127 protein-coding genes, 2 tRNA genes and 1 pseudogene (1 of these 130 running past the window's edge) are annotated in these 107,807 nt (G+C 63.5%); 66 read left to right on the top strand and 64 right to left on the bottom strand.

What is annotated here, in order from left to right:
• From IVB46_RS01125 to IVB46_RS01115, 3 genes and pseudogenes are all read right to left on the bottom strand, one after another.
• A protein-coding gene (locus IVB46_RS01125) for an MFS transporter (RefSeq protein WP_247301826.1) crosses the window boundary here: on the bottom strand, positions 1-182 show its beginning. It extends 1,105 nt beyond the left edge of the window; 182 of the gene's 1,287 nt are visible here — the first part of the coding sequence; it begins with the start codon at positions 180-182; its stop codon lies off the left edge, out of view.
• Positions 183-250: 68 nt separating this feature from the next.
• On the bottom strand, positions 251-691 hold the full coding sequence (locus IVB46_RS01120) for an EamA family transporter (protein WP_208087381.1): 441 nt from the start codon (positions 689-691) through the stop codon (positions 251-253).
• A 10-nt stretch (positions 692-701) separates the two neighbouring features.
• Positions 702-3,179, bottom strand: a pseudogene (locus IVB46_RS01115) (PAS domain S-box protein).
• 212 nt (positions 3,180-3,391) lie between these two features.
• On the opposite strand from IVB46_RS01115, the gene IVB46_RS01110 reads away from it, so the two are divergent.
• The 4 genes from IVB46_RS01110 (at position 3,392) to IVB46_RS01095 (ending at position 7,973) form a co-directional block, all read left to right on the top strand.
• The gene (locus IVB46_RS01110; RefSeq protein WP_247301831.1) at positions 3,392-4,462 is read left to right on the top strand and encodes a putative zinc-binding peptidase; all 1,071 of its coding nucleotides are present in this window, start codon (positions 3,392-3,394) and stop codon (positions 4,460-4,462) included.
• 175 nt (positions 4,463-4,637) lie between these two features.
• A complete protein-coding gene (locus IVB46_RS01105) occupies positions 4,638-6,653 on the top strand; it encodes an acetyl/propionyl/methylcrotonyl-CoA carboxylase subunit alpha (protein ID WP_247341670.1) in 2,016 nt (671 codons plus the stop codon).
• Between the two features lie 157 nt (positions 6,654-6,810).
• Entirely contained in the window at positions 6,811-7,677 is an 867-nt protein-coding gene (locus IVB46_RS01100) for an isocitrate lyase/PEP mutase family protein (RefSeq protein WP_247301835.1), read from the top strand.
• The gene (locus tag IVB46_RS01095) at positions 7,674-7,973 is read left to right on the top strand and encodes an acylphosphatase (protein WP_014494616.1); all 300 of its coding nucleotides are present in this window, start codon (positions 7,674-7,676) and stop codon (positions 7,971-7,973) included. Before IVB46_RS01100 ends, IVB46_RS01095 begins: the two co-directional genes overlap by 4 nt.
• Positions 7,974-8,040: 67 nt before the next feature.
• Here the strand turns inward: IVB46_RS01095 and IVB46_RS01090 are convergent, their stop codons facing one another.
• The gene (locus IVB46_RS01090; RefSeq protein WP_247301837.1) at positions 8,041-9,561 is read right to left on the bottom strand and encodes a PAS domain-containing sensor histidine kinase; all 1,521 of its coding nucleotides are present in this window, start codon (positions 9,559-9,561) and stop codon (positions 8,041-8,043) included.
• Positions 9,562-9,712: 151 nt separating this feature from the next.
• Between IVB46_RS01090 and IVB46_RS01085 the strand changes: the two genes are divergently transcribed.
• From IVB46_RS01085 to IVB46_RS01070, 4 genes are read left to right on the top strand one after another with little or no spacing between them, the layout of a single operon-like run.
• Positions 9,713-10,270 (top strand): MarR family transcriptional regulator, encoded by a 558-nt coding sequence (locus IVB46_RS01085; protein WP_071912979.1) that lies wholly within the window; start codon positions 9,713-9,715, stop codon positions 10,268-10,270.
• 16 nt (positions 10,271-10,286) lie between these two features.
• Positions 10,287-10,952, top strand: coding sequence for a DUF4166 domain-containing protein (locus IVB46_RS01080; protein WP_247301839.1), 666 nt, complete (start codon positions 10,287-10,289; stop codon positions 10,950-10,952).
• Positions 10,949-12,385, top strand: coding sequence for a TIGR01777 family oxidoreductase (locus tag IVB46_RS01075; RefSeq protein WP_247341667.1), 1,437 nt, complete (start codon positions 10,949-10,951; stop codon positions 12,383-12,385). Before IVB46_RS01080 ends, IVB46_RS01075 begins: the two co-directional genes overlap by 4 nt.
• Positions 12,386-12,394: 9 nt before the next feature.
• Positions 12,395-12,808 (top strand): hypothetical protein, encoded by a 414-nt coding sequence (locus IVB46_RS01070; protein ID WP_247341664.1) that lies wholly within the window; start codon positions 12,395-12,397, stop codon positions 12,806-12,808.
• Between the two features lie 2 nt (positions 12,809-12,810).
• Here the strand turns inward: IVB46_RS01070 and IVB46_RS01065 are convergent, their stop codons facing one another.
• Positions 12,811-13,665 (bottom strand): LysR family transcriptional regulator, encoded by an 855-nt coding sequence (locus IVB46_RS01065; RefSeq protein ID WP_247301848.1) that lies wholly within the window; start codon positions 13,663-13,665, stop codon positions 12,811-12,813.
• Between the two features lie 113 nt (positions 13,666-13,778).
• Between IVB46_RS01065 and IVB46_RS01060 the strand changes: the two genes are divergently transcribed.
• A complete protein-coding gene (locus tag IVB46_RS01060) occupies positions 13,779-14,201 on the top strand; it encodes a 4-oxalocrotonate tautomerase family protein (RefSeq protein WP_247301852.1) in 423 nt (140 codons plus the stop codon).
• 45 nt (positions 14,202-14,246) lie between these two features.
• On the opposite strand, the gene IVB46_RS01055 is transcribed toward IVB46_RS01060, so the two are convergent.
• Positions 14,247-14,960, bottom strand: a complete 714-nt coding sequence (locus IVB46_RS01055; RefSeq protein ID WP_247301855.1) for a DNA helicase — start codon at positions 14,958-14,960, stop codon at positions 14,247-14,249.
• Positions 14,961-15,160: 200 nt separating this feature from the next.
• Entirely contained in the window at positions 15,161-15,898 is a 738-nt protein-coding gene (gene lipB / locus IVB46_RS01050; protein WP_247341662.1) for a lipoyl(octanoyl) transferase LipB, read from the bottom strand.
• Positions 15,899-15,980: 82 nt separating this feature from the next.
• Here lipB and IVB46_RS01045 point away from each other — a divergent pair, with 82 nt between their 5' ends.
• From IVB46_RS01045 to IVB46_RS01035, 3 genes are all read left to right on the top strand, one after another.
• Positions 15,981-16,223, top strand: a complete 243-nt coding sequence (locus tag IVB46_RS01045) for a FliM/FliN family flagellar motor switch protein (protein WP_015685538.1) — start codon at positions 15,981-15,983, stop codon at positions 16,221-16,223.
• Positions 16,224-16,442: 219 nt separating this feature from the next.
• Positions 16,443-16,527 (top strand) — tRNA-Leu (locus IVB46_RS01040).
• A gap of 139 nt (positions 16,528-16,666) precedes the next feature.
• Positions 16,667-18,022 carry a DUF6538 domain-containing protein gene (locus IVB46_RS01035; RefSeq protein ID WP_166342220.1) on the top strand — a complete coding sequence of 452 codons (1,356 nt, stop codon included), beginning with the start codon at positions 16,667-16,669 and terminating at the stop codon, positions 18,020-18,022.
• On the opposite strand, the gene IVB46_RS01030 is transcribed toward IVB46_RS01035, so the two are convergent.
• The 10 genes from IVB46_RS01030 to IVB46_RS00985 all read right to left on the bottom strand — a co-directional run bounded on the left by IVB46_RS01030 (position 18,012) and on the right by IVB46_RS00985 (position 22,943).
• Positions 18,012-18,239, bottom strand: coding sequence for a hypothetical protein (locus IVB46_RS01030; protein ID WP_247314844.1), 228 nt, complete (start codon positions 18,237-18,239; stop codon positions 18,012-18,014). The two genes, IVB46_RS01035 and IVB46_RS01030, sit on opposite strands and share 11 nt — an antisense overlap.
• Positions 18,236-18,655: a hypothetical protein gene (locus IVB46_RS01025; protein ID WP_247314843.1), complete on the bottom strand. Its 420-nt coding sequence runs from the start codon at positions 18,653-18,655 to the stop codon at positions 18,236-18,238. The genes IVB46_RS01030 and IVB46_RS01025 overlap by 4 nt, the downstream gene beginning before the upstream one ends.
• The gene (locus IVB46_RS01020; RefSeq protein WP_247314842.1) at positions 18,648-18,866 is read right to left on the bottom strand and encodes a hypothetical protein; all 219 of its coding nucleotides are present in this window, start codon (positions 18,864-18,866) and stop codon (positions 18,648-18,650) included. Before IVB46_RS01020 ends, IVB46_RS01025 begins: the two co-directional genes overlap by 8 nt.
• A complete protein-coding gene (locus IVB46_RS01015) occupies positions 18,863-19,018 on the bottom strand; it encodes a hypothetical protein (RefSeq protein ID WP_247314841.1) in 156 nt (51 codons plus the stop codon). Before IVB46_RS01015 ends, IVB46_RS01020 begins: the two co-directional genes overlap by 4 nt.
• A complete protein-coding gene (locus tag IVB46_RS01010) occupies positions 19,015-19,227 on the bottom strand; it encodes a hypothetical protein (RefSeq protein WP_247314840.1) in 213 nt (70 codons plus the stop codon). Before IVB46_RS01010 ends, IVB46_RS01015 begins: the two co-directional genes overlap by 4 nt.
• Complete coding sequence (locus IVB46_RS01005) at positions 19,214-19,708, bottom strand: hypothetical protein (RefSeq protein ID WP_166342216.1); 495 nt, start codon at positions 19,706-19,708, stop codon at positions 19,214-19,216. The genes IVB46_RS01010 and IVB46_RS01005 overlap by 14 nt, the downstream gene beginning before the upstream one ends.
• Before the next feature lie 612 nt (positions 19,709-20,320).
• A complete protein-coding gene (locus IVB46_RS01000; RefSeq protein ID WP_247341659.1) occupies positions 20,321-21,475 on the bottom strand; it encodes a DNA-directed DNA polymerase in 1,155 nt (384 codons plus the stop codon).
• Complete coding sequence (locus tag IVB46_RS00995; protein WP_247314837.1) at positions 21,472-21,750, bottom strand: hypothetical protein; 279 nt, start codon at positions 21,748-21,750, stop codon at positions 21,472-21,474. Before IVB46_RS00995 ends, IVB46_RS01000 begins: the two co-directional genes overlap by 4 nt.
• Entirely contained in the window at positions 21,743-22,144 is a 402-nt protein-coding gene (locus IVB46_RS00990) for a hypothetical protein (RefSeq protein WP_247314835.1), read from the bottom strand. Before IVB46_RS00990 ends, IVB46_RS00995 begins: the two co-directional genes overlap by 8 nt.
• A gap of 100 nt (positions 22,145-22,244) precedes the next feature.
• Positions 22,245-22,943 (bottom strand): XRE family transcriptional regulator, encoded by a 699-nt coding sequence (locus IVB46_RS00985; protein ID WP_247314833.1) that lies wholly within the window; start codon positions 22,941-22,943, stop codon positions 22,245-22,247.
• Between the two features lie 267 nt (positions 22,944-23,210).
• Here IVB46_RS00985 and IVB46_RS00980 point away from each other — a divergent pair, with 267 nt between their 5' ends.
• The 10 genes from IVB46_RS00980 to IVB46_RS00935 all read left to right on the top strand — a co-directional run bounded on the left by IVB46_RS00980 (position 23,211) and on the right by IVB46_RS00935 (position 32,204).
• Positions 23,211-23,582: a helix-turn-helix domain-containing protein gene (locus IVB46_RS00980; protein ID WP_247314831.1), complete on the top strand. Its 372-nt coding sequence runs from the start codon at positions 23,211-23,213 to the stop codon at positions 23,580-23,582.
• Positions 23,583-23,594: 12 nt separating this feature from the next.
• On the top strand, positions 23,595-24,377 hold the full coding sequence (locus IVB46_RS00975) for an ATP-binding protein (RefSeq protein ID WP_208087364.1): 783 nt from the start codon (positions 23,595-23,597) through the stop codon (positions 24,375-24,377).
• A gap of 43 nt (positions 24,378-24,420) precedes the next feature.
• Positions 24,421-25,011 (top strand): DUF669 domain-containing protein, encoded by a 591-nt coding sequence (locus IVB46_RS00970; protein ID WP_247314829.1) that lies wholly within the window; start codon positions 24,421-24,423, stop codon positions 25,009-25,011.
• A 101-nt stretch (positions 25,012-25,112) separates the two neighbouring features.
• Positions 25,113-26,225 carry a hypothetical protein gene (locus tag IVB46_RS00965; RefSeq protein ID WP_247341656.1) on the top strand — a complete coding sequence of 371 codons (1,113 nt, stop codon included), beginning with the start codon at positions 25,113-25,115 and terminating at the stop codon, positions 26,223-26,225.
• A 5-nt stretch (positions 26,226-26,230) separates the two neighbouring features.
• On the top strand, positions 26,231-26,488 hold the full coding sequence (locus IVB46_RS00960; RefSeq protein WP_247314825.1) for a hypothetical protein: 258 nt from the start codon (positions 26,231-26,233) through the stop codon (positions 26,486-26,488).
• A 32-nt stretch (positions 26,489-26,520) separates the two neighbouring features.
• Positions 26,521-27,120 (top strand): MT-A70 family methyltransferase, encoded by a 600-nt coding sequence (locus tag IVB46_RS00955; protein ID WP_247314846.1) that lies wholly within the window; start codon positions 26,521-26,523, stop codon positions 27,118-27,120.
• Complete coding sequence (locus IVB46_RS00950; RefSeq protein ID WP_247314824.1) at positions 27,120-29,069, top strand: DEAD/DEAH box helicase; 1,950 nt, start codon at positions 27,120-27,122, stop codon at positions 29,067-29,069. The genes IVB46_RS00955 and IVB46_RS00950 overlap by 1 nt, the downstream gene beginning before the upstream one ends.
• Before the next feature lie 11 nt (positions 29,070-29,080).
• Complete coding sequence (locus IVB46_RS00945) at positions 29,081-29,347, top strand: hypothetical protein (protein ID WP_035675166.1); 267 nt, start codon at positions 29,081-29,083, stop codon at positions 29,345-29,347.
• A complete protein-coding gene (locus IVB46_RS00940) occupies positions 29,334-29,684 on the top strand; it encodes a DUF6511 domain-containing protein (RefSeq protein WP_247314823.1) in 351 nt (116 codons plus the stop codon). The genes IVB46_RS00945 and IVB46_RS00940 overlap by 14 nt, the downstream gene beginning before the upstream one ends.
• Before the next feature lie 12 nt (positions 29,685-29,696).
• On the top strand, positions 29,697-32,204 hold the full coding sequence (locus tag IVB46_RS00935; RefSeq protein ID WP_247314822.1) for a bifunctional DNA primase/polymerase: 2,508 nt from the start codon (positions 29,697-29,699) through the stop codon (positions 32,202-32,204).
• Positions 32,205-32,372: 168 nt separating this feature from the next.
• Here the strand turns inward: IVB46_RS00935 and IVB46_RS00930 are convergent, their stop codons facing one another.
• The 13 genes from IVB46_RS00930 to IVB46_RS00870 form a co-directional block, all read right to left on the bottom strand.
• Entirely contained in the window at positions 32,373-32,627 is a 255-nt protein-coding gene (locus IVB46_RS00930; RefSeq protein ID WP_247314821.1) for a hypothetical protein, read from the bottom strand.
• A gap of 200 nt (positions 32,628-32,827) precedes the next feature.
• Positions 32,828-33,247: a hypothetical protein gene (locus IVB46_RS00925; RefSeq protein ID WP_247314820.1), complete on the bottom strand. Its 420-nt coding sequence runs from the start codon at positions 33,245-33,247 to the stop codon at positions 32,828-32,830.
• Between the two features lie 136 nt (positions 33,248-33,383).
• Positions 33,384-33,800 carry a lytic transglycosylase domain-containing protein gene (locus IVB46_RS00920; protein ID WP_247314819.1) on the bottom strand — a complete coding sequence of 139 codons (417 nt, stop codon included), beginning with the start codon at positions 33,798-33,800 and terminating at the stop codon, positions 33,384-33,386.
• A 12-nt stretch (positions 33,801-33,812) separates the two neighbouring features.
• Positions 33,813-34,160 (bottom strand): HNH endonuclease signature motif containing protein, encoded by a 348-nt coding sequence (locus IVB46_RS00915; RefSeq protein WP_247314818.1) that lies wholly within the window; start codon positions 34,158-34,160, stop codon positions 33,813-33,815.
• A gap of 10 nt (positions 34,161-34,170) precedes the next feature.
• Positions 34,171-34,380: a hypothetical protein gene (locus IVB46_RS00910; protein ID WP_247341652.1), complete on the bottom strand. Its 210-nt coding sequence runs from the start codon at positions 34,378-34,380 to the stop codon at positions 34,171-34,173.
• Positions 34,377-34,628: a hypothetical protein gene (locus IVB46_RS00905; protein WP_247314815.1), complete on the bottom strand. Its 252-nt coding sequence runs from the start codon at positions 34,626-34,628 to the stop codon at positions 34,377-34,379. Before IVB46_RS00905 ends, IVB46_RS00910 begins: the two co-directional genes overlap by 4 nt.
• Positions 34,618-34,872 (bottom strand): hypothetical protein, encoded by a 255-nt coding sequence (locus tag IVB46_RS00900; RefSeq protein ID WP_247314813.1) that lies wholly within the window; start codon positions 34,870-34,872, stop codon positions 34,618-34,620. The genes IVB46_RS00905 and IVB46_RS00900 overlap by 11 nt, the downstream gene beginning before the upstream one ends.
• Positions 34,869-35,279, bottom strand: a complete 411-nt coding sequence (locus IVB46_RS00895) for a hypothetical protein (RefSeq protein ID WP_247341646.1) — start codon at positions 35,277-35,279, stop codon at positions 34,869-34,871. Before IVB46_RS00895 ends, IVB46_RS00900 begins: the two co-directional genes overlap by 4 nt.
• A 10-nt stretch (positions 35,280-35,289) precedes the next feature.
• A complete protein-coding gene (locus tag IVB46_RS00890) occupies positions 35,290-35,589 on the bottom strand; it encodes a hypothetical protein (RefSeq protein WP_247314809.1) in 300 nt (99 codons plus the stop codon).
• Positions 35,590-35,591: 2 nt separating this feature from the next.
• Positions 35,592-35,954 carry a hypothetical protein gene (locus tag IVB46_RS00885; RefSeq protein ID WP_247314807.1) on the bottom strand — a complete coding sequence of 121 codons (363 nt, stop codon included), beginning with the start codon at positions 35,952-35,954 and terminating at the stop codon, positions 35,592-35,594.
• Positions 35,955-35,957: 3 nt separating this feature from the next.
• Positions 35,958-36,692, bottom strand: coding sequence for a hypothetical protein (locus tag IVB46_RS00880; RefSeq protein WP_247341643.1), 735 nt, complete (start codon positions 36,690-36,692; stop codon positions 35,958-35,960).
• A gap of 44 nt (positions 36,693-36,736) precedes the next feature.
• Positions 36,737-37,012, bottom strand: coding sequence for a hypothetical protein (locus IVB46_RS00875; protein WP_247314804.1), 276 nt, complete (start codon positions 37,010-37,012; stop codon positions 36,737-36,739).
• Between the two features lie 11 nt (positions 37,013-37,023).
• Positions 37,024-37,410: a hypothetical protein gene (locus IVB46_RS00870; protein ID WP_247314802.1), complete on the bottom strand. Its 387-nt coding sequence runs from the start codon at positions 37,408-37,410 to the stop codon at positions 37,024-37,026.
• A 496-nt stretch (positions 37,411-37,906) separates the two neighbouring features.
• Between IVB46_RS00870 and IVB46_RS00865 the strand changes: the two genes are divergently transcribed.
• The 7 genes from IVB46_RS00865 to IVB46_RS00835 all read left to right on the top strand — a co-directional run bounded on the left by IVB46_RS00865 (position 37,907) and on the right by IVB46_RS00835 (position 44,880).
• The gene (locus IVB46_RS00865; protein WP_247341640.1) at positions 37,907-38,803 is read left to right on the top strand and encodes a hypothetical protein; all 897 of its coding nucleotides are present in this window, start codon (positions 37,907-37,909) and stop codon (positions 38,801-38,803) included.
• A 187-nt stretch (positions 38,804-38,990) separates the two neighbouring features.
• Entirely contained in the window at positions 38,991-40,499 is a 1,509-nt protein-coding gene (locus IVB46_RS00860) for a tetratricopeptide repeat protein (protein WP_247341637.1), read from the top strand.
• 517 nt (positions 40,500-41,016) lie between these two features.
• On the top strand, positions 41,017-41,538 hold the full coding sequence (locus IVB46_RS00855) for a Cache 3/Cache 2 fusion domain-containing protein (RefSeq protein WP_247314798.1): 522 nt from the start codon (positions 41,017-41,019) through the stop codon (positions 41,536-41,538).
• A 239-nt stretch (positions 41,539-41,777) separates the two neighbouring features.
• Entirely contained in the window at positions 41,778-42,155 is a 378-nt protein-coding gene (locus IVB46_RS00850) for a hypothetical protein (protein WP_247314797.1), read from the top strand.
• Complete coding sequence (locus tag IVB46_RS00845; RefSeq protein ID WP_247341632.1) at positions 42,155-42,796, top strand: hypothetical protein; 642 nt, start codon at positions 42,155-42,157, stop codon at positions 42,794-42,796. Before IVB46_RS00850 ends, IVB46_RS00845 begins: the two co-directional genes overlap by 1 nt.
• A gap of 192 nt (positions 42,797-42,988) precedes the next feature.
• Positions 42,989-43,993, top strand: a complete 1,005-nt coding sequence (locus IVB46_RS00840) for an ABC transporter substrate-binding protein (protein WP_247341629.1) — start codon at positions 42,989-42,991, stop codon at positions 43,991-43,993.
• A 656-nt stretch (positions 43,994-44,649) separates the two neighbouring features.
• Positions 44,650-44,880, top strand: a complete 231-nt coding sequence (locus tag IVB46_RS00835) for a hypothetical protein (RefSeq protein ID WP_247341626.1) — start codon at positions 44,650-44,652, stop codon at positions 44,878-44,880.
• 141 nt (positions 44,881-45,021) lie between these two features.
• Here IVB46_RS00835 and IVB46_RS00830 read toward each other — a convergent pair whose 3' ends face one another.
• From IVB46_RS00830 to IVB46_RS00805, 6 genes are all read right to left on the bottom strand, one after another.
• Positions 45,022-45,711 carry a DNA ligase gene (locus IVB46_RS00830; protein ID WP_247341623.1) on the bottom strand — a complete coding sequence of 230 codons (690 nt, stop codon included), beginning with the start codon at positions 45,709-45,711 and terminating at the stop codon, positions 45,022-45,024.
• A gap of 111 nt (positions 45,712-45,822) precedes the next feature.
• Positions 45,823-45,898, bottom strand: a tRNA-Ser gene (locus tag IVB46_RS00825).
• A gap of 179 nt (positions 45,899-46,077) precedes the next feature.
• Entirely contained in the window at positions 46,078-47,172 is a 1,095-nt protein-coding gene (locus IVB46_RS00820) for a hypothetical protein (protein ID WP_247315925.1), read from the bottom strand.
• A 586-nt stretch (positions 47,173-47,758) separates the two neighbouring features.
• Positions 47,759-48,580: a DUF2182 domain-containing protein gene (locus IVB46_RS00815; RefSeq protein WP_208070102.1), complete on the bottom strand. Its 822-nt coding sequence runs from the start codon at positions 48,578-48,580 to the stop codon at positions 47,759-47,761.
• A 49-nt stretch (positions 48,581-48,629) separates the two neighbouring features.
• Positions 48,630-49,259, bottom strand: coding sequence for a DUF1326 domain-containing protein (locus IVB46_RS00810; RefSeq protein ID WP_071912996.1), 630 nt, complete (start codon positions 49,257-49,259; stop codon positions 48,630-48,632).
• Positions 49,260-49,547: 288 nt separating this feature from the next.
• Entirely contained in the window at positions 49,548-49,841 is a 294-nt protein-coding gene (locus IVB46_RS00805) for a hypothetical protein (protein ID WP_247315927.1), read from the bottom strand.
• 200 nt (positions 49,842-50,041) lie between these two features.
• On the opposite strand from IVB46_RS00805, the gene IVB46_RS00800 reads away from it, so the two are divergent.
• Positions 50,042-51,217: a hypothetical protein gene (locus tag IVB46_RS00800; RefSeq protein ID WP_247315929.1), complete on the top strand. Its 1,176-nt coding sequence runs from the start codon at positions 50,042-50,044 to the stop codon at positions 51,215-51,217.
• A 45-nt stretch (positions 51,218-51,262) separates the two neighbouring features.
• Here IVB46_RS00800 and IVB46_RS00795 read toward each other — a convergent pair whose 3' ends face one another.
• The 3 genes from IVB46_RS00795 to IVB46_RS00785 form a co-directional block, all read right to left on the bottom strand.
• Positions 51,263-51,448, bottom strand: a complete 186-nt coding sequence (locus IVB46_RS00795) for a hypothetical protein (RefSeq protein WP_049826125.1) — start codon at positions 51,446-51,448, stop codon at positions 51,263-51,265.
• Positions 51,445-52,659 carry a zinc metallochaperone GTPase ZigA gene (zigA, locus tag IVB46_RS00790; RefSeq protein WP_247315932.1) on the bottom strand — a complete coding sequence of 405 codons (1,215 nt, stop codon included), beginning with the start codon at positions 52,657-52,659 and terminating at the stop codon, positions 51,445-51,447. Before zigA ends, IVB46_RS00795 begins: the two co-directional genes overlap by 4 nt.
• 226 nt (positions 52,660-52,885) lie before the next feature.
• A complete protein-coding gene (locus IVB46_RS00785; protein ID WP_174770120.1) occupies positions 52,886-53,143 on the bottom strand; it encodes a hypothetical protein in 258 nt (85 codons plus the stop codon).
• Positions 53,144-53,358: 215 nt separating this feature from the next.
• On the opposite strand from IVB46_RS00785, the gene IVB46_RS00780 reads away from it, so the two are divergent.
• On the top strand, positions 53,359-53,733 hold the full coding sequence (locus IVB46_RS00780) for a hypothetical protein (protein WP_063982749.1): 375 nt from the start codon (positions 53,359-53,361) through the stop codon (positions 53,731-53,733).
• A gap of 3 nt (positions 53,734-53,736) precedes the next feature.
• On the opposite strand, the gene IVB46_RS00775 is transcribed toward IVB46_RS00780, so the two are convergent.
• Positions 53,737-55,062, bottom strand: a complete 1,326-nt coding sequence (locus IVB46_RS00775; protein ID WP_247315934.1) for a polysaccharide deacetylase family protein — start codon at positions 55,060-55,062, stop codon at positions 53,737-53,739.
• A gap of 161 nt (positions 55,063-55,223) precedes the next feature.
• A complete protein-coding gene (locus IVB46_RS00770) occupies positions 55,224-56,030 on the bottom strand; it encodes a polysaccharide deacetylase family protein (RefSeq protein WP_247315937.1) in 807 nt (268 codons plus the stop codon).
• Positions 56,031-56,112: 82 nt separating this feature from the next.
• Between IVB46_RS00770 and mgtE the strand changes: the two genes are divergently transcribed.
• The 4 genes from mgtE to IVB46_RS00750 all read left to right on the top strand — a co-directional run bounded on the left by mgtE (position 56,113) and on the right by IVB46_RS00750 (position 60,070).
• A complete protein-coding gene (mgtE, locus tag IVB46_RS00765) occupies positions 56,113-57,534 on the top strand; it encodes a magnesium transporter (protein WP_028150524.1) in 1,422 nt (473 codons plus the stop codon).
• Positions 57,535-57,761: 227 nt separating this feature from the next.
• Positions 57,762-58,082: a helix-turn-helix domain-containing protein gene (locus IVB46_RS00760; protein WP_247315939.1), complete on the top strand. Its 321-nt coding sequence runs from the start codon at positions 57,762-57,764 to the stop codon at positions 58,080-58,082.
• Positions 58,083-58,227: 145 nt separating this feature from the next.
• On the top strand, positions 58,228-59,046 hold the full coding sequence (locus IVB46_RS00755) for an aldo/keto reductase (RefSeq protein ID WP_231142135.1): 819 nt from the start codon (positions 58,228-58,230) through the stop codon (positions 59,044-59,046).
• Between the two features lie 49 nt (positions 59,047-59,095).
• Positions 59,096-60,070 carry a hypothetical protein gene (locus IVB46_RS00750; RefSeq protein ID WP_247315940.1) on the top strand — a complete coding sequence of 325 codons (975 nt, stop codon included), beginning with the start codon at positions 59,096-59,098 and terminating at the stop codon, positions 60,068-60,070.
• A gap of 253 nt (positions 60,071-60,323) precedes the next feature.
• Here IVB46_RS00750 and IVB46_RS00745 read toward each other — a convergent pair whose 3' ends face one another.
• Positions 60,324-60,722 carry a hypothetical protein gene (locus tag IVB46_RS00745; protein WP_135214881.1) on the bottom strand — a complete coding sequence of 133 codons (399 nt, stop codon included), beginning with the start codon at positions 60,720-60,722 and terminating at the stop codon, positions 60,324-60,326.
• Between IVB46_RS00745 and IVB46_RS00740 the strand changes: the two genes are divergently transcribed.
• Positions 60,712-60,861, top strand: coding sequence for a hypothetical protein (locus IVB46_RS00740; protein ID WP_187388028.1), 150 nt, complete (start codon positions 60,712-60,714; stop codon positions 60,859-60,861). The two genes, IVB46_RS00745 and IVB46_RS00740, sit on opposite strands and share 11 nt — an antisense overlap.
• Before the next feature lie 526 nt (positions 60,862-61,387).
• Here the strand turns inward: IVB46_RS00740 and IVB46_RS00735 are convergent.
• Entirely contained in the window at positions 61,388-62,104 is a 717-nt protein-coding gene (locus IVB46_RS00735; protein ID WP_063982755.1) for a DUF599 domain-containing protein, read from the bottom strand.
• Positions 62,105-62,228: 124 nt separating this feature from the next.
• Between IVB46_RS00735 and IVB46_RS00730 the strand changes: the two genes are divergently transcribed.
• The 5 genes from IVB46_RS00730 (at position 62,229) to IVB46_RS00710 (ending at position 65,373) form a co-directional block, all read left to right on the top strand.
• A complete protein-coding gene (locus IVB46_RS00730) occupies positions 62,229-62,891 on the top strand; it encodes a glutathione S-transferase family protein (protein ID WP_247315942.1) in 663 nt (220 codons plus the stop codon).
• An 89-nt stretch (positions 62,892-62,980) separates the two neighbouring features.
• On the top strand, positions 62,981-63,349 hold the full coding sequence (locus IVB46_RS00725) for a YidB family protein (RefSeq protein ID WP_247315943.1): 369 nt from the start codon (positions 62,981-62,983) through the stop codon (positions 63,347-63,349).
• Between the two features lie 205 nt (positions 63,350-63,554).
• A complete protein-coding gene (locus tag IVB46_RS00720) occupies positions 63,555-63,746 on the top strand; it encodes a hypothetical protein (protein WP_014494643.1) in 192 nt (63 codons plus the stop codon).
• Positions 63,747-63,902: 156 nt separating this feature from the next.
• Entirely contained in the window at positions 63,903-64,889 is a 987-nt protein-coding gene (locus IVB46_RS00715; protein ID WP_247315945.1) for a hypothetical protein, read from the top strand.
• A 43-nt stretch (positions 64,890-64,932) separates the two neighbouring features.
• Positions 64,933-65,373: a DUF1489 domain-containing protein gene (locus IVB46_RS00710; RefSeq protein WP_247315947.1), complete on the top strand. Its 441-nt coding sequence runs from the start codon at positions 64,933-64,935 to the stop codon at positions 65,371-65,373.
• 9 nt (positions 65,374-65,382) lie between these two features.
• Here IVB46_RS00710 and IVB46_RS00705 read toward each other — a convergent pair whose 3' ends face one another.
• Together IVB46_RS00705 and panC are read right to left on the bottom strand one after the other, a co-directional pair.
• Positions 65,383-66,132 carry a hypothetical protein gene (locus IVB46_RS00705; RefSeq protein WP_247341620.1) on the bottom strand — a complete coding sequence of 250 codons (750 nt, stop codon included), beginning with the start codon at positions 66,130-66,132 and terminating at the stop codon, positions 65,383-65,385.
• 76 nt (positions 66,133-66,208) lie between these two features.
• Entirely contained in the window at positions 66,209-67,060 is an 852-nt protein-coding gene (panC, locus tag IVB46_RS00700) for a pantoate--beta-alanine ligase (protein ID WP_247315950.1), read from the bottom strand.
• A gap of 280 nt (positions 67,061-67,340) precedes the next feature.
• Here panC and IVB46_RS00695 point away from each other — a divergent pair, with 280 nt between their 5' ends.
• The 4 genes from IVB46_RS00695 to IVB46_RS00680 all read left to right on the top strand — a co-directional run bounded on the left by IVB46_RS00695 (position 67,341) and on the right by IVB46_RS00680 (position 71,141).
• Complete coding sequence (locus IVB46_RS00695; RefSeq protein WP_063982760.1) at positions 67,341-68,264, top strand: division plane positioning ATPase MipZ; 924 nt, start codon at positions 67,341-67,343, stop codon at positions 68,262-68,264.
• A gap of 342 nt (positions 68,265-68,606) precedes the next feature.
• A complete protein-coding gene (locus IVB46_RS00690) occupies positions 68,607-69,467 on the top strand; it encodes an alpha/beta fold hydrolase (RefSeq protein WP_063982761.1) in 861 nt (286 codons plus the stop codon).
• A 145-nt stretch (positions 69,468-69,612) separates the two neighbouring features.
• On the top strand, positions 69,613-70,356 hold the full coding sequence (locus tag IVB46_RS00685) for a VWA domain-containing protein (RefSeq protein ID WP_247315953.1): 744 nt from the start codon (positions 69,613-69,615) through the stop codon (positions 70,354-70,356).
• 59 nt (positions 70,357-70,415) lie between these two features.
• On the top strand, positions 70,416-71,141 hold the full coding sequence (locus tag IVB46_RS00680; RefSeq protein ID WP_063982763.1) for a DnaJ domain-containing protein: 726 nt from the start codon (positions 70,416-70,418) through the stop codon (positions 71,139-71,141).
• Positions 71,142-71,359: 218 nt separating this feature from the next.
• On the opposite strand, the gene IVB46_RS00675 is transcribed toward IVB46_RS00680, so the two are convergent.
• On the bottom strand, positions 71,360-73,210 hold the full coding sequence (locus IVB46_RS00675) for a D-alanyl-D-alanine carboxypeptidase (protein WP_247315957.1): 1,851 nt from the start codon (positions 73,208-73,210) through the stop codon (positions 71,360-71,362).
• Positions 73,211-73,599: 389 nt separating this feature from the next.
• On the opposite strand from IVB46_RS00675, the gene IVB46_RS00670 reads away from it, so the two are divergent.
• Positions 73,600-73,938 carry a phasin family protein gene (locus IVB46_RS00670; RefSeq protein ID WP_014494653.1) on the top strand — a complete coding sequence of 113 codons (339 nt, stop codon included), beginning with the start codon at positions 73,600-73,602 and terminating at the stop codon, positions 73,936-73,938.
• Between the two features lie 117 nt (positions 73,939-74,055).
• Here the strand turns inward: IVB46_RS00670 and IVB46_RS00665 are convergent, their stop codons facing one another.
• A complete protein-coding gene (locus IVB46_RS00665; RefSeq protein WP_247315958.1) occupies positions 74,056-74,328 on the bottom strand; it encodes a hypothetical protein in 273 nt (90 codons plus the stop codon).
• 450 nt (positions 74,329-74,778) lie between these two features.
• On the opposite strand from IVB46_RS00665, the gene clpS reads away from it, so the two are divergent.
• Together clpS and clpA are read left to right on the top strand one after the other, a co-directional pair.
• Positions 74,779-75,111 carry an ATP-dependent Clp protease adapter ClpS gene (clpS, locus tag IVB46_RS00660; protein ID WP_014494655.1) on the top strand — a complete coding sequence of 111 codons (333 nt, stop codon included), beginning with the start codon at positions 74,779-74,781 and terminating at the stop codon, positions 75,109-75,111.
• A 291-nt stretch (positions 75,112-75,402) separates the two neighbouring features.
• Complete coding sequence (clpA, locus tag IVB46_RS00655; protein ID WP_014494656.1) at positions 75,403-77,817, top strand: ATP-dependent Clp protease ATP-binding subunit ClpA; 2,415 nt, start codon at positions 75,403-75,405, stop codon at positions 77,815-77,817.
• A gap of 71 nt (positions 77,818-77,888) precedes the next feature.
• Here the strand turns inward: clpA and IVB46_RS00650 are convergent, their stop codons facing one another.
• The 5 genes from IVB46_RS00650 to IVB46_RS00630 all read right to left on the bottom strand — a co-directional run bounded on the left by IVB46_RS00650 (position 77,889) and on the right by IVB46_RS00630 (position 82,508).
• A complete protein-coding gene (locus IVB46_RS00650; protein ID WP_247315960.1) occupies positions 77,889-78,347 on the bottom strand; it encodes a PEGA domain-containing protein in 459 nt (152 codons plus the stop codon).
• A gap of 122 nt (positions 78,348-78,469) precedes the next feature.
• Complete coding sequence (locus IVB46_RS00645; RefSeq protein ID WP_247315962.1) at positions 78,470-79,891, bottom strand: MFS transporter; 1,422 nt, start codon at positions 79,889-79,891, stop codon at positions 78,470-78,472.
• 182 nt (positions 79,892-80,073) lie between these two features.
• Positions 80,074-81,099 carry an aldo/keto reductase gene (locus IVB46_RS00640; RefSeq protein ID WP_247315964.1) on the bottom strand — a complete coding sequence of 342 codons (1,026 nt, stop codon included), beginning with the start codon at positions 81,097-81,099 and terminating at the stop codon, positions 80,074-80,076.
• 116 nt (positions 81,100-81,215) lie between these two features.
• Positions 81,216-81,452 (bottom strand): hypothetical protein, encoded by a 237-nt coding sequence (locus tag IVB46_RS00635; protein WP_028150544.1) that lies wholly within the window; start codon positions 81,450-81,452, stop codon positions 81,216-81,218.
• Positions 81,453-81,551: 99 nt separating this feature from the next.
• Complete coding sequence (locus IVB46_RS00630; protein WP_014494661.1) at positions 81,552-82,508, bottom strand: helix-turn-helix domain-containing protein; 957 nt, start codon at positions 82,506-82,508, stop codon at positions 81,552-81,554.
• Between the two features lie 196 nt (positions 82,509-82,704).
• Between IVB46_RS00630 and IVB46_RS00625 the strand changes: the two genes are divergently transcribed.
• Together IVB46_RS00625 and IVB46_RS00620 are read left to right on the top strand one after the other, a co-directional pair.
• Positions 82,705-83,721, top strand: a complete 1,017-nt coding sequence (locus IVB46_RS00625) for a carbon-nitrogen hydrolase family protein (protein WP_247315965.1) — start codon at positions 82,705-82,707, stop codon at positions 83,719-83,721.
• A gap of 28 nt (positions 83,722-83,749) precedes the next feature.
• Positions 83,750-84,790 (top strand): phenylacetaldoxime dehydratase family protein, encoded by a 1,041-nt coding sequence (locus IVB46_RS00620; RefSeq protein WP_247315966.1) that lies wholly within the window; start codon positions 83,750-83,752, stop codon positions 84,788-84,790.
• On the opposite strand, the gene IVB46_RS00615 is transcribed toward IVB46_RS00620, so the two are convergent.
• On the bottom strand, positions 84,787-85,425 hold the full coding sequence (locus IVB46_RS00615) for an HAD family hydrolase (RefSeq protein WP_247315967.1): 639 nt from the start codon (positions 85,423-85,425) through the stop codon (positions 84,787-84,789). The two genes, IVB46_RS00620 and IVB46_RS00615, sit on opposite strands and share 4 nt — an antisense overlap.
• Positions 85,426-85,717: 292 nt before the next feature.
• On the opposite strand from IVB46_RS00615, the gene IVB46_RS00610 reads away from it, so the two are divergent.
• From IVB46_RS00610 to IVB46_RS00590, 5 genes are all read left to right on the top strand, one after another.
• Entirely contained in the window at positions 85,718-85,912 is a 195-nt protein-coding gene (locus IVB46_RS00610; protein WP_063982774.1) for a hypothetical protein, read from the top strand.
• A 419-nt stretch (positions 85,913-86,331) separates the two neighbouring features.
• Positions 86,332-88,617: a glycosyltransferase family 4 protein gene (locus tag IVB46_RS00605; RefSeq protein WP_247315968.1), complete on the top strand. Its 2,286-nt coding sequence runs from the start codon at positions 86,332-86,334 to the stop codon at positions 88,615-88,617.
• A gap of 34 nt (positions 88,618-88,651) precedes the next feature.
• The gene (locus tag IVB46_RS00600; RefSeq protein WP_085405552.1) at positions 88,652-89,950 is read left to right on the top strand and encodes a glycoside hydrolase family 130 protein; all 1,299 of its coding nucleotides are present in this window, start codon (positions 88,652-88,654) and stop codon (positions 89,948-89,950) included.
• Between the two features lie 59 nt (positions 89,951-90,009).
• Positions 90,010-90,252, top strand: coding sequence for a hypothetical protein (locus IVB46_RS00595; protein WP_063982778.1), 243 nt, complete (start codon positions 90,010-90,012; stop codon positions 90,250-90,252).
• Positions 90,253-90,294: 42 nt separating this feature from the next.
• Positions 90,295-90,483, top strand: a complete 189-nt coding sequence (locus tag IVB46_RS00590) for a hypothetical protein (RefSeq protein ID WP_247315970.1) — start codon at positions 90,295-90,297, stop codon at positions 90,481-90,483.
• A gap of 82 nt (positions 90,484-90,565) precedes the next feature.
• Here the strand turns inward: IVB46_RS00590 and IVB46_RS00585 are convergent, their stop codons facing one another.
• Complete coding sequence (locus IVB46_RS00585; protein WP_247315997.1) at positions 90,566-91,582, bottom strand: TRAP transporter substrate-binding protein; 1,017 nt, start codon at positions 91,580-91,582, stop codon at positions 90,566-90,568.
• Between the two features lie 39 nt (positions 91,583-91,621).
• On the opposite strand from IVB46_RS00585, the gene IVB46_RS00580 reads away from it, so the two are divergent.
• The 4 genes from IVB46_RS00580 to tsaA all read left to right on the top strand — a co-directional run bounded on the left by IVB46_RS00580 (position 91,622) and on the right by tsaA (position 94,363).
• Positions 91,622-92,644: a lytic transglycosylase domain-containing protein gene (locus tag IVB46_RS00580; RefSeq protein ID WP_247341617.1), complete on the top strand. Its 1,023-nt coding sequence runs from the start codon at positions 91,622-91,624 to the stop codon at positions 92,642-92,644.
• Between the two features lie 108 nt (positions 92,645-92,752).
• The gene (locus IVB46_RS00575; protein WP_063982781.1) at positions 92,753-93,493 is read left to right on the top strand and encodes an AzlC family ABC transporter permease; all 741 of its coding nucleotides are present in this window, start codon (positions 92,753-92,755) and stop codon (positions 93,491-93,493) included.
• A complete protein-coding gene (locus tag IVB46_RS00570) occupies positions 93,490-93,840 on the top strand; it encodes an AzlD domain-containing protein (protein ID WP_247315976.1) in 351 nt (116 codons plus the stop codon). Before IVB46_RS00575 ends, IVB46_RS00570 begins: the two co-directional genes overlap by 4 nt.
• 31 nt (positions 93,841-93,871) lie before the next feature.
• On the top strand, positions 93,872-94,363 hold the full coding sequence (gene tsaA, locus IVB46_RS00565) for a tRNA (N6-threonylcarbamoyladenosine(37)-N6)-methyltransferase TrmO (protein ID WP_247315978.1): 492 nt from the start codon (positions 93,872-93,874) through the stop codon (positions 94,361-94,363).
• A 90-nt stretch (positions 94,364-94,453) separates the two neighbouring features.
• On the opposite strand, the gene IVB46_RS00560 is transcribed toward tsaA, so the two are convergent.
• The 4 genes from IVB46_RS00560 to IVB46_RS00545 form a co-directional block, all read right to left on the bottom strand.
• Entirely contained in the window at positions 94,454-94,882 is a 429-nt protein-coding gene (locus tag IVB46_RS00560) for an HIT domain-containing protein (RefSeq protein ID WP_063982784.1), read from the bottom strand.
• Positions 94,883-94,933: 51 nt separating this feature from the next.
• The gene (locus tag IVB46_RS00555; RefSeq protein WP_247315979.1) at positions 94,934-96,175 is read right to left on the bottom strand and encodes a GNAT family N-acetyltransferase; all 1,242 of its coding nucleotides are present in this window, start codon (positions 96,173-96,175) and stop codon (positions 94,934-94,936) included.
• Positions 96,176-96,383: 208 nt separating this feature from the next.
• On the bottom strand, positions 96,384-97,130 hold the full coding sequence (locus IVB46_RS00550; RefSeq protein WP_247315981.1) for a glycerophosphodiester phosphodiesterase: 747 nt from the start codon (positions 97,128-97,130) through the stop codon (positions 96,384-96,386).
• 16 nt (positions 97,131-97,146) lie between these two features.
• On the bottom strand, positions 97,147-97,614 hold the full coding sequence (locus IVB46_RS00545) for a RidA family protein (protein ID WP_247315983.1): 468 nt from the start codon (positions 97,612-97,614) through the stop codon (positions 97,147-97,149).
• Positions 97,615-97,847: 233 nt separating this feature from the next.
• Here IVB46_RS00545 and IVB46_RS00540 point away from each other — a divergent pair, with 233 nt between their 5' ends.
• Both IVB46_RS00540 and IVB46_RS00535 read left to right on the top strand, forming a co-directional pair.
• On the top strand, positions 97,848-98,693 hold the full coding sequence (locus IVB46_RS00540) for a cell envelope integrity EipB family protein (protein WP_247341615.1): 846 nt from the start codon (positions 97,848-97,850) through the stop codon (positions 98,691-98,693).
• 72 nt (positions 98,694-98,765) lie between these two features.
• A complete protein-coding gene (locus tag IVB46_RS00535; RefSeq protein WP_014494674.1) occupies positions 98,766-99,167 on the top strand; it encodes a RidA family protein in 402 nt (133 codons plus the stop codon).
• An 89-nt stretch (positions 99,168-99,256) separates the two neighbouring features.
• Here the strand turns inward: IVB46_RS00535 and IVB46_RS00530 are convergent, their stop codons facing one another.
• Positions 99,257-99,658 (bottom strand): ACT domain-containing protein, encoded by a 402-nt coding sequence (locus IVB46_RS00530; RefSeq protein WP_247315987.1) that lies wholly within the window; start codon positions 99,656-99,658, stop codon positions 99,257-99,259.
• A gap of 202 nt (positions 99,659-99,860) precedes the next feature.
• On the opposite strand from IVB46_RS00530, the gene IVB46_RS00525 reads away from it, so the two are divergent.
• Positions 99,861-100,016 (top strand): hypothetical protein, encoded by a 156-nt coding sequence (locus IVB46_RS00525; protein WP_166097113.1) that lies wholly within the window; start codon positions 99,861-99,863, stop codon positions 100,014-100,016.
• Between the two features lie 16 nt (positions 100,017-100,032).
• Here IVB46_RS00525 and IVB46_RS00520 read toward each other — a convergent pair whose 3' ends face one another.
• Both IVB46_RS00520 and IVB46_RS00515 read right to left on the bottom strand, forming a co-directional pair.
• A complete protein-coding gene (locus IVB46_RS00520; protein ID WP_063982789.1) occupies positions 100,033-101,325 on the bottom strand; it encodes a DNA polymerase IV in 1,293 nt (430 codons plus the stop codon).
• Complete coding sequence (locus tag IVB46_RS00515; RefSeq protein ID WP_028150563.1) at positions 101,322-101,633, bottom strand: DUF3572 domain-containing protein; 312 nt, start codon at positions 101,631-101,633, stop codon at positions 101,322-101,324. The genes IVB46_RS00520 and IVB46_RS00515 overlap by 4 nt, the downstream gene beginning before the upstream one ends.
• A gap of 228 nt (positions 101,634-101,861) precedes the next feature.
• On the opposite strand from IVB46_RS00515, the gene IVB46_RS00510 reads away from it, so the two are divergent.
• Both IVB46_RS00510 and IVB46_RS00505 read left to right on the top strand, forming a co-directional pair.
• Positions 101,862-102,227, top strand: coding sequence for a response regulator (locus IVB46_RS00510; RefSeq protein WP_008566616.1), 366 nt, complete (start codon positions 101,862-101,864; stop codon positions 102,225-102,227).
• Between the two features lie 14 nt (positions 102,228-102,241).
• Positions 102,242-103,615: a PleD family two-component system response regulator gene (locus IVB46_RS00505; RefSeq protein WP_028150565.1), complete on the top strand. Its 1,374-nt coding sequence runs from the start codon at positions 102,242-102,244 to the stop codon at positions 103,613-103,615.
• A 338-nt stretch (positions 103,616-103,953) separates the two neighbouring features.
• Here the strand turns inward: IVB46_RS00505 and IVB46_RS00500 are convergent, their stop codons facing one another.
• On the bottom strand, positions 103,954-104,562 hold the full coding sequence (locus IVB46_RS00500) for a TetR/AcrR family transcriptional regulator (protein WP_247315992.1): 609 nt from the start codon (positions 104,560-104,562) through the stop codon (positions 103,954-103,956).
• Positions 104,563-104,691: 129 nt separating this feature from the next.
• On the opposite strand from IVB46_RS00500, the gene IVB46_RS00495 reads away from it, so the two are divergent.
• Positions 104,692-105,930 carry an MFS transporter gene (locus tag IVB46_RS00495; RefSeq protein WP_247315994.1) on the top strand — a complete coding sequence of 413 codons (1,239 nt, stop codon included), beginning with the start codon at positions 104,692-104,694 and terminating at the stop codon, positions 105,928-105,930.
• 189 nt (positions 105,931-106,119) lie between these two features.
• Here the strand turns inward: IVB46_RS00495 and IVB46_RS00490 are convergent, their stop codons facing one another.
• Positions 106,120-106,527, bottom strand: coding sequence for a hypothetical protein (locus IVB46_RS00490; protein WP_247315995.1), 408 nt, complete (start codon positions 106,525-106,527; stop codon positions 106,120-106,122).
• A gap of 386 nt (positions 106,528-106,913) precedes the next feature.
• Positions 106,914-107,546: a hypothetical protein gene (locus IVB46_RS00485; protein WP_247316002.1), complete on the bottom strand. Its 633-nt coding sequence runs from the start codon at positions 107,544-107,546 to the stop codon at positions 106,914-106,916.
• Here IVB46_RS00485 and IVB46_RS00480 point away from each other — a divergent pair.
• A complete protein-coding gene (locus IVB46_RS00480) occupies positions 107,442-107,696 on the top strand; it encodes a hypothetical protein (RefSeq protein WP_247316000.1) in 255 nt (84 codons plus the stop codon). The two genes, IVB46_RS00485 and IVB46_RS00480, sit on opposite strands and share 105 nt — an antisense overlap.
• The last annotated feature ends 111 nt before the right edge of the window (positions 107,697-107,807 follow it).

The raw sequence follows: 107,807 nt of genomic DNA, 5'->3' as shown, positions 1-107,807 counted from the left end.
GTCGCAATCGACATCACGAGGCCGATGCGCGCCTCGTCCCAGTGCTGCTCGGTGAGGAGATAGACGGCGAGATAGGGCCCAAGCCCGTCGCGGACGTCGGCGAGGAAGAAGTTGGCCGCATCTAGCGCGCGGCCGGCGCGTCTCGTCTGGTCGGTGGGGTGATGGGAGGCCTGGCTCGACATCGGTCTCTCGATCGAGGCTGGGAAGCGACCGGCCAGAAACCGATCTCACGCCACCTTTGTTCCACTCTTCAAAACTTCACGGCCAGCAGCACCGCACCGGCGCCGATCATGGCGATGCCGAGCCAGCCCTGTGGGGTCGGACGCTCGCCGAGAAAGGTGAAGGCGAAAAGAGCCACCAGCACGACGCTGAGCTTGTCGATCGGCGCCACCAGCGTCGCCGGGCCAAGCTTCAGCGCACGGAAATAGCACAGCCAGGACGCGCCGGTCGCAAGCCCGGACAACACCAGGAACAGCCAGGTCTTCGACGAGACCGCCGACGGCACCGCGAACTGGCCGGTGAAGAACAGCAGCACCGAGAAGGCGAGCAGCACCACGATGGTGCGGATGAACGTCGCCAGATCCGGATTGATGTTCTCGACGCCGACCTTGGCGAAGATCGCGGTGAGTGCCGCAAAGCAGGCCGAGAGCAGCGCCCAGGTCTGCCAGGCCGAGAGGAGGGCGGGTTTCATCGGTTATCTCTCACCTTGCCGCCGCCAACTTTTCGGTGATCGCCTTGCGCAGGATACGCGACAGCGATTCCACGGAGTACGGCTTCTGGATCAACTCGAACCCGCGATGCGCGTTCTCGGCGAGGACGTTGCTGTAGCCGCTGGTGAGCACGACGGGCAGGCCCGGATAGCGTTCGCGGATGACGCCGGCGAGCTCGACCCCGTTCATGCCGGGCATGATGACGTCGGAGAAGACGAGGTCGACGGCGAATTCGTTCTCGCCGAGAATGCCGAGCGCCGCATTGGCGTTGGCGACCCGGCGGACGACATAACCGAGATCTTCCAGCAGCTCGGTCGAGAACTGGCCGACGTCGTCATTGTCCTCGACAACGAGCACGCGATAGCCGCGCCCGGTGGTGGCGGCTTCGCTGGTCAGTGCCGCAGCGTCCTTCTCCGCGGCGGGACTGTGCGCCTGCGGCAGGTAGATGGTGAAGGTCGCGCCTTCGCCGCGCGTGCTCGTCACCGCGATGTCGCCCTCGGACTGCTTTGCGAAGCCGAAGGCCTGGCTGAGGCCGAGACCGGTGCCCTTGCCGACCTCCTTGGTGGTGAAGAACGGCTCGAAGATGGCGTCGATGTTTTCAGGGGCGATGCCGCTGCCGGTGTCCGCAACCGAGATCGCGACATAGTCGCCGCCGCGCGCCGACTGCGCACGCAGGCTCGGGATGCCCGCGACCTTGCGCACGGCGATGGTGAGGCGGCCTTCGCCATCCATGGCGTCGCGGGCGTTGATGGCGAGGTTGATCAGCGCGGTCTCGAACTGCGCGATGTCGGCCACCGTGAAGCAGTCGGCATCGTTCACCTCGACGGCGATCGCGATGCGGCCGCCGACCAGTGGCCGGACCAGTTGCGCCACGGCCTCGACCTGGCTGCCGACGTTGAAGATCTGCGGCTTCAGCGGCTACCTGCGCGCAAAGGCCAAAAGCTGCGCGGTGAGCTTGGAGGCGCGCTCCACGGTGTCGGAGATGGCGTCGACATAGCGGCGGCGGCGTTCTTCCGGCAGCTCGCGGCGGCGCAGGAAGTCGGTCGCGGAGCGGATGATGGTGAGGAGGTTGTTGAAGTCGTGGGCGACGCCGCCGGTGAGCTGGCCGATCGCCTCCATCTTCTGCGACTGGCGCAGCGCTTCCTCGCCGCGACGGCGCTCGGTGATGTCGACGGCTTCGGGCACCGCACCGGTGATGTTGCCGTGGCGGTCGAGCACCGGGCGCATGCCGAAGTCGAAATCGCGCTCCCCGATGGGTAGGCGCAGGCGCATCTCCAGCCGCACCGCTTCGCCTCTGAGCACGGTGTCGAAGGCCTCGCGCACGACGGCGCTCATGCCCTGGGTCTGGTTGAACCAGGGCGTGTCCCAGAACGGTTTGCCGATGACGTCGCGGGCCTCCACGCGAATGCCATCGAGCGCAGTCCGGTTCGCGTAGAGCAGCTCGCCCCTGAGATTGACCAGCCCCTGATACTGGTTGCTTGTCTCCAGGATCGCGCGCAGCCGCGCCTCGTTGGATTCGAGCTCGGCGGTGCGCTCGGTGATGCGCTCCTCCAGCGTCTCGTTGAGTCGCCTCAGCTCGATCTCGGCCTGCTTGGCGGCGGTGATGTCGTGGGCGACGCCGATGAAGCCGATGTGCTTGCCGGTCGGGTCCCAGCGCGGCTGCGATTCCGAGCGCAGCCACCGCCATTCACCGCTGGCGTTCTTGTAGCGCGCTTCCAGCACGAACGGCTTCAGCGACGCTTCGCCCTGGACGGATTGCTGCAGCACATGCGGCAGGTCGTCCGGATGCAATATCTTGCGCCAGTCGAAATCGATGGCCCGTTCGTAGGGCAGGCCGATGAAGTCGACATAGGCCTGGTTGGCGAAGGAGCGCGTGCGGTCGAGCTTTGTGACCCAGATCGGCACCGGCGCGCTGTCGGCGATCAGCCGGAAGCGCTCCTCGCTCTCGCGCAGCGTCTCGCGCGCGAGCGCCTGGGCGGTGATGTCGATATGGGCGCCGACGAGGCGAATGGCGCGGCCGTCACTGTCGCGCTCGAACTTGGCGACGACGCGGATCCAGCGGGTCTCGCCGTCGTTGGGGCGGATGATGCGGTATTCGGCGGTGTAGTCTTCGTTCGTCCCGGCCAGCGCATCGAGGAAGTGCTTGACCGCGGCGTCGCGATCCTCGGGATGGATGCGGTTGACCCAATCCTCATGCGACTCGTCGGTGGCATCCGCCGGCAGCCCGTGGAGCATCAGATATTCCGGCGAGCGGCGGTTCTTGAAGCCTTCGCGGAAGTCGACCTCGAGGCCGCCGACCTTGCCGATGCGCTGGATACGCGCCAGCTCTGCCTCGCGCTCCTGGAGCGCGTGATAGGCGTTGTCGCGCTCGCGCGCGATCTCTTCGAGGTGCTGGCGCAGCCTTTCGGCGGCGGTGGTATCGGGCAAGGGATCGTTCAAGGTGTCGGCCGTTGTGATGCAAGAGCGCACGTGCCGGGCCGATATTCCCACAGACAAAGCGTGATAGCCATTACTCAAAAGGGGATAAAGACGGAAAGGGCCACCGATCGCAGGGGCGGGTATGAACGAACGCCGGGTCTGGCTATTTGTTCCCGAATGTTGGAACGATGAGCCCCCGCGCGCGTATTTGCGAGGCGTCGCAACTCTTAATCATAAGACTCCCTTCCCGAAGAGGCTAAATCTTGAAGCTCTTTGTCTGCCAGGACTGCGGCAACGTCCTCTATTTCGAGAACCGCGCCTGCGAACGCTGCGGCCACCGCGTCGCGTTCCTGCCGGAGAAGGAGACGATGTCGGCGATCGAGCCCGACGGCGGGGCCTGGATGACGCTCGCCGGCAAGGGCAAGGGGCGGATGCTCTGCCGCAATGCCGAGTACGATGCGTGCAACTGGCTGACGGATGCGGGCGATACCACCGGCTATTGCCGCGCCTGCCGCCACAACGGCATCGTGCCCGATTTGTCCGATCCGGTTCAGCTCGCCGGCTGGCGCGAGTTGGAGGTGGCGAAGCACCGGCTGTTCTATTCCCTGATCCGCTGGAAGCTGCCGCTCCAGACGCGGCAGGAAAATCCCGAACATGGGCTGATCTTCAATTTCCTCGCCGACGATCCGAACAGCGGGCAGAGGATCATGACCGGCCACGACAACGGCCTGATCACGATCGCGCTAACCGAGACCGACGAGATCGAGCGCGAGCGGCGCAGGCTCGAGATGGGCGAGCCCTACCGCACGCTGCTCGGGCATTTTCGCCACGAGGTCGGCCATTACTTCTGGGACGCGCTGGTGCGCGAGGGCGGCAGGCTGGAGGAATGCCGCGCCGTGTTCGGCGACGATTCCGCCGATTACGGCCAGGCCTTGCAGCTCCATTATGCCGAAGGCGCGCCGCCGGACTGGCAGCAGACCTACGTCTCGGCCTACGCCACCACGCATCCCTGGGAGGATTTCGCCGAGACTTGGGCGCACTACCTCCACATCGTCGATACCCTGGAGATGGCCTCCGAGTTCGGCATGGAGGTGCGCCCCCGGGTCGATCGCGACGGGGAGTTGACGGCGCGCATCCGTTTCAACCCCTATGAGACGAGGGACGTCGAGGCGCTCGTCAATGCATGGCTGCCCTTCACCTTCGCCATCAACAGCGTCAACCGCGCCATGGGGCTGCGCGATCTCTATCCTTTCATCCTGTCGCCGGCGGTGGTCGGCAAGCTGGGATTCATTCACGGCTTGGTCAGGGACGTGGCCAAGGCCGCGAAGCCGTAGGTCCGCTCATGGGCTGACCAGGCCGATTTCGGTCTTGCGCTGGTACGCCAGAGGGCGCGGATTTAGACCGTTGCCTCCGGCCGATTTTGATGTACCACGGGGGTCACACGGCCCGTCCCCGCAGGCCCCACCGGCCAGGGAAGGGTCCCGCCCAAGGTCGAGACTCAAGAAAAGCATGTTCAAACGCATTCTGATCGCCAATCGCGGCGAAATCGCCTGCCGGGTCATCAAGACCGCTCGCCGCATGGGAATTCAGACGGTTGCGGTCTATTCCGAGGCCGACCGCGATGCCCTCCATGTCGAGATGGCCGACGAGGCCGTGCTGATCGGCCCGCCCGCAGCCGCCGAGAGCTATCTGGTGATCGAGAAGATCGTGGAGGCCTGCCGCAAGACGGGCGCCGAGGCCGTGCATCCCGGCTACGGCTTCCTGTCCGAGCGCGAGGCGTTTCCGCGCGCGCTGGAGGCTGCCGGCATCGTCTTCATCGGCCCGAACCCGGGCGCGATCGCCGCGATGGGCGACAAGATCGAATCCAAGAAGGCCGCCGCGAAAGCCAAGGTCTCGACCGTGCCGGGCTATCTCGGCGTCATCGAGGACGACAAGCACGCGGTCAAGATCGCCGACGAGATCGGCTATCCCGTGATGATCAAGGCCTCCGCCGGCGGTGGCGGCAAGGGCATGCGCATTGCGCATTCAAAGAGCGAGGTTGCCGAGGGCTTCAACCTTGCCAAGGCCGAGGCGAAGGCCTCGTTCGGCGACGACCGCGTCTTCGTCGAAAAGATCATCGTCGATCCCCGCCACATCGAGATCCAGGTGCTGGGCGACAAGCACGGCAACGTCATCTATCTCGGCGAGCGCGAATGCTCGATCCAGCGCCGCAACCAGAAGGTCATCGAGGAGGCGCCGTCGCCGCTGCTCGATGAGGCCACCCGCCGCAGGATGGGCGAGCAGGCCGTCGCGCTGGCCAAGGCGGTGAATTACGACTCCGCCGGCACCGTCGAATTCGTCGCAGGGCAGGACAAGAGCTTCTTCTTCCTGGAGATGAACACGCGCCTTCAGGTCGAGCATCCCGTCACCGAGCTCGTCACCGGCATCGACCTCGTCGAGCAGATGCTCCGCGTCGCCGCCGGCGAGAAGCTCGCGATCACCCAGAAGGACGTTACGCTCACCGGCTGGGCGGTGGAATCCCGCCTCTACGCCGAGGACCCGTTCCGTAACTTCCTGCCCTCGATCGGGCGCCTCGTGAAGTATCGCCCGCCGGCCGAAGCCAGCCAAGACGGCATCACCGTGCGCAACGACACCGGCGTGCAGGAGGGCGGCGAGATCTCGATCCATTACGATCCGATGATCGCCAAGCTCGTCACGCATGCGCCGTCGCGCGCGGCCGCGATCGAGGCGCAGGCCACCGCGCTGGATTCGTTCTATGTCGAGGGTATCAGGCACAACATCCCGTTCCTGTCGGCGCTGATGCACCATCCGCGCTGGCGCGAGGGACGGCTCTCGACCGGTTTCATCGCCGAGGAATTCCCCAAGGGCTTTGCTGTGCGCGTGCCCGAAGGCGAGGTCGCGCGTCGGATCGCGGCGGTCGGCGCCGCCATCGACCACGTGCTCGGCGAGCGCAAGCGACAGATATCGGGCCAGATGGGCGGCCGCATCGTGCAGCGCGAGCGTCGCCGCGCGGTCTGGCTCGACCGCCAGGAGATTCTGCTCGAGGTCGGACGCGAGGGCGAGGCGATCGCGATCCGGTTCGTCGATGCCGAAGGCAAGGCCGGCAACGCGCATCTGCTGCAGTCGCCGTGGAAGCCGGGCGATCCGGTCTGGCAGGGCACCATCGACGGCCATTTCGTCGCGGTGCAGGCGCGCCCGATCGCCAACGGCATCCGCCTTGCGCACCAGGGCGTCGAGGTGCCGGTCTATGTCTGGACCGAGGCGGAAGCAGCCTCGGCACGGCTGATGCCGGTGACCACGGCCTCCGACACCGGCAAGAAGCTGCTCTGCCCGATGCCCGGCCTTGTGGTCTCGATCGCGGTGACCGAAGGGCAGGAGATCAAGGCCGGCGAGACGCTCGCGGTGATCGAAGCCATGAAGATGCAGAATGTGCTCCGCGCCGAGCAGGACGGTACGGTGAAGAAGATCCACGCCAGCGCGGGCGCGACGCTCGCGGTGGACGCGCTGATTCTGGAATTTGCGTAAAGCAAGTGAGTGGGGCCCTCACTGGCCCCACCAACATCGTCATTGCGAGCGCAGCGAAGCAATCCAGACTGCCTCTGCGGAAAGATTCTGGATTGCTTCGCTGCGCTCGCAATGACGGAGTATGTTGCGGCTGCGTCGCAACAGTTGAGAGGGCACCATGGCCTTTCGTTCCCGCCGCGAAAAACTGCGTTCGATCCTGACGGGCTCGGCCTGCGTTCATCCCGGCTCGGTCTATGACGCGATCTCCATCCGCATCACCGAGGATCTCGGCTTTCCGCTCGGCATGTTCGGCGGCTCGGTGGCCTCGCTCGCGGTGCTCGGCGACCCCGATGTCACGCTGATCACACTCACCGAACTTGCCGAGCAGATGCGGCGGATGTCGCGCGCGGCGACGCTGCCGGTGCTGGTCGATGCCGATCACGGCTATGGCAATGCGCTCAACGTGCGCCGCACGGTGCAAGAGCTGGAGACCGCTGGCGCCGCCGGGCTCACCATCGAGGACACGCTGTTGCCGGCCGCGTTTGGCGAGGCGAAGACACAGCTGATCTCGCTGGAAGAAGGCGTCGGCAAGATGAAGGCGGCGCTCGATGGCCGCAGCGATCCCTCGCTCGTCATCATGGGCCGCACGGGAGCTGCCTCGGTCACCTCGATCGAGGATGCGATCCGCCGCGCCAGCGCCTATGAGGCGACCGGCGTCGACGCGCTGTTCTTCACCGGCGTCAAGTCGCGCGCCGAGCTCGAAGCCATCGTAGCCGCAACGCATCTCCCCATCGTGCTCGGCGGCGCGCCGGACGAACTGAACGCGATTGACTATCTCGCCAGTCAGCGCGTCCGCATCGCGCTTCAGGGCCACGCGCCGATCGCGGCTGCCACGCAGGCCGTCTACGAGACGCAGAAAGCGTTGCGCGAGGGCACGCCGCCGAAGAACCTCAAGGGCCTCCCGTCGCCGGACCTGACCAACCGCGTCATGCGCGAGACCGACGTCAAGGCGCGCAGCGCCGGCTTTCTCGGGCTGAAAAAATGAGCCGGGCGATCCTCCAGGTCATGATCCGCGGCCGCGTGCAGGGCGTCGGCTACAGGGCCTGGGTCGAGTACCAGGCAACAACGAGTGGCCTCGAGGGCTGGGTTCGCAACCGCCGCGACGGCAGCGTGGAAGCACTGTTCGCAGGCACACCGAAGCATGTCGCCGACATGGTCGCGCTGTGCCGCCACGGCCCGCCGTCATCGCGTGTGGATAGCGTGACGAGCGAGACGGCCGGTGCGGATGAGTTGAACCTGCGGAGGGCAGGGGAAGCGTTTTCGGTGTTGCCGACGGTGTGAGAGCGGATTCTCTTTCCGCGCGGGCGGTGCGCTCCCTCGCCCCGTTCTTACGGAGAGAGGTGAAAAATTACCGCGGCAGCTTCGAGATCGCCTCGCTCAGCTCGTGAATCTCGTAGGGCTTGCGCAGGATCGGGAAGTCGCCGCGGACATCGGCGGCGGCTTCGCTGTAGCCGGTGGCGAGCAGGATCGGCAGGCCAGGGTGGATCTGGCGCAGATGATGGGCGAGACCGAGCCCGTCCATCTTGCCGGGCATCACGATGTCGGTGAACACGAAGTCGACGCCGTTCTTCTCGAGCTCGCGCAAGGCGGACTCGGCGTCGGCAACCCGGTGCACGCGATAGCCGAGCTGCTCCAGCAATCCGATGCTGACGAGCGCGACGTCGGGATTGTCCTCGACCAGCAGCACGGTGCCGCTACCGGGAACCGGCACTGCTTCAGGGATATCGATTGGTGCGGTCGCGGTTTCGCGCGGCAGCAGGATGGTGAAGGTCGTGCCCTTGCCGAGCTCGCTTGCGACCTTGACCGTGCCGCCCGCCTGATGAGCGAAGCCGTGCACCTGCGACAGGCCGAGGCCGGTGCCTTTTCCGACGGGTTTGGTCGTGAAGAACGGTTCGAAGATCTTGTCGACCACGTCGGAGGGGATGCCAAGCCCGGTATCGGCGACGGTGATGGCGACGTACTCGCCGCTGTGGAGCGGATCGTTCAGGACGACGTTGCGTGCGCCGACCGTCACCGTACCGCCGTCGGGCATGGCATCGCGAGCGTTGATGACGAGGTTGAGCAGCCCTGTCTCGAGCTCGGCAACATCAGCCTTGACCGACCAGACCTCGCGGTCGATCTCGAAGGCGAGACGAACGGCGCTCCCGACGCCGGCGTGAAGCACTTCGCGGATCGCCTCGATGCGGTCGCCGAAGCGGATCGCCTGGGGATTGACGCTCTGCCGCCGCGCGAAGGTCAGGAGCTGGGCGGTCAGTGCGGCGCCGCGCTTGGTTGCGGTCTCGATCGCGGACATCGCGCGCTGAATCTTGGCGTCGTCCTCATCGCGCTTCTTGAGGATGTGAAGGCTGCCGCTGATGATCATCAGGAGATTGTTGAAATCGTGCGCGACGCCGCCGGTGAGCTGCCCGAGCGCATCGAACTTCTGCGACTCGGCAAGCTGCCTCTGCATCGCTTCGAGCTTGAGCTGCGAATTGCGCCGCTCGGTGATGTCGCGGGTGATCTTGGCGAAGCCGACCAGGCTGCCGTGCTCGTAGATCGGATCGATGATGACGCTCGCCCAGAAGAATGTGCCATCCTTACGAACGCGCCAGCCTTCCTCCTCGTAGCGGCCATGGTCCCGCGCGATGCCGAGGGCACGCGCGGGCTTGCCGTTGGCGCGGTCGGTCTCGGTGTAGAAGCGCGAGAAATGCTGGCCGACGATCTCTTCGGGCGAATAGCCCTTGATCCGCTCGCCGCCGATGTTCCAGCTCGTGATGATCCCGGTGGGATCGAGCATGTAGAGCGCGTAGTCCGCGACTCCTTCCACCAACAGCCGAAAACTGCGCTCGCTTTCGAACAAGTCTCTCTGTTGACTGGACTTTGTCGTCATTCTCAACCCGCCTGGAACCGGGGCAAACGCCCCGAAGGGCGTTTGGTTCCCGTTCTCTGGGCCGTTTTTAGGCAAATACGACGGACGGTATACAGGACGCAAGCCGCCGAGCGCTCTTGACAATCAGTCGCGCTCGTCAGATATTTCTGTTATGACAGAAATAACCGGAAAGAAGAAACTGCCCACCGCCGTCGAGCGCTTCATCCTGCATTGGGGCGACATGGGGGACGGGTGGGGCGTCAACCGCTCGGTCAGCCAGATCCACGGGCTGCTTTATCTCGCCGAGGCGCCGATGACGGCCGAGGACATCGCCGACACGCTCGGCATGGCGCGCTCCAACGTCTCCAACTCGCTGAAGGAGCTGCTCGCCTGGAACCTGATCCGGCGGGTGCCAATCCTCGGTGACCGCCGCGACCATTACGAGGCCGAGACGGACATCTGGGAGGTCGCCGCGAGAATTGCGGCACGGCGCAAGGAGCGGGAGCTCGATCCGGCGATCACGGCGCTCCGGGCCTGCGTGTCAGATGCCGCGGACGATCCGACCATCAATCCGGTCGCAGCCAAACGGCTGAAGGAGATGCTCGCCTTCACCGAGCTCGCCGACCACTGGTTCATGCAGATGCTGAAGGTGCCGCGACCGCGGCTGGTCGCCTTGATGCGGCTAGGCGAGAAGATCGCCAACCTGCTGCCGCTGGGCAAGGCCAAATAGCGTTGAGGAGGGTGCGATGACGTCGGCTCGATTATCAGGCTCCAGCGCATCTCCCTCAGCTCACGTCAAACTACTCGACGACCGCCGCTTCCGCGCGTTGCTGTCGGATGAGGACTGGGGCCGCCTGCCGCTCGCGGCCTGGCGGCGCTTTTCGAAACGCGTCGCTGACGGCGACAGCGTCGTCTATGTCGGCGTGGTCGACGAGGTCAGCTTCAGCGAGATCGGCTGGTGGTTCGCGCAAGCCGCCCGCCTGATCGGAGGACCGCTGCCAACCGGCCGCGACACCGGCGTCACCATGATCGTCACCGTCACCGAGGACGGCGCGACCGGCGGCCAGACCTGGACCCGCATCTGCGCGCGCAAGCGCGGCTTTCCGCAAGTGATCCATTCCGCCAAGCGTTTTGCCGGCCCGACCGGGCTCGAGGAATATGTCGGCTTCGGCGTCTCGATGGCGCTCCGCATCGCGGTCGAGGGACAGGCGCTGACCTTCCGTAGTGCCGGTTACGGACTCCAGCTCGGACGCTTGTGGATCCCGCTGCCGCAATGGCTCACGCCCGGCGATCTCACGGTGACGCATAGCGATCTCGGCGAGGGCGCCTTTCGTTTCACCCTCGATGTCACTCACCCGCGTTACGGCGCGCTGATCCACCAGTCCGCCGTCTTCAGGGAGGCCGTATCATGACGCCGCTGTTGTGGACCCTCATCGCCATCCAGATCGTGATGGGCGTGTTCGACACCTTCTATCACCACGAATTCACCGAGCGCCTGGCGTGGCGCCCGTCGCAGCGTTTCGAGCTGAAGCTGCACGGCATCCGCAACATGCTCTATGCGCTGCTGTTCCTGCTGCTCGGCTGGTTGGAGGTTTACGGCGTGCTGGCGATCCTGATCGTGGCAGTCCTGGTCGCCGAGATCGTCATTACGCTGATGGATTTCGTCGAGGAGGATCTGAGCCGCAAACTGCCGCCGAGCGAGCGGATTAACCACACGCTGCTCGCGATCAACTATGGCGCCATCCTGGTGCTGCTGCTGCCGGTGCTGATCGAATGGGCGACGCAGCCGTTCGGCGTGAGTGTCGTGTATCAGGGCCTGCTCAGCATCGCCGCCACTGCCTGCGCAGTCGGTGCAGCGCTCTGCGGCGTCAGGGACTTTGCCGCGATGCGCCGGCTCGGCCGCATGCGAAGCGTGCCCGCGCACGGGCTCGTCGAGAAGCTCCGCGGCCGCAAGACCGTGCTGATCACTGGCGCCACCGGCTTCATCGGCAGCCGCCTTGCCGCGAGCCTCAGCGGGGCAGGGCACGACGTCATCGCGCTGATCCGCAACCCCGCGAAGGCCGAGATGCTGCCGCCGCCGGTCACGCTGATCACCAGCCTCGATCAGCTCGCATCGGACACGCCAATCGACGCCATCGTCAATCTCGCTGGCGAGCCGATCGGCAACGGCCTCTGGACCGAGGCGAAGCGCGCGAAGATTCTTGGCTCCCGCATCGACATGACCGGCGAGGTCGTAAAACTGATCGCGCGACTCGAGCGCAAGCCGGAGGTGCTCGTCAGTGGCTCCGCGATCGGCTGGTACGGCCTGTGGGCCGACCAGGTGCTGACGGAATCGGCGAAGTCGCATGCGTGCTTCAGCCACGAGCTGTGCGCTGCCTGGGAGAAGGCGGCCCGGCCGGCCGAGGAGCTCGGCGTCCGCGTGGTCTGTCTGCGCATCGGCCTCGTGCTGGGCACCGAAGGCGGCTTCATCACGCGCATGCTGACGCCGTTCGAGTTCGGCCTCGGCGGTCCGCTCGGCACCGGGCGGCAGTGGATGTCCTGGATCGAGCGCGACGATCTGATCCGGCTGATTGCCTATGTGATGGCGACGCCCGATCTCACTGGGCCCGTCAACGCCACCGCGCCGATCCCCGTCACCAACGCAAAATTCACCGAGGAGCTCGGCCGCCGCCTGCACCGGCCCGCGGTGTTTCGTATCCCCGGCGGCCTGTTGCGCCGGATCGGCGGCGGCTTTGCCGACGAACTCCTGCTCGGCGGTCAGCGCGTGCTGCCGAACAAGGCGCTGAGCCGCGGCTTTGTGTTCAGGCACGAAACGTTGCGCAGCGCGTTCGAGGCGATCCTGTGAGGTGATGTCATGTCCCGGGAGAGACGTGCGCGCGCGCTGGACGGCTGGTTTCGTGGGTGCTTGGCGGCAACAGCTGTCCTGGACCTCACGATTCTCATGCAAGCAAAAGGGCCTCCGATTAGTTTTAACCAAATCGCTGGGCTCTGTCTCTTTGCAGTCTTGTTCGTTCCGACGAGCCTGATGGTGACGTGTCTTCTCACGGGCCTTCCAGCCGGTCTTCTGATCTGGTTCGGCGAATGGCTGCGTATCCGCTCTGTACTGTTTTACACTGCTGCGGGTGTCGCGATTGGTTTGCTGGTTCGTGCGCTGATTTTCGGGATCGTTCCCCCGTTCAGCGTCGCGTTCGCTGTGGCCGGATGCCTTGCGGGGCTCGTCTACTGGAGCGCCGCGGGCAGGCACGCGGGGCGGGACGCGCAATGGTGACGCTAGGCCGTTGCCACGCTCTTGAACGTCGCCGCCACCGCACGCAGCGCCGCGAGCTTGGCGGGATCGCTGACCTTCGAATGCAGCATCACCTTCGAGCTGCCGAGTTTCGGTAGCTTCTGCGCTGGCCCGATGTCGATCAGCCCGGGAGGCGCGATCCGGCGCGCGAGCGGCGCAATCGCGAGGCCAGCAAGCGCGGCCGCGACCACCGCGGTGACGCCGCCGCCGACAAAGCGTTCGCGCCAGGCGAGGCCGGCCTTGTCCAGCGCGCGGATGGCGACGGCGCGGACGCCGCAGGGCGGGGCGAGGGTTGCGAGCGGCAGCGGCTCACCCTTCGGCAAGGTGAAGCGTCGCGCGGCGAACCAGCCGAACTCGTCCTCCGTCAGCTTCTCGCCGCCGCGGCGGCTGCCTTCCTGGCGGACGATCACGGCATCGAGCTGACCTGCGTCGTAAGCGTCCTGCATCTCGCGCGAGAAGCCGATGGTGACGGCGAGGGTGAGGCTTGAGGACATCGCGTGCAGGCGTTCGAGCAGCGGCACCAGCTCGGGGCCCGCGGCGTGATCGGAGATGCCCAGCGAGAGTGACTGCGCAGTCGATGTTTCGCCCGACAGCGCGCGGTCATGCGCCTCCATCAGCGCGCGGGCGCGATCGAGGAACGCGGCGCCGTCGGCCGTGAGCCGGACCGCGCGCGGCGAGCGCTCGACGAGCCGTTTACCCAGCAATGTCTCCAGCCGCTGAAGCTTCAGGCTGACGGCGGCCTGCGTCGTGCCGAGTGCTTCGGCGGCGCGCGTAAAACTCTGGAGGTCGGCGACCAGCAGGAAGGCCTTGATGGTGGCGATGTCGAGCGTTGCTGTCATTATAAATTGTTATCACTGGTATCAACAGAGATAAGATACCAAAATGACAGAGCAAGGTCTACCTTCTCATCAACGCCGCGCAAACTCCGCGCAGCATCTTGAGGAGAACCACCATGCCCCTGATCACCGTGTCCTACACCACCTCCCGCCAGTCGCCGTCGCTGAAGGCCGACATCGCAAGCGCCGTGTCCGAGCTCACCGCAAAGATTCTGCACAAGGATCCCAAGGTGACCGCCATCATCGTGAAATCGGTCGACGCAGGCGACTGGTTCGCCGGCGGCAAGTCGCTCGCCGAACAGAAGCTTGCGAGCTACTGGATCGACATCCATGTCAGCGAAGGCACCAACACCAAGGACGAGAAGGCGACCTATCTCGCCGCAATGTTCAAGCGCATGGCCGAGATTTTGGGCCCGCTGCATCCCGAGACGTATCTCCATGTCGACGAGGTCAAGGGCGATGCCTACGGTTTTGGTGGCCTCACCCAGGAGCGGCGCTACATTGCCGGCAAGCTCGAAGTTGCGTTGCAGGCGGCGTGAGGTCGCTGGCCGCGGGTGAAGAAACTCACCCGCGGCCTGACGCCATCAGCTCGCCGCGCGGAACTGGACTTCGGCGTTGTTGATGAAGCACGTCTTGTCGAACAGCTTGAGGTCCAGCGGATTCGGCAGCCTGATATCGTCGAGGTCTGGGCACGGCTTCATCGACGGATCATAGGATCGGTCGATCTGCGAGATGAAGACGACGATCAGCCCCGCGTCGCGCGCGAAGGATTTCAGTGCGCGCACCTGAACAGCGAGATCAGGATTTTCCCGCCTCTGGTCGAGCAGTTGCAGATAGTCGATCACCACGATCGTGCCGCGAGGCGCCGCGGCCATCTGCTTGACGACGTAGTCGGCGCTGATGGCGTCGGAGCAGTCGATCTCGAACATGTCAGCGAATTGCGCGGGGTCCACGCCAATCGCCCGCAAGCGGTCGAAGACGTCTTTCTCGGTGTATTCGAGCGAGAAGAACGTAGCGCGATGGCCCGACTTCATGGCCTCCACCGCGAGTTCGAGGCTCATCAGGGTCTTGCCCTGGCCGGGGCGCGCGCCCACCAGCACCAGATCACCCGGCCGGAATTGCGGAAACAGGCGATTGGCGGGCGTCAGTGCGGCGGCCTTTGCCGCGAGCATGCTCCAGGCGGAAAACCCTTCCGTCGCAGCGATGCGGTCAAGCGCGTCGTGGAGCGGAATGCCAGCCTCGCGGGACAGGCGCTTCGCCTTGCGCTTCAGATGATAGATCGGCGCAGAGAGTCTCATCGTCAAAACCTCCCATTGCGAGCAGAAAGCGCAATCCCTCCTTATGCCTGGCGCTCGAACAGTCGGTCCGATGATCATTCGCCCGGCATGATGTCTGCTTTCCCGGCGGAGGGGGGAGGCGTGGGCGGCACCGGAAGCAAGCGTAACCGATTCCGCGACCGGCCGAGAACAGGCGCGGTGGGGCTCAAACAGAAAAAGTGCTAGACGGCCGCTTCCGCCACCAGCGCGCGGGTCGGCCCGAACAGCTCCTCGAACGCCTGGCGCAGCGCGACGTCGACATCGGCCATGGTCACGAGCTGGCCGAGATCGACCAGCGAGGTGACGCCGTAGCGGGGGTCGACGACGCCGCAAGGCACGATGCCGGCGAAATGGGACAGCTCCGGCTCGACATTGATGGCGATGCCGTGGAACGAGACCCAGCGCTTCAGCCGCACGCCGATCGCCGCGATCTTGTCCTCGTGCTCAGGCCCCTTGTCGGGCCGCTTCACCCAGACGCCGACCCGGTCCTCGCGCCGCTCGCCGCGGACGTTGAAGGCGGCGAGCGTCCGCAGGATCAATTCCTCCAGGCTCGCGACATAAGCCCGGACGTCCGGCCGGCGCCGTTTGAGGTCGAGCATGACATAGGCCACCCGCTGGCCGGGCCCGTGATAGGTCAGCTGCCCGCCGCGCCCGGTGGCAAAGGTCGGGAAGCGGGGATCGAGCAGGTCGGTTTCCTTGCCCGAGGTGCCGGAGGTGTAGAGCGGGGGGTGATCGAGCAGCCAGACCAGCTCGGGCGCCTCGCCGGCGGCGATCTGAGCGACTCGCGCCTCCATGGCGGCCACGGCCTCCGGATAGGGCACCGGCGCGTCCGAGATTCGCCACTCCACAGGCTCGCCGGTGGAGGCGGAAAACGACGTCAAATCGAGGTCTTGGCGGGGGTTTTGAGGCGAATTAACCATTGGCTAACCATAACGTGGTGATCATCTGGGGAGCAAATGCCAAGTCCTTTGGCTTAGGTCCCAAGTTGCGGCGGTCCTGACAGTGCCCACTCTCGATAAAGTCACCGTGGATCTCATGGTCGTCCTCGGGACGACCACCATGCCGATCCATCAAGTATTACGTCTTTCCCGCGGCGCCATCATCGAACTGGACGCAACCGAGGCCGACGAGGTCAAGGTTCTCGCCAACAATCTGCCGGTCGCCTCCGGCGTCGTGCTGGTCGACCGCAATCGGATCGCGGTCGAGGTCAAGCAGATGCTGCCACGCACGACGGGCACGCGGTAGCGGCCCGGGCACGCGGTAACGGCCTGGGCACGCGGGAGCGGCCCCGGGGTAGCCGGCAGGGCCGGGGCACTCGATAGGGCCGATCCGGGCAGGGGTCCGGATTTTTCCTGCCAAGCTTGTGGAATTCTGGGCCTTTGCAGGCTTGTACCCCTCTGATGGATTTGTTAGATCGGCGCCGTTGATCCGGCAGGCCTCAAGCCCTAAGCCGGCATCCCCAAAGCGCTCGTGGCGGAATTGGTAGACGCGCTGCCTTGAGGTGGCAGTGAGTAAAATCGTGGGGGTTCGAGTCCCTCCGAGCGCACCAAGGACATCTCCCTCCTAAATTGCTATCCGATTGAAATCGCAGCGAAATCCTCGCGGCGCGTTTCCGGCTCTTTCCGTTTCCGTGTTTTCTGTGATACAGATCGGGATATGTTCTGTGATACACGGGCGGGGAGCGCACCTTGGTAAGGCAGGAAAATCAGGATCGCTTTCTGCTCTTGCGGGACGGCGTCTACTATTACTGGCGGCGAGTCCCGAAGGTCGTCGTGCATCTCGAAGACCGTGCGCCGGTGATCCGCCAATCCCTGAAGACGGACGACCTCGCGAAGGCCAGGGCGCAGCGGGACATCCTCGAAGAGGCCGACAACGTCCTATGGGCGTCGATGCTCACGGACGGCAAGACCGACGCGGCGATGGCCGCCTACAAGGTCGCTAGAGCCCGTGCGGAGGCTCTAGGGTTCGCCTACCGCCCGAACTTTGAGCTTGCGCAGCTTTCACTCGAAGAACGCATCAGGCGCGTCGCTGCGGTCTCTGATCTGCGGACGCCAGTGGCCGTCGAGACGGCCGTCCTGGGCGGCGTGGACCGGCCACGGGTCAAGGTCAGCGAAGCCTTCGAGATTTACTGCAATGAGGTCGCGGCCGTCGAGATCGTGGGCAAGAGCGAAGAGCAGAAGAAGTCGTGGAAGAAGGTCAAGAAATACGCCGTCGAAGTCTTCACCAAGGTCGTCGGCGAAGACCTCGCGATGGAGGACATCACGCGCGACCACGCCAAGAAGATGCACGACCACTTCAAGGGGATGATCGCGCCGAAGGACGCGAAGGCGGCGAAGAAGTCGGCCTCGCTCGGCAAGCGCCGCATGGGCGACATGAGCATTCTCTACAAGCGCTACTTCGCCCATATCGGCGTCGAGGGTAGGCCCAATCCATTCGAGGGTCTGACCTTCAATCAGAAGTTCAAGAAGAGCCGTCTGCCGTTCCCGATTGAGTGGGTGCGCGACGTGATCCTAAAGCCCGGCGCGCTCGCGGGCCTGAACGACGACGCGCGCCATATCGTCTTGGTCTGCATCGAGACCGGCGCTCGCCCAATCGAGCTACGCTACCTGCGGAAGGATCGCATCAAGCTCCACGACAAGGTGCCGCACATCCTTGTCGAGCCATCGTTCGATCCTGACGAGCCGCATGAAGTGAAGACCGTCTCGTCGGTCCGCCGCATCCCATTAGTCGGCGTCGCGCTCGAAGCGATGAAGCTCCACCCTGACGGCTTCGAGCGCTACCGGGAAAACGGCAACACGCTGTCGGCGACCGTGAACAGCTTCCTCAAGGAGAACAAGCTACAGCCGACCGGCAAGGAAACGCTCTACGGTTTCCGGCACACGTTCGAGGATCGCCTGAAGGAAGGCAGGATCGACGACGAACTGCGGAAGATTTTGATGGGGCACAGCATTGACCGCGAAAAGTATGGGTCGGGCGGATCGCTGAAGCTGTATCAGGAAGAGTTGATGAAGATCGTCTATCCGTTCGATCCGGCTATCGTCTGACACGGCGCAGAGCGCGTGTCATCGTGCTCTCTTGCGCTTTCAATCTCTCAATGTCAGCCTCGAAGCTCTCGAAGAGCGGAAGATAGACTTCTCCGCCTTGCGGCGCTCGCTCCATCGCGATAGCAAGCCGGTCGAGGCAGCGTTCGAGCAGTTCGATTGTGATCTCGCCATCGGCCGAAATCTTGCCGATGGCGTTGTCGTTGGCGGGCTTTCTCATGACACAACCACTTCGAGGTTGATCGGCACCGCGTTGAACGATGCGGGATCGCGCGGACGGTCAATGACCTCCATCACCTGGGGCGACGTATCGCCGGTCGAGACCGCCGCGAGCGCAACAAACTCGTCCGACACCGCGCAGCTATGGCCGGGCTCATGAGGCGCGAGCATTGCGACGGCGAGATCGACCGCGCGCTTCAAAGCGTCGCGCTCCGCGATCAGATCGCGAAGCGCCTGAGACGCGCCGGTCTGATGCTCGGCACCGAGCAGTTTCCAAAGATGCGCCAGCGCGATCTTCGCCAAGTATTCGCCGGGCGTCGTGTCCGCCTGAAGGATCGAGTTCACTTCGTCGATGACCTTGAACCGCTCTTGCAACTTGACGTGCTCAACGAGCAGCGCATCGTATTTCTTACCCATTGATCTTCCCCAGGTCGATTCCACGGATTGCATATTGGTCGAGCACGACTTCGCGGAGCACATCGGTCAGACCATCGTTCGAGCCGAGCGACTTCGCACGGTCGAGGTAGTCAAGCAGGAACGTGCCGCGCTCGATCTCGACGGCGCGGTGCATTCCACATTCGAGCGTGTCGCGGATGTGGCGCACGCGGGCGGCCCGAGTCCAACTCATGATCGCTTCCTCTTGATCTCGACGACGACGCCGCGCATGCGCTTGGCCTGCTTCGCAGCAAGAGCAACGCGGCGCTCTTCTGCCTTCGCCGGATCGACCGCGTCCCGGCGAAGTTGTTCCTTCAGCGCTTCGTTTGCGCGGCGGTCCATCACGCAACATCCAAGACCGGGAGGGTGACGTTGCGCGTGACGTCGCGCACGCCAGCGATCACGGCGTCGATCCGCATGTTGATCTCGAACGCGCGGAAGCGAGCATCGAGCAGAGCGAGCGCGACGGAGTCGACGTCCGGCGTCGCATTGCGCGATCTGCACGCCTCGATCATGCGCTGGGTGGTGATGTCGTTGATGTCAGTGAGCGACATTGGTCGGTGCCTCTTGCAAGAGTGAATGTTGGTCGGGGTGTATCGTCGGCCGTTCTTTTCGCTTGCCCTTGAAGCGCACCGGCCGCACCGCAGTCGGGTCGCGCAAGAAGGGGAAGCGTTCGTGGATGCCGGTGACGATCTCGATCAGAGCCGTCACCGTCTGCGGCATGGTCAGGCCGAGCTTGTCGGCGATGGGCTGAAGCTCGGCGCGGACTTCCTCGGGCAGAACCTTCGCGCGGGGCACCGCGACGAAGTCCCACCCCAGGAAGCCGAGCACTGCTTCGAGAGACTCGAGCCCCGGCTTGTTCTTGCGCCGCCACGCCTTGATCGAAGCGCGGCGGACGCCAGAACCTTCCTCGGTCTCGTCATAGGTGACGCGGAGCCGCGCCATCTCTGCGAAGACGAGCTTCACGTGAGGACCGACGCGGTCCGGCATCGTCACCGTGCGCCGGTTGGCGCGGTCGCGAGTGCGAGTGCTCATGCGGTAGCTCCCCACGGTAGCGCGCGCGATGCGCCTCCGCGAACCGGCACAGGCTTCGTGCGCAACATTGCATCCTTGCATCCGCAAGACGTGACGCGGCCCTCTCGCAGGTCCCGCTCGCTAACGGACTTGGTTCGGCCGCAGCAACACGAGCAGACCCACCTACGGCCTGCGCTTCCGCTCTCGTCTTCGGCGAGGACAGACAGGTAGCCGAACCGCTGGCCGGTCAGGTTCTCGTATCCGGTCAGAACGCGGGGGCTGCCACTAAGGCAGCCGCAAGACTTCACGCTGCCGAATTTGGCGCGAAGGTCCGCTTGCGGGACGATAGTGTTGTTGCCGCACTCACATCGGCAAAACCAGTTTGCCCCGCGTGCCCCCCAGGACACCTTCTCGATTGCCGTCAAGCGACCGAACACCGCCCCGGCAATGTCGATGGCCTGCGGTCGGAGATGACCGCAGGACTTCGTGTGCCCGCTCATGAGCAGGTTGCTCTTGACGAAGGTCTCTTCGCCGCACGCGCAGAGACACCGCCAAAGCGCCTTTCCGTGCCGCGTCCCGCACCGCTCCTTAGCGGTCAGTTCGCCGAACGCGCGCCCCGTCAGATCGACGAACTTACTCATGCTGCGGACCCGACGCGAGTTCGGTCGTGATGTTCATCATGGCGATGACGCCGGTCAGATGCTCGTCATCCGCCTGGAACATGATGCGACGATTGCGATGATCGGGATGGAGCGCAATGCTGCTCGCCCGGAACGAGTTGAGCATCGTCTTCATGAACATGCCGTTGATGCCGAACGCAGCGATCTCGCCGTTGATCGTCGCCTCGACAACGTCCACGCTGCCGCCGGTCTGGCTGCCGACCGCGATCACGAAGCCGTCTTCCGAACCGGCGCACTGCAAGCGGTGGCCCAATTCTTTCGAGGCGAAGGTTTCGAGCAGAGCGACGGTGCTCGCACACGATTCGCGGCTGACGACGATGCTCTCGGCCGCCGGGCTCGAAACGAGCGGCAGGTAGTTCGGATAGGTGCCGACCAACAGCGAAGAGCAGAAGCGAGTCGCGTCGGTATAGAAGAAGACCGAGTTGGCGTTGACGATGACGTTCACAACGTCGGCGCTGCGATAGAGCCGCAGCACGGCGTTGACGGTCTCGGCCGACAAGATCACGCCGGGGCGCTTGTCGTTCATCGGCATGTCGTCGGCACCGTCCGGCGCGGGGACGGTCGCCTTGAACAGGATCGTGCCGGTGGTGCCAACGGCGGCGAGCCGCTTGCCGTCGTCGGCAACGTGAAGGAAGACGCCCTGCATGGGCGAGTTGGGCACGGTCGAAAGCGCCTGGGCGGTGTGGCCGAACAGCCGAACGAGGTCGGAGCCTTCCAGCGCGAACTGAGCGCCGTCCATGGCGTAGTCGCGAGCAGGCCAGTCTTCAGCGGCGAGCGTCGGGAAGGTGGTGCGGGACCGGCCTGCCTTGGCGATCAGTTCGTACTTCGCCGTGTCCATGGTGAAGGTGACATCGACGCCCTTCGGCAGACGATCCACGACGGCCTTCAGCTTCATCGCATCGACGGTCGTCGCGCCGTTGGTTTCGACTTCGCATGCGCCGGTCGCTTCGACCATCATCTCGAAGTCGGTCGTGGCAATGGAGATCGCGCCATCCTGCGCGATGATGCGCGCGTTGTTCGCGATGACAGCGGGCGAGTTCTTTGGTGCGCTGGATACGCCGCGCGTTACAATGTCGGCGAGAGTGTCACGGTTGATCTTGAACTTCACAGAAGGCTCCCTTGCTTGGTCGTGTGAAAATGGCGCTCGCTGCCGGCGTGCGCCTTGCACTCGTCAACGGACGGAAATTTCGGATGGGTGAAGAGTCGCAGCCGGTGCATCGCGTCATCGTGCAGACCGGCGCGGATCACCGCGTCGATCTCGTCACGGATCGCGATGGCTTCGAGCGTCGCGAGATGGCGGCGAGCGACCATCGAATCGCCGACGCTCAACGCGGCGTGCGCGCGCAGAAGCGCGAGCTTGTCGGTCGGCGAGGGCTCACGCATGGGCGGGAGCCTTCGTCTGATCAATCGCCTCATAGATGTTGAGCGGCAGAAAGTAGCGGCTCGGAAACTGCACGCGACCAAAGGCGCGCAGCTTGAAGGGGCGGTTTTCGAGGATGGCGCTATCGAGCGCTGCTTGCATCCCGCTCGACCATCCCCGATCCGTGTAGAAGACCGAGTAGTGGGCGGCCTCGCGCCAAGCGAGACCGAGCGCGATCCCCAGCGCGCGCTCATCCGGCTTGGTGTCGTCGAGAACCTGAGTGAGCAGAAGGTGCGATGCCTGGGCGCTCTCGCCGCGCAGTGCGCAATCCTTCAGGCAACGCCGCGCATAGGCGACGTTGTCGTTGACCGCCCCCGCGTAGGGCGACTCCAAAACTACTAATTTGATGCTTTGCATGGTCCGTTGCCTCTCCCGAGTGGCAACGGACCATATGAACTTCTATCCGTTATGTCAACGGACTGCGACGGATGGCGACGGATAAAACAATCGAACTAATTCAAACTAATTCACAAGAACCGATGATGCGTTCCAGCGCCTTCACCTGGGAACGGGGGATGTCGATGTCGGCTTCCCCGTTGAGGCATCGCACTGTGATCTTGTCGGTGGAGATCGTGACGATCTGCCGAATCGCAACGCGGTCGTCGTTTTGCCGCACTAGCGCGAAGCCTCCATGCACGACGGGCTTGCTTGGGCTCACAACGACAACTTCACCGATACGGTAGCGTGGGGCCAAGCAGTCGTCGGGAACAGTGATGGCGTAGGCATCGCCGTTCGAAGTTATCGACGAGGTCCATGATGTCCGACGATCTGCCCTCAGAGCGAAGAAGCCGTCAGGATCGGTCAAGCCGATCTGGAACAATGGAATCGCTGCGGCGGGAGAGGGGACTTCAGCCGCGACGGTTTCGCGCATTAGGAGCAGATTGGAAGGTGGAAGGTTTCGGGGGCTGCTTTGAGTGCCGAAGAAATAGTCGGCGTCAGTGTCCAAAACAGTTCCAAGCTTAGCAAGTGTTTCGCGCGTTGGATTTAGCGAACGTCCCGAAAGAATGTCGTTCGCATATGTGAGTCCTAGCTTCGCTCGAACCGAAGCCTCTCTTCCCGATAGTCCAGCGGCCACTAGACGTTCCGCAATCCTCGCCTTGATGGTTTCGAGCGCCGGATGCGCTTTGGCGCGCTTCTCATCTGCTCGCGACTTCATTCCCAACCCCCTACGCACTTTGCTGATCACCATTCCGATAGCCCCTTAATCTCTAAACTAGCTGTCTCGGGATCGCCACTCGACGACAAATGCCCTGTTACCAATGTCCGGCGACGGATCGTCCGATGAATTATGTTCATCATCCGTTACCGTCCGTTGACATCCCTAACTCTGTCCGTTACAGAAAGTTCAACGGTTTCACGGAAAAGTTGCCAACTGATTCGGCATAAAGCCGGATAGGCGACGGATGTCAAGCGGTATCGACGGATGGAATTGGTTAACGAAACGAAAGAGGCACTGGTCGCGCGCGTCGGGGCGCTCGAACAGAGATTCGCCGATCTGCGCAACTCTATGCGCGCGTCCGCCGCTCTGCCCACCAACTGGCGGTTGACCCCCAAGGAACGTGATCTCTTCTTGTCTCTGCTCGCGAACGACACCGTCACGAAAGAGATGGCGATGCTCGTTCTGTACGGCACTGAAGATCGCCCGGATCACAGCGTCGCGATGTTCATGTCGCGCATCCGGTCGAAGACCGAGCCCCATTCCGTGAAGATCGAGACGATCAATCGCACCGGCTACCGGCTTGTTGACCGGCTGGTCTGGACGAAGACTTTGAAGCTCGACGCCGTCGAGCACTAACCGGGGAGCCACATGGCAATCTCACTTAAGGGCAGCGTCAAGAAGAAGTCGGCTGCCGAAGACCAACCGATCATCACGATCTATGGCGTGCCGAAGATCGGCAAGTCGTCGCTGGCTGCGGAGTTTCCGCGGCCGGTGTTCATTCAGACGGCGGCTGGCGAAAGCGTCCCGGCGGGCATCGTCGCGGACACCATCGAAGTCCGCAACTACAACGACCTCTGCGAAGCCATCGGCGCGCTCGTCAACGAAGAGCACAACTACGCCACGGCGATCTTCGACTCGACGACCGGCTTGGAGAACATCATCCGCGCCGAAGCGTGCGCCCGCAACGGTTGGAAGACCATCGAAGAGCCCGGCTATGGCAAGGGCTACAAGATCGCGGCGACGATCTTCCTCGAATACATCGACGGCATCATGACGCTGCGCTCGCATCGGCAGATGGCCGTGGTGCAACTCGGTCACTGCGATATCAGCCGCTTCGAATCGCCGACGACCGATCCGTACTCGCGCTATCGCGTCAATCTGCACAAGGACGCCGCCGACATCATCGAAGCGAACAGCGACGTGATCGCGTTCCTCAACTTCAAGGCTTCGATCAAGAAGGTCGATGCGGGCTTCAACAAGCAGCTTACGCACGCTGAAGGCGGTGGCGCGCGTTGGATGTTCCTCGAAGAGCGTCCCGGCTTCATCGCTGGCAACCGCTTCAGCATGCCCCCGGAGTTGCAGTTCAAGAAGGGCGAAGGCTACGCGGCGCTCGCCAAGTTCCTGCCTGCGCCTCTCGCTGAAGCCGCCTAACCACCAACCACCACCGAACACTCGAACGCCATAGGAGATAAACATGGCACAACTGAACGTGAACCTCGCCGACGTGAACGAAAAGGACGCGGAAGGCGGTGGCGGACAAATCATCCCGCGCGACCGTTATTTGCTCAACATCGTCGAAGGCGAGGTCAAGCGTAACTCGAAGAACACCGGCGATCTGTTCGAGTACAAGGCGGAAGTCGTCGAGGGCGATTTCGCTGGCGTGAAAATCTTCGGCAACATCAACGTCACCCATCAGACCGTGACCGCGCAGAAGATCGGTCAGGCTCAGTTGGCGGCGCTCGCCGAAGCGACCGGCATCGGCAAGGCCAACCTGACCGACACCGATCAGCTTCTGTTCCAGCCGTTCTATGCTGACCTCGATGTCGAGACCTACAAGGGCCGCGACGGCAGCGACAAGGAACGCATGACGGTGAAGAAGTTCATCCACGCGGGCAATGCGAACGAGCCGCCGCCGAGCAAGGCCGCTGCGAACGACAACGTGAAGGCCAACTCGGCCGCCAACGACAACGTCAAGCAGACCCAGGCGACCGCCACCCAGGCGACGAAGCCTGCGCCCGCCGCCGGTGGCGGTGGTCGGCAGATGCCTTGGCAGCGCACCGCCTAAGACGCGACTAACGCCGGGGCTTCGGCCCCGGCACCTTCTTCCTCCCCCTGACAATTCAGTCTGCAAAACGTGCTTCGGCGCGAACGATAGAGGCTTGCCTGATGGCCCCGCTGCCGAGACCCTTTAGCGCCACCACCGAAGCCATCTATGCGGCCTATGCAAAGTCGCGCAGCCAAGCTTGGGACTCTCTCGGCATCTCGATATCGCTGCTAGGCGAAGAGTGCGAGCGCGCGCTTTGGTACACCTTTCGCTGGGCCTCGAAGCCCGAAGTGATCGACGGCCTGAAGGCCATCACGTTCGAGACCGGCGAGATCGAAGAGACGCGGCTGCTCAATGCGCTGCGCATGATCGGCTGCGAAGTGGACGAGTTCGACGCGCGCGGCAAGCAGTATCGCGCCACGGCGGTCTCGGGCCACGTTCGCGGCAAGACGGACGGCAAGGTGCTCGGCCTGCCGGAAGCGGCTGCGACTTGGCATGTCGTCGAAGCCAAGTCGATGAAAGACACCTATTGGGACAAGGTGAAGAAGCTCGGTGTTCGCGAGGGCTACTTCACGCACTGGGTTCAGTTGAACACCTATTGCCATCTCTTCGGCTTCGAGCGCGGCCTTTACATCTGCCGGAACAAGAACACCGGGGAAGTCTACAGCGAGCGCATCGAGACGGACCACGCTGAAGCGATCCGGCTGCTCGCTCGCGCTGAGCGGATTATCAAGTACGCGAACCCGCCGCCGCGTCTGCACGACGATCCCAACGCGAAGATGGCCTTCAAGTGCCGGACGATGTGCAACCATCTTGCCAACTGTCATGAGCATTCGTTCGCTCGCATTTCGTGCCGGACCTGCATTCACGCGTCGCCCGAGATGTTCGGCGACGCCGCTTGGTCGTGTGCCCGTTGGAACAAGCCGCTCTCGCTCGCCGAGCAGAAGCAGGCGTGTCCCGCGCATCTCTTTCTCCCGTCGCTTGTCCCAGGCGAATTGATCGACGCGAGCGATGAAGAAGAGTGGGCGCTTTACACGCTGCATGACGGCCGCGAGTGGCGCGATGGCGTGAAGCCTGAGCCCGAGCGTCGCTACTGGCACCACCCCGAAAGCGGCAGCCTGTTCGCCACGCTCCCCGGCGAACCCGATCCTCGCGACACCGAACCCCTCTGCGAAGAGATCACCTTCGCCGAGTTCATCCGCCTGACTGATCACTACGCAGCGCAAGGGGAATAACGCGCATGTCCGCCTATCCGTTCAAGACCCGCTTCATCGAGACGATGCGCGGTCAGTGCATGTTCTTCCTGCCTGGGCAATCCGGTATGCGAGGCTTCGTCTGCGGCGCGCCGACGACTAACGAGAAGTCGTTTTGCGATTGCCATCACAAGGCGACGCATCAGCCGATCAAGAAGGGGAAGATCACCTTCTTCGACCTGTCGGCCGGATCGCGCGACGACGACACCGACTATGAGCCCGATCTGACGGAGGTTCTTCAGTGAGCTTTCCGTTTGTCTATGGCGATCCGGCTTGGATGTTCGAGACGTGGAGCGAGGAAGGCAAAGAGCGCTCGCCTGAAGAGCACTATGACTGCATGCCGTTGAACGAGATCAAGGCGTTGCCGGTGCGCGAGATCGTGCCGGAAGACGCTGCCTGCGGCTTGTGGGTGATCGACACGATGATCCCCCAGGGCATTGAAGTCCTCAATGAGTGGGGCTTCGAATACAAGACGATCCTGTTCTACTACGTGAAGGTCGGCCGTGCTCTGCGCCCGCACATGGGCATGGGCTATTGGACGCGCGCGAATCCCGAGATTTGCCTGTTCGGCACGCGCGGCAAACCGAAGCGCAACGGGAAGGGCGTTGAGCGCCTGATCCTCGACCTCGATCCGAACGACAAGACCATCCTCGCACCGCGCGGCGAGCACTCGGCCAAGCCGCTCGAAGCCTACAACCGAATCGAACGTCTGCTCGATGGCCCGTACATCGAACTGTTCGCGCGCCACGCTCGCGCCGGTTGGCATCAATGGGGCAACGAAGTCGGCAAGACCGGCGGCACCCCGAACCTGTTTCATCTGCCCGGCCATCCGGCTCGCGCAGCTAACGACAATTCACTTTTTGGCGCTGCTCTCTGATGGCGTTCAAGCTTCGCTATTATCAGCGCGACTCAATCGACGCTGTCTATGACTATTGGTCGGAAAAGCCGGACGGAAACCCGCTGATCGTGATCCCCACCGGCGGCGGCAAGTCGCCGGTGCTCGGCACCATCACAGAAGAGTTGATCGGGTTCGAGCCGCAGACGCGCATCGTCATGGCTACGCACGTCTCCGAACTGATCGAGCAGAACTACGCCGAGCTTATGGGCCTTTGGCCGTTCGCCCCGGCTGGCATCTTCTCGGCTGGCCTGGGCCGCAGAGAGGCGCACGCGCAGATCGTCTTCGGCGGCATTCAGACAATGTGGCGGCACGCGGCTCGCATCGGCCACGTTGACCTTCTGATCATCGACGAAGCGCACATGCTGCCGCCGGACGCGCAGACCATGTACGGCAAATTCATCGCCGCGCTGAAGCTGATCAATCCGAAGATGCTGATCCTTGGCCTGACCGCCACGCCGTATCGCACCAACTCGGGCATGCTCACGGATGGCGACGACGCGATGTTCGACGCCATCGTTTACGAAATCTCGATCCGCGAACTGATCGAGAAGGGCTTCCTTTGCCCGTTGGTCTCGAAGGCCACGGCCACCGCGACGACGATGATCGATCTGAGCAAGCTTCGCCGATCTGGCGGCGAGTTCACCGACAAGTCGTTGAAGGCGGTGTTCGATCAGGGCGAGGTCACGAAGGCGGCGGTCGATGAAATCATTGGCTACGCCGCCAGCAACGAGAGGCCGCGCCGGTCATGGCTTCTGTTCTGCGCTGGCGTCGATCACGCATTCAGCGTTCGCGATGCGATCCGCGAGCGCGGCTATTCGTGCGAGACGGTCCATGGCGGCATGGAGAAGGGCGAGCGCAACCAGATTCTCGAAGACCTCAAGTCCGGCAAGCTCACGTCCGTCACGAACTTCGGCGTGCTCACGACCGGCACGAACATCAAGCGCCTCGACCTGATCGCTCTGTTGCGCGCGACGGATAGCACGCAGCTTTACGTCCAGATGTGCGGACGCGGGACGCGGCTCCTGGGCGACACTTACGAAGAGTCCGTCCGCAACGGCAAGGAAGACTGCCTCGTTCTCGACTTCGGCGGCAACGTCCGGCGTCACGGCCCCATTGATCGGGTCACGATCAAGAAGCCGGGGAAGGGCGGGGGCGAGGCCCCGGTGAAGGAATGTCCGACGTGCCATTCGTTGATCTTCGCCGGTCTTAGCGAGTGCCCGGATTGCGGTCACAAGTTCGAGCGCGATGTCGAAAAGAACATCAAGCAGACCGCCGACGTGACGCCGATCATGTCTACGTCGAAGCCCGATTGGGTGGCGGTGAAGCGGCGCACGTTCTATCGCCATGACAAGCCGGGTGGCACGCCGAGCATCCGTGTCGAGTATCTGTGCGGCTCCGTCTCTCACAAGGAATGGATTTGCCCCGAGCATAAGGGCTATGCGCGCATGAAATTCGAGAAGTGGTGGAAGCAGCACGGCGGCAATGACGATGCACCGTTCTCCATCGCCGACACCTTCACGCGCGCCAAAGAGCTTCGCGAGACGGCCGAGATCATGATCAAGGCGAACGGCAAGCATTGGGAGATCGTCGCGCGCAAGCTGGGCGAGATCGCGCCGGAAGGTCAGTCGCATTCGGTCGTCGCAGCGCCGCCGCCGAACCGTGACGACATGATCGCGCGCAACTTTGAACTGAACGGGAAGCCGCAAGAGGCGGCAGCGTACCGCGCTCAAGTTGCCGCGAAGCCGAAGCCTTGGGCGACCAACCCTCCCGTGGCGAACGACAACAACCGGGCCGTGATGCCTGGGTATCAGAAGCCCGTCGCGCAGATTCGCACCACGGCTCCATGGAATGCGCAGATCACGCCGCCGCTGATGCAGACGCGCGCGCCTTGGGACAACACCGATCTCGACGACGACATTCCGTTCTGAGGGGGACGATCATGGGGAACAACTTTCACAAGGCGATACGGCGCAATGAGTCGTATCAGAAGCTAAGCGCCTACCTGACGGCGCACGGCTACTCGTTCGAGCCGTTGATGGCGGGGAAGCATCCGTATGTTGTTGTGCAGCTAGGCGAGGGGAAGTCCTTCAAGTTCTTCTTCCCGTCGAGCGCCGGTGATGTCCGGTCTGCCGACAACTGCGTGTCGCAGATGAAGCGCGCGATCCGTCAACGTCTAGCGAGCAACGACAACAATGCGCGTGTTTGATCCTGAACCGATTTGCTGCGGCGTCTGCCGCCGCGAGGCAACCGGACTTGGCTACGCCCCGAAGGGTGGCAAGCCGATCCTTTGGCTCTGCGAAGAGCCCGACTGTATCTCACTAGGAAAGGCCGTCTTCCACATGCCGCCGAAGTCTCTGACTGCGACCGAGAACCTTGCTCTTCAAGACGCTGGCGCTGACGCCGGTGCGTACCTTGAACGCCTGGGCAAGTTCAACCTGTCCGAACTGAGCGAGAAAGAGTGGGGCAACTTCCTGTCCACCATCCTCAATTCATACGGCGAGAACATGCGCAAGCGTGTCGCCGCTGGCACTGCCCCGTTCTAAGGATTCACGCTGATGATCGACTCGCCATTCACCCAGGCCGGACCGGGACTCTATGAGAACGGCTATAGCCCGATCCCGATTATGCCGAACAGCAAATTGCCGGGCACCTATGCCGACGAAAGCTGGAAGGCCGCGAACGGCTGGAACGACTACTGCACCACGCGCCCGAGACAGTTGCAGATCAACTATTGGTCGAAGTGGCCGAACGCCGGTGTCGGCGTGGCCTGCGGCCTTGGTCTGATCTGCATCGACATCGACTTCGAGCCCGCAATGGATGCGTTGCTCGAAATGCTGCCGCACTCGAACGTGCAGAAGAAGGGCCGCAAGGGCATCTCGCTTTTCTATCGCGGTAACACCGACGCAATCCGCTCGCGCAACTTCCGCACCCCCGAGCGCGTCGGGCTTGTCGATCTGCTCGCGGAGGGCAAGCAGACCGTGTTGCCGCCCTCGATCCATCCCGACACCGGCGAACCCTATTATTGGTGGACCGATGACACGCTGCTCGACGTGCGCCTCGATCAACTGACCGAGTTGCCCGATGACATCGCCGAGCGCATCGGCGAAGTCCTGAAGGCGTATGGCTATGATCCCCAGGCGGATCGGCGCTCTGAGCCGCCGAGCGAGGTCCCCGATGTCAGCCAGTACCATTCGACGGACTTCTTCCGAAAGCTGAACGAAGACGCGCTGGCGAACCTCCATGCGTGGGTCGGCAAGCTGGCGCTGCCGAAGGGCCGTTGGCTCGGGGCCAAGTATCGCGCCGTCGCTCCGTGGCGTTCGTCCGGCTCGGGCCGCGCCATGGCGAAGCGTCATCCGAACCTGTCGTTCGATCCGAGCGGCATTCAGGACTTCGGCACCATGGAGACCTTCACGCCCATCAACGTCGTCATGAAGTCGATGGAGCTTGGCGAGGCGCAGCGTGACGCGGCCGTGCAATGGCTGGGCGAGCAGCTTGGCTATAACTTCGGCGTCGAGATCGACCTGCGCTCGCGCCGGAAGGAAGCCGCGCAGATGGCGGAAGCCGCCGAGCGCGACAAGGCCCGGATCGCGGCGCGAGAGAAGGCCATCCTTGAGGCCGCGCCGAGCATGGAGCCGGGTTCGTGGGTCGAGCGCCAGATGGCGGCCGGGGTTACGCCGTGGGTCAAGGCCAACCCGCAGCCCTATGAAGTTGCGATGCTCGCAATGGTCACTGGCGTGCCCGCTACGGTGCCTGCGGAGCCCGCTGGCGAGGCCGCTGAAGATCCTTCTACGGATGCCGACCACAATGAAATCACGCCCACGATGGGGGAATTGGAGGCCCTGTGCCATCCGCCGGGATTGGTCGGGGACATCATGGATTGGATCGCCGCCTCAACGTCGAGTCCGTCGCGTCCGCTCGCCCTGGGACCGGCGCTAGGCTTCGTGGGGACGCTCGCTGGGCGGCATCACGCGGGGCCTACCAATCTCCGCACCAATCTCTACATCGTCGCCCTGGCCCCCGCTGGCTACGGCAAGGACCATCCTCGCAAGGCACTGTCCCGGCTGGCTGTGGAGTCGGGCCTCGATCGCTATCTCGGGCCGGAAGGCTTCCTATCCGACTCGGCGCTCCGCAAGACCATCGAGCACAACCCGTCGCAGTTGTCGCTCATGGACGAGTTCGGGGCCTTCATCGCGAAGATCATGGACCGGCGCGCCGGGACGCATCAGTCGAGCATTCGTCAGATGCTCATGCAGATGTTCACTTCGGCGGACTCGCTCTACAAGGGCACCGCGTCGGCGGCCGAAAGCGCCGTGCCGATCTATAACCCCAACTTCTCGATCTATGGCACGTCCACGCCTCACGACTTTTGGCCGTCCATGTCGGGCAAGGGTATCTCGGACGGCTTCCTGCCGCGATGGCTTGTCCTCACGATCACCGGCGACCCGGCGGACGGCGTCGAGCCGAAGGCGACGCTCGAACCGCCGACCAAGCTGATCGAGGATTGCCGGGCGATCATCACCCACAACGGGGCTGGCAACCTGGGCGACTCGTCGTCGCGTCCGATCCTGCGGCCCCGCGTGGCCGATTGGGGCGTCGGTGCGAAGGAACGGTGGATGGAGTTGCGCTTGGCGTTCAGGCGGCGAGGGGAGGCGTGCTCGCCCGACCTGGCTGCCTTGTGGACCCGCACCATGGAAGTCGCCCTGCGCGTCGCCCATATCGTCGCCATCGGCGTCGATCCTATCCGGCCGGTGCTCACGCGCGATCTGGTCGATTGGGCGGCGAAGCTGATGGAGCTTTCGACCCGGCACTGCATCGTCGAGGTCAGCGACCGGCTGGCCCTCAACGACAAGCAGGCCGAGTACCTGAAGGTCCGCCGCTGGATCAAGGAAGCCGGATCAGACGGCGTGACTAGCTCAACGCTGAAGAAGATGGTCAACGGCGAGTTCGACCTGCGCCGCCTGAACGACATCACCCAACAGCTTCTCGAGTCCAAGCAGATCGAGCAGCGGTTCGCCTCGACCAAGACCGGCGGCCGTCCGTCGCACCGTTGGTTCGCGGTGTGAGCCCCCATGCAACTGCAAACTAGCTTGCAACCTTGCATTGGTCTGCTATGAGGCTGTCGCGCTCCCAAGGCTCCGGCATCATCATGCCCCCCGGCCCGATGCTGGGGCCGCGGGGCGCAACTAATCCCAGACTTAGGCCCGGCCGCAACTGCGTCTGGGCCTTTTTTCTTACACCCCGCCGAAGGCTTTGGATTGCGTTGATGTGTCTACGGTGCCGATCACCGCAAGCACTCCATCAATGAAGGCTTGGCATTCAGCATGGGTTTTGTAGCTCCCCCTGTATTGCCCAAATAGGAAGACGGTTCGCCCCCGCCCCTTTCCGTAGAAGTATTGGCCGACCTGCCGACCGCGCTCGTCCTTGAGTTCAAGGCTGTCAAGGGTTTGCACGATCTTTAAGTCTACCTCAGGAAGGTTGATCTTCACGTCAGTCTCCAACTCTCTTCTGCACGCATTTTTCGCTCGTCGCTGTTGCGCGCAGGTAACATTTCTTGGCGCGACTCTTAGGCTATATCGCACCTCCTAGTTGATTGCACCCTGTCGCTTTGCACCCTCGCCAGGACCATCCGAGCACAAAAAAAAGCCCGCTCGAAGCGGGCTAATTCCATTCAAGTTGTGGACGGCTACTAGCCGTCTTGAGGGAAGGTCGCGGCGAAGCGCTGGGCCGCGAGAGACTCGGGCGAGATGTGCGGGAGGGGTTTGATCGTGCGGCGGACGTAGTGCTCGAAGTGTTGAACCGGGAGTTCCATCATCGAGACCTCGGTATTGCCGATAGACGACCCACCGACTGCCATCGTTCCGATCAATCCGGCGGCGATCAACGCCGGAATCTTCATCATCCTCAATGCATCTGCCTTGCGGTGCTCGTTTGCGTAGAACTTGAGCGCTGCGGCACACGTCGCCATATCAGTCGGCCCAAGAGTCACTTCTTCCCCAGTGCTCAACGCTGATGCAAGCGCGAGCACGTCGCCCCGGTTATTCACGATTGACGGTCCTTTTCTGTCGGGCAGCCCCCGACGATACTGGCTGGGTGTGATGCCACCCAAGGCGCAGATTCTCTCTGCGTCTTGGATTGTTTCTAATTGTTCGACGGATCATCCGTCAATGAAACGTGCGGTTAATACGTTGGACAAAATTCTCCGTACTAAACCGGATGATCCAAAAACGGAGCGGGGTAGTGCGTTAAAGCAACGCGGCTGCACGCATCACCTTTCGCCCGTAGGACGTGCAGATCGGTCGAGCGTAGACGCCGCGCTGATAAAGGCCCACGCCAGCACAGCCGGAGCCGCCACGCGAGATCGCGACGCGGAGGTAGGCCATGCCAGCGCGAGCGCCCGTTGCACAGTCGAACAGGTTGCCGGTGACACCGACCTCGCGGGCAGTGGCAGGCTTGACCTGCATGATCCCGCGCTCGCCTGCGCTTCCGCGAAGGTGGCAGTTGTAGTTGCTCTCGACCTTGACCACGGCATGGGCGAGGGCGCGAGGGATGCCCTGGGCGTCTGCGGCGGCGTCGATGATGGAACGAATGTCGGACGCGAACGCAGGCAAAGAGGTTCCCATCACGGCCGCGAATGCGACCGCGCTGATAAAGCGCTTCATGTTGTCGTTCTCCTAGAAGGCCGCTACGGCTTCACACTCGAAGCGTTTGGCCTCGTCTCGGCGACGCATATTCTCTTTGTGCGTCACCATTTCCAGATGATCCGCATTCACGCATCGGCGAGTGCGGCAGCGATGATCGAGTTGCTTGCGCGGAGGGATCGGACCGTGTTCGAGCACGTACATCACGATATGAACGGCCATGGTGCCGCCATCGAGACACATGCGCGCGTAGTCCTTCCCCCTGCCTTTGCTCCCCGACGTTGGTCCGGTCCACAAGTGGCACGGTGTATCGAGAGGCCCTTCGACGATCTCGACGCGAGACATCACCTTCTCGCGAATCTTCTTACGGCGCGCGCTCATTTCGGTCGCCTTAAGCGCGCAGTTGACGGTTCTTGAACGCCTCGATCTGAAAGGCGCGATTGTGCGGCGTGTCGTTGATAGTCCACGGCACGCGAGACAGAGCGGTGCGATGCAGGCCGCCCTCGACCCAGGTATGCAGCAACTCGGCGAACGGGTTGCCGTTCTCCCGAGTGCGGTTGACGATCTTCACGTCCACGTTGGTCAGGATGCGCGCCATCATGCGGCATCCTGTTCGCTGGTGACTCCGAGCGCGGCCAGCTTCTCGCCGACGACGGCGATGCCCTGCTCGATGACCACCTTCATCTCGGGCAGCATGCGCTCGACGAGATCGGGGCGAAGGTCTTGGTTGCTCTGCATCGGCGTCTTGATCGTGATCTTCGTCTCCGAGCCGAGACGGATAAGCAGACCGAGCAGGTAGTCGCGTTCCTTGATCAGTTCGGCGACGGCGTGGAAATTCTCAAGTTTCACTGTTCTCGTTCCCCAAGTTGTCGAGTCCATAGATTTCGCGGAAGCGGTCGCGATTGATGTCCCTCGGATCAACCTCGACGACGCCCGGTGGCATGAAGGCGTTTGGATCGGGCTCGACCGCGATGCCATCCATCGCGATCTCGCCGGTGGTCAGAAAGCAGTGGCCGTAGTCAGCGGCGCGCAGCTTGGCGGCGATCTCGGCGAACGCCGCCTGGGAGATCGGAAGGCGGACCAACGTCCTCATGCGTAGCCTTCTGCTCGCACGGCCGAACGGAGGCCGTTGATGCGTTTCTCGCTCTCGGCCAGCTTCGTTTCGAGTTCGGCGATGCGGGCTTCGGCCACGTCGAGCTTCTTCTGCTCGTCAGGCATCACCCAATCGGGATCGCCGTAGTCGAGGCCGAGCGCGCCCATGATGCGGAAGCAACGGTGCTTCCAAGACGGCTGGGTCTCGGACGCGGCCTGTGATGCGTTATCAATGCGCTCGACGGCCGAGCCCTCGACGCTGGCGGTGAAGCTGGCGATCTCGCGTGCGAGATCGGTGCGCTCGGCGGTGACGTATCCGAGCCCCATTTCCTTCTGCCGCTCGTCCGCCGTGACGACGTACTTGCGATCCACGAAGGCTTGCGCCTGGGCGAGCAGGGTGGTGGTCATCGTGATCTGCTTAGTCAAGACGTTCACTCCTAACGTGTCGTCGGATTTCGAGAAGATTCTTGGTGTCGATGTTCGCGATGTAGTTCGCCTCGCCATCGGTCGTTTTGTAGAAAGCGGTCGTGATCTTGCCGACCGTGACGCGCAGATCAGTGTCCGGCCTGTGAAGGCGGATGCGACCCGAGTAGCTAGTTTCCGAGCCCTCGTATCCGTTCCGCATGAGGATCATGACGATTTGCGCGATGGCGTAATCGCCATGGGTCGGAGCCTTGTTCGCCATGACGAAGGCCAGCGCCTTGCTCATCTTCGCCATGGTCAATGCACCCAATCCCCGATGCCGTCCCACCAACAGTCGATGATCGACATCCTGCGAGACCAAGTCCTCGGATGGCGGTCACAGGCGCGCTCTGCCAAATCCTTCATCTGCTCGAACGTCACGCCGCTCTTGTGGGCGATGGAGCCAAGATCACGAACGGCGTATCGGAGTGCTCCGTAGACGGGATGCTTCGTGAACTCATGAACGCGCATCTCGTCACGGGTCTTGATCCTCTTGCCACCGATCTCGAAGCGAATTGCGCCTGGGGTATCGTTGGTCAGGATGACACCCTTCTTCGCCTTCCAATCGATGCAGGCGGTCAAGATGGAGTCGAGCGCGTCTTCGATCTCTTTGATGTCCACGGTTCAGTACGCCTTTCCGCCGACTGCCATGCGGGCGCTCGCCATGTGATCAGGCCGGGAGATGTTGAAGATGAACTTCGCGGCGGCTGCATCACCCATGGGCAGACGCTTCGCGCCAGCCAGATCGAAGATGCGGAAGAGTGCGTCGGCCATCTCGACGTTCAGGCCGCTGAATTGCGGAAGCTTGTCGTCGGGAAGCTGCTTGCGGTCGGCCTCCATCGCTTCGGCGATCTCACTGACGGTCAGCATGAGCTTCGTCGGCACGATGTAGCGTTCGTTGCGGAGATCGGCGCCGGTGGCCGGGTCGGTCCACCAATGCTTGTTGGCGTCGTGGACGATGTCGGTCAGCCAATCGGTGCAGAAGCGGACGGCAGTGGCCGGGTCGTGATGTTCGGCGAGCGCGTCTTCGACGATCTGGATTGCTGCGTCGAGGGCTTCGGCGTGAAGATACACGCGGGCCTCTTGCAGCGCATGGACGTACACGGCGGCGTCGGCCGAGCGCTTCGCGTTCGCCGCGATCAGCCAGTTGATGTTGCGGCGAAGGATGTCGGTCTGCGATTTGGTCGCGGTCGAGGCGCGGAGATCGAACCAACCGTAGACAAGCATGAACAGGGTCGAGGCGGTGAACACGACGGCGGTCAGCGTATAGCCACTGAGCGCGGCATCCGTGGCGATGGAGATGCCGAGCCCGGCGGTGACGAGCATGAAGTAGAGGCGGAACATGGTGGTGACTTTCATGAGAGGGTGAACCTGCAAGGATCGCTTGCAGGTTGGGGAAGGGGTCAGGCGGCGATGGGCAGGACGACGTGAGCGGGCGGCAGCTTCTTGCCGATGGCCTTGGCCCCGGCGGCCGTGACGGCGAAGACGCGCATCGAGCCGAAGTCGCGATCCGGGGTGGCGACCATGTAGCCCTTGCCGACAAGGCGCTGGGCGGTCGCGATGTCGTACCCGGTGTCGTGGACGGCGACGCGGTTGCGATTGACCGAGTTGCCGTGTTCGAGGCCGAGCGCCTTGCGGGTCAGCATCGTTTCGTTGTGCGTGAGCAGGAAGTCAGTCATGGCGCTCCCCCTCAACCGAACAAGGCGTTCTGATCGGTGTGCATTGCCTGCGGCGCGGAGCGACGCGGCTTTGCGGGAGTCGCCTGGGGGAGATCGACGGCGGTCAGGCTGTCCTTGTGACGGAGGACGTGAGCCGTCATGCCGCTGATGTTCTTCCGGCGGTCGGTCAGCTTGACGAGCGTGCCGATCTTGACGAGTTCCGAGACGCGCGGACGGATCGCGAGAACGCTTTCCCTCATCTGCGACGCGATCTCGTCAGCGGTCAGGCGGTAGCCGTTGAGCATCAGTTCGATGATCGCGATGCGGAGCATTTCGGCCCGGCTGACGACCCGCTCGGCGGCGTCCTTCGAAGCGCCCCCGCCCTTCGATCCCGGCTTGTTCGGATAGTTCTGAGACATAGACAAAGCTCTCCCGTTCGCCCCGAAGGGCGTTGTTCAGATCGGCGATGTGCGGTGTGGATTTCCCGTCCCCGTCCGGCGTGAATCAGGCCGGTTCCGGTGGAATCAACGGATACACGATGGATGATCCGTCGCGCAAGGGTTTTGATAGGGATGTTGACGGATGGCCGCAGGCCGATGGTTAGCGAGCGGTAAAGAGCAGGCCGGTCCCGCGCATGGAAATCGCCAACTCCATATTATCTTTGGAGCCGGGTTTGGGTTTTGCGCGATGACCGCCTCAAAACTAAACCCCTGTTTTTGATAGGGGCTGGGGGACCATTTGAGGGTATCCCCTATATATATAGATGTAATATATAGTTGTAATTTATTATGAGAAAGATATGTGTGTAGGTGGTTACATCTATATATAGGGGCGAAACCCCGAAATCGTCAGTTGAGGTTATGCCCTCTGACGGATAGAAACCGCGAAACGACGGATCGAAGTGGATATTATCCGATGCGCAGGAAGGTCATGTCGGAATGGGACGCCAAGTCGGCGTTTCTGACCGTGCCGGACGATGGATGGTCCTTCGTTGGCTTCGCCAACGCCTTGCCGTGCCATCCCAGCGAGGCAGAGGCCATCGCTCGGTATCTGCACCGGAAGCGGACCATCTGGCTCTCGATGCGCGCTGGGCACGGCAGGGTCTTCCCGGCGGCGATGCGCCCCGGTCGAGGTCGGCCGAAGGCGAGGGGCGTCGAGCAGCCGCCGTTGATCGACCCGACACTGGCTGGCTTCCTCACCCAGGCGCATCCGACGTTCCTGAAGATGCGGCTGTTGCTCGGTCGCGATCCCGGCGGCGCATGGAACGAGAACCAGGCGGTCAAGGCCGAGATCAAGTTCGCCCTGGCGGTCGAGGCGACGAACCTGATGACGCTCTGCCGGACGTTCGCCAAGGAACACCCCGCCATTCCCGTTGCGGCAATCAGGGACGCGCTCTGGCTCGATAGGCCGCACACGATGCCCGTCGTCGCGGAGACGCAGCCGGACCTCGCCATGGCTGGCTCAGAGCAGTTCGGCGAGCAACCGCAGACCAAGACCCGGCTCTCGAAGGCCCTGACCGACGAAGAGCGCATGATGTCCTACATCGAAGCCGCCGGCGCATCCGGCATTGCCGTCTATGAGATCGTGAACAAGGGCAAGATCGCTCGCGACCGGGTCACCCTTATCGGCGAGATGTTCGAGAACATGGGCGCGATCCGCTCGGCAGTGGTTCGCATGTCAGATCGAGGACGCACGGGAACGCGGTATTTCATGCGCAAGTACGGCGAGCCGGTGAGGTGGTCGTTTGGTTGTGGTGTGAATATCAACCGATATTGTATGCCCAGGGGTGGCTCAGCCAAAGTCCGCTATTAGGGCTTATCCAGAAACAGGTCATTCCAAGGCCAAATAGCGGCTCATGACCCGAACCGGACGTCCATTCAACATCACCGCAACAACTTGTAAGGGCCGTGAACCTAGTCAGCAACCTTGACCAACGCAAAGCCACAAAACTCTGCTAGGTTCGAGCATCCGGGCGTTTGGCCCCTGCGGGGAGGCAATGGTGACGGACTCAGAAGTCTCCAGCGACCGACCGAATAAGCCGGCATCCGATAGTGACCCACTGAACAAAACGCCATCTGATGACGAGCCTCCGGACCAACCGGCATCGACTCGCAACTTTAAGAGTCGCTTCCGGGTCCGATTGCAATTGATCGGCGGGGCGCTCGCTTCGATTGCGGCTATCGGCGCGATCGCGGGTGGCCTCGTCGGCTATTGGACTGTGTGGAAGACGCTCCGCACCGACGTGTTTCCGGACAAGCAACAAACGCAGAGGGAGGCTACGGCCCGGCCCAACATTGCTCCCCGTTTGTCTCTCGTTGTCCTGCCATTCGCAAACCTCAACAACGATCCGGAGCAGGACTATTTCGCTGACGGCATTACGACCGATCTAACGACCGATCTCGCGCAAATGCCTGGCGCGTTCGTCATCGGACGCGGGACGGCCTTTACATACAAAAACAAGCAAATCGACTTTAAGGCGCTCGGCAAGGATCTTGGCATCCGGTGGGCAGTCCAGGGCGCGGTGCGGCGCAACGGGGATCAGGTCCGGGTCAACGTATCCCTTACGGATCTTCCGAGCGGCCGCGACATCTGGTCGGATCGTTTCGATGGCGATCGTACCAATGTCGCCGCGTTGCAGGACCGGATCACGGCGCGGCTCGCCCGCTCGCTGAACATTGAACTGATCCAGGCCGAAAGCCGCCGCAGCGAAGCGGACCGATCACGCAATCCTGACGCCATGGACTTCAGTATGCGCGGCTGGGCAAAGTTCTATGAGGCACGGTCGAAGACAGAAAATGCCCAGGCAAAGGACTCGTTCGACAGTGCGCTACGGCTCGATCCGGACAACGTTGAGGCCATGGTCGGGAAAGCGCAGTGTTTAGCCGCAGATGTGAACAACGGATGGTCTGCGTCCGTTGTTGAAGACAAAAAGCAAGCGATCGACCTCATCGACAGAGTTCTGTCCAAAAGCTCGCCAAGCGCGAGGGCCCATGCGGTCAAGGGAAACATTCTTGTATTTGGATACCCCGAGGAGGCATTGGCTGAATACGATGCTGCGCTCGAAATTGATCCAAATTATCCAACTGCCCACGGTAGTAAAGCAATCGCATTGATCGTCTCCGGGCGGGCGCGCGAAGCCTTCTCCCCGGCCCAGTTGGCTCTCCGTCTCAGTCCCAGAGATCCTGTTGCTTTTCTTTGGCGTTTCTGGCTCTGCCATGCACACTTGCACCTGCACGAATATGGAGAAGCCATCGAAGAATGCCGGCGCGCGGTCAATCTGAACAACTTGTACGCGTACGCCTATATAGATTTGGTCTCGGCTTACGGAACTACTGGACAATTGGAGCAGGCCCGGCAGGCGTTGGCCGAATTGAATAAGGTTCGACCAAACTTCACCGTGCAAGCGTACGGTCAACTTGTTTATGCATTCTCAACTAACCCGCAGTTTCGGCGCGAGATCGACGACATTGTCGATGGGCTGAGGAAGGGGGGCGTGCGGGAGCAATAAGATGCAAGGCTATTCGCTAGCTGACGTTGACGGCCTCTTACATCTCGAAGGTCACCTATTGGCCCGTCGCTACGTTGACGCGGCGCCGCTACATGTCGGCTCAGAGGGGTGGACCGGAAGTTTGTGACCGAGCGCCAAACCGGCGCGATTGACCCAACTGCGACATAGACATAGATGCAACGGCCCAAGGGCCGGCTCGCTGAACGATCTTCTTACAGGCAGAAATGCTGTCCAAATTGGGAGTGGGCCGCGCCGTGTTTTAGCAGTAAGCTGCCGTACGAGCGGGATTTGGCCCGCGTGCCTCTTTGACGAAAACTCTAGAGGCGTACATTCGATTGATCCAAGGATGATCTAGTCCACGAGTATGCCGGGACTTGGTCGAGACGCGGTGCCCGGCACGCCTATCAGTGCGAGGTCATCGAATGTCGGTAAACCCGAAGCCGCCGCAGCATGATCTTCGCCGAAGGTTCGGAGACGACCGTTGGTCGCATGCAGGCGTTTTTTTGGAGGAAGGGTCATGAACCTCAAGCAAACAGCAAACGGCATCTGGGCAATCGCGTGCCTCATCGGGGCCATTATGTTTCTGCCGAACGTTGGTCAGGCTCAGGATGCGAAGGTCAAGGCCGCGATGGAGCTCCTGGAATCGACGGCGAATAAACTAGGTCCGCCTAAGATCGAAGGGACAGAGGCTGTCGGCGGCAAGCCAGCGCCTGCCATCTATTTTGGTTCAACCAAGATGAACAACAATTTCGAGGTCGTTGATGAGGTCGTAAAGCAGGCTCAGGGGACGGCCACCATCTTCGTGAAGAGTGGTGACGAGTACATCCGCGTCGCCACCAATGTGAAGAAAGATGATGGCTCACGAGCGATTGGAACAGTCCTGGATCCGAAAGGCAAAGCCATTGAGGCCATCAGGAAAGGCGAAGCCTTCTATGGGGAAGTAGACATCCTCGGCAAACCCTACATCACAGGGTACAAACCGATACTTGAGGCTTCGAGAAACGTGATTGGTATCTACTATGTAGGTTATTTGAAGTAGCCCGTTCGTCTGCCCCCGTTGGGATCGGCGCCAACCCTGGACACTCGGGCCGATATGTGACGCAGCGAAGCCGTGGTTCACGGGCGGATGGTTGCGGCTGATGGGACGGCCGCTTGTGGCCCATCTCGGACCTTACAGTCCGTGCCGAGCACTTCCGCTTACCGGGCTGAACCGGAATATGCAATGACTGAGACCGGATCGGTCTCTTTCGATGCGGCGATCTGCGCGAGCATTCGCGCATGGAAACCCGGATCGTCGATACCATTCCCGAGTGGCGCTATCAGGCGGAAGTCGTCGCACGCCTTCACGCGCTCGAAGACGCTGGGCTCCCGATCACCTGTGCCGGTGATATGAACCGAGCCAAGCGTTCGCGACGCGAGCGCATGGAAGCCAAGGTCACGGGCCTTACGGCGGGCGAGCCCGACGTTCGCGTTTATATCGCCGGCGGGTTTCTGCTCGGCATCGAACTGAAGACGCCTAAGGGGTCGCGCTCGAAGGCGCAGAAGGAACGTCATCCGAGGCTTCAGGCTCTCGGCTTCACCGTCATCACGGCGAAGGCTCCCACCCCCGAAGAGCTCGCGGACGAAGTCGAGCGGATCGTGCGGAGCTATCTGTAGTGCAGATCACGCTCACGCTCACGAAGGGGATGCTCGAACGGCTGGATCAGCTTCGTGATCGCAGCGTCAACACCGCAACTGCCAAGGCGCTGACCTTCACCGCGAAGGACGCGCAACAGGCGTTGAAGGTCCAAATCCCAGGCATCTTCGTCCTGCGCCGCCCGTGGGTGGTCAACGGCATCCGCATCCGCCCCGCTAACGGCGGCAATCTCACGGCAGTGGTTGGCAGCATTGACAAGTACATGGAGCGCCATGTCATCGGTGCGGGCAAGGAGAAATATCCCGACAATGCCCTGTCGATCCACTCGAAGCGCAATAGCAGCGGCCGTCTCGCGACCGGCGGCATCCTGATCAAACCCTACGGATCGATTGGCAGCGCCCCGGTGCATACCGTGGTGCGTCGCCAGTTGAAGCGCATGGACGGTCAGAAGCGCAAGACGTTCCAGATCGTGAGCAACGGCAAGGTGCTCATTGTGCGTCGTCGCACGAAGAAGCGTCTGCCGCTGCAAGCGCTCGCAGTGCTTCAGGGCAGCGCGACGATCAATGAGCATTGGGATTTCCTGGGGACCGTGTCCGATGTCGTCCAGGCGCGCTTCCCGCATCATTTCTATCGGGCGGTGGTCAATGCAGCGACGCGATAGAGGGTCCATGCGGCCGTTGCAATGTCAGCTACCGGTGGCATACCGGACGTGGGGAGCGCTTGCCAGACAGCCGCTTGTGACCCGGAGCGGACATCGGGTCGCTGCGTCCTGGCCAATTGACTGTTTCTTTCCACCCTCCATCGCAAGGTGCTAGGGTTGTGGCGCCGATGAAGCTTACCCTTAGGGGGATATATGCGACGGCGCGATTTCATCACGCTTTTCAGTGGCACGGCCGTGACGTGGCCACTGGCGGCCCGCGCGCAGCAACCGGCGAAGATGAAGCGGATGGCCTTCGTTCAGTCGGCGAGCAAGGTCAGCAGAATGACTGTGAGCGGTCCACCGTGGTACCGAGCGTTTTTCGACGAGCTAAGTCGTCTTGGCTACGTCGAGGGCAAAAACCTCGGAGTGGAGAGGTACTCTGGGGAAGGGCGAACCGATCGCTATCCCGCACTTGCCCGCGATGTCGTCAGCACACATCCCGACTTGATCTTAGCGGTGGGCGGTCGTCTATCGTTGGACTTTAAAATGACGACGACGACAATCCCGATTGTGACAATAGTCATCGATCCGATTGCTTTGGGACTCGTAGCAAGCATCGCGCGGCCGGGCGGCAACATCACAGGCGTTACTATCGCCGGAGGATTGGACATCATTGGGAAACGTATGGGGCTGCTGGTCGAGGCGATGCGAAAGCTGTCAATCGTCAGTTACCTTGCATCACGACCATTCTGGGAGGATGCGAGAGGTGCGGCGGCGCGAGAGGCGGCTAAACGACTGGGCATTGCGTTGTCACCGGCTATACTGGGCAACGCCTTTGACGAGGTAGAGTATGAGCGCGTCTTCAGGTCGCTGGAACAAGATCGAACGGATGCGCTCATGGTATCTGAAGAACCTGAGCACGCCGCGCATCTCGCGCTGATTGTTGAATTGGCCGCGAAGAGCCGGATCCCAACAATCTACCCGCTCCGCGAATTTGCCGACGCTGGCGGACTGATGGCTTATTCGATCAACCAGGTGGACGTCTATCGCCGCCTCGCTAACTTCGTCGCTATGATTCTAAAAGGCGCCAATCCCGGCGACATCCCTTTTTACCAACCTACCAAATTCGAGTTGATTATAAATCTTAAGGCAGCGAAATCGCTCGGCCTCGAAATGCCAGCGACGCTGCTCGGCCGTGCCGATGAGGTAATCGAGTGATGTCGCTTTTTGGCCCGTGGCTGACCTTAAGTCAGCGCGCCGAGATGTCCGCTTTCCGAAGCAAACCCGAACACGGGCATGAAAGCTGACTAGGGCAGCCTTTGACCCGTTGCGGACGTCCGCTGCCTAGGTAACGGCACACTTCATGAAGGTCCGCTTAGTGGAGCACAGCGGACTAGTTTTGCTACGCTGAGTTCTTCGCATTTTGATCCAAGCGGACTTGGCGACCCGAGACTCAGCCTCGCATGACGAACAACACAAGGGTTCCAATAGCAACGAGCGCCGCCCAGCTCGCCAGCGCGGCCATTCCATACTTCCGAAGTAAGCGAGCATCCATCTTAAGCTCCACATGTAGGCCCACGAAAACATAGAGCGGAGCGCAAAAATCTGCCAGATGGGCGGGCCAGTTTTGTGAAAAACTGAAGTTCCGTTGTTGGTCCTTTGCCGAACAAAGTTGAGGCCCGTTGCCAAATCCGCTGTCGGCGCTAAACGGGACGCGCGGCCGTTTCGAGCGGATTTGAGCCCTTTGAGCGACGCCCCATGCCAGCCTCTAGCCGGTCTTCAGCCCCGGCACACCTTAGAATTGGACTGCTATGCCGAGTCGAATACCCTGGATCGGAGATGAGGAAGAAACAGCGCCCGGTTGGCGGGTTTTGGTGCCGGTCACCCGCAATGAAGTCATCGTCATCGAAATGTGGGCGGCCGCTATCTCCGACTCTCGCGAGGCGATCCGGCTTGTCCTTGCGGCCTCCGGCTCCGACGCGGCCACAGTCAGGCCGCTCGATCAGCACGAGCTTGGTAACCTGCGCCTCCAGCCGGGCGAAGTTAGCCGCGTGCTCGACGATGCATGGGCGGCCGCCCTCACACCTCCAGAAAAGCGACATTAGCCGGCGCTGCCCTGCCGCTTAGCGGGCTAGACCGGACCAACTCCGCCTCAGGGGCGACGTCGTAGTTTGACCCACTGCTGAAGACCTGCAAGGCCGTGATGTCGTCCGCAGTTGTTCCGTTCGCGACCGGCTTCCTTGAACCTATGCGGCCGCCACGGCTTCGATCTCAATCAGCAAGCTCTCCAAATAGAGGTGTGAAACCTCAACCAGGGTGACCGCGGGAGCGACGGCCGGCGTCACCGAGTTGAAGAAGCGATCGCGTGCCCGCCTGTAGTCCGCCAACCTGTCGCGCCAATCGCATGTGCGGGGCCGGTAGCGCGTCTCACGTCGCTTCGAGACAATGCCTTCGAGCCCGGCCTTGCACGCCGCCTGGAACAGGCCGGGGCCTAGCTCGCCCGGCTGGAACGGGGCGGGGAAGATCACCGCGTTCGGATCAGTGAGCAGCCGCCCCAGGCGATCCTTGCGCTCGAACAAGGGTAGCTCCCGAAGGTCGTCACCGGCGAGCGCCAGACAGTCGAAGGCGTAGAGTTGGGCTTCCGAGTTCCGCTTGTTGGAATGCAGGGCGTCGAAGTCCGCGTCGCCTTGCTCCGTGAGGATCACGATCTCACCGTCGAGCACGAAGCGCTTAGTCCGCAGCTTCAGGGCGGCCCCGACGATCAGGGGGTAGCGCCACGTCCAATCGAGGCCCGACCTAGACCTAAGCCGCACGGCATCGCCGTCGCGTTCGAGAAGACCGCGATAGCCGTCCATCTTGATTTCGTGAATCCATTCGGGACCGGCCGGTGCGGTCTTCACGGCCTTCGGCGTGCAATACTCGATACGCTTTTGCATGAGCCGGATGTAGTTATCGGCTGGCGTTTGTGGAGTCCAAAGCACAGACAGTCCGGCGGGGAGCGCCAGACAAAGCCTTGCGGATTCAAGAGATTTCCACTACGTTAGAGGTGGCCCCGGCGACGGGGTTCGGACCCGTGACCTCCCGTTTAGCATACGGGCACTCTATCCTCTGAGCTACGCCGGGGAAGAACCTCTAACTGGACCAAGGAAGCTACCGATCACGCTCGCAACGCGACTGATAGCTTCCCAGGTGCCCGACACCTTCATGTTGTCATGTACCACCTACCTTTCGACCCGCCTTCAACGGGTGCCACACTTGGTTTGAGAGAGACCGGAGCCGTGAGGCTCCGGTTTTTGTTTAGCTCACGTGCTGCCTACTTCCGGATCGTCGGCCGCTTTCTCGTCCTGCCTGCTGTCCATATTTTTGACGGTTTTCGGCACGCCCGCTTTGTCAGCTACCATTCGCCATTTCCGGCGAAACTCGTTTGTTGACCATGGCTGATTATTGAACTCGCAAATCACCATGGGTCCCTTTCGCCTATGTTCAGGGACGCGATTGATCTCTTCCCTGATCATTTGGAAGCGGTTCAGGCTGTACTCGATTGTCTTTTGATCTTTACTCCGGCCGCTGGTGAGCGTTTTTCTCAAGATCAAGTTTTCATCGAGATCAGACCATCGTAGCCCATGAACCCATTTCCTACCGTCCTCTTGAACTTCTGAATCCGGGCCTTCGTTGAGCGGGACCCAGGCTCCAATAACGTCTACCTGCCGAAGCTTTTTAATCTCGAACTGAAACGCTTGAGCTAAAGCAATCGAGTCCCAACCAAAATGCTCCCGCGCGGTGATGCGAATTGCGCGTGCCTGCTCTCGCGACATGCTCTCGTTGTTAGACTTTGCAACAGGAATCCTCATGTTGCTCAGGATCGCACCTAAACGCGTGCAGGCATCGTCGTTCAGAACTGTCGAGCCGTAGCTACAAAGCAAGCGAACCTTAGCGACCATGCTGCGTCCCATCGCAAGCTTACCTCCGGCCGCCCAGCTTTCATCGTAGATGGCTTTGACGCGGTCCGCGCTCCACTCTGCTACCCGTTCAGATCCCACGTCCTCTATCAGGCGTTTAAAACCACTGTCGTAGTTATCGCGCACCTTTTGTTTGAGTTGATGGTAATTGGATCGCTGGTCTTCGCGGTAGATGGAAACCAACCCCCGGAACGTGCCATCAAAGGCCGGGACGAGTACACTAGGGGCGGCCGGAGGCTCGGACGCACTAGGGGGGGGCGGAGGCTCGGACGCGCTGGCAGCCTTGTTTTCTGTTCGATCTGGAGAGACGGCGATGGGCTGATCCAACGAGAGCTCGCTTAGAAGGCTCTTCACTTGCTCAATCTTCGCCAAGCGTTCTCGAAGGCGAGCTTCTTCACGCTTGAGTGCTTCGAGACTGATTGCTGCATCGTCGGTCATCCCCACTCTTCTATGCGCATTGTGGGTGGAAAGCAAGCTGACCCGTCAAGCTTGCTCGCTCTCGCGAGCTAACTGCGTTGACAATACACGAGAATTTGCCACCACCGTTCGAAATTTTAAACGGCGAGTCACGACTTATCAACCGTGATCGTCTGGATTGACTGCTTAGAGATGCCGCCGACTCGGTCTTTGTATTATGGCAAGGGCAGAGGAAGTGCCTTTTTCTCTCCGGCGCTCGGCTGCCAATTGACGGAAGAGGAGGGTGAGACAGGATGACTTTACTACGGGCAACACCTGTCGGCGCCGCGAGACGAGGTGCCATCTGTGATACAAATTGGGATCAATTTGGGATACGGAACGCGAATTTTAGGTGAAATTATCTAGTAGAATCAACGTAATGGAGTGCCACTTGGTTCCCTCCGAGCGCACCAACCTCGAAAGCCGATCTATGGAGAGACCGGCTCAGGGAGCCCAGGTCTTCGCCGTTCGGCCGTCCCCGCCTGACGGTTCGAGTGTAGGGCTGGCGGCTCGGCGTGATCGCCGTTTGCAACAGGGCACGCGTACTGAACATCACGCAGGTTGCTCATCACCGCGGCAACGACACCAGTAGCCAGACGCCGGCGGCCGCACACGCAATGCCGGCGGCGCGCGCGATCCATCGTCCGATCGGCGTAAGTTTCTCCAACAGGACGAGCAGGGCCAAAAGCGCAATCCAAAGCACGTTCATCACCCCGCCTACGAACAAAAGCGCCATCAAGACCCAGCAGCAGCCGACACAATAGCCTCCGTGCCGCAGCCCCAGCAGCAGGCAGCCTCGCAGGTCGTCGCGAAAGCCGCCGTGGCGCATCAGGAACAGAAATGGCGACTGGCATTGGGCGAGACAGACGTCCTTGAGCGGTGTCCATTGATAGACTCCCGCCGCGATCAGCACGATTGCACTGAGCAGATTGCTGGCGATCGTCATCCGGGAATCCAGCAGAACTGCCCGCTCGATTGCCCATTGGAGTAGGGTTGCTGCCAGCGAAAAGCCGCCCCAGGCGAGGAGATAACCGGCCGCAAACCAGCCGGTCGCAGCGAACGGCTTGCCCTGCGCTTTCCCCTGTCGACCCACGCGGGCGTACATGAGGATCATGGGTGCTGCCGAGGGCGCCATCATTCCGACCATCATCACCACCCACATCAGCAACACATACGCGAACTCGATCGCTCGCCATGGCTCGCTCGCCGGCAACATGATTCCGATCCCGGCCGGGATCATGCGGAACCCGGTCATGTCCATGCCGCCCATGTCCATGTCCTTGGCGAGCCAGAGCACATAGGCCCATGCCAGTGCGACAATGATCCCGATCGCGCCGCCGACGATCCAGCGATCGCGCCGCAGCACGGTTTCCAGGGGGCCGTCGGTCATTTGCGATAATTGTTGCCGGTCTTCTCGCAAGGCCGGGTCAGGAGTTGCATCACGCCTGGTTCGACCAGCGGATCGGCGCATAGAGGCCGTTCTTGCCGGAATTGTCCCAGCGCATGCCATGATCGCTGAACGTATTACCGGCGGCGCCGACTGCCATCACCATCCTGTCAGGGCTGACTGGATGGCCGATGTTGGCCCACATTTCCCCGCTCGGATGCATGGTCGGCAACGGGTCGACGGACATGTGCAGAATGCCCGGGATTTCGGCGGACCGCGTCTTGCCCTCGATTCGGAATGTGATCGGGACCTTGCGAACCCCCAGGTTCTTGCTGATCAGCGGTGTGAACGCGGCCATCGGACCACCGGCGGCGCCGGTGAAGATCGCAGCTAGAGCCTCGGTCTGCTCATCGTTGGCGCGCTGGTCGATATAGGCGGCCACCGACCAATCTCCGTCTGCCATGATCCCCGGCGCGTGGAGGATAACCAGGACATTGAGTCCATCGAGCTCGATGTTGCCATAGCGGCCGCTCTCGACGTGGAAGATCAGCGGTACGTTACAGAAGCCCTCGGTCGGTCGCGCGGTCAGCGGGGGAGCCGCCGACACGAGGCAGGGACACACGATGCTGCAACTGCAATTCTCGAAGTAGTCGCCGGAAAGGTGCCATGGGACATCTGCCATCGCCATCTCCCGCTAGGCCGAACCTGTTAGATCACTTTCGAATGAGTTACGTGGAGTTGAAAGTTACGCTGCGTGGCGAAGTCCCGCAAGCTGAAGTCCCGCAAGCTATTGTGAGGCTCGGGCATCGACTGGAAAAAAGCACCTATCAGCTGGAGATCCACCTGAACTCTTTGCCCATTTCCGCAAGCCATTGAAACTTCAATAAATGCGACGGCCCTCCGAGCGCGCCAAACGGCGGATCGCGCCGCTTTAGCCGGGGTAGGGGCCTGTTTCTGCCGAAGTGCCCTCTCAGATCAAGTCGATGATCTGATCATAGAACATCAGACGAAAGTGGCTGCATCGGACGAGATGCGTCTGAGCGAATCTATTCAGCCAATCCGATTTGCCGAGATTGACCACGGCAGCCTGGCGCGGCGGCGGTCCCAAATCGATTGTGTCGAAACTGAAATTATAGACTTCCTCCGGCGTGATCATCGAAACCTGTGGCCGATGAATCCGCAGATGCCTCATGTCGCTTTCGATAGAACAGTGCGCGTCCGGTTGGAATGAGTTGGAGCGGGCAAAGCCTGGAACACCGGCCACTCCGCGGGATCCTCCCTGCTCACGCAATTGTTCCTGGACGTAGTCTGCCAGGGGCGCTGGTCGATCGACACCTTCTTATTGCGTTTCTATGCTATCACATCTTATAATTGATGAACTCCGAGAGACACGAAATATCGGTCGCTGGCTTCCGGGTCCGAACACGGGCGGCTGGAGTCGAGCACCTTTGCAAGGAGGGCAGCATGACGCTCAAGTCGGGATTCCAATTCGCGGAGGCGCAACTTCTGCTTGAGATGGCGCAGCGTGCCTACGCCGGCACGCCATCGCTGACCGAAGCGGTGGCAACCTGCGGCGTGCCCTCCGTGCCCGATCCAAGCTCAAATTGGGCGGTCCGCAAGGACCTCACCCCGACGAGTGCCACGCTATTGGATAATTACTGGCAGGTCTGGCAGAACCAGAGTGACACCACCCAATACGCGATCGCAGTGCGCGGCACGGTCGCAAGTGCGGCCAGCGTGTTGGCCGACTTGCTGTTCCCCCTGATCAACGCGCGCTTTGACGTGAAGCTCGGTCCGATCTCGCTGCCGTTCTATCTTGCCCGCGATGAGGGTGACAGTGCGGTGAAAGCCGGTGTGCATTCGGGCTTCGCTCTGAGTTTGCTGCTCATGCTGTTCACCACCGATAGCCCGTTGTTCGTGACCTTGGGGCTGCTCGCGGAGCAGGGCAACGACGTCTACATCACCGGGCATAGCCAGGGTGCCTCGATCGCCACGCTGCTGACCTCGCTGGTCCGGCACTCGACGGATGTTTTTAAGGGGCCGGCCTACAAGACCTATACCTTCGCGCCTGCCAAGGCCGGCAACGACCATTACGCATACGATTACGCGCGGCTTGCCGCCGTCGACGGATACGGTTGGGCCGTGACGTCGACGCAGGACTGGGTGCCGCAGGCACCGTTTGCCCTGGAGTGGATATCAGACCTCAACACGCCAAATCCGCTGCGTGGGTTCGGCGGCAGTCCCAATCCTGAAGCAATGATCGCGCTCGGCAGCGTGGTCACCGACGGTGAGAGCGCAGTCAATCGCGTTCGCGACGATGCGGTGAGGCGGCTCAAGCAGCGGGTCGAGAGTCTTTCTCGGAGACTGATATCCGAGACGATCCATTTGACCGCCGCCGATCTCGGCGCGGCAACCGCCGCACCGATCACGGGATCAACGATCTCGGACTTGATCCAACAGATCCTCGACCAGCTTCAGGCCTCGCTGAACTATGCTGACGTCGGCGCGCTGCTGCCGCTCTTCGCCAACCCGGGCGGCAACCCGACCGATGGGACGCCGGGATGCCAGAAGCTGGACTATTTTTGGCAGCACCACCTCGGCAACTACCTGAAATACATGAAGCAGCAATATGGCGGCTGAGCCGGAAAGGACTGCGTGCGCCCTCCGAGCGCACCACCTTCATCCTTATCGCTGTTTTGGCTGGATTTCGGCGACTGCCTCGCGCGGTGCTCGTTGGTCCAAGCGATCATCAGCTTGTCCGCCGGTCAAAGTGACCGGCGGGAATATGCTGTCGTAGATCGCACGCGCCTCACGGATGAGGCGCTGCCGCTCGAGCTCGGATTTCGGAACGAATCGAACGACGTTGGTCATTTGCGTTCCGCGGCTTCGTCGGCGCGGCGCCAGACCGGGAAGGGGTCTGCGAGCTTCGCCCATTCCGTGACGTTCATCGCCGGCTTTCCCGGGACGAGGCAGGCATCCAGACGGGCGCGGAGCGAACCTTCATCCATACTGGTGCCGATGAACACGATTTCCTGGCGGCGATCGCCGTAGATGTCGTTCCAGTTCGCGCGCAGCTGCTTCCGCCAGGACGGATCATCCGGCCATCTTTCCCTGGGTACGCTTGCCCACCAGAAGCCAAGCGCCTGCGTGCGCGTGATCGTGCCAGCCTGGCTGATCTCGCCAAGCCATTGCGGGCGTGTTGCCAGCCAGAAATGTCCCTTGGCGCGAATGACGCCGGGCCAGGGCTCCCTGACGAACTTGTCGAACTTTTCGGGATCGAACGGCCGGCGCGCGCGATAGACGAAGTTCGTCACGCCGTATTCCTCGGTCTCCGGCACGTGATCGGCAAAGCCGTAGAGCTCCTTGAACCAGAGCGGATGCTGCTGCGCCCGCTCGAAGTCGAACCGGCCGGTGTCGAGAATGCGATCGAAGGCGACCCGGCTGTGGTTGGCTTCGATCAGATCAGCTTCCGGATTGAGCGCGCGGATGATCTTTCGCGCTGCCTCGCGTTGTGCGGGCGAGGCGTCATCGACCTTGTTGAGAACGATCACGTCGGCAAATTCGATCTGCTCGACGAGGAGATCGACCAGCGTGCGCTTGTCGTTCTCAAGCGCTTCGCCGCGCTGATCGAGAAAATCCGTCGACGAATAGTCCTTGAGCAGGTTCACGGCGTCGACCACGGTGACCATGGTGTCGAGACGCGCCACATCGGAGAGGCTTTCGCCGTCTTCGGAACGGAAATCGAAGGTCGCCGCAACCGGCAGCGGTTCGGAGATGCCGGTGGATTCGATCAAGAGATAATCGAAGCAGCCATTTTCTGCGAGGGCGCGCACCTCCTTCAGGAGGTCGTCTCGCAGTGTGCAGCAGATGCAGCCGTTCGTCATCTCGACGAGCTTCTCGTCAGTCCGGGACAGGTTCGCACCGCCATCGCGAACCAGATCCGCATCGATGTTCACCTCGCTCATGTCGTTGACGATCACCGCCACCTTCAGGCCGTGCCGGTTGTTCAGGACGTGGTTCAGCAAAGTGGTCTTTCCAGCCCCGAGGAAGCCGGACAAGACGGTGACGGGGAGTTTTTGCATGGAGATCGAAGAGCCTTTTCAACGGGATAGGACGGTGACACTTGGGGAGGGGCATTGGGACCGGATATGTAATGTTATAACATTACATTCGCTGGCGGCGCCGTCGTCAAGTCGTTTCGCGGCTCAGCTGAAATTCACGCGAACATTGAGGTGGATGATCGTTGTAACGACCTGCTGCCGCTCAGCTCCCAGGCAGCAGCGCGCTCAAAGGACCGGCGCAGCGGACTTAGCCGTATTCGTCGCCGATCCCGTATTCCCGATAGATCTCGAGCGGATCCGTGTCCGGAAACAGGCGGCATTTGGCCTGGGCGAGGTGCAGGCTCACCGCCGACGGCTCCTTGCCGTTCGCCAGCATCTTGCGGATGTCGTCCATGTGCGCGCTCGGCTGGTGTTTTGGTTCGAGCTGCTCCAGCGCGACGAGCGCGGTCGCCAGGGCCTCGGTCAGCACCCAGTCGTCGTGGCCCGTGATTCCCTTCTTCGGCATCGGCAGACCCCACATGTGGTGGCTGTGCCAATGTACCGTAGCTTCCGGCGAATCTCCATCGCGCAGCTGGCAACCTCGCGTTTACGTGGAACACGCAGGTCCCGGTCCTCTTGCTTGCATTATGAACGCCCGTGGCTAAAAGGCGGCCGGCGATCGTATCTTTGTCGAAATAAAGATGGCGTAGACGGATCGCACCGCTCAGGGCTGGAGCCAGCATGGTCTTTCTTAGCTTCGTCTACCGCTTCGTGACGAACTTCGCCTTCATGGCGATGGTCTATTTCAGCCTGAATTTCATGGAGAAATACCAGAACCGGGCGATCCTCGCGATCCTGGTGCTGGTCTATGCCGGCATGCGCGCGGCCTCGACGCTGCGTGCGTTCTATTTCTTCCAGAAGATCGAGAAGCTGGAGGCGGAGACCAAGCGCCTGCAGGCTCCGATCAATGACGGTTCGGGCGCAACGAACGCGCGCAAGCAGGTCGTGGCCGACGTTGGCCGGCTGCGCCGCGACGGCGAGCTCAAGTCCTATATGGACCTGTTCTTCCTGGCGCTGATCGTGCTGCTCTGTGTCGCCAACATCATGCGCCAGTAGAGCTTACTGCGCGCGCTTCTTCAGGCTGGCGACGCGGGTCGGACGGGTCACGGCACTCTTCGGTGCCGCGCCCTTGGGGGCGGTGCTCTTGGCAGTGCTCTTGGGGACAATGCTCTTGGGGGCGGTGCCCGTAGCCTGCGCGGTGTGCTTCGCTCCGGCCGGCGCCGCGTGTGCGGTCCGATGTCCGCGCGACTTGCCGGCCTTGCCCTTGGCTGCATGGGGCGTCTCGGCCGCCATCGCCAGCCGCGTCGCGGCGCGCCGCGACAAGGTCGTCGACAGCAGGACCTCGACCGAGCCCTCGGGGATGGCAAAGAGATCGCGGTCGGGCACGGGCAGGGTGGCGGCGACATTCGCCAGCGCCATGGTCTTGCGCGGCAGCAGCGGCTGATGCTCGGTCTGCGCGTTGAGGTCGGCAAGCGAGGGCGCCGGCAGCGTCTTGGTCTGCGCGAACACGAAGTTCGGCACCGACGGCCAGCGGGCTATCGGCACGGTCTCGGTCGGCGGATGCAGCAGCCATTCCACCGGCGTGGTCGGCGTCGCCGGCCGGTCGGCGGTCGCGGGCACCACATGCACGATGCGATAGCCGCGCGCCTTGAGGTCGCGGATGATCTTCGGCAGCGCCGCCACCGTACGGGGCTGGATGTCGTGCAGCAGCAGGATGCCCTTGCCCTTGGCTTCCAGCCGCTGGATCGCGAGCTGGTAGACGCGGTCGGACGACACATGGCGCCAGTCGTCGGCGGGGAAGTCGGCGCTCCAGACCTGGATGCCGCGCGAGATCAGGAGGTTTTCGACGCCTTCGGCGCGCATCAGGCCGGGAATGCGGAAGAACGGCGCGAGCTTGGACGGATCGGTCATCGCGGCCGAGGTCCACTCGATGCCGCCGTTGATCTGCGCCTCGGCCTTGTCGAGCGGCATCCGGTCGAACGTCAGCGGATGGTTCATGCTGTGCGTGCCGACAGTGTGGCCCGCGGCAATCAGCTTGCGCACGCCTTCCGGGTTCGCCTTGGCCTGCTCGCCGATGATGAAGAAGGTCGCCTTGATGCACTCGTCGTCGAGCATCTTGAGGATCTGGTTCGAATATTTCGGCAGTGGACCGTCGTCGAAGGTCAGGACGACTTCATGGTCTTTCAGCGGCAGCGTTTCGCGGTACTGCATGGTGCCGATGCGCGGATGCTCGCGCGGGTCGACCACGAGGGTGCGGGAGGTCCCGAGCGCGTCCGGATGGCCGGGACAGTCCGCCGCAAGGGCCGCCGGTGAACCGACGACCAACAGCCCCAGACACAGGACGATCCACGATCGCGTCCGAACAACAACGCTACTTCCGATCATGAACCTCGTCTGCCTCCTTACGCGACTGCCGCCCTAATTGGTCGGAGACGCCCAGAAACGGTTCAGGCGCAATACCCTCTACATCCTTGCATGCCGTAGCATGAACAGACTGTTAATAGGGCCCAAATCACCCCATTTTGCACCGCCGTGACATTACGGCATCAATGCGCATCGGCGCTTTTCTGTGATGTGCCCGCCGGCACGACGTGAACGACGCGATAGCCGTTGTCCCTGAGGTACCGCAGGAAGGCCGGCATGATCGCGGCCGTGCGTGCCTTGGGGTCGTGGAAGAGGATGATGCCCTTGCCGGCGGCGGCGAGGCGCTCGGTCACGAGCTTCAATTCCTGCTCCGGCGTCATCTCGTTCCAGTCGCTGGCCCAGAGGTCGGCCCCGAACACGACGATGCCGCGCGACTGGAGCAGGTCGAGCTGGGCTGGCGTCCCCTCGAAATAGGGGAAGCGAAAGAACGGCGTCGAGGGCGTCGCCGTTGACACGCCTTTGAGCGCCGTCTCGTCGGCCGCGATGCCGCGGTCGATCTCGCTCTTCGCCTTCTCGAACGGGATCCGCGCCATGAACGGGTGCGACCAGGTGTGATGGCCGATGGTATGGCCCTCGCGGGCAATGCGCTTGACCATGTCAGGATGTTCGGAGGCGTGCAGGCCGATCAGGAAGAAGGTCGCGCGCACGCATTCCTGCGCCAGCGCCGCCAGCACCTTCGACGTCGTCGGCGGATGCGGGCCATCGTCGAAGGTCAGCACGACCTCGTGATCGGCGAGCGGCAGCGTCTGCGGAAAGCTCTTCAGGCCGACGCGCGGCGTGGTCTTGGCGTCGACGCTCAGAACGCGCGAGGTGCCGAGCGCGTCCTTGCGCGGGCAGTCCGCGGCCTCCGAAGCGGCGATGCCGGCGAGGCCCGCGAAGACCGCGCCCACCGAGATCGACATCCATTTCAGCCGAAGCATCTTTGCCATTGCGCTCGCAGTTCGCTTGTGGGTATTGCCTGACCGTCAGCTCAGACCACTCGTTCCAACCTGTCAAACGGCGAGGCGCGCCATGGATGAACATATGGACGGTGCCCCATCCGCCGAGGCCTCGGTACTCGACCACGTTCCGATGCGCAATGAAGACGGCGAAATTCGTCATGAATTCGTCGAGGAGATTGCCCATGCGATCGAGGCCGGCGACAGCGCGGCGCTGCGCGCCTGCGTCGCCGAGCTGCACGAGGCCGATCTCGGCGATCTGATCGGAGCTCTCGCGCCCGACCACCGCGTTCGCCTGGTCGAGCTGACCGGGCGCGACTTCGACTTCTCGGCACTGAACGAGCTCGACGAGGGCGTGCGCGAGGAGATCCTCGAGGAGCTGCCGCCGGAGACCGTTGCGGAAGGCGTCCGCGAGCTCGAATCCGACGACGCGGTCGAGCTGCTGGAAACCCTGGACGAGGCGGAGCAGGAGGAAATCCTCGAGAAGCTGCCGTTGCAGGAGCGCGTCGCGCTCGAGCGCAGCCTGCTTTATCCCGAAAATTCCGCCGGCCGCCGGATGCAGACCGAGTTCATCGCGGTGCCGCAGGACTTCACCGTCGGGCAGGCGATCGACTACATGCGCGAGACGCCGGATCTGCCCGACCGCTTCTACGAGATCTACGTCGTGGACAAGGACCAGCATTGGCAGGGCGCGGTCTCGCTCGACGTCCTGCTTCGCGCCCGCCGCCCGGTGGCGCTTGCCGAGCTGACCGACGAGGATCGTCGCCGCGTCTCCGTCCTGGAGGACCAGGAGGAGGTGGCGCGCATGTTCGGCAAGTACAATCTCGTCGCGGCACCGGTGCTCGACACCCAGGATCGCCTGGTCGGCGTCATCACCGTCGACGACGTCGTCGACGTGATCGAGGAGGAGGCGGACGAGGACCTCAAGGCGCTCGGCGGCGTCAACAGTGACGAAGAACTCTCCGATACCGTGTTCACCATTGCGCGGGCGCGGTTCAATTGGCTGCTGGTCAATCTCGCCACCGCCTTTCTTGCATCCTCGGTGCTCGGCCTGTTCGAGGGGCAGCTCGAGAAGATGGTCGCGCTCGCGGTGCTTGCGCCGATCGTCGCAAGCCAGGGCGGCAATGCCGCGACCCAGACCATGACGGTCGCGGTGCGCGCGCTTGCGACGCGCGAGCTCGGCTCCTCCAACGCCTGGCGCGTGGTGATGCGCGAAGGCCTGGTCGGGCTCGTGAACGGCCTTGCCTTCGCCTTGATCACGGGCATCGCGGCCGTGGCCTGGTTCAAGATCCCGGGCCTCGGCATCGTCATCGGGCTTGCGATCATCTGCAACCTCGTCGCGGGCGCGCTCGGCGGCATCCTGATCCCGATGGCGCTCGAACGTGTCAGGGCCGATCCGGCGGTCGCGTCAGGCACGTTCGTCACGACGGTGACCGACGTCGTCGGCTTCTTCTCCTTCCTCGGCATCGCGACGCTGTGGTTCGGGTTGAGGTAAGGCGCGCTATGCCCTCGCGTGTCCCGGGCGCGCTGCAACGCCCTTCGCGTTGCTGCGCAGAACCGGGACCCAGAAAGCAGCACGGCGCGTGGTGGCGAAATGGGCCCCGGCTCAGCAGCGCACCGCTGCGCGCTGCGCTGCGTCCGGGGCACGAGACCGTCTTCGCCCACCATCATCTTTAATCCGAACTTAAGCGACCTGCCGCATCATTGCCCGTGCTTGGGGGAATGGACATGCGGTTGCGGCTGAAGGCGGACGGACGGGTCGTCGAGTTGCGGGATGGGCAGGAGCTTCCGGTCCAGCCGTTGCCGGTCCAGGCGGCGGCCAATGCCGCCCCTGGCGATGATGCCAGCTCGCTCGCCGTGCGCGCTCTGCGCCGTCGCGCCTGCCTCACCCAGATGGAGTTCGCCGCCAAGCTCGGCGTTCCCGTCGAGACGATCCGCAACTGGGAGCAGGGCAAGCGCGCCCCGCGAGGACCCGCCCGCGCGCTGCTCGCCGTGATTGCGCATGCGCCGGACACCGTGTTCCAGGCGCTCGCCAAAGCCTGACGTCAAGGCCGGGCGCGAACCTCCCGTTAGCATTGCCCTGAATATCCGGCCCGGCGCCGGCGTCGTCCGTTGGCAGTGTCACGGGCCGGGTCCATAATGGCGCCCGGATGATGTTTTGAGGCGATCGCAACAGAGAGGATTCCTCATGCTGTTCGTCGAGGCCAATGGCGCAAGGATACCGGCGATCGGGCTCGGGACCTGGGAGCTGGGCGGGCGCGCTTGCGGCCGCGTGGTCGAGCAGGCGCTGCGGCTCGGCTATCGCCACATCGACACTGCGCAGGTCTACGACAATGAGCGCGAGGTCGGCGACGGCCTGCGCGGCTCAGGCGTGCGCCGCGACGACATCTTCCTCACGACAAAGGTCTGGACCAACCATTTCGCGCCCCATGATCTCGAACGCTCGGTCAAGGAGAGCCTCGCCCGGATGCGGCTCTCCTCCGTCGATCTCCTGTTGCTGCACTGGCCCAATTCGCACGTGCCGCTGGAGGAGACGCTGGGTGCGCTGTCGCATGCCAAGCGCATGGGCCTGACCCGCCACATCGGCGTTTCCAATTTCACCGTGGCGCTGACCGAGCAGGCGGTGGCGCTGTCGCCGGAGCCACTCGTCTGCAACCAGGTCGAATATCATCCTTATCTCGACCAGACGAAGGTGAGGGCAACCTGCGACCAGCATGGCCTCGCGCTGGTCGCCTACAGCCCGATCGCCAGGGGCCGCGTCAAGGCCGACCAGACGCTCGCCGGGCTCGGCCGCGCGCATCGCAAGACGCCGGCACAAATCTGCCTGCGCTGGCTGGTGCAACAGAATGTCGCCGCGATCCCGCGCACCTCGCGCGTCGAGCGTCTGTCGGAAAACATCGATATTTTCGATTTCGAGCTCTCGGACGACGAGATGGCCCAGATCGCCGCGCTGGCAAATCCCAAGGGCCGCCTGACCGATTTCGGCTTCGCGCCAAAATGGGATTGAGAGGGGGCTGCTGTATGCTAGGACCGGCGTGGCAACCCAAGATCGATCGATGGAACTGCGGAAGATCATACGGACGGACATTGCAGCGTCGGCGGTCGCGCATCTGACGCTGGTGGCGCTGATCATCCTGATCAGCGAAGTCCATCCGTTTCACGCCGCGGCGCCCGAGACTGTTTCGGTGGACATCGTCACGCCGGAGCAGGTGAAGCAGGAGGAGGAGAAGGCTCAGGAGCAGGCGAAGGAGAAGCCGCCGGAGCCGCTGCCGGACCTGAAATTGCCGAAGCTGGATTTCACCGACAAGGACAAGGCGGAAGCCGCGCCGAAGCCTGCGACCAAGCAGCAGGCCGCGGCGCCGTCACCGCAGGCCCCGCCTGAACCGCAGCAGAAACAGCCGCAGCCGCAGCCCTCTGAGGCACCGAAGCAGCGGGAGGCCAATGTGCAGCCGCAGCCTCAACAGCCGCAGCCGTCGCAACAGCCGCCTCCGCAACCCCAGCAACAACCGCCGCCCCAGGCGATGCCGCAGCCGCCGTCGCAACAGCCGCCGCCGCAAGCAATGCAGCAGCCACAGGCCGCGCCGCCGGCGTATCAGGCGCCGGAGCCTGACGTGACGGTCAAGTACGGCGTCATGCTGGGCTTGCCGCCGGAATTGCCGCCGGAGCTGCCGAAAGACGCCCCCAAGGACGATGGCGGCGATGCCAAGGATTCAATCGCAGCCAAGCTGCCACCCGAGGTCATCGCCGCGCTGCGTCGCCACCTGAAGAGCTGCGCCAAATTGCCGGCCGGGGTCGACCCGACCGACAACGTCAACATCAAGCTGCGCACGGTGTTCGCCACCGACGGCACGCTGGCGCGCCCGCCGATCTTGATCGAAGCTCCGCCATCCGCGAAGGGCGTGGCCATCGTGAAATCCGCGACCGCAGCGGTCCAGGCCTGCCAGCCCTACAAGATGCTGCCGGCCGACAAGTACGACGAATGGAAGATCTTGGACCTGCCGTTCTCGCCGCGGGATTTTGGCGGAGGGTAGGCGGCTCGCTCCACTCTATCCGTCCTGCGAGCTAAGGCCTCCCGGTTCGCGGCTTCAGCCATGCCATGATTACGGCGTGCGGCGTTCTCCGGCTGCGTGGCAAGCTATGTCTTTCGATGGTGCGCCGTGCAAACGCGCCGGCCTGCTCGGCGGAGCCTCGCTGCGCCGGCGCGAGAGCCATCCACTCGCGAATGACGGCACGTCGAATTTTCGATTTTGGCATCGGATCAAATCCATGAGTTCGGGTGGATGTTCACGCGGCCTGCCGAAGGGGGATGGCCTCCGAGCGCCGCGCCAGAAGCACGCTGCCACATGGATGCTCGGCGCCTTGCAGGACGACGAAGCCGCGCTTCGTCACTGCGGCACGAAGAGTGTCCTTCGCAGCTGCCTTCTGCGCATCGAGCCAGATCACCAGCACGGCGCGGGGGCTCAGGAAATCGTCGAGCCAATCCACTGTCGCATCGAGTGCGTGAAGCGTGCGTCGCCGCCAATCCACGAGCGCGACTTCATATTGACCTGCCGGCCGGCCGCAATTGCCTGCCGCCGCCGCCAGCAGATATCCGCGACGATGCAGCTCAATCACCAATTCCATGCTCTTCGCGCCGACCACGACGATGCGCTGCCGCGTCGAGCAGTTCGCGATGGCCATCATCGGATCGATGATCCTGTCGCTGACCCCTGAATTCGACATCATTTCACCAGTTCGCTACGCCGCGCGAGCTTGCGCGACGGAGCGGATATGGTGCCGGAGGCTGTATGATTTCGAGATTGGCGCGATCGCGGTTGCATAGGATCGGCATAGGACCGGCCTCGGCCGCGCGCTGCCGGAAACTTACGCCGCGCTTATAAACAGACGATGCACTCCCCATCGCATTCAAATGCCGTCAGCGCCATTCTTCCGGCCCGCGCGTGCTATCGCGCCTTGCCTGGAGACAAAAATGTCCGCTTACCGTGCATTGATCGTGGGACTACACGATCGTCCCATCAGAATGATTCACATGGATTGCATCGATGATGAAGCCGCGATCAGCTCCGCGGAGAGGCTCGTCGACGGTCGCGACGTGGAGCTCTGGCAGATGGATCGGCCTGTGGCCAGATTCGATTGCCGGTCCGGGACGATGCGCAGGAAGTAGGCCGGGATATCGCCGAGTGGGCGAGCCTCGCGCCTTGGGATGACGGAGCTAGTCGCGTCGTCATTGCGAACGTAGCGAAGCAATCCGGACTGTCGCCGTGAAAAGATCCTGGAGTGCTCGCTGCGCTCGCAGTGACGGTGTGGAGAAAACGCGTGCCGCCCTTCGCTCGCGCGCAGCAGATGCCTCAATAGCCGCGCTTCCGCGTCTCCGCACCATCCATCTCCTCCGGCGCCATCGCCGCCCATGCGCTCGATGCGAACTGCCTTCGCCAGGTGACGATCACCACCGCCGCCGTGGTCACGAACAGCACCCAGGGGCTGACGAACCAGCCGAGATAGCCGAGTGCGAAGAAGAAGGCGCGCTGGCCGCGGTTGAAGTGGCGGCCGGCGGATTCGAACAGGCGCGAGGTGCGGATGACGTGGGCCTCGGCCTCGGGCGTGTCGCGCCGGTCAGCCGGCGGCATGCCGCCAAACAGGATCGCGACATAGTTGAACAGGCGATAGGCCCAGGCGAATTTGAAGAAGGCGTAGACGCAGATCAGCACGAGGCCGACGCATTTCAGCTCCCACATTGCGGGCGAGGTGCTGAGGTCGATCGGCAGCTTGCTCAGGATCGTGATGGCGTCGTTGGTGGCATGCAGCAATGCCAGCGCGCCGCCGAGTGCGAACAGGCTGGTGGAAGCGAAGAAGGCGGTGCCGTTCTGGAGCGAGGCCATGATCTGCATGTCGACCATGCGGGTGTCGCGGTCGAGCAGGCGGCGGACCCAGACCTCGCGATAGCGGTTCATGCGCGCCGACAGGCTGTCGCGGCCATAGGCCGAGTGCTCCAGCGTCAGGGCATAGACCAGCCATTCGATGATGAAGAAGCCGACGGCCGTGATGTCGACCCAATGCCTGCCCATGTCTCACTCCTCGCGAAGATCGCAACGATTGCCACGCGCGGCCGGGTGCGGCAACGATTGATTGGCGGCAGGCGATGGCGCTAAAAGCAGCCGCATTCAGAGGACTTAGGGAAGGACCAGCGACATGGCCGCGCTCAAGCTCGCGATCGGAAACAAGAACTACTCGTCATGGTCGATGCGGCCATGGCTCGCACTGCGCGCCAATGACATCCCGTTCGTCGAGACCGTCATTCCGCTCTACACGGATAATCCCGCCGACAAGGATCAGATCCTGTCATTCAGCCGCGCCGGCAAGGTGCCGGTGCTGGTCGACGGCGACATCACGGTGTGGGATTCGCTCAGCATCATCGAGTACGTTGCCGAGCGCTATCCGGAAGCGAAGCTGTGGCCCGACGATGTCGCCGCCCGCGCGCACGCCCGTTCGGTGTGCGCCGAGATGCATTCCGGCTTCATGGCCTTGCGCAACGAATGCGGCATGAACCTGCACCGCCCCGTGGGCGCCGTGACGCTGTCGGCGGACGCCAGGGCCAACGTCGCCCGCGTGCAGGAGATCTGGCGGGAGTGCCGGGCGCGCTACGGCGCCAAGGGACCGTTCCTGTTCGGCCGCTTCGGTGCGGCGGACGCGATGTACGCCCCGGTCGTGCACCGTTTCCGTACCTACGCGATCGAGGTCACGCCGGAGACCAGAGCCTACATGGATACGATGATGGCGTTGCCGGCCTTCCAGGAATGGACCCGCGACGGCATCGCCGAAACGCTTGTCATCGAGAAATTCGAGAACGTCTAACCCGCGAATGTGATCGGGCGCCGCTTGACGATGTGCAGGCTGGCGGCGCTCAATCGCGGCGGAAGGACCGCTTGGGAGAGGGCAGGGGCATGGGAATTCTGGACTCGCTGGAAAACAATCCGGTGCTTCGCAGCGCGCTCGGCCAGCTCGGCGCCGCGGTCCTGCCGGCGGTGTTGAACGAGGTGCTCGGCAGCAACAATCAGGGCGGCCTCAGCGCAATCGTCGCGAAGCTCCAGCAGTCCGGCTTCGGTGACCAGGTCAAATCCTGGCTCGGCAACGGCCAGAACCTGCCGATCTCGGCCGACCAGCTCCGTGCCGTGCTCGGCAACGACACCGTTCGCCAGCTCGCGGCGCGCTACAACATCCCGGTCGACCAGCTCGGCCAGATTCTGGCCCAGGAACTGCCCAAGGCCGTGGATCAGGCAAGCCCGGAGGGCCATCTGCCCCACACCGCCTGAGGGAGCCGGTTCCAGCGGTATCCTCCACTCACCGGTTCCTGCACTATCGTCCTGAAAATACTGCCGGATCGGCCTATTTGCCATGCCTGTATACCGCTGGCCAAAACGCCGCATTGCGTGCTATATGTCACGCCGGGTTTTCAGCCGGTCCGACGCAGTGGGACCCTGGGCACGGCCGGCGCTGTTTGAGTCATGGAGATGGGCGTTGAAGCATAAATTCCCCGTGGGAACGCGCGTACTGTTCACTGCCAGCAACGTCGCGCGCCCGGCTGCGAGTGGCTCATACGAGATCATCCGCCTGCTGCCGACGGATGGCGACGACTGCCAGTACCGCATCAAGAGTTCGACTGAAGCGTTCGAGCGCGTCGCCAAGGAAAGCCAGCTCGCCCAATCCTGACGGATGACGGTGCCGCGCGTTGACATCGCGAAGGAATTCGCTTCGCTCGCCGTCAAAAGGCCCCCTTCGCCTCGACATGGTGAACCGGGGGCAGTTGCCGACTTGCGGGGGCTCGCTTTGACCATTCGCTCTTTGCTCGCGTGAGGGACGTCGCGCATGAACTGGGCATGGGCCACTTCGTTCGACCAAATCTCGCGCCCACAGGCCTTTCCGATGTGGATGATCCTGGTAGCCGCCGGCCTCCTCGGCCTGATTCTCCTGATTACGCTGGTGCGCGCCGAAAGGTCGGTTGCCAACGGCGCGCTGACCGTCATCACGCTGCTTTCCATTGCCATCGCCGTGGCTGCCACCGTGCGCGTCTATGGTCCGGCGGAGGAGGCGCCGCCCGGCGAGGCGCGCGCGCAGAGCGCGGTCGTCGCCAGCCTGCCGGCGCTGTCCTGTCTCGACGATCTCGCCGGCAATGCCGTGGCGATTGGTTGCGAGAAGGCGCTGTTCGGCTCGCCTGACGCGGCGGCTGCGGCCGTCTCCTACACCGCCGCACGGATCGACCGGCTCACCGCGCTCGGCGATGCCGCGACCGCCGAGAAGAGCCTGACGCTGGACATGAAGGTGCTGCGCAAGGCGCTGGAGCGCGATCGCTACGGCTTCGTCGCGCAGGTGCTGGTTGCGCGCGACGGCTGCACGCAGTTCGACTGCCCCGCCTTCCGCTCGCTGACCGATCAGCAGCGGGTCGCCGCCAACATGGATTCCCATCTCTACGACACGCTGGTTGCACGCTATTCGCCGGGCTGGAACGCACCCGCAACGGCCCCGGCGATGCCGGCCACCGCGGCGCTTGCCGGGATGCCGCCATCGATGCCGACGGGGAGGCCGACCAATGCGGAGTTCCCGAGCGCGTCATCGACGCCGCCGGTGAGCATCATGAATCCGGAGCCGCCCACGGCGGCGGTGCGACAGGCGGCGCCCGCCGGAGGCGCAGCCTCGGCGCCGCGCGCGTCCGCTCCGACCTCGGCGCAGGCTGCTGCTCCTGCGGCGCCGGCTGCGAAGAAGCCGCCGGCGCCGAAGGCCGCGCGTGCGCCGGCCGCAGCACCGGTTCCGCTCGCTCCGCCGGCCCCGGCTCCTGCGGCTGCGGATAACGAATAGTTCGGCATTCCAAATGCGTGGCTGCCCGGCTAATGCTGGGCGCATGCCGCTACATCTGATCAAGCTCGCCGTCGGCTGCGACTCCGTCAAGGAATTGAAGGGGTGGGTCGCCGAACGGATGCAGACCGCCAAGAAGAAGGGTCTGCCGCAACATCACATCCACATCACCCGCATGGTGCCCAAGCGCGACGCCGAGATCCTGGCGGGCGGATCGCTCTACTGGGTGATCAAGGGCGAGATCGCCGTGCGTGAAAAGATCATCGGCATCGAGCCGTTCCGCGACAAGGACGGCATCGGCCGTTGCCGGATCGTGATGCAGCCGAAGGTGATCTCGGTATCGCCGCGGCCGATGCGGCCGTTCCAGGGCTGGCGCTACCTCAGCGACGATTCCGTGCCGCCCGATCTCGGCAAGTCGGCCGCCGGCTCGATCGCGGCGATGCCGGAGCCGATGCGACGCGAGCTGCGCGATCTCGGACTGCTCTGACGCGGCCGCTCATGGCGGCGTGACGATGTGCAGCCGCGCCCAGTCGGAGGACGGCATCACGACCGGACGTCCGCCTTCGCCGATGGCGTCGATGATGTCGACCAGTTCGGGCTCGACGCCCATCTCGAGCAGGTACTTGCGATACTGCTCGCCAAAGATCGCCGTCAGGCTCTCGCGCTGTTCGGGCGCCACGTTGGGCGCGCGGCGATTGCGGATGGAACGGCCGGCCAGCACCACCGTCGCACCTTGCGGGAGGCTGCGATGCACGCCGCCGGCGAGCATGAGGACGCACGCGAACTCGCACGCCGGATCCGGCAAGGACACCTTGGCGTCGAGCGGCCCGCCCGGGCGCTTCAGCGCAAAACAATCCACCTCCGGTTTGCCGGCGCAGGCCTCGACCTCGGTCGCGCCGGCGGTGGCATCCAGGCCGCGGTCGCGCAGGATGCGGCCCATGCTGACTGCAACATTGAGGTTGGAGCCGCCCCAGCTATGGATGACGAGCGGCAGCTTGTGTCCCGCCTGGCGATCGAGAATCGCGATCAGCCGCTTGTAGCTGTCCCATTGCACCGTGCCCTCGGCGGCGATCCAGTCGGAGCAGCCCGGTCCGCAGGCCCCGGAGGGGCCATGGGCGACGTAGAAGATCATCGCATCCGGCGGCGAGCCGTACAGGCCGATCGGCGGGCGCTGTTGTGCCTGGGCGGCAGTCGCGGCGACAAGCGCCAGCACGCCGTTCACGATCATCGTGCGGATGAATGACATGCCCCTGCCGGCCGGCTCGTTTCCTCGCGCCGATCATCCATCCGGGCGAGGGAACGCGCAAGATCGACCCTGGCGGTTACACCGCGATATTGTCGATCAACCGGGTCGTGCCGAGCTTGGCCGCCACCAGGATCCGCAACGGGCCGTCCTTGCGCGAGGTGACCGGCGCGAGCGTCTCGGCATGGCGGGCCTCGAAATAGTCGAGCGCGAAGCCGACCGCCGCGATCGTCCCGGCGCCGCGCGCCATCGCGGATGCGATCGCTTCGCCGGCGCGGATGCGCCCGGCGCTGTCCTTCATGGCGCCGTAAAGCGTGGTCGCGGTCTGCCGCTCCTCCGGCGAGAGATAGACGTTGCGCGAGGACATCGCGAGCCCGTCACGCTCGCGCACGGTGCGGGAGCCCGTCACCTTGACGCCGAGGTCGAGGTCGCGCGCCATCTGCGTCACCACCCGCAACTGCTGAAAGTCCTTCTCGCCGAAGATCGCGACATCCGGCCGGCACTGCGTGAACAGCTTGCCGACGACGGTGGCGACGCCGCCGAAGAAGTGCGGCCTGAAGCGGTCCTCGAGGCCGGCCAGCGCCGGCCCCTCCGGCACGATGCGGGTCGCAAAGCCGTCCGGATACATCGCCTCGGCGCCGGGATGCCAGACGATGTCGACGTCCTCGGCGGCGAGCTTGGCGAGATCGGACTTCCAGGTGCGCGGATAGGCACCAAAGTCTTCGGTCGGGGCGAACTGGGTCGGGTTGACGAAGATCGACACCACGACGCGACTCGCGCGCCGCCTGGCGAGGCGCACCAGCGACACATGTCCGTCATGGAGCGCCCCCATGGTCGGGACCAGCGCGATCGTGGCCTTTCGCTTGCGAAGATTGTCGACGGCTCGTCGCAAGGCGGGGACCGTGCGGGCGATCAAGGGGCTTCGTGACATCAGGACTCGACAGGGTTGGGAATGGGAAGCGGGCGCGTCCCGGCGCCCGGCCGGCTAACCTTAACAAGCGCCGATCGTGGACGCCATGCATTCGGATGCGGCACAGCATCCCGCGCGAGGCCGCGCACGATGTCGCGACATGGCTGAATCACAAGCGAGAGATGGTGCCGTGATTCATTTCGAACACGGCGCGCTGCGATTTGCATTTACTGTCACGCATTTCACTTGACCGCAGACGCGGCCAACTCGAAGATATTCATCAGGGGTGTTGAGGATCGCTATGCTTGTGCAGGCTAGCCAAGGCCAATCCGGCTCGGCGCATGTTGTCGTGCTCGGCAACGAAAAAGGCGGCTCCGGCAAGTCGACCACCGCCCTGCACATCGCGGTCGCGCTGCTGAAGGCCGGCCAGCGCGTCGCCACCATCGACCTGGACTGCCGTCAGCAGAGCTTTACCCGCTACATCGGCAACCGTTCCGCCTGGGCGCGCCGCACCGGCCTCGGCCTCGAGCTGCCGGTGCATCGCTGCATCAAGCTCGGCGAGACCATGCAGATCGCCGAGAACGAGAATTCCGAGTTCCAGCAGTTCATGGAGGCGGTCTCGGCGGTCGAGAGCAATTTCGACTTCATCGTCATCGATACGCCGGGCACCGACAGCTATCTGATGCGCCTGGCGCACTCGATGGCCGACACGCTGGTCACGCCGATCAACGACAGCTTCCTCGATTTCGACGTGCTCGGCACCGTCGATCCCGCCAACTACGCAGTGACGGGCGAGAGCCACTATGCCGAGATGGTGCGGGATGTCAGGCGCAAGCGGCGCCAGCTCGACGGCTCCAGCACCGATTGGATCGTCGTGCGCAACCGCCTGTCGATGCTCGGCTCCCGCAACAAGCAGCTCGTCGCCGAGGGCCTCAAGGATTTGTCGCTGCGGCTCGGCTTCCGCTACGTCGACGGCTTCGCCGAGCGCGTCGTCTATCGCGAATTTTTTCCGCGCGGCCTGACCGCGCTCGATGAGATCGACGAGGCCACGCTCGGCATGCGGCCCAACCTTGGCCATCTCACCGCGCGGGAAGAGGTGACGGGCCTGCTCCGCCAGCTCAAGCTGCCGCTCGACGAACGCGGCCGCCGCCGTGCGGCAAATCGCGCCGAGTGGTTCAGCCAGGTCGACAAGCCGCTCGAAGTCCACGACATCCTCGGCGCCTGAGGCGGCGGTATATCGCTACTTCCAGCCGATTGAAGCTGCCGGTTCCCGCCGGAACTGAGTGCGGACTTCGCTGTTTCACCCTGTGTTTACCGTGAAATTGAAGCCAATCGAGACCGGTTGCGTCGGATGGTAGTCTGCACCTGACGTAGCCGCCTGAGAACGGGATGCCCAAGAAACGCGTGCGCCGCACAATGAAAGGGCTGAAGGTTCACAATATTTAAGCTTCCTGTCACGCGGCTGTGACATATATTAGGGAATAGGCGACCAGGGGCCGAAGAGCCCCGGAAGAACACGATTTTCAACAGGGATTCAGGCCGCAAGAGCCTGAGGCTGAGGACGAAAATGAAGCGTGGAATTGCCGTTCTGGTTTCGGTTAGTGCCCTCTTCGGCGTCGCCTATGTCACGGCGAGCAAGTGGGCGATCAGGCACGAGACCGTCACCTTCTACGACGCCTCGCGCGACAACCGTCCCGTGCCTGTCGATATCGCGGTCCGCCGCGACAAGGAAATGCAGGCCAATGCCGGCATGATCACGCTGCCGGTTGCCGTGATCAATCACGGCAACACCGTCAAGAATACCGAGTACGGCTTCCTCGCCAACATCTTCGCGGCGCGCGGCTATATGGTCGTAAGCCCGCAGCATGATTTGCCGACCGATCCTCCCATGGTGACGAAGCCCGGTGAGCTCTATGTCGGCCGGCTACCGCAGATCCTGCGCGGCGTTGCCAACATCCATCTCGCCATGCAGGAGATGAAGAAGGTTCAGCCCAACGCCGATTACGACAGGGTGACGATGGTCGGCCACTCCATGGGCGGCGACATCACGATGTATTTCGCCAAGCAGTATCCCGATGAGGTCAAGAAGGTCGTCACGCTCGACAATCTGCGCGTGCCCTTCGTCACTGCCGGCAAGTTCAAGATCCTGTCGTTCCGTTCGCAGGATCCGCAGTTCAAGACCGACGCGGGTGTCATCCCGACCGATGAGGAATGCGAGAAGGCCGGCATCCAGGTCGTGAAGACCGAATTCCAGCACAACGACATGCGCGACACCGGTCCGGATGCGGCGAAGAACTCGATCCAGAGCATGCTCGACAAGTTCCTGAGCGACGGCGACAGCGCCGTGGCGCCCGTCGATACGCGCTCGGCCCCGCCCAATATCCTGGAGCCCGGTCCGGTTGCTCTGATGGCGCCTGCCAAGAGCTGACACCGACACCAGCTGACACCGACACCGCTCCGATCGTCAGCACGACCTGCAAAGCCTCCGCCGGCATCCGCCAGCGGAGGCTTTGCACATTGACCGGGCCGCAGGCGCTATCCACATTAGCCGCTCACGCAAGAAGCGAGCAGGGATGCCCGGCGAACCCGTCAAACCGCGTGGCCGTGATGCCGTCTCGAGCCAAACCGGCGGCACGCTGCCTCAAGCCAGTACCGCTGAGGACATCGCTGCGTTCGTCGCCAAGGCGCGTGCGCTGTCGCCGCATGCCCCCGGCGCGAAGGGGCGGCTGATTTTCGCGCTGGATGCGACGATGAGCCGGCAGCCGACCTGGGACATGGCCTGCGCGCTCCAGGCGGACATGTTCCGCGAGGCCGCAGCGATCGGCAGCCTCGACATCCGGCTTGTCTATTATCGCGGCTTGAACGAGTGTCGCGCCACGGGCTGGATCTCCGACAGCGCGAAGCTCGCGATGCTGATGAGCAAGATCGACTGTCGCGGCGGCGACACCCAGATCGGCAAGGTGCTGAGCGACGTGCGGCGCGAGGCGGTCGCTTCGGGCGTGCGTGCGGTCGTCTTCGTCGGCGATGCCATGGAGGAGAAGGTCGACGAGCTCTGCGCCAAGGCCGGCGAGCTCGGCATGCTCAAGGTCCCCGTGTTCGTGTTTCAGGAAGGCGCCGACGTCGTGGCCGAGCAGGCCTTTCGCGAGATCGCGCGGCTGACCGGCGGGGCCTGGTGCCGGTTCGATCCCGGCGCGGCGGCGCAGCTTCGCGAGCTGCTGCGCGCGGCCGCGGCTTATGCCGCCGGCGGCCGCGAGGCGCTGTTGAAACTCGCCAAGAGTGCGAGCGGTGCGGCCAAGCTGATCGGGCAGATGAAGTAGCGGCCCGCGTCGGAGACGGACGCCATGCATTTTGCCGTGAGGGCGACTATATTCCGGCCATGACCCTGATCGCCGGCGCCATCGCCGTTATCACGCTTTATCTGCTGCTCCAGATGTTCCGCTCCGCCAATCCGGCGGTGCTGGCGCGCACCATCAAGTTCGGTGGCGGCGTGGTGGCGCTCGCGGTCGCAGCGTTCACTGGCCTGCGGGGCGAGCTGGCGGTGGCGATCCCGCTCGGGATTTTCGGCGCCGGGCTCCTGGGCTGGACGCCGCTGGCCAATGCCGGCTTCGGCAATATCGGCGGGCTGTTCGGCGGTGGCGCAACGCGCCCGGCCGGACAGGCCTCGCGCGTACGCTCGCAATTCCTGGACATGCGGCTCGACCACGATTCGGGTCAGCTCGCCGGCCAGATCGTCGCCGGTCCTCACGCCGGGCGCGATCTCCAGGAGTTCGATCTCGCTGGCCTGCTGGCGATGGCTCCGGCGTTCGACGCCGAGAGCGTGGCCCTACTTGAAAGCTATCTGGACCGCCGGTTTCCCGCTTGGCGTCAGAACGCGCAGGGCGATGCGGCAGGGCGGCAGCGCCGCACGGCGCCGAGCGGCAAAATGACGGCGGAGGAAGCCTATCAGATCCTTGGCCTGCAGCCGGGCGCGGGGCGCGACGACATCAGCCGGGCTCACAAGTCCCTGATGAAGAAACTCCATCCCGACCAGGGGGGCTCGACGTATCTCGCTGCCCGTGTGAACGAGGCCAAGGATACTCTGCTTCGCACGCATAACGGCTAACTCCGGCACTACGCTACAAACGCCCGTACCGCGTAAGCTCCGCTTGCTCTGTCTGCCGTCGCCCCGATGCCCGCCTTTGTCGGCGTGGTCGATCCCTTGAGTAAAGTTTTAACCGTAAATCCTTGACGAGAGGTTGTCGCGGAACTGGCATCGCCGGATCCCCCAAACAAAAATGCCCGCGCAAAGCGCGGGCATTTTGATTGGAGCGGTACGACAGATCAGTTGCGGACGGTGATGCAGGAGATGTCGGCGCGCTTCAGGGCGCGGCAGACGGCTTCGGCCTGGTCCCGCTCGAGCCCGGCGAAACGGGCCCGGTAAAGCTTGCGATTGTCCTTGGCGAGGACCGGCTCGGTGAACGGGTCGGCCTTGCTGAGCAGGCCGCGGGCCGAGCTGCGGGCGGCGTCGATGCGCTGCTGGGCTTCGTTCTCGCTCTCGAGTGCGCCGACCTGGACGATCCAGCCGCTATGGGTGACGACCGGCTTGGTGGTGGCGCTCATCTGGATCGGCTGCGGCACAGGATCGGCCGAAGCGAGCTTCGCAGCAGCCGGAGTGGGCGCGGCGACCGTTGCGGCCGGCAGCACGCCGAGGATGCCGTTGCCGGTGCCGAAGCCCGCCGGCTGACGGGGCATCTCGGTGCGGGCGAGCTCGGCCTTCGGCGCTTCGGGCTGGCTCGCCATCTCGGGCTTGTTGATGAGATCGGCGCGGGCGACGACGGCGCCGGAGGTCTCCGCGACGTCGGAGCGGGCCGCAATCGTGCTCGTGACCTGCGGTGCGACCTGAGCCGGGGCGGCGGAGGCGACCTTCACGGTGCCGGCCTTGACCTGAACAGTCTTCACCCGGACCGGCTTCATCGGCTCGGACGAGCCGGGGATGATGGAGAGCGGCTGGCTGGAGATCACGCCATTGGTGAGCGGCGCGGGCTCGATCCTGGATTCAGTTGGCCGAACCTCGGGCTTGCTGGTGTCAGGCCTGGCTTGAGCCGGCGGCATCGCGGCGGTCGCGGCCGCCAGCGCCGACAGGCGCGAGGCAAGACGTTGCGGGGCCGTCTCGGGGGCAGGGGCGGCCGCGGCCTGCTGGACCTGCGGAGCGGGGCGGGCCGGGGTCTCCGATGCATCGGCGACGTCGGTATTGGCATCTGCGCCGTTGCGCTCGGCGACAGCGACGACGGTGTGGGTGGTGGCGCCCTTCTCGAGGTTCTCCGCGAGCAGGTTGCGCATGGTGGCGTCGCGCGAGCCGCCGCTGCGGCCGCCGAGCACCACGCCGATCAGGTGGCGGTTGCCGCGACGCATCGAGGTCACGAGGTTGAAGCCGGAGGCGCGGGTGTAGCCGGTCTTGATGCCGTCCACGCCCTCGACGCTGCCGAGCAGGTGGTTATGGTTGCGGATCGACTGTCCGCGCCAATTGAACGTCGAGGTCGCGAAATAGCGATAGTAGCGCGGGAAGCGCTCCTGGATGGCGCGGCCGAGCGTGGCCTGGTCGCGCGCGGTCGTGACCTGCTCGTCGTTGGGAAGGCCGTTGGCGTTGCGGTAGACCGTCTTGGACATGCCGAGCGAGCGCGCCTTGCGCGTCATCATCTGGGCGAAGTCGTCCTCGTCGCCGCCGATCGCTTCCGCGATCACGACGGCCGCATCGTTGGCGGAGCGGGTGACGAGGCCCTTGATCGCGTCCTCGACGCGGATGGTCTGGCCGGCACGGAGGTTCAGCTTGGTCGGATCCTGATCGGCGGCGTGCTGCGACACCGGCATCTCGGTGTCGAGCTTCATCCTGCCGGACTCGAGGCGCTCGAACAGCAGATAGAGCGTCATGATCTTGGTGAGCGAGGCGGGGTGGCGGATTCCGTCTGGGCTCGTTGCCTGGAGCACGGAGCCGGAATTGCCGTCGACGATGATCGATGCGAATTTCGGGCTGGAGCTGTCGGACACATCGCGCTGCACCCGGTGGTGCGCGTAATTGCGCCGGTGACGCCGTGCCTCGGCAGCATCGGTGAAGATGACTACGGCGGTGACCGTAAGAAGCCCGAAAACGCCAACCCGCGCCAAGCGCGAGGAAGACAAGTTTTTACGAAGCATGAAACCCCGTCCCCGTTTCTGACTTGATCACCGGCCCGTGAGGCGAAATTGTGCCCACTCGACCCGGGATCATTACCTGCTCAGGCTGTCTCTCCGCTGGTGTTCGCTGCGGGAAACGTTGGGCCTGAGCCGCTGTTCTGGCTAAGGTGATGTTCTCGAACGGCTTTTGACCGTTCGCGGAAGCTGAACACGTCCAGGGAATCAGGGTAGGGGTCCGCGGTTTCCAAAAGCTTAAGGAACCATTGCGGGAAACCCCGGGAATCTCAGCGATTTGCATCTAATTTTGTGCGTCGCACAAGATTCTTGACTTTTTTGTGCGTTGCACTATTTTTGGGCGGAGTCAGGGAGCCGGGGCTTCCGGACCAAAGCCAGGGAAAAAGGATTCCGAAATGTTCAAGGTTGAAGACTTTCAGAGCTACGGGAAAGAGCAGTTCGAGCAGTGCGTTGCTTCCGCGACCTCGATGCAGCATGGCCTCCAGGCGATCGCCAGCGCGTATGGCGACTACACCAAGAAGTCGTTTGAAGACACCAAGTCCTTCGTCGAGAAGCTTTCCGGCGTGAAGTCGCTGGACAAGGCCGTGGAAGCGCAGACCGACTTCGCCCGTTCCAGCTACGAGACCTTCGTTGCGGAATCGCAGAAGATCGCCGGCCTTTACAGCGACCTCGCCAAGCAGGCGTTCAAGCCGGTCGAGACCATCGTTTCGAAGTTCACCCCGGCTGCCAACTAACGTCCTCTGGAACTCCTGGAATCGAAAAGCCCGGCTGGTTCAGCCGGGCTTTTTTGTTGTCGCGACAGAGATCCGGTTCAGCGCGCCACGCGCAGCTTCGACAGCGACGTACCGACGTCAACCCCACACGGTCTGACTCGCCGACCTCACCGGACAGAACGTGTCGATGCCGCTCGCCTTGGCGTCGTCGCGCTGCTTCTTCCGCCGCGTGTCGATCTGCGAGGCATTGCTGTACCACCAGCGATTCTGCGCATCGAGACCGCCGGCGAGGAGCACGAGGCCACTGAGCTGATCGACCAGGTTCTTCGCGGCCGTCGGCATCGCCGACATCTTGCCGTCCTGGGCCATCGAGCCGGCGTTGTCGAGCAGCATGGCGACGCGCATGCGCACCAGGGGCCACGCGATTGAACGGCAGCTCGATTGGACCGTAGAAAACCGGAGGTATCCCGCGAAACCGCCGCTGCCGCTTAACGGCCGGATTCCTAGTCAAGATGTTCTAAACGGTGCCGGCCGAAACTTTTGTCAAATCGGTCCGGATTGACTAACCTTGGTCAGGATCGCCGGACCGGGAATCGGGACTGCCTCGACCATATTGGCCAGACCGTTGCACGCTTGCGGCGAGCCGGGGGCGGGCCCATATTCCCTACAATCGAGCCGGGCTTGACCGGACCGGTTGGAAGCGGTGATCCAACAAGGCGGCGCGCCCGTGCAAAGCTCCGAAGGGCGGGGCCGCGCGGCTGACCGTCACTCGCTTCCGTGGGGAATTTGAACGCCTGAGCCATGCCGCACCTGACTTTCAGACTAGACCTGTCCGCGCAAGCCGCTGCCCACGCTCCTCGTATGAGCAATGACGAGAACCGTTCGGGCGGACCGACGGGGCCGAATACGTCTGTCATCACCAAGGTCAAGCCGAAGACCAAACGGCCGAACCTGTATCGTGTGCTGATCCTGAACGACGACTACACGCCGATGGAATTCGTCGTCCATGTGCTGGAGAAGTTCTTCCAGAAGGACATCGAGGCCGCGACCAAGATCATGCTGCATGTCCATCATCACGGCATCGGCGAGTGCGGCGTATTCACCTACGAGATCGCCGAGACCAAGGTGACGCAGGTGATGGACTTCGCCCGCAAGCACCAGCATCCGCTGCAATGCGTGATGGAAAAGAAGTAACTGCGCGTTCACATCCAGAGTTATTTAGATCGGTTCTGGTCGCGCGGTATGTGACGGCAGCACATCCTGCTGCGTGATCCCGCGAAAATCAGCGGCGTCAATCCTGCCCAAATGGGTAGTTCTGCCCAAATCGGAACGGGTTTTGCATCGAGCATGCCGTGGGCGCGTAATGCCCATTTGAGTCGCGGAACCGGTCTTTCGCCGCGGTCTTGTATAACTATATGTGACAAAGGTTGTTGTTGCCTGACCGGGCGATGGCGATCATGATGGTGGGGGCCATAGAGGACGCGAATGCCGACTTTTTCCCAAAGCCTTGAACAATCCCTGCATCGTGCGCTGGCGATCGCAAACGAGCGTCATCACCAATACGCGACGCTCGAGCATCTCTTGCTCTCCCTGATCGACGACTCCGATGCAGCCGCCGTCATGCGCGCCTGTAGCGTCGATCTCGACAAGCTCCGCACGAGCCTCGTCAATTACCTTGAAACCGAATTCGAGAATCTGGTGACGGATGGCGCCGACGACGCCAAGCCGACCGCCGGTTTCCAGCGCGTGATCCAGCGCGCGGTAATCCATGTGCAGTCGTCCGGTCGCGAAGAGGTGACCGGCGCCAACGTGCTGATCGCGATCTTCGCCGAACGCGAGAGCCATGCCGCGTACTTCCTGCAGGAGCAGGATATGACGCGCTATGATGCCGTCAACTACATCAGCCACGGCATCGCCAAGCGGCCGGGCGTCTCCGAGGCGCGGCCGGTGCGCGGCGTCGACGAAGAGACCGAGGCAAAGGGTACCGAGGACGCCAAGAAGAAGGGCGAAGCGCTCGAGACCTATTGCGTCAACCTCAACAAGAAGGCGCGCGACGGCAAGATCGATCCGGTGATCGGACGCAATTCCGAGATCAACCGAGCGATCCAGGTGCTGTGCCGCCGGCAGAAGAACAATCCGCTGTTCGTGGGCGAGGCCGGTGTCGGCAAGACCGCGATCGCGGAGGGCCTCGCCAAGCGCATCGTCGACAGCGAGGTGCCGGAGGTTCTTGCGGCTGCGACCGTGTTCTCGCTCGACATGGGCACGCTGCTCGCGGGCACGCGCTATCGCGGCGACTTCGAGGAGCGCCTGAAGCAGGTGCTGAAGGAGCTCGAAGCGCATCCCAACGCCATCCTGTTCATCGACGAGATCCACACCGTGATCGGTGCGGGCGCGACGTCGGGCGGGGCGATGGATGCGTCGAACCTGCTCAAGCCGGCGCTTGCCTCGGGCACGATCCGCTGCATGGGCTCGACCACCTACAAGGAATACCGCCAGCACTTCGAGAAGGACCGCGCGCTGGTGCGGCGCTTCCAGAAGATCGACATCAACGAGCCGACGGTCGAGGATGCGATCGCGATCCTCAAGGGTCTCAAGCCGTACTTCGAGGACTACCATCGGCTGAAGTACACCAATGAGGCAATTGAGGCCGCGGTGCAGCTCTCCTCGCGCTACATCCATGACCGCAAGCTGCCCGACAAGGCGATCGACGTGATCGACGAGTCAGGTGCGGCGCAGATGCTGGTGGCCGAGAACAAGCGCAAGAAGACCATCGGCATCAAGGAGATCGAGACCACGATCGCGTCGATGGCGCGGATCCCGCCGAAGAGCGTGTCGAAGGACGATGCCGAGGTGCTCAAGCATCTCGAGCAGACCCTGAAGCGCACAGTGTTCGGTCAGGACAAGGCGATCGAGTCGCTCGCCGCTTCGATCAAGCTGGCGCGTGCCGGTTTGCGCGAGCCGGAGAAGCCGATCGGCTGCTATCTGTTCTCGGGACCGACCGGCGTCGGCAAGACCGAAGTCGCAAAGCAGCTGGCGGCGTCGCTCGGCGTCGAGTTGTTGCGCTTCGACATGTCCGAATACATGGAGCGGCACACCGTGTCGCGCCTGATCGGCGCGCCTCCCGGCTATGTCGGCTTCGACCAGGGCGGCCTGCTCACCGACGGCGTCGATCAGCATCCGCATTGCGTGGTTCTGCTCGACGAAATCGAGAAGGCGCATCCCGACCTCTACAACGTGCTGCTCCAGATCATGGATCACGGCCGGCTCACCGACCATAACGGCAAGCAGGTCAACTTCCGCAACGTGATCCTGATCATGACCACGAATGCGGGTGCTTCGGATCTCGCCAAGCAGGCGTTCGGCTTCACCCGCTCGAAGCGGGAAGGCGACGACCACGAGGCGATCAACCGGCAGTTCGCGCCGGAATTCCGCAACCGTCTCGATGCCATCGTCTCGTTCGGCCATCTCAGCGTCGAGGTGATCGGTACGGTCGTGGAGAAGTTCGTGCTTCAGCTCGAAGCGCAGCTCGGCGATCGCGACGTTACCATCGAACTGTCCGAGCCCGCCAAGACGTGGCTGGTCCAGCATGGGTACGACGAGCAGATGGGCGCACGGCCCATGGCCCGCGTCATCCAGGAGCACATCAAGAAGCCGCTGGCCGACGAGGTGCTGTTCGGCAAGCTCAAGGGTGGCGGCCACGTTCGCGTCGTCCTGGTCAAGGACGAGGCCGACGAGACCAAGGACAAGATAGGGTTCGAGTTCCTCGACGGTCCGATCACGCCGAAGCAGGAGAAGCTGCCTGGCGCCCGCAAGCGTCCGCCGGGCAAGTCCAAGCCGGGCGGTGGTGGCTCCGGCGGCTCGAAGGGGCCGACCTCGAAGGGCCCGCTGGTCAAGGCTTGATTGCGAGCGATATGAATTGAAAAGGCCGGCTGAAAAGCCGGCCTTTTTGTTTGCGTGGCAGTTGCGAGGCGCTAGGTGCCGGTGTCGGGCGCAGGCGCCGCCGGCGACCGCGGCTTCTTCGGCGCGGGTGGCCGTGCGCGGGCAGGAGCTGACGGCTGCATGGTCACGATGACAGGATTCGGCTTGTGATCGGTTGCCGCCCCGGTGGCAGCATCGACGCCCGTGCCGACGACACCGCCGAGCAAAAGATTTCCCGCGAAGCCGGCGGCCCCGGAGGTCGGTATGTCCCGGCTGAGCGGCACGATCTGCGGTTCATAGCCTTCCTTCTGGAAGGTGATCGAAATGTCGGCGTTCCGCTTGACGACCACGGAGCACGGCGTCGTGCAGGTGGTCGGAACTTCCATTCCGCTGACGACGGCTTCCACGCCCGACGGTGTCGATGAGATGCTGATGTTTTCGGTCGTACCACGCGTGACAGACGCGCAGCCGCCCAGCATGACGCTGAGCGCCACAATTCCAAATGAACGCATGAAATGCCCCTTATTCCCCGCGTCAATGAAGCGCAACCGGAGCGGGAGGGCAATACGTCATTGGTTCAGATAGTTAAGCCACGCACAAGTTGCGCGCGAGAGCAGCAGAACCTGGACGTGAGCTATTCGCCGCGCAGGCGCTGGTCGTCCTGTACCCGGACGTGCTCGGCGCCGCGCGCGCCCGCGGGAGAGAGCCGCAGCATGCTCAGCACTGCACCGCACAGCGCAAATCCAACGCCGACAAGGAGCGCGATCCTGGTTCCCTCGGTCGGATAGCGGCCGAGCAACAGCGCCACCAGCGCCGCGCCGGTGGTCTGGCCGAGCAGGCGCGCCGTGCCCAGCATGCCGCTGGCGCCGCCGGCGCGCTCGCGCGGGGCGGCCGCGATCATGGTGCGGTTGTTGGGGGTCTGGAATAGGCCGAAGCCGGCCCCCGCCAGCGCCATCCGCCAGATCACGTCGAGCGGCGTCGGGCTTGCAGGCAGGAAGGCGAGTGCGCCGAGGCCGCAGGCAAACAGCGTCAGCCCGATGCCGCCGAGCAGGCCGGCCGGATAATGCTCGACCAGGCGGCCGGCGAGCGGGGCTGCGAACGCCACCGCGATCGGCCATGGCGTGATCAGGAGCCCCATATGCACCGCCGAATAACCGAAGCGGCTCTGGAGGTAGAAGGGGATCGCGACGAAGGCCAGCATCTGTCCGCAGAACGAGGCGATCGAGGTCGCAATCGACAGCGCGAACACCGGGATGCGCAACAGGTCGACCGGCAGCAGCGGCGAGGTCATGTGGGTTTCGCGGTAGATCAGCAGCGCACCCGCGACGATGGCGATGGCGAATTGAACGAGACAGGTGACGGCGGCCTCGCCATGACCGACGCTGTCGACGGCCGCGATGCCGACGCCGAAGGTGATCGCGGACAGCCCTGCGCTCTGCCAGTCGAAGGAATGGCTGGCGGGTTTTGTGTGCGGCAGGCTGCGCAGGCCGAGCACCAGCGTCACCGCACCCAGCGGGACGTTGATGGCGAACAGCCAAGGCCAGGTTCCGACCGCCAGGATGCCCGCGGCGAGCGTCGGGCCGACCGCGGCCGAGAAGGCGACGACGAGCGCGTTGATCCCGATGCCGCGGCCGAGCTGGCTGCGCGGGTAGGTGAAGCGCACCAGTGCCGCGTTGACGCTCATGATGCCGGCCGCGCCAAAACCCTGGATGATGCGCGCGATCGTCAGCAGCGGCAGCGTATGCGCCAGCGCGCAGAAGGCGGATGCGAGCGTGAACAGTACGAGCCCGGCCAGATAGACGCGGCGATAGCCGACGATCTCGCCGAGCGACGCCAGCGGCAAGAGCGAGATCGTGATCGCGAGCTGGTAGCCATTGACGATCCAGATTGAGAAGGCCGGGCTCGCATCGAGGTCGGCTGCGATCGTCGGCAGCGCCACGTTGGCGATGGCGCTGTCGACGACCGCCATGATGATGCCGAGCGCAATCGTCAGCACCGCCTGGTTGCGCTGCGGCTGCGGCAGGCCGTCGGCATGCTCGATCGGGGCAGACGACATGATGGAGGCGCGCCTGATTGGAGCCGTGATTCATCCCCGGATTAGGAAATTGCAGGATGGATCGCAACCCGGCAGGACCCGGACGGTTCCTGCGCCGGAAGCAGGCCTTCCGGCGCAGGAAAACGGGTCGGGACGCTTTCGCGAGGGCTCGGGGAGCCGAGCGGTCGGGCAGTTGGCCGTCTCTACACCGCCGGCGGATTGCGGTCGGTGAAGGTGGTGCGCTGGTGCCAGTAGGGATAGGGCAAGGTCACCTTGCTCGCGGCATCGAGCTTTGCGATCTGGTCCTTGGTCAATGTCCAGCCGACCGCGCCGAGATTTTCGCGCAGCTGCGTCTCGTTGCGCGCGCCGATGATCAGCGTCGAGACCGTCGGACGCTGGAGCAGCCAGTTGAGCGCGATCTGGGAGACGCTCTTGCCCGTCTCCTTGGCGACCTCGTCGATCGCCTCGACGACGCGATAGACGTGCTCATCGGGCACGGGCGGGCCGAAATCGGCGGTCTTGGGCAGGCGACTGACCTCGGGCTTCGGCTGGCCGCGGCGGATTTTTCCGGTGAGGCGTCCCCATCCGAGCGGTGACCAGACCACGGCGCCCAGCCCTTGGTCGAGACCGAGCGGCATCAGCTCCCATTCGTAGTCGCGCCCGATCAGGGAATAGTAGGTCTGGTTGGCGACGTAGCGCGGGAAGCCATGCTTGTCGGCAACCGAGAGCGACTTCATCAGGTGCCAGCCCGAAAAGTTGGAGACGCCGACGTAGCGGATCTTGCCGGCGCGCACGAGCACGTCGAGAGTCGCAAGCACCTCTTCAGGCGGGGTGAACGCGTCGAAGCCGTGAAGCTGGAACAGGTCGATGTAATCGGTGCCGAGCCGGCTCAGCGAACCGTCGATTGCCGCGAGCAGATGCTGCCGTGACGAGCCGATGTCGTTGGGCCCATCGCCGAAGCGGAAGGTGGCCTTGGTCGAGATCAGAACCTTGTCGCGGCGGCCCTTGATGGCCTCGCCGAGGACGCGCTCGGATTCGCCGAGCGAATAGACGTTGGCGGTGTCGAACATCGACACCCCGGCCTCGAGGCAGATATCCAGAAGGCGCCGCGCCTCGGCCGCGTCCGTCGTGCCCCATGCAGCAAGGCGGCCGACGCCGCCGAAGGTGCCCGTTCCCAGGCTCAAAGCGGGCACCATGAGGCCGGATCGGCCCAAGCGTCGGTATTCCATCGATATGCTCCTCGGCTGGCCGCTGGTTGATCGGTGCGGCCTTGGGGTGCGATGGTAATGCAAGCGCGGGCCGCGTCCTATCACGCGCTCACATACCGGCCTTGCTCGGGAATGGCCTAGTCGTGCAGACGCATGTCATCGAATGCTGCATCGGCAACGCGCGCGCCTGGCGTCTTCACCGATGACTGAGCCTCGACCCTGGTTGCGGGCGAGGGGAAGCAGGCAGCTTCGCCGTCACGCGCCTGCCGCGGCAGCAGCGTCAGGCCCCAGCCCACCAGGACCAGCACCGCGAGCCTGATCGCGATCACACCCAGCAACAGCTCCGATCCGCTTATGGTGGCGTGAGTCCTCATGCACGCCAGCCTGATGCGCGCAGCCGGACAAGGCAATCTGGAATTGACGAGCCTTGCCTTCGCCTGCAGCGAAGGCTCAAGGTGATAGCTGGCTGGATGTCAGTGCCGCAACTGGCTCTGTCTGAAGTCGCGCGGCGACATCCCGAAATGCTCGCGGAAGACACGGCCGAAATGTGAGAGATCGTTGAAGCCCCAGGCGAAGGCGATCTCGCTGACGTGGCGATGGGCCAGCACGGGCGAGGCGAGGTCACGCCGGCATTGGGCCAGACGCTCGGCAAGCACGTGGCGCTGGAACGAGGTATCCTCGTCGGCGAGGAGATCGTTCACATAGCGCGGCGAGATGCCGAGTGCAGCCGCGGCCTCCGACAGCGAGAGGTCGGGATCCGCCAAATGAGCGCGGATATGGGCCTTCAAGCGGTAGAGCAGGGCGGAGCGGTGGGTGGAGGACGGCAGCGATGTCTTGCCGAGCCGTTCGCTCAGCGCCATCGCGAGCAGATCGACGGCCTGCTCCGACAGCGCCGCAGCATTGTCCGGGGCAAGTCGGTCCGCGCTCTGGCAAAGCCTGAAGATGAAATCATACGCGAGCCGTTCGAGCGGCACATCGGCGCCGAACGACATCGCGGTGAGCGTCTCGGTGGCGCCGAGCCGGCGCTGCAGCATTTCGCGGGGCACCTTGAAGATCGTTTGCGTGAAGGCGTGGTTGAACTTCAGCTCATAGGGCCGCGTCGTGTCGTAGAGCGCGAACTCGCCGGGATGGATCACGGTCTCGCGGCCGTCCTGCACCACGCCTCCGTCGCCGCGATTGCCGAGCGCAACCAGGACAAAATCCTGATCCGAACGCGCGATGCGGGACGGCGTCCGGAATACGTGCTGGCGGTCGGAGCAGACCTCGGAGCACACGGCCCTGCCGAGCGGGGCCTGTGTGACCGAGCCGCGAAAGGCGCTGCCGAGGTCGGACTTGCAGTCGAGCCCGACGAAAACGTCGCAGACGATGTCCTGCCACAGCGCCAGCCGGCGGTAGCCGGGGCTGCCGTCTGTCGTGAACTGGATTGGCATCTGGACAGCCTCCCTTTCACATCCTGCAAACCGCATGTTGGCGCAGATCCAGCCAGACCGAAGGCAAGTCCCGTACCCGTCGGCGATCCCGGCCAGTCGAGTTTTTGTTCCACTGCGGTCGAGCGCCCGGCCGGGTGGCTTGGCCAAATAGACTGCATCGGACGTGGCTTCCGATCAACCGGCAATGGAGGCGGCAATGGGCATCGAACATCCGAAATACAAGGTCGCGGTGGTGCAGGCGGCGCCCGCCTGGCTGGATCTCGACGCCTCGATCGACAAGTCGATCGCGCTGATCAGGGACGCCGCCGAGAAGGGCGCCAAGCTGATCGCCTTTCCCGAGGCCTTCATCCCCGGCTACCCCTGGCATATCTGGATGGACTCGCCGGCCTGGGCGATCGGCCGCGGCTTCGTGCAGCGCTACTTCGACAACTCGCTGTCCTATGACAGTCCGCAGGCCGAGCGGCTGTGCGACGCCGTACGCAAGGCAAAGCTCACCGCCGTGCTCGGCCTGTCCGAGCGCGACGGCGGCAGTCTCTATCTGGCGCAATGGCTGATCGGGCCCGACGGCGAGACCATCGCAAAGCGCCGCAAGCTGCGGCCGACCCATGCCGAGCGCACGGTCTATGGCGAGGGTGACGGCAGCGATCTCGCCGTGCACGCAAGATCGGACATCGGCCGCATCGGCGCACTGTGCTGCTGGGAGCATCTCCAGCCACTGTCGAAATACGCGATGTACGCCCAGAACGAGCAGGTGCATGTCGCGGCCTGGCCGAGCTTCTCGCTCTACGATCCCTTCGCGCCGGCGCTCGGCGCCGAGGTCAACAATGCCGCCTCGCGCGTCTATGCGGTGGAGGGCTCCTGCTTCGTGCTCGCGCCATGCGCGACGGTCTCGCAGGCCATGATCGACGAGCTCTGCGACCGACCGGACAAGAATGCGTTGCTGCATGTGGGCGGCGGATTCGCCGCGATCTACGGTCCCGACGGCAGCCAGATCGGCGACAAGCTGGCGCCGGACCAGGAGGGGCTGCTGATTGCCGAGATCGATCTCGGCGCCATCGGTGTTGCCAAGAACGCTGCCGATCCCGCCGGGCATTATTCGCGGCCCGACGTGACGCGGCTCCTGCTCAACAAGAAGCGATACCAGCGCGTCGAGCAGTTCGCGCTGCCGGTCGACACCATTGAGCCCACGGACATCGCGGCGGCGGCGAGCTGATCGCCGGGATCAAGGGGAGGGTACGATCATGGAATCCGCAATTCCTCTGCATCTCGAGACCCAGCGCACGCGCCACAAGCGCGTGCCGGACGATTACCAGCCGCCATATCCGTCGTTCGTGGCGCGCTACAAGCCCGCCGTGAGCCGCGTCGTGATGGCCTATTTCGGTGTGCAGTATCGCGGCGCGGCGCCGGCGGCTGCGACGGCGGCGCTCGCCGAGATCGCGGCGCGGTTTGCTGCTGACGGCGGGCCGTCGCATTGGGACCGCGCCCGCTACCTCGACCGCGCCGGTTATGAGACCGTCGTGTCGGTTGCCTATTGGGACGACATCGCGCGCTTCGACGCATGGTTCGCGCCGGCACGCGAGGCGTGGACTGTGAAGGCGCGCGAGGGCATCGGCACCTTCATTGAGGTGCTGCGTCCCACGGTCGCCCGGCACGAGACGCTGTTTTCCTCGCTCGACCGGCCCGAGGGCGTGGCCGCAATCGCCGACGGCATGAGCGGCGAGGTGCAGGAGCACGCCTATTGGGGCGGCATGCGCGATCGCATTCCGCTGTCGCAGACCGATCCGATGACGCCGGGCGGCGCGCCGGAATTGATCCGCGACGGCGCGCGGCTGCGGGTGAAGGCGCACGACAATCTCTGCCTGATCCGCTCCGGGCAGGACTGGAGCGATACGGAGGCATCGGAACGAAAGCTCTACCTCGACGACGTCGAGCCGGTGCTGCGCGAGGGCATGGATTTTCTGCGCGACGACGGGCTAGCCATCGGATGCTACGCCAACCGCTACATGCAGGTGCTCTCCGCCGACGGCAGCGTGAGCGAAAAGTCCTACGGCCAGAGCTGGTGGAAGAGCCTCGCCGCACTTGAGCGCTGGGCGGAATCGCATCCGACCCACGTCAAGATATTCGGCGCGGCGATGAAATACCTGTCGACGCTCGGGCCGTCGGCAAAGCTGCGGCTCTATCACGAGGTCACGGTGGCGGCCGCGGACGAGCAGTTCTTCGAATATCTGAACTGCCATTCGAAGACCGGCATGCTGGCGGCGGTCGAGACCGTCAGCGCCTAGGCTGCGCAGTGGCCGAGCAGTTCGGGATGCGCGGCGCAGATGTGATGCGCGCCGGCATCCCGCAGCTCGGCCTCGCTGCCATAGCCATAGAGCACGCCGATCGCGGTCATGCCGTTGGTGCGGGCGCCGACCACGTCGTGGCTGCGGTCGCCGATCATGATGGCGCTGACGGGATCGACCTTCGCTTCGACGAGCGCGTAGCGCAGCAGGTCGCGCTTGTCGACACGCGTGCCGTCGAGCTCGGAGCCGAACACGCGCTCGAAATACGGCTTCAGGCCGAAATGATCGACGATGCGGATGGCGTAGACCGCGGGCTTGCTGGTGGCGACGAACATGCGCTGGCTGGTTGCGGCGATCGTCGTCAGCGTGTCGATGATGCCGGCATAGGCCTCATTCTCGAACAGGCCGATATCGGCAAATCGCTCGCGATAAAGCAGTAGCGCGCGGTCGGCGAGCTCGTCGCTTCCGGTGAGCTTCTTCAGGCTGGCGTGCAGGGGCGGCCCGATGCACCAGGTCAGCTCGTCCTCGCTCGGCACGGCAAGGTCGAGCCGCTCCAGCGCGTATTGGATCGAGCGGGTGATCCCGGGCTTCGGGTTGGTCAGCGTGCCATCGAGATCGAAGAAGATTGTAGCCATGCCAGTCGTGCCCGTGTTGATACCGCCGTTGTTTGACCTAAACGACGCGGCTGCTCAAGGCAACGCCGCCGCGTCGCGCGACGTTTTAAAGCTCGCTATTGGCAGGGCATAAGCGTAAAGTCCTGCGATCACCGCCCTTCCCATGGCATCCATCGGTGACTGAGGGTCACTAGCGCTCCCGCCGAACGAGGAGGAGCGCCCATGCCTCGCTTTAATCTGGCCGACTGGATCGTGCCGCCGGTGATCGTCCCGCTTTTTCTGTTGCTCCTGGTGGCCGCTGCGGCTTTTCTGCATGGATAGGACGCCGCTCCAATATCTGGTGAGCGGACGCGATCAAAGCGGCTACGTCAGCCTGGCCCGCACCACGACGGCCGCCGCTCTGAAGAAGGCGAGGGAGCTGTTGCAGGAAGGCTATGTCGACGTGCGGATATGCACGCCGCAGGGCCGGGTTCTGCTGTCTGACGAGTTCGACCAGTTCGAGGCATGAGGAGCGCAGGGGCGTCAAACGGCGCGCCCGGATCCTCCGCGAGGAACGATACCCGTATGAAAATGCTTATTGTCGCATTGGCGCTTGGCACATTCGTGCAAAGCGCGGTCGCGAAAGAGAAAGAGCCGGACTGCCGCGCAATCGAGAGCACGAGCGGACGGCTCGCATGCTACGACGCTGCGTTTCCGCCGAAACCGAAGCAACCCACTGCCGCCGAACAAGACGCAGCGCGGGCTGCCTACAAGGACCCCTTCATTGCGGAAGAGGCCAGAACCGCAGCGAAGCTGAAGAATATCTGTCGCGGCTGTTGAGGTTTGCAATCAAGCAGCGCGTGGCAGAGGTGACGGACGACAGGATTCGCCGGCGCGTCCGCCCGCCGTGCACGCTCCGACATCAAGCGAAATCATAGAGGTGCCGACATGACGCCGCTCCGCCGTATCGCCGTGATCGGCAACTCGCTGCCTCGACGATGCGGAATTGCGACCTATACGACCGACCTGAAGAACGCGATATCGATTTCGCGCCAGGATCTGGAGACCAGCATCGTGGCAATGACCGATCGCGGTCAAGCCTATGATTATCCTCCGGCGGTCGCGTTCCAGATCAAGGACGGCAATATCGAAGACTACATGCGGGCCGCGGATTTCCTCAATGCCGGCCGGTTCGATGCGGTGTGTTTGCAGCACGAGTTCGGGATTTTCGGTGGTGAGGCCGGGGCCCATATCCTCGTGCTGTTGTCCCGCCTTGCCATGCCGGTGGTGACGACGTTCCATACCGTGCTCGCCGATCCGACACCTGCGCAGCGGACGGTCATGGAGCGCATCGTCGAGGCGTCGTCGAAGGTCGTGGTGATGGCCAATAAGGGCCGCGAACTGCTGCGCGACGTCTACCGGGTGGCCGATGACAAGATCGAGGTCATCGCCCACGGCATTCCGGATGTCGCCTTCGTCGAGCCCGATGCAGCGAAGGCCAAGCTTGGATTTGAGCAAAAATCGGTCATCCTGACATTCGGCCTGTTGTCACCGAACAAGGGCATCGAAATCATGATCGACGCCATGCCGTCGATTCTGAAGCGCTGCGCGAATGCGGTGTATGTCGTGCTTGGCGCAACGCACCCCAACCTGGTCCGAAACCAGGGCGAGGCCTATCGCGAGAGCCTGATGGCGCGGGTGCGCGAACTCGGAATTGATGACCACGTGGTGTTCTTCGACCGGTTCGCCGATCTCGCCACGCTGCTCGAATTCATCTCGATGTGCGACGTCTATGTCACGCCCTATCTCAACGAAGCCCAGATGACGTCGGGAACCCTGGCCTACAGCTTCGGACTGGGGAAGCCAGTCGTCTCGACGCCTTACTGGCACGCCCGCGAGCTGCTTGCCGACGGGTGCGGAGTGCTGGTGCCTTTCAGCGACGCCGCGGCGATCGGCAACGAGATCGCAGGCCTGCTGACCGACGACGCCCGCCGGAAGGCGATGTCGCGGCGCGCCTATGCGGCGAGCCGGATGATGACATGGGAACGGGTGGCCGAGCGCTACGTGTCCGTCTTCGAGAATGTACGGCAAGGCCATCGGCTTAAACTCTTCGCGTGCCCGGACATCAATGTGCCGGAGCCACGTAGCCCCGCATCGCCCGATATGCAGATCGGCCATTTCCTGTCGATGTGCGATGATGTCGGCCTGTTCCAGCATGCGGTCCATTCGGTGCCGGATCGCGCGCACGGCTATTGCGTCGACGACAATGCCCGAGCGCTGCTGCTGGCCTGCGCCCTCAATGGTCCAGGCGAACAGCCGCTGTCCGAAATCCTAACGAGCCGGTTTGCGGCATTCGTGCAGCACGCCTGGAATCCCGACACCGGGCAATTTCGCAACTTCATGGGGTTCAATCGAACCTGGCTTGAGGACAGAGGGTCAGAAGACAGTCACGGGCGGACGCTATGGGCTTTGGGCGAGGCTGCACGCAGAGACGCGAGCCCGGCCCGGCGCCTGTGGGCCGCTGCCTTGTTCGCCCAGGCATTGTCGATCGCGGCGAGCTTTCGTTCGCCCCGCGCATGGGCATTCATGCTGCTGGGCTTGGACGCTTATTGCGCTGTGGCTCCGAACGATCTCCACGCCAGGGACGTCCGGCATTCCCTTGCCGGCAGGTTGATGGCGTGTCTGGCGTCGGTCGAGACGTCGGACTGGGTGTGGTTTGAGGAAGGGTTGGCCTACGACAACGCGCGGCTGCCGCAGGCGTTGATCCTCACAGGCATGGCGACGCAGGCGCCCCAATATCTCGATGCCGGATTGAGGTCTCTGCGCTGGCTCATGACGCAGCAGACGACCGCGGCAGGGCATTTCCGGCCGGTCGGCACCGCCGGCTTCGGCGAGCGGCGGCAACGTCCCCGTGCGTTTGATCAGCAGCCCGTGGAGGCAACGGCGACGATCGCCGCCTGCCTCGCTGCGTGGCGTGCCGACGGCGATGCCGAATGGAAAGCCATGGCAACTCGGGCCTTCGCCTGGTTCCTGGGCAGCAACGATCTCTCAGTGGCGCTGGTCGATCCGCTCACCGGCAGTTGCCGGGATGGTTTGCACGCTGATCGCGCCAACGAAAACCGCGGGGGCGAGTCCGTTGTTTGCTATCTCCTCGGGCTTGCTGAGATGCGCCAGCTTGCGCGCGTCAACCCGAGCTTGACGAGGCCCACAGCTTTGCGCGCCGTGAGCGCCTGAACTTCATCTTTTCATTCAGCACGCCGAGGATACCGTGTCACAAGCTTCTTTCCTGAACCGGCAGGGGCTTAATCTGCGCCCCGATCCAGCGCGGGTCATCGTGCGGCCCTTCAAGCCGGCAACCGAACCCCGCGACCTGAACCCGACCGACAAGATGCGTGCAAATCATATCGTCGACCGGGTTCTTGCGCTCAGTTCGGAGGCCGTTGCAGTTCAGCTTGCGGATGTGCTCGACAATTTCCAGGGGCGACATCGTAACCTCCTGGAGCGGTTCGAGACCCGAGCGGATGAAATGGAGGACGCTTTCGCCACGCATGGCGTCTTCTCGAAGACGCAGCGCCAGCTGATTGGTGCCTATTTTCTCAGTGAGTATTCGTTCGAAGCCTCTGCCTTGTTCAACCCCAGCATCGTCCCGCACCCCGATCAATCGGGAGCACCGAACGGAGGTTCGCGATTCATCGTCAGCCTCCGGGCCATCGGCGAGGGGCATGTGTCGTCACTGACGTTTCGAACCGGAACGATTGCGGCTGACGGAAGCCTGGCCGTCGATCCGACGGCGCGCCTTGCCTCGGTCCCCCGGATCAGCCATCGCGTATCCGGATCGGACGGCGACCGCGTGGAACTGGTGTTCAGGCCCGAGGAAGACCTCAGCGAGCGGGTCATCTTTCCCGTGACCGAATCCCAATCTAACGGCATCGAGGATGCGCGCTTCGTCAAATTCAACGACGGTGATCGGGCGATCTACTACGCGACCTATACGGCCTATAGCGGACGGGCGATCCGGTCTGAATTGATCGAGACCAGCGACTTCATGTCGTTTCGACTAACGCCTTTGCGGGGGGCTGCAGCCCACAACAAGGGCATGGCGCTGTTCCCACGCAAGATCGACGGCCGCTATGCCATGATCGCGCGACAGGACAATGAGAACCTGTATCTGGTCTATTCGGACGACCTCTACACATGGGAGGGCGGCCGGGTGCTTTTGAAACCGCAATTTCCCTGGGAGTTCGTCCAGATCGGCAATTGCGGGGCACCCATCGAACTTGACGAAGGTTGGCTGCTGCTGACGCATGGTGTCGGCCCGATCCGGAAATACTCGATCGGAGCGGCTCTGCTCGACAAGCGCGACCCGTCCAGGGTGCTGGCTCGCTCGGCCGAGCCGCTGCTGCGGCCTGAGCCGTCCGAACGCGAAGGGTATGTCCCCAACGTCGTCTATACCTGCGGTGCGATGAGGCACAATGATCAGATCATCCTGCCATATGCCGTGTCGGACACCTTCTCAAGCTTTGCAACGATCAGGATTTCCGCGCTCATCGAAGCGATGCGCGGCTGAGCGCGGTTGTCGCGGTCGTTGACGTCAACTCCGTGTGTCAACAGGTCAGAGGTGCCGTCATGGTCCGCGAAACAACCTACGTGGTGCAGGCGTTCAACGCCGGCAAGGGTGGAAATCTGAAGGCCGACTCTCCCATCGTCTGCAAGTCGGAAAGCGGCGCGCTGCGCACGGCGGAGAGATTGGCCTTGAGCAAACTCGGCGTCGTCGCGTTCTCGTCCAGCGGCGATCCCGAAATGGGCGACTATGACGATGAGCCTACGGTGTTCTTCCGAAAGGGCGAGCTTCCGGCTGGTTTCGACTGAGGCCCTGATCGTGGTCGAGCAGATATTGGCGGAGAGGCACAGATGAACGAGCGACTGGACATATTGAAGAAGGCCCGCGATCGCATGATCGAGGACAGAGACACGCATGCGAAGGTGCTGGCCGCTCCCTTTGATAGAGACAATGCCGAGCGAGCACGGAACAAATTCCTCGAGCTTCAAACGCTGATCGATGCCCTGGACCGCGCAATCAGTGCAGAAAAGCCGGCATAGGACCGAAGCGAGTGAAGGGCGGGACTGGCGGACGTTTCAAGACAGCACCGCAGTCGCATGCCGGCGGCCGCCACGGCTCGCTCTATTGCTGTCTCGCCCATTCGACGATCGCCGTGGCATCGGCGCCTGCCTGCGTCTCCCAGGTGGCGATAGCAGGCGTTGCCGCTTTCCGGAGCGCGGCGACGAGGGATGCCGGCGCCGGCTCGGCGATGCGGACGCCGTTGTCGCGCATGCGCGCATAGTTTTCGATGGTGCGATGGGTCAATAGCGCGAATTGGCTTTGCTCGGTCTCGGCCGCCGCGGCCAGCACCTCGCGCTGCATGGGCTCGGACAGTTCGGCAAATGTGTCGCTGCGGACGAAGGCGATCGAGACCGGCATCGCGTAGTTGATCGCTGTGAAGTAGGGCAGGAAGTCCCAGAGCTTGCGTCCCGCACCGCCGTCGCCGGAGGTGAGGAACGCATTCAGCCGGTGCTCCCTGAGGCCAGCGAGCGCCGCGTCCATCGGCAGGAACTGTGCATTCGCGCCGGCCGCGCGCATGACCTCGCCGGAGTTGGCGTCGTAGGCCCGCAAATTCAGTTTCGGCAGGGCGTCGGCGCCTTCCAGCACATGGTCCGACCAGAGGCCCGTGGCCGGCCAGATCGTGACATAGAGCAGCTTCAGGCCGCGCGCCGCGAGCGCCTTCTCGTAGAGCGGGCGCGCCCGCAGATTGGTGGCGCGGGCGAGGTCGACGGACTGCACCAGAAAGGGCAGGGTGGACAATCCGAGCACCGGGTCGAGGCCCGAAAGCGCGCCCGCGAAGGCGTCGCCGCCGGCGATGCGACCATCCAGCGCGGCGCGCGGCATTTCGCCCGAGTTGATCTTGAGCTCGTTGTCGAAAGCGCTAGCTACGGTCACGAAACCGTTTGTGCGCGCCGCGACACGATCGGCGAAACTGGTGAGCCCGATCCCGGAAATGTTGCTTTGCGGATATTCCGTGGTCATCCGCCAGTTGACTTGCGCCATGGCCGGCGCGGCGGACAGGGCGAGGGCTAGGAGGACAAGGATCGCGCGGATCCCTGGGGCAGGGCAACGCATTGGGAGAAGCGGGTCAAACAGCATATATTGGCAACTCGTCGAACCATGGCACGATGCCACAACATGGCAGATCATCTTGTTGCATGCCGCGCCGGAGCACGCCACAGCGATGCTTGGGCACGGCTGACGCGAACTGCATCACTCATCGTCGCCGCACTGCTCGTCTCGGCGACACGGGTGGCGGCGTGGGACAGCTCGCCCGCGAAGACCAATATTGCTGTCCCCAGCGTCGAGGAGCTTGCGATGCCACCGGCGAATCCGGTCGCTGCGCGCGAGAGCGATACGCGGGAATCGATCTGCCTGATCGTCGAGGCGGCCGCACGGGATGCCAATCTGCCGCTGGAATTCTTCGCCCGCGTGATCTGGCAGGAAAGCCGATTCCAGGCCGATGCCGTGGGGCCCATGACGCGCAGCGGCGAGCATGCGCAGGGGATCGCGCAGTTCATGCCGGGCACTGCCAGCGAGCGCGGGCTGCTCAATCCCTTCAACCCGGTGCAGGCGCTGCCGAAGTCGGCCGAATTTTTGAACGAGCTGCGCAACCAGTTCGGCAATCTCGGCTTGGCCGCAGCCGCCTATAACGCCGGGCCGCGCCGGGTGCAGGAATGGCTCGCCGGCACCGGCGGCATGCCGGAGCAGACCCGCAACTACGTCTATGCCATCACCGGCACGAGCGTTGACGCGTGGGCCAAGGCGGGAGCGACCGGCAAGGGACCGCCGAGTTCGCCGCCGACGAGCTGCCGCGATCTCATGGCGCTTCTGAAGCGCGCGCCGAATGCCTTTGTCGCCGAGCTCGAACAGCATGTCGAGCTCGCTGCCGCAAAGGTCTGGGGCGTACAGCTCGCTGCCGGCTTCGACCGCAACAGGGCGCTGGCGATGTATTCCCGCGCCGTCACGCGGCTGAACACCGTGATCGGCGACCGCGATCCGAGCTTGCTAAGCTCGGTGATGCGCAGCCGCGGTACGCGCGCCTTCTACCAGGTGCGCATCGGCGCGGACACGAGGAGTGAGGCGGACGATCTGTGCAACCGTATCCGCAAGGCCGGCGGTGCCTGCTTCGTGCTGAAGAACCGGGGTGTGAGCGGGTAGGCGCGTCTGCCCGCGCGCGCATGCCAGCCCCGCCGCGCGCTTCCTTGACGCCAGCCACGGCATTGCCCGTTATGCGGGCACGATTCCGCAATCCGGCCAAAGACTCCCGTGGCGCTTCCTCCGCTCGATTCCCCTCAATGGCAAAGTTCCTGGCGCGCGTTTGCGTGGGGACTGCGTTCGATCACGCAGACGATCCTCACGCTCGTCCTGTTCGCGACCTATCTCGGCATCGGCGCGCTCGCCCATGACACCCATTTCAGCCTGCTCTGGGCGCTCTGCTCGACGCTGTTCGTCTGGGCGGGCCCCGCGCAGATCATTCTGATCACCACGCTCGGCTCCGGCGCGACCATCATCCAATCGGCGATCGCGGTCACCGTCAGCGCGATCCGGCTGTTTCCGATGGTGGTCTCGGTGCTGCCCCTGATGCGCACGCCGACGACCAAGCGGCGCGAGCTGTTCTTCGCCGCGCATCTTACGGCGGTGACACTGTGGGTCGAATGCCATCGCTTCCTGCCGCAAGTGCCGCGCGAGCGGCGCATCGCCTTCGTCAACGGGCTTGGTTTTGGTCTGGTCTCCGTGTGTCTCACCGCCAACACGGTCGGCTATTTCCTTGCCGCCAACCTGACGCAGACGCTCGGCGCCGCGATCCTGATGCTGACGCCGCTGTCGTTCCTGTTCTCGACCGCGCGCAACAGTCGCGAGGTCGCCGACGTCGTCGCGCTGACGCTCGGGGTTCTGCTCTATCCGCTGGCCGCGAAGATGAACTCCGGGCTCGACATTCTCGTCAGCGGTTTGGTGGCCGGCACGATCGCTTATGGCGTGCATTGGTGGCGGGAGGTGCGCGCATGAGCTTTGCGCAGCTCATCGGCGACTGGCACGCACTCGTCGTGCTGTTCGTCGCCGGCGTTGTTCCCAACCAGATATGGCGCATGCTGGGCCTGTGGTTCGGCGGCGGCATCGACGAGGGCTCGGAGCTGCTGGTCTGGGTGAGGGCGGTCGCCACCGCCATCCTGGCCGGCGTCATCGCCCAGATCGTGGTGGAGCCGCCGGGGGCGCTCGCCAGCGTGCCGGACGTCTTGCGCTATGGCGCGGTCGGCGCAGGCCTCGTCGGCTTCCTGCTGACCCGCCGCTCGATCTTCGCAGGCGTGGTGACAGGCGAAGTCTTCATGCTGGCCGGAAAGTGGTGGTTAGGCTAAAACCACCGGCGAACAGCAAGGAACGGGAAATATGGTTCGCGAAAACGAGCTCCGCGAGGGCGAGGTCGCCATCGATCTGCCGTCGACGGAGGATGCCGGCCTCGTCTTCATCGGCCGCATCCGCACGCCCTGGACCTCGCGGATGGAGACGCCGCGACAGGGACGTCAGGACGGCCCGGTGTGCCGGCTCGAGATCTTCGAGCCGTTCGTGCCGGCCATCAAGGGTGTCGATTTCTACAGCAATCTCGAAGTGCTCTACTGGCTCGACAAGTCGCGCCGCGACATCGTCCTGCAAAGCCCGAAGAACAACGAGAAGACCCGCGGCACGTTTTCGCTGCGCTCACCGGTCCGGCCCAACCCGATCGGCACCTCGATCGTTAAGCTCGTCGGCATCGAGGGCAATGCCATTCTGGTGCGCGGGCTCGACTGCATCGACAACACGCCGCTGATCGACATCAAGCCAGATCGTTGCGAATTCACGCCGCTGGCCGCCCCGCAGGCAGGGGATTTTCAGACGGAGTGAGGGGCGGCGATCGTAGCCCGCACGGAGCGAAGCGGAATGCGGGGAGGTCCCGGATTACGCTTCGCTCCATCCGGGCTACAGGGCTGATATCTATCCCGCCTTCAGCGCCGCGATCAGCTTGGCCGCGTTCTCTTCCAGAACCTTGACGTCTTCCTTGCGGCTGGCGGGCGGCAGCATGGCCACGCCGTCGTGGCGCGGCATCACGTGCATGTGGAGATGAAACACCACCTGGCCGCCGGCGGGCTCGTTGAACTGCTGCACGGTGATGCCGTCGGCCTCGAACGCCTTCATCGCAGCGGCCGCGATCTTGTGCGCGCCGCGGGCGACGTGGGCGTAGTCGTCAGGCTTGATGTCGAGGATGTTGCGGGCAGGGGCCTTCGGGATCACCAGCGTATGGCCCGATACCCGCGGCATGATGTCGAGGAAGGCAAACACATGCTCGTCCTCATAGACCTTGTGGCAGGAAAACTCGCCGCGCAGGATCTTCGCGAAGATGTTGTTGGGGTCGTAGGCGGTCATGGCGGCGGCTCCTCGAATTTTGCGCTTACTGTCATCAGCCGTGGCAAACCGTCAAGGCGCCTCGTCGACGCCTTTGCGGAACGGGCCGAGCTCGGCCAGCTCCCGTCCGGCCTCGGCGACATAGGCGCGCTCGCGCTTGAGGTAATCGTCGATGGCGCGGCGCAGGCCGGGATCGGCGATGAAGTGGGCGGAATGGGTCGTCCGCGGCAGGTAGCCACGCGCGATCTTGTGCTCGCCCTGTGCGCCGGCCTCGACGTTGTCGAGGCCGTGTTTGATCGCGAAATCGATCGCCTGATAGTAGCAGACCTCGAAATGCAGGAACGGATGATGCTCGACCGCGCCCCAGTTGCGGCCGAACAGCGTATCCGAGCCGATGAAGTTGATCGCGCCCGCGATCCAGCGGCCGTTGCGGCGGGCCATCACCAGCAGCACGTCCTGGCTCATGGTCTCGCCGATCAGCGAGAAGAATTCGCGCGTGAGATAAGGCCGGCCCCATTTGCGCGAGCCGGTCTCCATGTAGAATTCGAAGAAGGCGTCCCAGGCATCCTCGGTGATGTCGCTGCCGGTGAGCCAGTGGATGGTGATGCCGCTTGCAAGCGCATCGCGCCGCTCGCGCTTGATCGATTTGCGGTGGCGCGAATTGAGCGTGGTGAGGAAATCGTCGAAGGTCGCAAATCCCTCGTTATGCCAGTGGAACTGCTGATCGGTGCGCTGGAGGAAGCCGTGCCCGGCGAGCCGTTTCCACTCCGCCTCACGCGCGAAGGTCACGTGCACCGAGGAGGCCTTGCTGACGCCGCACAGCGCCACCAGCCCGCTCGCCAGCGCTTCAGCGATGCGCTCGCGATCGACGCCGTCGCGGACCAGCAGCCGGGGCCCTGTGGCCGGGGTGAAGGGAACCGAGACCTGGAGCTTCGGATAGTAGCGTCCCCCGGCGCGCTCATAGGCGTCCGCCCAGCCGCGGTCGAAGACGTACTCGCCTTGGGAATGCGATTTCAGATAGCAGGGCACGACCCCGGCGACGCGGCCATCGACCTTGGCCACCAGATGCCGGGGCCCCCAGCCGGTGCGGATGGTTGCTGAACCCGATTTCTCAATCGCGGATAAAAACGCGTGCGAGACGAACGGGTTATAAGCGGGTTTTGAGAGGCCGAGGGAATCGCCTGGAAGCCCGGATGAAGTTCCCGCGCCATGCCCGTTGCAAGCCTTGTCGGGATTGGCACAGGCGTCCCAATCCTCGGCAGATACCTCGCCAATCGAGGGTACAGCCTCGAGTGTGATTTCAGATGATGCCATCGTGCCCAAGATCGTGCATTGCAGCAGCGACTTCAAGAGGCGGGAACCGAGCTCTCTCGTGCCCTAGACGCATCGCAGCGCGCAGCGGTGCGATGCAGAGCCGGGGCCCATCTCTCCGAATAGCGTGCCGCCTTCTGGGTCCCGGCTCTGCACAGCAACGCTGCGCGTTGCAGCGCGTCCGGGACACGAGAGCGGGCGTGCGCAAGCCCTACGGCACGAACCCCTCAAAGATCATCTGATCCGCATATTGTCCGACCCGCGTCCGCTGCTCCGGGGTGCGCACGGTCCAGCCGAGCAGGGCGCAGCCGAGGACGTTGCGGGCGATCCAGGGGGCGGGGGCCGGCAGGTGGTCGACCTTGAAGGCGACGAAATGCGGCTGGGTCTGAAAGCCGTGGCGCAGGTACAGCATGCTGTCGCGCTGCCCCTCGGTCAGCTTCGCCCAATACTCGTCTTCATAGGTCCGCTGGGCGACGATGCCGCGCGGGCGGGAGGGCAACAGCTCACGCAGCGCCAGCACCTGGTCGGGATCGAAGGACATGCCGACGGCGGGCCCCTGATAGGACGCCAGCACCTCGGCCATCCGCTTCACCAGCTTGCGGTCGCCGCCAAAATGGCTCTTCACCTCGATCACCAGCGGCACGCGCCCGGCGACCATGGCGCAGAGATCGGACAGCGACATCATCCGCTCGTCCGTGTCCTTGAACTTGACCGCCTTCAGCTCGGCCGCGGTCTTCTCGACCACCTCACCGGTAGCCTCGGTGAGGCGGCCGAGCGCGTGGTCATGGTGCACCATGGCCTCGCCGTCGGCGGAGAGCTGAATGTCGACCTCGATCGAGAAATTGCCCGCGATCGCAGCCTGCACCGCCCCCGGCATGTTCTCGACGATGCCACGGGAAACGTCATGCAGGCCGCGATGGGCGACCGGCCGGGCTGTCAGCCAATCAGGAGCGCGCAACGCCGTCAGCTCCGTGTCAGGCGACCTCGAACACGCCTTCGACCTCGACCGCCGCGTCCGCGGGCAGCGAGGCGACGCCGACGGTGGTGCGGGCGTGGCGGCCCTTGTCACCGAAAGCGGCTACCATCAGGTCGGAGGCGCCGTTTAGCACCTTCGGCCCGTCCAGGAAGTCGGGTGCCGAGTTGATGAAGCCGCCGAGGCGCACCACGCGCACGACCTTGTCGAGGTCGCCGAGCGCCGCCTTGACCTGGGCCAGCAGGTTGACGGCGCAGCCGCGCGCCGCCGCGGCACCGTCCTCGATCGAAACGCCGGCACCGAGCTTGCCCTTGGCGATCAGCTTGCCGGCGGGGTCGAAACAGACCTGGCCGGAGACGAACAGCAGGTTACCGGTGCGCACGAACGGCACGTAATTGGCGACAGGGGTAGGGGCCTCGTGCAGCTTGATGCCCTGTTTCGCCAGTTTCTGCTCGACCGTGCCCGCCATGTTCGACCTCGTTGTCCAAATTTCATCCGCCCGGCTGCGTCCATTTGGAGGCCGGGCGCGCCCTGTTTCGCCCATCGTGCCGTCACATGCAAGCAACCGGAGCGACTGCATTTTGTTGTGGCCAGGCAGCAGGTTCAAGGCGGGGGCCGCAACTTTACGTGAAACGGCCTCAGTTGCGACGCAATGGAACGGTCATTAAAATGTCGAATCTGCGCTTTCCCCAAGGATGACACATGGTGCACCTTTTCCGGACTTCGCTTGGTGTGATGGCGCTCGCGGCGGCTGCTTTCGGTGCAGGCGGTGGAGCGCAGGCGGCCAGCGGTCCGTTCCTTGCGCACCAGGCGCTCTATGACCTCAGCCTCGTCAAATCGCGCTCCAATTCGATCAACAGCGCGCGCGGCCGCATCCTCTACAATTTCACGGGAAGTTCGTGCGAGGGCTACACCTCCGAATTCCGCCAGGTCTCCGAGCTCGACAGCGGCGAGGGCAAGATCACGCTGAGCGACCTCCGCTCGAACTCCTGGGAGGACGCCGCGGGAAAAAGCTACCGCTTCAAGATCGAGACGCGGATGAACGAGGCCGATGCCGGCCGGGTCGACGGTTCGGCCGAGCGCGACGGCGACCACATCAACGTCAAGCTGAAGCTGCCGGCGCCGAAGAGCTTCACCCTCGACGGCAAGATCGTGTTCCCGACCGAGCAGATCCAGCGCATCATTGCCGCCGCCAAGGACGGCAAGTCGCTGCTCGAGCTGTCGGTCTATGACGGCTCCGACGACGGCCAGAAGGTCTACAACACGCTGACCGTGATCGGTCAGCCGATTCCCGCCGACCGCACTGCTTCGCCCGATGCATCGACCACGGACGAGCACATGAAGTCGCTCAAGCGCTGGCCGGTTACCGTCAGCTATTTCGACCGCGAGTCCCAGCAGAAGGAAGGCGAGCAGACGCCGGTCTACGCGATGGCGTTCGAGCTCTACGAAAACGGCGTTTCGCGCCAGCTCGTGCTCGATTACAACGATTTCGTGATTTCCGGCGCGATGGGCAAGTTCGACGCGAAGGACAGCAAGCCCTGCAATTGAGGGGCGAGACTAGCCCTCCGCTCGCTCTCCGGCTACGCTTCCTCCCAACCACAAACCCGGGAGGCAAGCACCATGCCCAAGCTCGACCATCTCCGCCCCAGCGGCCTACATCACAATCCGGCCTATTCCCACGTCGTCACCGCTTCCGGTGCGCGTACGATCTACATCTCCGGCCAGGTGTCGGTGGACGAGGAAGGGCGGATCGTCGGCGAGGGCGATATTGCCGCGCAGACGACGCAGGTGATGCAGAATCTCGGCCATGCGCTGAAGGCGGCCGGCGCGACCTACGCCAACATCGTCAAGATCACGACCTTCGTGGTGAACTACAAGCCGGAGCTGCGCCCTATCATCGGCAAGGCCCGCTCGGCCTTCTTCGAGGGCATGGAGCCGCCGGCCTCGACGCTCGTCGGCGTCTCCGCGCTTGCCGCGCCGGAATGGCTGATCGAGATCGAGGCGGTGGCGGTCGCGGATTGATCCGACCGTGGGATGGGTAGAGCGAAGCGAAACCCATCACCCTTGTTGCGCAGGAAGAGCTCGATGGGTTTCGCTTCGCTCTACCCATCTTACTTTGCTGCGGACATAGCTCGCAAAACAGCCATCGCTTCATCGGCCCTGTCGGCAGGTACGAAAAGATGATCGTGGTGGAAGGCCGACACAGCATTCACGCTGATGCCGGCTTCGGCCAGTCGCGCCGTGATAACCGCCAGAAAGCCCACTGCGTCGAGTGCAGAGTGAACCGTCAGGGTGATCAGGCGCGAGGCGAACGCGTAGCGTAAGCCTGACGCCTCGGCTTCTTCGCGCGGGATCACCAGCGTGGTTCCTTCCTGCTCGCGGAACGTCAGCTGCGGATTGAGCGCTGCAGGAACGGGCTCGCTGGGTGGTATCGTGCAAAACACGAAGGTGCCGTCCAGCAGCTCCGGCTTCATGTTCCTCAACAGCGCGTCGAGGCCGCGTTCGCCTGTCACGATGGCCAGCCTCTCAGCGCGTTCGGATGCGTACAGCCCTTGCGAAACCGATCAGCGCCCGGAACCTGACAGGGCCTCGCCAACATACCTTTGTATATCTCCTCCAATCCTTCTCATACGCTGACCTTACGCTGGTACAATTGAGCGACGGCCGGAGATTCTTACAATTTGAGTCTACTCGGGTCACTGCGAGGAAGCTCAAATGAACGTCATGATTGGAAAGCTCAACGGCCTGTGGCACCTCATCGTCGGATCTTGTCAGATCCGAACGCCGTTCCTGGCGAGTCAGGATCGGCAGTTGGTCATTCAGTATGCTAGGCGTGTCTATCCGGGTGCACGGATCTTCGAACGCGACTGAATTGAGCAGGACTCGATCATTCCTGCTGTCCTGTTTCAGGGCCATCATACGCGATGCCGCGAATGACGGCGGAGTTGCCGAACTTCTTGCGCAGGCTGTCCACCGCGCGCTCGGCATGCGCAGCACGGCGGTCAAGCATATCGGTGTCGTCGGCGGGCGAGCCTTCGCGCAGCGCGCTGACGCCGGCGCCCATCAGACGGAACGCGGTGCCGTCGATCTCCTTCGCCAGCATCTCGCGGCAGATCGAGAAGATCTTGGCGGCAAGCTGCGTCGGGCCTGCGATCGACTGCGAGCGGGTGCGCTGGCGGAAATCGGCGGTCTTCAGCTTCAGCGTGACGGTCGAGCCGGCAAGCTCGCTGCTCTTCAGCCGCGACGACGTCTTCTCGCAGAGCCGCCACAGGATCTTCTCCAGCGTCGCGAAATCGCGGATGTCGGTCTCGAAGGTGGTTTCGCTCGAAATCGTCTTGGCGCCACGATCGGGCTCGACGCGGCGGTCGTCGATGCCGCGCGCGAGCCGCCACAGCCTGCGGCCGTCACTCGGAAATTGACGCATCATTTCGATCTCGTCGGCCTTTTGCAGGTCGGCGATGATGCGGAAGCCGCGCTGCACCAGGCGCTCCTGCGTGGCCGGGCCGACGCCGAAGATGAAGCCGACCGGCTTCTCCGCCAGCATCAAACGGGCTTCCTCCTGATCGAGCGCGGCAAAGCCGCGCGGCTTGTCGAGGTCGGAGGCGATCTTGGCCAGGAACTTGTTGCAGGACAGGCCGACCGAGACGGAGATGCCGATGTCGCGCTCGATGTTGCGCGCGAACCGCGCCAGCACCTTGGCCGGAACCATGCCGTGCACCCGCTCGGTGCCCGAGAGATCGAGGAAGGCCTCGTCGATCGAGAGCGGCTCGACCAGCGGCGTCAGCGCCTGCATGGCCTGGCGCACCTCGCGGCCGACACGGACGTACTTGGCCATGTCGGGCGGGATCACGGTCGCGTGCGGGCAGGCCTCGAGCGCCCTATACATCGGCATGGCCGAGCGGACGCCATAGGTGCGGGCGATGTAGCAGGCGGCCGACACCACGCCGCGCTTGCCCCCGCCGATGATGACGGGCTTGTCGGCGATGTCAGGATTGTCGCGCTTCTCGACCGTCGCATAGAAGGCGTCGCAGTCGATATGGGCGATGGTCAGGCCTGCGAGCGCGCGGTGGCGGACGAGGCGAGGGGAACCGCAGGCGGAGCAGCGCCTCACGCCCATATCCAGATCGGCCAGACAATCCCGGCAGAAGCAGCGGGGTCCGGCCGTATCAGGGACGGTCACGGCACGTCGCGCTCCCAGGAGGGGTCGCCGAGCGCGTCGCCCAGCACCTGCCGCGCCGCAGCAACGTTGGTCGGATGCAGCTCCGCGGTCGAGGCAAAGGCCTTTACAGTGGCGTCATCGCGCATCACGAAATCGAGTACGCTGAGGAGGAAATTCGGGTCCGAGGCGGCATTGCGCAGGGTCTCAGGACCGACGCCTGTCTCAGCCAGGAACAGGCCAAGCCGCTCCGGATCGCCGGCCACGAAGGAGAGCGCCTGAATCGCAACGATTTCAGCGACTTCGCGAGGGTTGTGAACAGGCTTTTTCAAGGGTTCGGTTTGCCTTTCCGTTAACTTTCGGTGTCTACTTTGAAACCATCATGCCCGAGTCTCAAGACCGCCGACAAGCAACTGGAAACCACATCGCAGAAAGTCGGCCCTCGGGTTTAACGAAACTCAAGCGAATCTGAGGCTAGTTTGAATCCAGTTTTCGAAGCGCCGGCGAGCGGCGCCTGAGGCGTCACATGTATACGGCTTCGTGCCAATCAGGAGGGCGGGATGGCTAAGACCGTCCTGATCGTGGAAGACAACGAGCTCAACATGAAGCTCTTCCGCGACCTGTTGGAGGCGCACGGTTACCAGACCTCCGGCACCAGCAACGGCTACGAGGCGCTCGACCTCGTTCGCAAGATGCGGCCCGACCTCGTGCTGATGGATATCCAATTGCCGCAGGTCTCGGGCCTCGAGGTCACGCGCTGGATCAAGGACGATCCGGAGCTGCGCGCCATTCCCGTCGTCGCGGTCACGGCGTTCGCGATGAAGGGCGACGAAGAGCGCATCCGCGAGGGCGGCTGCGAGGCCTATTTGTCCAAGCCGATCTCGGTCGGCAAATTCATTGAGACGGTCCGGCGTTTTATCGGATAGGAAGTGAGTTCAAAGTGTCCGCGCGTATCCTGGTTGTCGATGACGTTCCCGCTAACGTCAAACTCCTCGAAGCTCGCCTGTCCGCCGAATATTTCGACGTGATGACCGCCTCGAACGGCACCGAGGCGCTGGCGCTGGCCAGCCGCGCCGAATGCGACATCATCCTGCTCGACGTGATGATGCCCGACATGGACGGCTTTGAAGTCTGCCGCCGTCTCAAGACCGATCCGGCGACGCACCACATCCCCGTCGTGATGGTCACCGCGCTCGACAGCCCCGCCGACCGCAATCGCGGGCTGGAAGCCGGCGCCGACGATTTCCTCACAAAACCCGTCTCCGACGTCGTGCTGATCGCGCGCGTGCGCTCGCTGACGCGGTTGAAGATGATGACCGATGAGCTGCGCATGCGCGCCATCACCTCGCTCGAGATCGGCATGCAGGCGCCCGAGCGCAGCGCCGTGGCCGACACCGGCAGGGGCGGCCGCATTCTGCTGGTCGACGACCGTCAGTCCTCCTATGAGCGGCTGGCGACGATCCTCGCCGCGGAGCACACCATCGACGTCGAGCCGAACCCGACGGAAGCGCTGTTCCACGCAGCCGAGGGCAATTACGATCTGCTGATCGTCTCGCTCGACCTCAACAATTTCGACGGGCTGCGGCTGTGCAGCCAGGCGCGCTCGCTGGAGCGCACGCGCCACGTGCCGATCCTGGCGATCGCGGACCCCGAGAACTCGACGCGCCTGCTCCGCGGCCTCGAGATCGGCGTCAACGACTATTTGCTGCGCCCGATCGACAAGACCGAGCTGCTGGCCCGCGCCCGCACGCAGATCCGCCGCCGCCGCTACACCGATCATTTGCGCGACAACGTGCAGAACTCGATCGAGATGGCGATCACGGACGCGCTCACCGGCCTGCACAATCGCCGCTACATGGAGAGCCATCTGGCGACGCTCGCTGACCAAGCCTCGACCCGCGGCAAGCCCCTGGCGCTGATGATTCTGGACATCGACTATTTCAAGTCGATCAACGACAATTACGGCCACGACGCCGGCGACGACGTGCTGCGCGAGTTCGCGGTGCGCGTGCGCAAGTCGATCCGCGGCATCGACCTGGCCTGCCGCTACGGCGGCGAGGAGTTCGTCATCGTGATGCCGGAGACCGATCTCCACGTCGCCGGCATGGTCGCCGAGCGCCTGCGCCGTTCGATCGCGGGCGAGCCGTTCGCCGTCCACAAGGGCACCAAGCGCATCGAGGTCACGATCTCGATCGGCCTCACCACGCTGGAGCAGAAGGGCGAGGCGGTCGCCGACGTCCTCAAGCGCGCCGACACCGCGCTCTACCGCGCCAAGCACGACGGCCGCAATCGCGTGGTGTCGCAGGCGGCGTGAGGCCGCCTGCAACAAAAACTGCGAAAACAACCCCATGCACAGTAGCCGGCGTTAGCCGGATCAATGGCTTATGCGGGTAGAGCTAGGCGGCCTAAGCCGATTGCCCGGGCGTTTGACACGTCGGGCAAAACAGGAGCATTTTGATAGGATCGGGCAGGGCGCGGTTGTTGCGCGAAGCCCTCTCCCCAAACTCCGCTGTTCCACACGCTCCGCTGTCATTCCCCGCGAAGGCGGGGAATCCAGTACGCCGCGGCCTCTCGGTTCAATCACAACCGCCTCTGGAATACTGGATCACCCGCTTTCGCGGGTGATGACACCGAACGATACGGCCATGGTGATTAGTGCGGCGTGCGCTTGCTGTGCGTCGCGACTTGCTTCTCCGCATCACCCAGATCCACGCCTGCATTCCGCAGCAGCACCTTCGCCGCTTCCTTCGCGGCACGCGCCATCGCGGGGTCGTCGCGCACGAGGTCCTGCGCGATCGAGCCGTCGACCAGGAGCACGAGCTGGGTGGCGAGCGCATCCGCCTCCGTGACGCCGAGCTCGTTCAAGCGTTCGCGAAACCAGACGCGGCGGCTTTCCTTGAAGGCGATTGCGATCTTCTTCACGGCGCGGTCCTTTGGGCCAAGCTCGGCGACCGCATTGACGAACGGGCAGCCGCGAAAATCCTTGGCCGCAAAGCGCCGCTCCAGCGAATCGAAGGTGCCAAGAATCTGCTCGGCCGGGGGCTTGTCGGAGGGGCGCGGCTTGACGAAGCGGCGCTCCAGATAGGCCGCGATCAGCGCATCCTTGGAGGGGAAGTGGTTGTAGAGCGTGCGCTTGGAGATGCCGATCTCGGCCGCGATGGTGTCGACGCCGATGGCGCGAATGCCTTGCAGATAGAACAGCTTGTCGGCGGTCTCGAGGATCCGCTCCTTCATCGTCTGTGGTGTGGGCGGGGGAGCCATGCGGCAGCGTGCGTCCTGTTCGCTTGACAGCGTGCACCTTTCATAGCCTAATTACACAGGTCTGTGTAACCAAAAACATCGAGAATTGCAGACGCCGGCGCGCGCGTCGCGCCGACGAGGGAGAAAAATATGCCCCTGTTGCAGGTTCTGCGTCCGACATTACCCATCCTGATCGGCGCCTCGATCATGCTGACGCTGAGCATGGGGCTGCGGCAGAGCCTCGGCATCTTCATGCAGCCGCTGACGCACGACATCCACATTTCGATCTCGGATTTCACGCTGGCGCTGGCCGTGCAGAACCTCGCCTGGGGCTTTCTCCAGCCACTCGCCGGCGCGCTGACCGTGCGCTACGGCTTCCGCCCGATCATGATCGTGGGCGCGCTGATGTACATCGCGGGCCTCATCCTGATGGCGACCGCGAACGGGCTCGTCAGCATCATGATCGGCGCCGGCGTGCTGATCGGCACCTCGCTCGCCTGCACCGCGGCGGCGATCGCGATGTCGGTGGCCGCGCGCGCTGTGCCCGAGACCGTCCGCTCCACCGTGCTCGGCATCGTCTCCGGCGCGGGCTCGCTCGGCGCGCTGCTGTCTGCGCCGATCGGGCAGTTGCTCAACGAAGGATTTGGTTGGCGCGTCGGGCTCGCCGGTTTCGTGATCATGTCGGTGCTGATGATCCCTGCGGCCTGGTATGCCGGCCGCATCGACGCGATTCCGCTGCCGAAGCCTGCCGCCGACGACATCGGGGATGCCACCGCCGCGACGGCAGCGAAGACGGCGTTCGGCAACGCGTCCTTCGTGGTGATGACCTGCGCCTATCTCGTCTGCGGCATGCAGCTCGTGTTTCTCACCACGCATCTGCCGTCCTATCTGGCGATCTGCGGCCTCGATCCGATGCTGAGCGCGCAGACGCTCGGCATGATCGGCGGCTTCAACGTGCTGGGCTCGCTGTTCTTCGGCTGGGCCGGCCAGCGCTGGAACAAGCTGGCGCTGCTGGGCGGCATCTACATCCTGCGCTCGCTCGCGCTTGCCTGGTACTTCACGCTGCCGGCGACGTCGTTCTCGACGCTGCTGTTCGGCGCGATCATGGGCTTCCTCTGGATGGGCGTCGGCCCGCTGGTCGCCGGCGCGGTCGCCGAGATGTTCGGCCTGCGCTGGCAGGCGATGATCCAGGGCCTCGCCTTCATGAGCCACCAGATCGGCAGCTTCCTCGGCGCCTACGGAGGAGGGGTGCTCTACGACACGCTCGGCTCCTACACCATGGCCTGGCGCATCGGCGTGGCGCTGGGCCTGGCCGGCGGCATCATCCAGGTCGCGTTCGCGCTGATCCGGCCGTCGCAGCCGCCGTCGCCGGTGCTGCGGACGGCGTAGCGGGGCGGTGCTCGCGAACGTCAGAGGGAGCTTGCAGGGGACGCCGTGCTGTTTCGTCGTGATGGCAACGTGTGACCCGAAGCTTGGCGCGCGGACGAACTTTTCTCCGGCTGTGACGTTGCAACAATTCATGATCCTGCAGGCGGATGGCGCGTCGTCGCGTGCGCCATCCGCTCCTCCACATGGGCCCTAAGCTTTCAGGTCCGTGATCCGCATAATCGCGACCACATTCCCGTCGTTGTACGCCTGTTCTTTTGTTTCCTTGTTGCAGGTCCAGACAAAATTCTTCTTGCCCGTAAAGGTCTTTCCGTCCTGCTCAAGCCGAAGCTCCCCTTCGGTGATATGGCAGATCATGGCATTCATCATCGGGGGCCCCATGGTCTTCGCCCCCGGCTGCATGATGACATCGCGCATTGAGACGGTCTTAAAACCTGGGATCAGGGATGGTGTCTCGCCTTCATATTCACGCACCACGACACCTGGCCAAGGCGTCATATCCTTGTAGCCTGTGGTTTGAGCGGCGGCTGGCCTGACGATGGCAGCCGAGGCCGCTGCCAACGCGATTCCCAGTGCGGACCTTCGATCGATCTTGCTCATCGCTTTCTCCCGACGTTACCGAACGAGCCGCCGCATAAGCAGCGCGCAAAGTTCGTGGTGAACGGTGGTCGAAACCGAAAAAAGAACGGCTTCTAAGAGAGCGTGCTTGCCGATGGCACCAGTGCTGCTCGTTTGCCCAGACGGTGATTTCGGCACATCCCACTTTAAGGGCAACGACATTCTACGTCACCTGACGAGTCTGGGGAACATGTGAAACGAAGTCTCTGCCTGGCCCACGGGAAGGTCCGGATTTGGCCCCAAGCGGTCGACCCGGCATGTCCGCTAGATGTCCGCTCCTTGGGGCTGAAGCAGACTTGATATGCTCAGCCCGAGTTCTTCGGGGGGGACCCGAAGCGGACGTGCGTCGTGGTCGCAGCGATATCCGCCTACTGTGCCGACATCGAAATTAATAGCGGGTTGACGATCGGAGCAGGCGGATTTGTCATCTCGGACGGAGATACTGCTGCGTCGTTGAGATTGCGGACCGGGCGCTGCGATGCGGAGGGCGTGCTTAGGGCCAAACTCAACTTCTTCAGCATGCGCCGGAACTCGTGATCATACGACGCGTCGACATCGCGCATCGTTGAAAACGATGTGACGAAATATTCCTTTAATCGGTCGATCGATTCTCCATCTCCAGAGAGAATACAAGCACTGTTGGCCTTTGATATCCGGTGGTGAGTGAGCAAGCTTAAACTCTGCGGTACCGGGGCGGCGATGTGTGTGGCCCTGGAGTGGCTACTACGGGCCCAAGTTTGGCGTGCCTTGACGTGTTCGGCGTGTGGGACTTCCACTGCGGGATTAGGAGTAAGATGAACAATCACCTTCGGCATGCAGCGCTTGCTGTATTCACTGTCATGCTGCCGATCTTTACAATCGGTCACGCTCGCGCCCACGATTATCAGCACCCCGAGTTGAACAGCTGGTATGAGAGCTTGCACAGTGGCAAAGGGCCTTGCTGCGATGGCAGTGATGCGAAGCGCGTTGATGACGCCGATTGGGAAACTAAGGACGGTCACTATCGCGTACGCCTTGATGGCGAGTGGGTTGATGTTCCGAACGAAGCTGTCGTGGATGGACCGAACCGCGCTGGCCGTACGATGGTCTGGCCTTACTACCTAGATGGTCATCCGAAGCCGCGCTGCTTCATGCCGGGAAGCATGGGCTGATAGCGAGCGCGGGGATGCAAGCCTGAAGTAGACCGGGCGCTCTAGCACCCGTCGTCTCCTTCCACGACGGTCGACAGGAAGCTGGAACGAGCCAGATCACATGCAATCGGT

Source organism: Bradyrhizobium sp. 61 (assembly GCF_023073075.1).
Taxonomy (GTDB): Bacteria; Pseudomonadota; Alphaproteobacteria; order Rhizobiales; family Xanthobacteraceae; genus Bradyrhizobium; species Bradyrhizobium barranii.
This window is presented reverse-complemented; position numbering and strand designations above follow the sequence as displayed.

Bases quoted from the DNA above. Each gene is read 5' to 3' on its own strand.
- IVB46_RS01120 (WP_208087381.1), bottom strand. From the start codon at position 691: ATGAAACCCGCCCTCCTCTCGGCCTGGCAGACCTGGGCGCTGCTCTCG.
- IVB46_RS01105 (WP_247341670.1), top strand. From the start codon at position 4,638: ATGTTCAAACGCATTCTGATCGCCAATCGCGGCGAAATCGCCTGCCGG.
- IVB46_RS01100 (WP_247301835.1), top strand. From the start codon at position 6,811: ATGGCCTTTCGTTCCCGCCGCGAAAAACTGCGTTCGATCCTGACGGGC.
- IVB46_RS01095 (WP_014494616.1), top strand. From the start codon at position 7,674: ATGAGCCGGGCGATCCTCCAGGTCATGATCCGCGGCCGCGTGCAGGGC.
- IVB46_RS01090 (WP_247301837.1), bottom strand. From the start codon at position 9,561: ATGACGACAAAGTCCAGTCAACAGAGAGACTTGTTCGAAAGCGAGCGC.
- IVB46_RS01085 (WP_071912979.1), top strand. From the start codon at position 9,713: ATGACAGAAATAACCGGAAAGAAGAAACTGCCCACCGCCGTCGAGCGC.
- IVB46_RS01080 (WP_247301839.1), top strand. From the start codon at position 10,287: ATGACGTCGGCTCGATTATCAGGCTCCAGCGCATCTCCCTCAGCTCAC.
- IVB46_RS01075 (WP_247341667.1), top strand. From the start codon at position 10,949: ATGACGCCGCTGTTGTGGACCCTCATCGCCATCCAGATCGTGATGGGC.
- IVB46_RS01070 (WP_247341664.1), top strand. From the start codon at position 12,395: ATGTCCCGGGAGAGACGTGCGCGCGCGCTGGACGGCTGGTTTCGTGGG.
- IVB46_RS01065 (WP_247301848.1), bottom strand. From the start codon at position 13,665: ATGACAGCAACGCTCGACATCGCCACCATCAAGGCCTTCCTGCTGGTC.
- IVB46_RS01060 (WP_247301852.1), top strand. From the start codon at position 13,779: ATGCCCCTGATCACCGTGTCCTACACCACCTCCCGCCAGTCGCCGTCG.
- IVB46_RS01055 (WP_247301855.1), bottom strand. From the start codon at position 14,960: ATGAGACTCTCTGCGCCGATCTATCATCTGAAGCGCAAGGCGAAGCGC.
- lipB (WP_247341662.1), bottom strand. From the start codon at position 15,898: ATGGTTAATTCGCCTCAAAACCCCCGCCAAGACCTCGATTTGACGTCG.
- IVB46_RS01030 (WP_247314844.1), bottom strand. From the start codon at position 18,239: ATGAGAAAGCCCGCCAACGACAACGCCATCGGCAAGATTTCGGCCGAT.
- IVB46_RS01025 (WP_247314843.1), bottom strand. From the start codon at position 18,655: ATGGGTAAGAAATACGATGCGCTGCTCGTTGAGCACGTCAAGTTGCAA.
- IVB46_RS01020 (WP_247314842.1), bottom strand. From the start codon at position 18,866: ATGAGTTGGACTCGGGCCGCCCGCGTGCGCCACATCCGCGACACGCTC.
- IVB46_RS01010 (WP_247314840.1), bottom strand. From the start codon at position 19,227: ATGTCGCTCACTGACATCAACGACATCACCACCCAGCGCATGATCGAG.
- IVB46_RS01005 (WP_166342216.1), bottom strand. From the start codon at position 19,708: ATGAGCACTCGCACTCGCGACCGCGCCAACCGGCGCACGGTGACGATG.
- IVB46_RS00995 (WP_247314837.1), bottom strand. From the start codon at position 21,750: ATGCGTGAGCCCTCGCCGACCGACAAGCTCGCGCTTCTGCGCGCGCAC.
- IVB46_RS00990 (WP_247314835.1), bottom strand. From the start codon at position 22,144: ATGCAAAGCATCAAATTAGTAGTTTTGGAGTCGCCCTACGCGGGGGCG.
- IVB46_RS00985 (WP_247314833.1), bottom strand. From the start codon at position 22,943: ATGAAGTCGCGAGCAGATGAGAAGCGCGCCAAAGCGCATCCGGCGCTC.
- IVB46_RS00980 (WP_247314831.1), top strand. From the start codon at position 23,211: ATGGAATTGGTTAACGAAACGAAAGAGGCACTGGTCGCGCGCGTCGGG.
- IVB46_RS00975 (WP_208087364.1), top strand. From the start codon at position 23,595: ATGGCAATCTCACTTAAGGGCAGCGTCAAGAAGAAGTCGGCTGCCGAA.
- IVB46_RS00970 (WP_247314829.1), top strand. From the start codon at position 24,421: ATGGCACAACTGAACGTGAACCTCGCCGACGTGAACGAAAAGGACGCG.
- IVB46_RS00965 (WP_247341656.1), top strand. From the start codon at position 25,113: ATGGCCCCGCTGCCGAGACCCTTTAGCGCCACCACCGAAGCCATCTAT.
- IVB46_RS00960 (WP_247314825.1), top strand. From the start codon at position 26,231: ATGTCCGCCTATCCGTTCAAGACCCGCTTCATCGAGACGATGCGCGGT.
- IVB46_RS00955 (WP_247314846.1), top strand. From the start codon at position 26,521: ATGTTCGAGACGTGGAGCGAGGAAGGCAAAGAGCGCTCGCCTGAAGAG.
- IVB46_RS00950 (WP_247314824.1), top strand. From the start codon at position 27,120: ATGGCGTTCAAGCTTCGCTATTATCAGCGCGACTCAATCGACGCTGTC.
- IVB46_RS00945 (WP_035675166.1), top strand. From the start codon at position 29,081: ATGGGGAACAACTTTCACAAGGCGATACGGCGCAATGAGTCGTATCAG.
- IVB46_RS00940 (WP_247314823.1), top strand. From the start codon at position 29,334: ATGCGCGTGTTTGATCCTGAACCGATTTGCTGCGGCGTCTGCCGCCGC.
- IVB46_RS00935 (WP_247314822.1), top strand. From the start codon at position 29,697: ATGATCGACTCGCCATTCACCCAGGCCGGACCGGGACTCTATGAGAAC.
- IVB46_RS00920 (WP_247314819.1), bottom strand. From the start codon at position 33,800: ATGAAGCGCTTTATCAGCGCGGTCGCATTCGCGGCCGTGATGGGAACC.
- IVB46_RS00915 (WP_247314818.1), bottom strand. From the start codon at position 34,160: ATGAGCGCGCGCCGTAAGAAGATTCGCGAGAAGGTGATGTCTCGCGTC.
- IVB46_RS00910 (WP_247341652.1), bottom strand. From the start codon at position 34,380: ATGATGGCGCGCATCCTGACCAACGTGGACGTGAAGATCGTCAACCGC.
- IVB46_RS00900 (WP_247314813.1), bottom strand. From the start codon at position 34,872: ATGAGGACGTTGGTCCGCCTTCCGATCTCCCAGGCGGCGTTCGCCGAG.
- IVB46_RS00895 (WP_247341646.1), bottom strand. From the start codon at position 35,279: ATGACCACCACCCTGCTCGCCCAGGCGCAAGCCTTCGTGGATCGCAAG.
- IVB46_RS00890 (WP_247314809.1), bottom strand. From the start codon at position 35,589: ATGGCGAAGATGAGCAAGGCGCTGGCCTTCGTCATGGCGAACAAGGCT.
- IVB46_RS00880 (WP_247341643.1), bottom strand. From the start codon at position 36,692: ATGAAAGTCACCACCATGTTCCGCCTCTACTTCATGCTCGTCACCGCC.
- IVB46_RS00875 (WP_247314804.1), bottom strand. From the start codon at position 37,012: ATGACTGACTTCCTGCTCACGCACAACGAAACGATGCTGACCCGCAAG.
- IVB46_RS00870 (WP_247314802.1), bottom strand. From the start codon at position 37,410: ATGTCTCAGAACTATCCGAACAAGCCGGGATCGAAGGGCGGGGGCGCT.
- IVB46_RS00865 (WP_247341640.1), top strand. From the start codon at position 37,907: ATGCGCAGGAAGGTCATGTCGGAATGGGACGCCAAGTCGGCGTTTCTG.
- IVB46_RS00855 (WP_247314798.1), top strand. From the start codon at position 41,017: ATGAACCTCAAGCAAACAGCAAACGGCATCTGGGCAATCGCGTGCCTC.
- IVB46_RS00850 (WP_247314797.1), top strand. From the start codon at position 41,778: ATGGAAACCCGGATCGTCGATACCATTCCCGAGTGGCGCTATCAGGCG.
- IVB46_RS00840 (WP_247341629.1), top strand. From the start codon at position 42,989: ATGCGACGGCGCGATTTCATCACGCTTTTCAGTGGCACGGCCGTGACG.
- IVB46_RS00830 (WP_247341623.1), bottom strand. From the start codon at position 45,711: ATGCAAAAGCGTATCGAGTATTGCACGCCGAAGGCCGTGAAGACCGCA.
- IVB46_RS00820 (WP_247315925.1), bottom strand. From the start codon at position 47,172: ATGACCGACGATGCAGCAATCAGTCTCGAAGCACTCAAGCGTGAAGAA.
- IVB46_RS00815 (WP_208070102.1), bottom strand. From the start codon at position 48,580: ATGACCGACGGCCCCCTGGAAACCGTGCTGCGGCGCGATCGCTGGATC.
- IVB46_RS00810 (WP_071912996.1), bottom strand. From the start codon at position 49,259: ATGGCAGATGTCCCATGGCACCTTTCCGGCGACTACTTCGAGAATTGC.
- IVB46_RS00800 (WP_247315929.1), top strand. From the start codon at position 50,042: ATGACGCTCAAGTCGGGATTCCAATTCGCGGAGGCGCAACTTCTGCTT.
- IVB46_RS00795 (WP_049826125.1), bottom strand. From the start codon at position 51,448: ATGACCAACGTCGTTCGATTCGTTCCGAAATCCGAGCTCGAGCGGCAG.
- zigA (WP_247315932.1), bottom strand. From the start codon at position 52,659: ATGCAAAAACTCCCCGTCACCGTCTTGTCCGGCTTCCTCGGGGCTGGA.
- IVB46_RS00785 (WP_174770120.1), bottom strand. From the start codon at position 53,143: ATGCCGAAGAAGGGAATCACGGGCCACGACGACTGGGTGCTGACCGAG.
- IVB46_RS00780 (WP_063982749.1), top strand. From the start codon at position 53,359: ATGGTCTTTCTTAGCTTCGTCTACCGCTTCGTGACGAACTTCGCCTTC.
- IVB46_RS00775 (WP_247315934.1), bottom strand. From the start codon at position 55,062: ATGATCGGAAGTAGCGTTGTTGTTCGGACGCGATCGTGGATCGTCCTG.
- IVB46_RS00770 (WP_247315937.1), bottom strand. From the start codon at position 56,030: ATGGCAAAGATGCTTCGGCTGAAATGGATGTCGATCTCGGTGGGCGCG.
- mgtE (WP_028150524.1), top strand. From the start codon at position 56,113: ATGGATGAACATATGGACGGTGCCCCATCCGCCGAGGCCTCGGTACTC.
- IVB46_RS00760 (WP_247315939.1), top strand. From the start codon at position 57,762: ATGGACATGCGGTTGCGGCTGAAGGCGGACGGACGGGTCGTCGAGTTG.
- IVB46_RS00755 (WP_231142135.1), top strand. From the start codon at position 58,228: ATGCTGTTCGTCGAGGCCAATGGCGCAAGGATACCGGCGATCGGGCTC.
- IVB46_RS00750 (WP_247315940.1), top strand. From the start codon at position 59,096: ATGGAACTGCGGAAGATCATACGGACGGACATTGCAGCGTCGGCGGTC.
- IVB46_RS00740 (WP_187388028.1), top strand. From the start codon at position 60,712: ATGGCCATCATCGGATCGATGATCCTGTCGCTGACCCCTGAATTCGAC.
- IVB46_RS00745 (WP_135214881.1), bottom strand. From the start codon at position 60,722: ATGATGGCCATCGCGAACTGCTCGACGCGGCAGCGCATCGTCGTGGTC.
- IVB46_RS00735 (WP_063982755.1), bottom strand. From the start codon at position 62,104: ATGGGCAGGCATTGGGTCGACATCACGGCCGTCGGCTTCTTCATCATC.
- IVB46_RS00730 (WP_247315942.1), top strand. From the start codon at position 62,229: ATGGCCGCGCTCAAGCTCGCGATCGGAAACAAGAACTACTCGTCATGG.
- IVB46_RS00725 (WP_247315943.1), top strand. From the start codon at position 62,981: ATGGGAATTCTGGACTCGCTGGAAAACAATCCGGTGCTTCGCAGCGCG.
- IVB46_RS00715 (WP_247315945.1), top strand. From the start codon at position 63,903: ATGAACTGGGCATGGGCCACTTCGTTCGACCAAATCTCGCGCCCACAG.
- IVB46_RS00710 (WP_247315947.1), top strand. From the start codon at position 64,933: ATGCCGCTACATCTGATCAAGCTCGCCGTCGGCTGCGACTCCGTCAAG.
- IVB46_RS00705 (WP_247341620.1), bottom strand. From the start codon at position 66,132: ATGTCATTCATCCGCACGATGATCGTGAACGGCGTGCTGGCGCTTGTC.
- panC (WP_247315950.1), bottom strand. From the start codon at position 67,060: ATGTCACGAAGCCCCTTGATCGCCCGCACGGTCCCCGCCTTGCGACGA.
- IVB46_RS00695 (WP_063982760.1), top strand. From the start codon at position 67,341: ATGCTTGTGCAGGCTAGCCAAGGCCAATCCGGCTCGGCGCATGTTGTC.
- IVB46_RS00690 (WP_063982761.1), top strand. From the start codon at position 68,607: ATGAAGCGTGGAATTGCCGTTCTGGTTTCGGTTAGTGCCCTCTTCGGC.
- IVB46_RS00685 (WP_247315953.1), top strand. From the start codon at position 69,613: ATGCCCGGCGAACCCGTCAAACCGCGTGGCCGTGATGCCGTCTCGAGC.
- IVB46_RS00680 (WP_063982763.1), top strand. From the start codon at position 70,416: ATGACCCTGATCGCCGGCGCCATCGCCGTTATCACGCTTTATCTGCTG.
- IVB46_RS00675 (WP_247315957.1), bottom strand. From the start codon at position 73,210: ATGCTTCGTAAAAACTTGTCTTCCTCGCGCTTGGCGCGGGTTGGCGTT.
- IVB46_RS00670 (WP_014494653.1), top strand. From the start codon at position 73,600: ATGTTCAAGGTTGAAGACTTTCAGAGCTACGGGAAAGAGCAGTTCGAG.
- clpS (WP_014494655.1), top strand. From the start codon at position 74,779: ATGAGCAATGACGAGAACCGTTCGGGCGGACCGACGGGGCCGAATACG.
- clpA (WP_014494656.1), top strand. From the start codon at position 75,403: ATGCCGACTTTTTCCCAAAGCCTTGAACAATCCCTGCATCGTGCGCTG.
- IVB46_RS00650 (WP_247315960.1), bottom strand. From the start codon at position 78,347: ATGCGTTCATTTGGAATTGTGGCGCTCAGCGTCATGCTGGGCGGCTGC.
- IVB46_RS00645 (WP_247315962.1), bottom strand. From the start codon at position 79,891: ATGTCGTCTGCCCCGATCGAGCATGCCGACGGCCTGCCGCAGCCGCAG.
- IVB46_RS00640 (WP_247315964.1), bottom strand. From the start codon at position 81,099: ATGGAATACCGACGCTTGGGCCGATCCGGCCTCATGGTGCCCGCTTTG.
- IVB46_RS00635 (WP_028150544.1), bottom strand. From the start codon at position 81,452: ATGAGGACTCACGCCACCATAAGCGGATCGGAGCTGTTGCTGGGTGTG.
- IVB46_RS00630 (WP_014494661.1), bottom strand. From the start codon at position 82,508: ATGCCAATCCAGTTCACGACAGACGGCAGCCCCGGCTACCGCCGGCTG.
- IVB46_RS00625 (WP_247315965.1), top strand. From the start codon at position 82,705: ATGGGCATCGAACATCCGAAATACAAGGTCGCGGTGGTGCAGGCGGCG.
- IVB46_RS00620 (WP_247315966.1), top strand. From the start codon at position 83,750: ATGGAATCCGCAATTCCTCTGCATCTCGAGACCCAGCGCACGCGCCAC.
- IVB46_RS00615 (WP_247315967.1), bottom strand. From the start codon at position 85,425: ATGGCTACAATCTTCTTCGATCTCGATGGCACGCTGACCAACCCGAAG.
- IVB46_RS00610 (WP_063982774.1), top strand. From the start codon at position 85,718: ATGGATAGGACGCCGCTCCAATATCTGGTGAGCGGACGCGATCAAAGC.
- IVB46_RS00605 (WP_247315968.1), top strand. From the start codon at position 86,332: ATGACGCCGCTCCGCCGTATCGCCGTGATCGGCAACTCGCTGCCTCGA.
- IVB46_RS00595 (WP_063982778.1), top strand. From the start codon at position 90,010: ATGGTCCGCGAAACAACCTACGTGGTGCAGGCGTTCAACGCCGGCAAG.
- IVB46_RS00590 (WP_247315970.1), top strand. From the start codon at position 90,295: ATGAACGAGCGACTGGACATATTGAAGAAGGCCCGCGATCGCATGATC.
- IVB46_RS00585 (WP_247315997.1), bottom strand. From the start codon at position 91,582: ATGCTGTTTGACCCGCTTCTCCCAATGCGTTGCCCTGCCCCAGGGATC.
- IVB46_RS00580 (WP_247341617.1), top strand. From the start codon at position 91,622: ATGGCAGATCATCTTGTTGCATGCCGCGCCGGAGCACGCCACAGCGAT.
- IVB46_RS00570 (WP_247315976.1), top strand. From the start codon at position 93,490: ATGAGCTTTGCGCAGCTCATCGGCGACTGGCACGCACTCGTCGTGCTG.
- tsaA (WP_247315978.1), top strand. From the start codon at position 93,872: ATGGTTCGCGAAAACGAGCTCCGCGAGGGCGAGGTCGCCATCGATCTG.
- IVB46_RS00560 (WP_063982784.1), bottom strand. From the start codon at position 94,882: ATGACCGCCTACGACCCCAACAACATCTTCGCGAAGATCCTGCGCGGC.
- IVB46_RS00555 (WP_247315979.1), bottom strand. From the start codon at position 96,175: ATGGCATCATCTGAAATCACACTCGAGGCTGTACCCTCGATTGGCGAG.
- IVB46_RS00545 (WP_247315983.1), bottom strand. From the start codon at position 97,614: ATGGCGGGCACGGTCGAGCAGAAACTGGCGAAACAGGGCATCAAGCTG.
- IVB46_RS00540 (WP_247341615.1), top strand. From the start codon at position 97,848: ATGGTGCACCTTTTCCGGACTTCGCTTGGTGTGATGGCGCTCGCGGCG.
- IVB46_RS00535 (WP_014494674.1), top strand. From the start codon at position 98,766: ATGCCCAAGCTCGACCATCTCCGCCCCAGCGGCCTACATCACAATCCG.
- IVB46_RS00525 (WP_166097113.1), top strand. From the start codon at position 99,861: ATGAACGTCATGATTGGAAAGCTCAACGGCCTGTGGCACCTCATCGTC.
- IVB46_RS00510 (WP_008566616.1), top strand. From the start codon at position 101,862: ATGGCTAAGACCGTCCTGATCGTGGAAGACAACGAGCTCAACATGAAG.
- IVB46_RS00500 (WP_247315992.1), bottom strand. From the start codon at position 104,562: ATGGCTCCCCCGCCCACACCACAGACGATGAAGGAGCGGATCCTCGAG.
- IVB46_RS00495 (WP_247315994.1), top strand. From the start codon at position 104,692: ATGCCCCTGTTGCAGGTTCTGCGTCCGACATTACCCATCCTGATCGGC.
- IVB46_RS00490 (WP_247315995.1), bottom strand. From the start codon at position 106,527: ATGAGCAAGATCGATCGAAGGTCCGCACTGGGAATCGCGTTGGCAGCG.